Here is a 111667-nt window from a genome sequence, read left to right as displayed (position 1 = left end):
CATTCAGGATGGTGCCCTGGTGGCGGCAGCCACCATGTCGGACCGCTACATCTCCGACCGGTTCCTGCCGGACAAGGCGGTGGACCTGGTGGATGAAGCTGCTTCCCGTCTGAAGATCGAGTTGGATTCGATGCCGACCGAGATCGATGAGCTCGAGAGGCAGATCCTTCAACTTGAGATGGAGAAGAAGGCCCTAGAGAAGGAGAGCGACAAGGCGTCCGAGGCCCGACTTGCCAAGGTGAGGGAAGAGCAGGCGAATCTGCAGGAGCAGTCCGCCGGGCTCACCGCGCAGTGGCGCAATGAGAAGGAGGTCATTGACCGGGTGCGCGAGCAGCAGGGGATCATTGACTCGCTGAAGACCGAAGCCGAACAGGCGAAACGGATCGGCGACCTGAGTCGTGCCTCCGAGATCACCTATGGGCAGCTTCCTGACGCCGAGTCGGCCCTCGAGGCCGCGCAGCAGGATTTGGCAGCGCTGCAGAAGAGTGGTGCCATGCTGAAGGAGGAGGTGACGGAAGAGGATGTGGCCCGTGTGGTTTCATCGTGGACCGGCATTCCCGTCAGTCGCCTGCAGGAGGGTGAGAAGGAGAAGCTCGTGCAGATGGAACAACGGCTCGGCGACCGCGTCGTGGGCCAGAAGTCCGCGGTGAACGCCGTGTCGAACGCGGTCCGCCGCGCCCGGGCGGGTCTGCAGGATGAGAACCGGCCGATCGGCTCGTTCCTCTTCCTCGGGCCGACCGGTGTGGGCAAGACCGAGCTGAGCAAGGCGCTGGCGGAGTTCCTCTTCGACGACGAGTCGGCGATGGTCCGCATCGACATGTCCGAGTACATGGAGAAACACAGCGTGGCGCGTCTGATCGGAGCGCCTCCCGGCTACGTCGGCTATGACGAAGGCGGGCAGTTGTCGGAGCACGTACGACGGAAGCCGTACTCGGTGGTTCTCTTCGATGAGATCGAGAAGGCGCACCCGGATGTGTTCAACGTGCTGCTTCAGGTTCTGGACGACGGTCGGATCACCGACGGCCAGGGCCGGACGGTCGACTTCCGCAACACGGTGCTGATCATGACGTCGAACATTGGTTCCCAGTTCATCCTCGGTGAGGAGAATGTCGAACAACGTGAGGCGAAGGTCATGGAGGCCCTGCGGGCGAACTTCCGGCCCGAGTTCCTCAACCGGGTGGACGAGACGATCATCTTCGACCGGCTCAACCGGGAAGAACTCACGACCATCGTGTCGCATCAGCTCGAGCGGGTCCGTCAGCGCCTTGCGAAGCAGGGACTGGGGCTGGCCTTGACGCCGGATGCGAAGGAGTTCGTCGGCAACCAGGGGTATGACCCGGTGTATGGCGCGCGTCCTCTGAAGCGGGCGATCCAGAAGCATCTGCTGGACGAGTTGTCCCTCGAGTTGCTCGACGGGAAGTTCGTCGATGGCGATGTGATCGAGGCCTACCTGGAAGGCGGCAAGGTGGCTTTCCGGAAAGCCTGATCGATTCCATGCCTGTCTGGCCGACGAGGTCAGGCAGGCATGGTCATTTGCAGGGGGTTGTGGCTTGTCCGTGGGAATCCAGAGTGGTTCCTTGGCGGCGTGCATCTGCGCTTTACAGAACAGGAGCTGGCGATTCTGGCCGAGATGGTGACCTTGGCCGCCAGTGTGGCGTCGTGGAACCACAAGCCGGGCTCCGATGCCGGGGTGAGCGCCTATGAGGCGGTTGAAAGCAAGGTGCTGGAGAAGGCAAAACTCGCGGGTCAGGGCGATGCCGTCGAGTGGGACGAGGAGAAGCGCCGCTATCAGTTGAAGATCGATCCGAACGAGCAGACCTTTTTTCAGGAATGCTACGATGAGTTCCGCAACGAGAGCTTTTGGGAGGAACTGGTGATCCGGCTGGCCGACCGGGGTCTCATTCGTGAGATCGGGCTGGAGGCATGGAATCGGCTGAGTGAGGAGGAACGTCGCAAGCGCACGGCGGAGACCGAGAAGGTCTTGTGGAAGGAATTCGGTCAGAACGGGATCGAGAAGCTGGCCGTGATTTTCCCTTCGGACGAAGGTTGAGGAGCCTTTCTGCTGCTGGTTTCTTCCGACAGCTGCGATGGACCGCGAAGCGAAGTTCCAAGAGGAGCTTCGAATCGTGGAAGTCCGACACGAAAAAGCGCGCTTCCCGTTCAGGAAGCGCGCCTTGGAAGTGAGCGAATAATTTCCGATCAGTCCTCGATCTTCACCGGCTTGTAGCCGCCGATGGCCTTGAAGTAGAACATCAGGAGCAGGAAGATCACTGCCATTGCAGCGGGGATCAGGGAGTCGGTTTTCAGCGTGCTGCGGTTGCCGCGGATGTCGGCTTCGACCACGGTGGTTTCGGCAGCTGAGCGTTCCTCAGGAGCTTTGCCCTTGGCTTCTTCAAGACGCTTGGGGTCGATGGCTTGAACCTTCTCGAAGGCGAGGAAGGAGCTGGCATCCCCCGTGGACTGCCACTCTTCATAGAGAGCACTGTCGGCTTGCTTGAGCTCTTCAGCCGCGTAGCGGTCCTTGAAGTAACCGAGGCCGGGCGAGCCGATGAGTCCGGCGGACATCATGCCGATGCCACCCATGAGGCTCATCGCGATGGCGCCGGTCCGCGGGAAACGGTCGCCAACCACGGCGAGCATTGTGGGCCAGAAGAAGGTCTTACCGAAGGCGTAGATCAAAAGCGCGCCAAGGGCAGGGCCAAAGGACGTGACGGCTGCTACGAAGTTCAGACCCGCCACCGCGAAGAGCGAGCAGACGAAGAGGAGGCCGATGGGCTTGAGACCCAGCTTGGTCTCGATGAAGTGCGCACAGAAGCGCAACAGGAACATCATCAACGAGGTGAAGACAAAGAGGATCTTGCCTTGCTCCGGGCTGAGGATGGCTCCGGTGATGTTCTGGATCCAGCCGTCGGTTCCAAGTTCAACCGCGCCGACGAGGGCGTGGGTCACGAAAAGAACGGCGATGAGCCAGTGACCCATGGAGAATTTGGTCATGGCGGCGATACCACCGAGGAGACCGAGACCAATGAGGGCGGCGATGGCGGTCGGAACCGTGGGCGACTCAAAGAAGGGAGCAAGGAAGCCCTTGAAGAAGAGGTAGATGAAGAAGCAGGCAACGGCGCCGCCGAGGATGCCGACGTCCTTGAGCATTTCGCCCAGCTTGAGGCCTTTCTCGGAAGCTTCCGATTTGGGGAACTTCTGGCCGAGGAACATGATGCCGTAGATGAGGGTCGGCACGAGGTAGAGCGCGAGCTGGCCTTTCCAACCCCAGCCGTTTTCGCCACCGAGGGTCCAGCCGATGACGCCGCCGATCACCATGCCCAGCGGCCAGGAGGCGTGGAGGATATTCAGGTAGTGGGTACGGTTGGAGGGGAAGAGGGTCGCGACCAGTGGGTTGGAGACCGCCTCAAGGATACCATTGGCCAAAGCAAATGTGAACATGCCCCACCACAGGAACTGGTAAGCGGTGGCCGCTTCCTGACCGGGTGTCGCTCCAAAGGTAATGAAGGCGGAAACGACGTGGAAGAGGAAGGCGCCTACGACCAGCTTGCCGTAGCCGATCTTATCCACCACGACCCCGCCGACCATGATGCCGAAGCAGAAACCGGTGAATCCGGCTCCGCCGATGGCTCCGAGTTGGGCGGCACTGAAGCCAAAGTCAGCGGCCCAGTTGGCAAAGATGCCGCCGCGGACACCGAAGCCGACACCGGCAGCGAGAATGGCGACAAACCCGGCCCATAGGAGGCGTTGGGCATTCGGAGCGATAGGGGCATCGGCAGTGGTGGTCTGACTCATGATTTCTGGGTTAAATGGGTTTGGGTGGAGTGGTCTAACGATCCCGACGGCAGGTGGCAAGGCCGGGAATTGGCTGCAAACGTCAGTATTGGCCCGGATATTTCGCCAATTGATGGGATCGAGAGCTTTTTTTGGAAGGAATCGTACGAAAAAGCCCGGCCTCCCAAGGAGAACCGGGCTTTGGAAGAATTCGTGGCTTGGAAAAGCCGCTCTGCTTACTTGGAGGCAGACACGTAGCTGGCCTGGGCAGCACCCTTGGCCATCTTCTTCTGCTTGATCCAGCTCATGGTCGAGCGGAGGCGCTCACCGACCTTCTCGATCTGGTGCTTGGCTTCCTCCTTGCGGATCTTGTTGAAGTTCTTGCAGCCACCGTCGGCTTCGGCGATCCACTGCTTGGCGAACTTGCCGGATTCGATCTCCTTGAGTTGCTTGCGCATGCGGTTCTTGACCGACTCGTTGATGATCTTGGGTCCGACGGACACGTCACCCCACTCGGCGGTCTCGGAGATCGAGAAGCGCATGCCGGCGATGCCGGACTCGTTCATGAGGTCGACGATGAGCTTCAGTTCGTGAAGGCACTCGAAGTAGGCCATCTCAGGCTGGTAGCCGGCTTCGACGAGGGTTTCGAAGCCTGCCTTGACGAGTGCGGAAGCACCGCCGCAGAGAACGACCTGCTCACCGAAGAGGTCGGTGACGGTCTCTTCCTTGAAGTCGGTTTCGAACACACCGGCACGGGTGCAGCCCACGCCGCGTGCCCATGCGAGGGCGATCTTCTTGGCCTTGCCATCGGCGTCGTTGTGCACGGCGATGAGGCCGGGAACACCCTTGCCGTCGACGAACTGGGAACGAACGGTGTGACCGGGTCCCTTGGGAGCCACCATGATCACGTTGACGTCGTCAGGCGTGGTGATGGTCTTGAAGTGAACGGCGAAGCCGTGCGAGAAGAGGAGGGTTTTGCCCTTGGTGAGGTACGGAGCGATGTCCTTTTCGTAAACCGCGGCGATCTTGGTGTCGGGAACGGCGACGAAGATGACGTCGGCTGCCTTCACGGCGTCAGCGGTGTCCATGACCTTGAAGCCGAGCTTCTTGGCGACGGCGCGCGACTTGGACTTGGCGTAGAGGCCGATGATGACATTCATGCCGCTGTCCTTGAGGTTCAGGGCGTGGGCGTGTCCTTGGGAACCGAAGCCGATCACGGCGAGGGTCTTCTTCTTGATGGTGACAAGGGTCGCGTCCTTGTTCGTGTAGATTTTCGCGGCCATGATGGATGGTCAGTTTGGTTGGAAAATCAGGCCGTTTTTCGGCCTGAGGCGGCGGACGCTGCTAAATGCAGGCGGTTCGGTCAAGTGTGCGAAGCTGTCATGATCAAGTTTTCGTTGTTCAGGATCAGCGGGATGCGGATGGTGAGGGGGTCATGAGTGAGAGACCAACCGCAGCCGCGCACCGCGTGGTGACTGAGATTGTGGAGAAGGGGGATGTGGTGGTGGATGCGACGGCAGGCAATGGTCACGATACCTTGTTTCTCGCCAATCTGGTGGGCGATGAGGGAAGGGTGTTTGCGTTCGACGTGCAGCAGGAGGCGATCGAATCGACTCGGGCGCGGCTGGAGCAGGCGGGGGTTGCCGATCGGGTGGACCTGCGCTGCGAGTCGCACGGTGGCCTGCTGGAAGTGGTCGGGCGGGATGCGGTGACGGCGGTGATGTTCAATCTCGGTTACCTGCCGGGCGGGGATCACGAGATCATCACGGAAGTGGCTGAAACGGCGACGGCGGTGGTTCAGGCTCTGTTTGCGCTGAAGTCGGGCGGGGTGATGACGGTGGTGTGCTACACCGGGCATCCCGGGGGAACGGAGGAGGCGGACACGGTGGTGATGGGCCTGAAACAGATTCGGCGTGAAGGCCCGATGGGGGCCTTCGAGCTGGAGATCCGTGAACCGGCCCGCGAACAGGCGCCCTTTTTGATCGTGGTGAGGAAGGCGTGATGCCGTGACCGACAGATTGGGGGCTTGCATTGGTCTGCGTGGTAAGGGCCCTCTGTGAGGAGTGATTCGAATCTGTCGATGGATCGCGGTGGGTTTTCCACTGTGGGTGGTGCTGGGCTGCGCCTGGGCGTGGTTTTTTCCCGACCAGTGGGCGTGGGTGGGACCGCTGATCAAGCCGGGTCTGGGGGTCATCATGCTGGGGATGGGGCTGACGCTGCGGGTGCAGGATTTCCAGTCGGTGATCCGGCACCCGGTCTGCGTGCTGATCGGTGTGGCGGCCCAGTTCACCGTGATGCCTGCGAGTGGGTGGTTGCTTGCGACGACCTTCGGGCTCGAGCCGGGTTTGGCGATTGGGTTGATTCTCGTGTCGTGCTGTCCGGGCGGCACGGCGTCGAATGTGGTGTGCTATCTCGCGCGGGCCAACGTGCCGCTGAGTGTGCTGATGACGATGACGTCGACTTTCACGGCGGTGGTGATGACCCCGCTGCTGACGAAGTGGTTGGCGGGCAGCATCCTGAATGTGGACGCCTGGGGGCTGTTCAAGTCGATGATCCAGATCGTGCTGTTGCCGCTGGTGGCAGGCATCGCAGTCAATTCCCTGCTCGACCGGATGAGGAACCCGGAGCCGATTCGCCGCTGGGTGGGAGCGCTCGGGCCGGTGCTCAGCGTGTGGATCATTGTGCTGATCGTCGGCTACATCGTGGGCGTGAATCGGCTGTCGATTTCCGCCGTGGCGGGTCCGTTGTTTGTCTCGGTGCTGTTGCTGCACCTGTCCGGCTTTGGTCTGGGCTATGTGTTGATGAAGCTGGCGGGCAAGCCGGAGGCATTTCGCCGGACTGTCTCCATCGAGGTCGGGATGCAGAACAGCGGACTGGGCGCGGCGTTGGCGAAAGAGCACTTTCCGCAATATGCGGTGGCCCCGGTGCCGGCCGCGATCTCGGCGGTCTATCACTGCCTGATCGGAAGCATCCTTGCCGCGATCTGGGGCAGGGATGGGTCGGATGCGCGGCGATCAGAGGCGGACGATGTGGGTGAGGCGGATCGCGATGCCTCCTGAACGCCAAAGCGGCCTCTTCCGTGAGGAAGAGACCGCTTGGGAAAGGTCGACCAACGGCTGGATGCCGTGGTGCGAGGGAATCAGACGATTTCGCCTTCGTTGAAGAAGCGCTTGAGCTCGACGGTGGCGGTGTCTGCGCCGTCGGAAGCGTGGCAGACGTTGCGCATCTTGGCGTCTCCACCCTTGTCGCCGAAGTCACCACGGATGGTGCCGGGGGCGGCTTCCTTGGAATCGGTGGGGCCGAGCAGGTCGCGGACGCGGCTGATGACGTCTTCGCCTTCCAGAGCGAGGGCAACCACAGGAGTCTCCTGCATGAAGCCGCGAACTTCCGGGAAGAATGGTTTGTCGGCGATGTGCGAGTAGTGCTCGGCAAGGAGTTCGTCGCTGAGGGCCATCATCTTGAGGCCGCGAATCTTGAAGCCTTCCTTTTCGTAGCGGGAAAGCACGGTGCCGACGATGCCCTTGGAAACGGCATCAGGTTTGAACAGGATGAGGGTAGTCTCGAGAGCCATGGCGCGGAGGTAGGGCCGGATGGTCCGTCTGGCAAGACTTTTGGAAGTTGTCGGCGCGTGGCTGCAGGGCTGGCCGGCGGGAAATCCGTTAGTCGGATCTGTCCGATCATGGAGTCTTCCGCCATTCGATACGCGGGCGGATCGCGGCTACATGGAATCCGCAATGCGGGTCGACAGCTTGGCAAGGAGCCGGGATTGGGCGGCGGCCAGCTCGTCGTATCCGTCGGCCCGCAGCGGTTCGGTGCCGGACCACGATTTCGAGGTGATCATGCGCCGGTCAGGCAGGGAGTAGACCCGCCAAGCGGCGTCGACGAAGGCATCGCCATTGGCGGTGCCGTGGAGCTGGCGGATATCGATGCTGACCTGGTAGCGGAGCTGGCTGTCGTCTCCCCAAGGGTAGGTGCGGACGTTGCCGGTGTTCTTGCGTCGACCGAGGTTGGTGGCGATGACCGAGGCGATGTTGTCTTCGAGGTCGCCGGCCCAGCGGTGGGATTCGGCGAGGGCGAGGCGATTGGCGCCTTCCTGGAATACGAGGTTCGGTCGATCGAGGTAGGCGGCGAGGGCGACGGGGCCGACACCGATGCCCATGCCACCGCCGGCAGGGGCGGAGCCTTCCGGAGTGAGAAGGTAGTAGCTTTTCGCTGGTGCGCAGGAGGACAGGTGGGCCGCGATCGCAGCGATGGCGGCCAGCTTCAGGAAGAGGATGAGTCGGGGCATGTGGTGAGCGAGCAAGGGGTGGCAGGGAGTGGAGATGCCTTAGCGCCGGGCGCGGGGAATGGGGTCGCCGGATGACTCACGACCGAACAGCAGGGAGTTGGGCTTTTCGTCGATGGTGGTCGACAGGGATTCGAAGGCACGGAGAGCGGCACGGAGCTCATCGAGGGTGCGGCGGAGGTCGCCCTGGACCGCGCCGGATGGCCCGATGGATTCGATGGAGGTTCTGAGTTCGGCCAAAGTCTGGTTCAACTCATCGGGGAGGGACTGCGTCGAGTCGGCGGCGATGAGTTTTTCGAATTCACCGAGCGACTTGTCGAGTTCGTCGAGTGTGCCACGGGCTTCGGCCAGGGTCAGCGCCGCTTCATCGGCGGCCTTGCCAAAGCTGTTCAGGGTGTCTTCCAGCGGGAGCGCCTCGATTTTGGCGAGGATGGCATTCACCTTGAGTTCGAGCTGGGCGAGGCCGGAGGAAACCGTGGGGATGACGTCGTATCCATCCATTTGTGAGATCGTCTGCGGTGGGGCGTCGGGTAGCAGGTCCAAATCGATGTAGAGCGCGCCTGTCAGCAGCGAGCCGGTGGCAAGACGGGCGCGCAATCCGCGCTGGACGGCATCGGCGAGATCGAGTTTCCCCGGGGTGCCGTCGACGGAGGTCGCCTGGTCGAAGCTCTTGCCGCTGATCTCGGCGAGCACTGGAACCCGGGCATCGCCCGGCTCGGAGTACTTGAAGGAGATGTCGATGACGCGGCCGAGGGAGATGCCGCGGAATTCCACCGGCGCTCCGCGCTTGAGTCCGCGCACCGACTGGTCGAAGAACATGAGGATCTGCTGGTCAGGCTCGAAGGCGGAGTCGCGAGCGGAGGTCTCGTCATCGAAGAGCTTGAAGGTGTCTCCGTCCTGAACCGCGGGTGCATTCTTCGCGTCCGCAGGGGTGAAGAAGGAGGCCCCTCCGGTGACGATCGCCTGGAACGATGGGGTCCGGAACTTGAAACCGTCGGCTCCGGCGGTGACATCGATGCCGCTGGTATTCCAGAAGCGGGTTCGGGAATTCACCAGCGACGCATACTTCTCACTGATGTAGATACTGTATTTGATCTGTTTGGTTTCGAGCGAGAGGGTCTGGCGCTCGACCTTGCCGACGGCGAAGTCGCGAAAGTAGATTGGTGCTCCGACGCTGAGTGATCCGGCGGTGGAGGAAATCAGGGTGAGGCGTAGACCGGGAACGTTCGAGCTGGTGACGGGGGGTTCTTCCAGACCGGTGTAGAGACTGGCGCCAGCCGGGCCTTCTCCGGGTTCGAGTTCGATGTAGGCGCCGGTGATCAGGGTTCCAAGCCCGGAGACGGCGCTGGTGGAGACCCGTGGCCTGACGACCCAGAACCGGGTGTCGTAGCGCAGCAATTCCTCGTAGGCGGGGTCGATGCGGACCTGGACGTCCACGGCCTTGAGATCGGGGGCAAGGATGACTTTCTCCACGGTGCCCACCCGCACGGAGCGGCAGCGGATTTCGGTCTTGCCGGCGGCGAGGCCTTCGGCGGTTTCGAAGGTGATGGTGGCGAGCACGCCCTTGTCGATCTGGTTTTTCCAGACCAGCCAGCCCGCCAGGCCGAGGGCAACGATAGGAATCAGCCAGACCGAGCTGAGTCGTCGGCGACGGCGGACGACCGGGGTGGTCTTTTTGGGGGTGTCTTGGCTCATGGGGCAGGGGTGGTCATGCGACGTCGTTGGTCCCAAAGCAATCGGGGATCGAAGGACATGGCGGAAAACATGGTGAGGATGACGACGGCTGCGAATGACAGTGCGGCCGGTCCGGGCGTGATGGTCATCAGCGAACCGAGTCTGACGAGGCAAGCGAGAATGGCGACGACGAACACATCGACCATCGACCACCGACCGACAAGCTCGGTGATGTGGTAGGTGGTGGCAAGGGCGCGGGAGCTTCCGCCGAGCTTGCCTCCGGCTGCGAGGCACAGCCAGATGAGGGCGAGGATTTTCAGGATGGGGATGAGCACGCTGGCGGTGAAAATGATGATGGCGACCGGGTAGGACCCCATTTGCCAGAAGGTGATCACGCCGGACATGATCGTACTGTCTTCCCCGCCGCCGAGTCCGGAAACACGCATGACGGGCAGGCCCATGGCCGGGATGTAGAAGAGGACGGCGGCCGCGAGAAGGGCCCAGGTGCGGGTCAGACTCTCCGGTTTCCTGAGATGCAGTGGTGTGTCACAGCGGGGGCAGCGCCCGCTGGCGACCGGACTGAGCCGTCCACAGGTATGGCAGCTGGCCAGACCCTGCTCGGCGGCGAAGCCTGTGGGAGCATCGGCACTCATCGTGTGGCGGGAGGGTTGTTCTTCCGGTAGGCAATTTCGAGCCGGTCCCACAATTCGCGTCGGTCGATGCCAGCCATCGCACCGGCGATGCAGATGACGAGCGCGACGAGTGACCACAGGCCGATGTGGAACTGGAGTTCGGCGAGATGGCCGAGCTTCAGGAGCGAGACAATGAACCCCAGGAGGAAGACTTCGAGCATGGACCAGGGTTCAGAGCGCTGGATCCAGCGGGTCAGGGCGAGTGAGCCGGGCAGTGCCTTCCCGTACTGCAGGGGTCCGCAGACGTAGAGCAATCCTCCGGTCAGGACGAGCGGTGCGATCACGGTGAAAATGATGCTCAGGAATGCGAGGAAGGGATAGCCGTCGTTGGCGAGGGCGATGGAGGAGCCGACGAGGCTCAGTTCCGTGTAGGCGCCTGCTGCCTTCATGCTGAGGAAGGGGAAGCAGTGGGTCAGAATGGTGAAGATGATGGCCGCCGTGGCGTAACCCGTCGCTCGGGAAAGCGAGCGCGGTCGGTTCTGGTAGAGCAGTTCGCCGCAGTGACCACAATAGGCTGCCTCGCCCTCCTTAAGGGCGGGGGCGTCCTGAATGGCATCGCAGAAATGGCAGGCGACCTTTTCATCGGGGTCGACCCGTGGCCACGCGAGCCCATGGTGGTGCCGCTTCATGCAGGGAACGACACTCCGCCGTTAGAGCGGGCGCGCATAGGTGTTGCAGCGGTTGTGCCAGCCTTCCCGCCAGCGGGATTCCCCCCGGTCCTTGGGTGAGTTGGCAATGCGGCGGTCGAGCGCGCGTTTGGCGGATGCGGCGAATTCGGCGGCGGCGGCCTGGCCGGCCGGCACATCCTTCATGCCTTCGAGAACCTGAAGCAGTCCCCAGCCCTGGCCGTTGTAGCGTTCGGATGCCTTGGTGCCGTCACCCTTGAAATTCACGTAGTCGATCAGGGCGTAGGTTCCGTTGGAGGTGGTGGCGACCTTGTCGTAGTTGGCCTTAACCCGGGCACGGGATGCGGCCGGCGCGGCCGCGATGGTCTTCGGCACGGCGGCCCGGGACCTGGCGATGATGAAATCGGTCTGGATGCCGACATTGCGTGACAGCCAGGTGCGGAGTTCGTTCATCTGGGCACCGCGGAACTGCTGCTGGAACTGCGCTTTCGTCTGCCATGGGCAGTCCTTGGCGTAGGCCACGGCGGGCAGTTTGACGCCTTGCTTGCCGGCGAAGGATACGAACTGGGGCCAGGTCTCGTTGAAGCGCCCATTGAATCCCGCAGGATACCAGATGAAGTGACCGATCCCCAGCGAGGGGAATTCCTCGCCCACGTTCCAAGTGGTCAGGCCGTCGACGGTTCCGCCGCACTCGTTCTGCCAGATCTTGCGGCCGATGGCCTGCTTCTGGGCGGCGCTGAGGTTCGAGGCGGCGGGCTGGACGTCGCTGGAGGCGGGAGCGGGTCCACAGGATGTGGCGGTGAGCAGGGCGACGAGCGCCAAGGCGGCGAAAGGAGGGGCTTGCATGCCTCACCAGTATCGGTTGCTCTGAGGTGTCGCAAGTCACAGCATGAGCAAGATTCCATGGCAGGAAGTTTTTTCGTTTTCGGGGAAGGATCTGGTGAAGGTGCTGGTCACCGCCGTGATCATCCTTCTGGTGACCAAGGTCCAGGCGTTCAGTGACCGGCTTTCGGCGCTGCTCATCGCCCTGCCACTGACCTCGTTGATCGCGATGATCTGGATGCAGGCAGAAAGGCCGGAGCAGCCGGGCAGAATCGCCAATCACGCGGAGTCGACGTTCTGGTTCGTGCTTCCGACGATGCCGATGTTCCTGATTCTGCCGTGGATGCTGCGCCACGGTTGGGGGTTCTGGCCGGCTCTGGGCGTCAATTGCCTCATCACCATCGGCTTCTTCTGGCTGACGGTGGTGCTTCTGCGGCCGTTCGGGATCGACCTGATGCCGAAGTGAGCGGATCCGTTTGAGGAATCGATGAGCGAGGGGAGAATTTGCCTGTTTTGGCCGTCGAATGCCGGATTTCTCTTGTCAATCCGGTGAATCTCTGTTTTCTCGCGCGTCCCGGCTGTGGATGGCTGGCTGGCACGGCATGTCTTCCGACAACATCATTCCGATCGAGCAGCCGAAGCCCCATTCCCGGTTTGCAGGCACTCCCATGAAAAGCGATCTTGTTGAGAAGGCATCTGAAGTTGTGACCGATCCCCTGGTTCTGATCAACATGGTCTCGAAGCGTGTCCGTCAGTTGAACAGCGGGCGATCCCCACTGATCCCGACGGTGCCCAGCATGGGTGCGGCCGATATCGCCCTTCAGGAAATCATTGAAGGCAAGATCAAGTTGGTGGGCGAAGGCGTCAACCAGTGAAGCGAGGCGGCTCCGTCTGACGGAAGCTCCTTCCACAGTCCATGAGTGACGAAATCGCGAACAACCGGAAGGCTCGTCGCGATTACCATATCGGCGATACCTACGAAGCCGGATTGGAACTCAAGGGGACCGAGGTGAAGTCGGTCCGCGCCGGCAAGGCGAACATTTCCGACGCGTTCGCACGCGTCGAGAAGGGGCAGGTCTTCCTCTATGGCTGCAACATCCAGCCATGGGAAACGGCCGGGGCGTTCTTCCAGCATGAATCCAAGCGGCCGCGGCGGCTGCTGCTGAACAAGAAGGAGATCCTGAAGCTCGACAACGAGATGTCGGTCAAGGGCTCCACTTTGCCCTGTCTGCGGATGTACTGGAAAGGGCGCCGCGTGAAGGTCGAAATCGGTGTGGGCAAGGGCAAGACCCACTCGGACCAGCGCCACGACATCAAGAAACGCGTCGAGCTGCGCGAGGCGCAGCGCGAAGTGGCGCGGTTCAACCGCCAGTAGGATCCGCTCACTCCGTGGCGAGCGGCACGGTCTTGGGGCGGCAGCATCCCGAGGAGCAATGCTCATGGGAATCGTCGGCGACCCGCAAGGTAGAGCTTGTGCTTCGTGATCTGGACTGACTGCTGGCCCCGAGTAAAGACTCTGGCGGAGTGACACCGAAACGGAGGAACACGCCGGGTTGGTTCGGAGCGAGGGCAAATTGGATCTTATTGAAGTTGCTGAAATCCAGCACCCGGACGCTGCGCCCTCCATCCCCGCCGGCAGGAAGCCAGTTTGAGAGGTCGGTGCTGGTCTCGGCAAACCAGGTGAAGCCATCGGCAATCGCATCCTGATTGGCGACCAATGACCACATGAGACCTTGCGGGGACTCGGTGGGTGGTGGGAGTGATGACGCCACCTTGGGAGGAAGATTGTAGAAGAATTCGAGCCCGTTGGACAGGCGGTCGCCATCATCGTCATCATCCACTCCGCCGACAACTTCGTTGGCCAGGACCCAGGCCCCGTAGTTGGTATTCGGATCAACGGGGGGAGGATCGACGCTCAGGCTGGCCGCAAAGTCGAAGCCATCGATCCCGGTGTTGTCGGTGAGAACGGTGCCTCGCTGCTCACTGATGAGGTATTCCGGGTCGAGGTCTCCACCGCCGCTGTACATCAGGTTGTCGGCCAAGCTGAGGGTGTGGCTCAGTCCGAGACAATGGCCAATTTCGTGGGCGAGGACGGCGGCAATACTGTCTTTGGCGGAGTCAGGCCCATCGGACCAGTTGAGAGGCAGGACGAGGGAGGATCCAATCGTGACACAGGTGCCATTGCGGTCAATCCGAGCATACCCAGCGACCTGGTACTCTGAGAGTTGAGCAAATGCCGGGCAAGAATTCACGAAGAACATGTTGATCGTCGTTTCCGAGCTGGATTTGGGGGCGTCGTCATCATCTCGCACGATCGCGTAGAGGTCTGCCGATGGGCGGGTGCCCGATCCATGGTTGCCTGAATTCGTGAAATCGTCCCAGTAGGGCACTTCGTCTTCCCAAATGATCTGGATCCCCACCTGGGCCCACGCTCGGTAGACCTGTCCCTTGATGTAATCCTCGGTGCTTTGAGATCCCATGAACACCGCGGTGTTGGTGCCATCCGAGTCGGATACGACGATGGGCTGAACCCTGACTTGGTGGGTGATGGTCTGCTCGTCGTTGACGATCAGGGCAGCAGGAAGGGCGTGGGCCATCAGGGCACTCAGGAAAACAATGGGGCGCATGAATCGATTGGGTGGAGCTGTTTTCCGGGGGCTCAGTCAGACTGTTGAGGAATTTTTAAAAAACAAGTTCGAAATTCCTAATTGTCAAGGTGGGCCATGAATGGTCCTGAACCCTCGCCGCTGGCAAGTTTTCAGCTTCGCGTTCGTTCCGGCCTCGCCAACGGGTGGGGGTGCGCCGATTGCGAAATGACCTGCGCTACACCTTCCGTCCTGTCCGGCCGAACCAGCATCGGTTGCGGCAGTGCAATATCCGGTGACGGCATTCGAAGGAGGGCGTTTCAGCCGTCAGTGGCCGTCACAGCCACAGCCTTCGACCCAGCGCGGTTCCACTTCGATGGTCCTGTAGACGTCCTTTTCAGCAGCGGTCGACATCTGAAGTGGGGTGGCCAACGCGGAGGGAGCACCATCAGGTGTGCTCTGGATACGGTAGAAGGCGCGACCCGGTGTCGGACTGGGGTCCGTCCACGAGATGACGCTGCCATCACCGTCCTCGGAATAGGTGATGGGGGAGGCGAAGTCGAGGTCGGTGGTTTTCTCGATCACATAGTCGCGGAAGCTGGAACTGGGCCAGGTGATTTCGGTCGAGGTCGGCCCGAGTGAAGGGTATGAGGGATTGATGGGAGGAGTGACCTCCCAGCCGATATCGACCAAGGCAGCCAGATCGAGGTCGCTTGCCACGGTGAGAATCCCCGAGATGCTCTCGAGGCTGGGGCGCATCATGACTGGAGCTGACGTGCCGTGTGGGGTGCCGAAAGAACCGTACGCCGGCTTGTCGCTGACGGACTGATTGAAGTGTCCACCTCCCGATTGGACGGCTGGATTTCCTCCGGCTGCTTCATTCGAGGCGGGACCTGTAAAAACCGATCCGCTGATCAGGTTGTCCCACGAGTCGGCTATGCCGATGCCAAGGACGTGACCGAGTTCGTGGAGTGCAACCGGGATGAAATCGGTTCCTGAGAGGTTCTGAGTGAGGGAGAAGTTGAAATCGGTTGTAGTGTCAAAGCTCACGAAGCCGAAGGACGGCGCGTAGTCGGTGGCTTGGGATGGCTGCGACACATCGGCACCCGGGTTGCCGCGTGCCCTGATGCGTGAAAACCAAGAGTTGAAACCACCTGCACTGTAGCCCGAATTGCCTCCCTGTCCCCGGACGTTTCCTCCCAACTCACGGGCTCCGGCGAAGACGATGATGGTATCCTCGGGAACCACTGGATTCGTCAGTGACACGGTTCCTCCCGTTTGGGGGTTGCGGACGCTGACGGTCCAACTGGCTTGGGAGAACTCGCTGGGGTCGATACGGAGGAGAGTATCGGAGATGAGGTTTTCGTAGAATTCGGCGGCTTTCTCCAAGGCGAGTCGTCTTTCCGCTGGGTTGAACCATCCGTTGGTGTCGTAGGAATAGTCGATCTCGATATTGATGGCTCCGACCCATGGGGTCAGGGCTCCGGTGAGAAGTATGGGTAGGCGCACGATGGATCCGTCGGTTTGGTTTTTCGAAGGGAACTTCAGGTATTCGCGCACGCCATTCGGAGACAAGTTCGAAATCCCTGAATATCAATTGATGTAGCAAGTTGGATGCATCCTCTCTGCTGGCAAGTTTTCAGTTTCTCGTTCGTTCCGGCCCCGCTAACAGGTGGGGGTGCGCCGATTGCGAAATGACCTGCCCTACACCTTTCGTCCTGCCCGGCCGAAGGACTGGTTTCGTCCTCCGGCCTTGTGGCTGAACCGGCATTGGTTGCTTGAGCGCAAATATCGGGTGACGGCGATCGAAGAGCAGGGTTTCGAGCGGGTCCGCGAGCTGGATGCCACGGGGGATTCCATGCTGCTGGCCCCGAATCATGCGGATCATGCGGACCCGCATCTGATGATGGAGATTGGACGCCGGTATGAACTGCCGTTCCACTTCATGGCCGCACGGGAGGTGTTCGAGGTCAGCAAGCGTGCCAGTTGGGCCTTGCAGTCGATGGGGGTGTTTTCCGTCGATCGCGATGGGCCGGACGTCTCGGCGATCAAGATGGCGCTCAGCATTCTGGCCGCCGGCAAGCCGCTGGTGCTTTATCCTGAAGGGGAGATCTATCACCACCACGAGCGACTGGATCCGCTCCATGAAGGGGTGGCATCGATCGGGATGAAGGCGTGCGGGCGGGTGAGCGAAGGGCGGCAGGTTTGGCTGGTCCCGGTGGGCATGCGCTTCCTGCATGACCCCTCGGTGGAAGCGACGTTCCGGGACCGACTGACGCGCTTGGAGGACCGGATCGGGTGGACTCCGAAGCCGAAGATGGATCTGGATGAGCGGATTCTACGGCTGGGGCAGGGGGTGCTCGGGCTCAAGGAGAGTGAATTTCAGGTGAATGTGGCGGCGGGTGGCATTCAAGATCGCTTGGAGTCTCTCTGTGGCCAATTGCTGGAAATGGTTGAGGCGCGGATGGGGAGTGACGGAGCGGCCGGGACCGCACCGGAGCGGGTCCGGGCGATGCGTTACCGGATCCGGCGGCGGCTGCTGGATGTCGATCATCCGCCGGGCGAAGACGAGCGCACCCTGCTGCTGGATGATCTTGACCGGGTCTTTGCAGCGCTGCAGGCGCACAGCTACATCGGGGATTACCTCCTGGCTGAGCCGACCCTGGACCGTCGTGCCGAAACGATCATGAAGCTGGAGGAGGACCTTTTGGGTTTCCCCCTTTATCCGAGCGCGCGGACGGCCCGGATCCTGGCCGGCGAGCCGATTTCGATTTCCGAGATGCTGCAGCGGGGTGAGTTGCCCCGAAAGGGAGGTGCGAGCGCCTTGACGTCTTTGCTGGAAGAGCGACTCAGTCGATTGATCGAGGTTCCGGCGGGCGCTGCATGTTCCACCGAGCTTGTCTCCAGACAAAGCGGAGAAACTGGGTGACATCGTCACCTCTTCCGCTTCACCAGGAAAAGGCAGGAGAGGCCCAGTAGCATCAGCGAACTGGGCTCGGGAATCACTTCTGTGGTGACCGTGATATTGTCGAACTCGACCGATGGAAATGGCCATCCCGTCGTTTGCGCACCAAAGAACAGAGCAATCAAACTGGACCCATCGTAGGCGAAGGAGAGAGTTTGCTGATTTCCGCCCGATGTATGGGTTTGGCTGGCAAGCTGACTGGATGAAGCGCTTCCACTGGCCAGCAACTGGCCGGAGAGCGTGTCAACGACGAGGCTATTCGGAGAGTTGAACAAGTCATAGCCTGTTCCGGACCAGACACTGACGAAGGCAGAATTGTTGCTTGCTCCCGTGTAGGTCGGAATGTCGTAGGTCAAGGTGTAGGTGCCAGCGCCGAGGAAAAGCTCAGGCCCAAGAACCACAGCTGCGCCGCGGTAGGCACTGGTTGTGTTGATACCCAGTGTGTCTACGGGAGTGATGCTTGCTTCCGAGCTGTTGGCCCAGCTTTCAAATGGGAGCTGGGGAGTGAACCATCCACCTACATACGGATTGGGCAGGTCGGTGAGGGTCGTATTCTCAAAAGACTCGCTGTAGATGGTCGCAGTGGCGGCAGGCAGTGCTGCTGACTGCAGTAGGGCCAAGACCATGGTCAGAAGAGCGCTGGAGGGGAGCTGTGATCTCGATTGGTGAGCCATTCGCGGGCACGGTTGGAGTAGGGCTGATTTGTTGTCAAGAGGTGCAATCGTCCAAATCAGTGTGTGCGGAAGCAGTATCTGCGCCAGTCGGGGAGCAGCTGCGCCAAGCTTTGAGCTTGCAGCAACCGTGCATCGGGGTGCGCGAAGGTTCAGAAAGTGGAGAGTATGAACTCAGGGCGGCAGTGATCAGGTGTCCGGACTCGTTGGGAACGACTTTCATCCCGAGGATCCACGCGGATAGGCGATTCTGTCCTTGCAAATTGGTGGGAAACCGCTTTCCTCCGCCGTCCCGAGCAAGGGCGGACCGGTCAAGGTGACTGGACTGAACAAGACAACAACATGAGCGAAAGCACCATCAATCCAGCGGACTACAAGGTCCACGAAACCGACACCGGCAGCTCCGATTACCAGGTTGCCCTTCTGACGAAGCGCATTGTCCACCTGACCGAGCACCTCGGCAAACACAAGAAGGACACCTCGTCCCGCCGTGGCCTCCTGAAGTTGGTCGCCCAGCGACGCAAGCTTCTCGACTACACGAGAGGCGTGAGTGAAGAGCGCTACCAGAAGCTCATCAAAGGCCTCGGACTCCGACGCTGATCATTTTCTCCGAAGCGGCCACGGGATTTCCCCGTGGCCGTTTCGCTTGAATACGGTGGGGCAGGCTTTCCTGCTCATCCGTGGTTTGTCTCCCAACCAATTTCCGGAGACGACCGAGATCTGACAAGTCCCTGACCCGACGGGCAGGGCATGTGAAGATAGAACAACACGACTATGAACATCCATACCATCACGAGCCAGGTTGGCTCGAACCCGATCACCTTTGAAACCGGCAAACTTGCCAAACTGGCCGACGGCGCTGTTGTCGTTACCAGCGGCGAGACCGTGATCCTGGTGACCGCCGTCTCCCAAACCAAGATCCGCGATGGCCAGACCTGGTTCCCGCTTTCCGTGGAATACAAGGAGAAGGCATCCGCTGCCGGTCAATTCCCCGGTGGTTACTTCAAGCGCGAAGGTCGCCCGACCGAAAAGGAAATCCTGACCTGCCGGATGACCGACCGTCCGCTGCGTCCGCTTTTCCCGAAAGGCTACCTTTACGACACCCAGATCGTCGCCCTGCTGCTTTCCGCGGATCAGGTGAACGATTCCGACATTCTCGCAATGAACGGCGCATCCGCCGCTCTTTCGATCTCCGACATTCCTTTCGCAGGCCCGATCGGTGCCGTGCGCGTGGGTCGCGTCAACGGTGAGTTCGTGATCAACCCGACCTTCGATGAGCGGGAAGAAAGCGACCTCGACCTGGTTTACGTCGGCAACAAGCAGGACGTGATCATGATCGAAGGTGCTGCCGACGAACTTCCTGAAGATGAGTTCATCAAGGCACTTCACTTCGCCCAAGAGAGCGTGACCAAGCTGGTCGAAGCCCAGGAAGAACTGGTGAAGCTCGCTGGCAAGGAGAAGCGCGAATACAAGGTGACGGTCGCCAAGGACGAACTCCTCGAAGTCGGTTACGCCATCGCAGGTGATCGCATCGAAGACGCCATCTACGCCAAGTCGAAGGTCGAGCGCGGCAAGAAGGTCGGCGCCCTGCGCGACGAAGTGGAAGCGGCCATCAAGGAGAAGTATCCTGAGACGACCGATTTCGAAATCGAGCAGGTCTTCGAATACATTCAGAAGAAGGCGTTCCGCGTCGCCATCATGGAGAAGGGCGTCCGGGCGGACGGTCGTCAGATCGGTGACCTCCGTGAACTGTTCGCCGAGAAGGATTGCCTTCCACGCGTTCACGGTTCGGCGATCTTCGCTCGCGGAGAGACCCAGGCCATGGGCATCTGCACGCTGGCTCCGGCCGACGAGAAGCAATACTTCGACAACTACGCCGGTGGTGAAGACAACAAGCGCTTCATCCTTCACTACAACTTCCCTCCATTCTCCGTCGGTGAAACCGGCCGCATGGGTGGCATCAACCGTCGTGAGATCGGTCACGGTGCGCTCGCAGAGCGTTCCATCGCTCCGGTCATCCCTGACGAGGATGTGTTCCCATACGCCATGCGTGTTTCCTCCGAAGTGACCGAGTCGAATGGCTCCACATCGATGGCGACCGTTTGTGCCGGCACCATGTCGCTGCTCGCAGCGGGTGTGCCACTCAAGGCTCCTGTCGGTGGCATCTCCGCCGGCCTGGTGACCGAGTGGAACGAAGACGGTACGATGAAGGCGCACAAGGTGCTCCTCGACATCATCGGTTCGGAAGACTTCTACGGTGACATGGACTTCAAGCTTTGTGGCACCGACGCCGGTGTGACCGGCTTCCAGCTCGACCTGAAGCTTCCCGGTCTTCCACTCTCCATCCTCGAAGAGGGTGTGCGCGTGGCCAAGGACGGTCGCACCAAGGTGATCGCCAAGATGAACGAAGTGGTGGCCGAAGCTCAGGAACTGAGCCCACACGCTCCACGCATCGTCTCCGTCAAGATCCCTGCTGACCGTATCGGTGAGCTCATCGGCCCTGGCGGCAAGAACATCAAGGGCATCCAGGCTGAGTCCGGTGCTGACATCAACATCGAGGACGATGGCACCGTGCACATCTATGCTTCGAAGGAAGAAGGCCTCAACCGCGCCAAGGAACTCATCGATCGCATCTTCGCTGAAATCGAAGTCGGCACGGTTTACACCGGTCCGGTCGTTTCGGTGACCAACTTCGGTGCCTTCATGGAAGTGCTTCCGGGCAAGGACGGTCTCGTTCACATCTCGGAGCTCCAGGAAGGACGCACCGAGAAGGTCGAGGACGTGGTCAAGAAGGGCGAGAACATCACCGCCAAGTGCATTGGTGTGGATGAGAAAGGCCGCGTGAAGATGAGCCGCCGTGCTTATCTCCGTGACCAGAAGGCGGAAGAGGCTGAAGAAGCCGACAAGCCGACTGACTCCGAGTAATCGGTTCGTCCCTGAACACTCACAAGGCCGTCACTCCGCAGGGGGTGACGGCCTTTTTTTGGATGTAGTATCCAAGATCCAGAAGAGGATGATGAATTCTCGATGGGAGAGCTTTGGGTTTGACCGGTCGATTTCCGACGATGGAGGATTCCATGATGGAAGGTGTAGTAGAACCGAACACCAGAACAGGGCAGCACATGACCGCGTTTGGGGCGTTTTGTTTCGGGACCATGCTGGCTTGGTGGTCCCTGTATTCCGAGGAGTGGCGCTATCTCATCGATGGCGCGAGTTCCCTTCACCTCTGTGGGTACCATGTGCGAATGCTCCCCGGTGCAGCGCTGGATTGGCTGCTCACGTCGGCGTGGTGTTCACTGGCGGTTGTCTGGTTTCCCTTCGCCGCCGTTTCCACGCTCCGGAAAATGCAGGTCGAGAAGGTCGGGCTTGCCGCGGCGATTCCATCTGTCTTTGTCGGGTTCGATGGAGTCGTGCGACTTTATCCCCAGCACTGATCATGGCGCAGGCGGATTAAGGAGCCCAAGCAATGCTTCGGTGACCGGTGAGACGACAGGTGGGCGCCGACGCCTCGCGCCTTCAGCTTGCCACCCCGGTGGGGTGATGTGGCTGACCGCTGGACCAGTGGGGTGGCGTCAGACGTGTTGAGTCACCCTTCGCGGAGAGACTCCTCAACCTCCGGCCGGAGCTTCCTTGCGAGCGAACTCGGAAGTGGTGCTCAGGTAGTAGATCCCACCAATCGAGCCGAGAACGAGCACGAGGACGAGCAAGGCGATCAGCATGCCGAGGCAGGATTTCATGGGCGGGAGTGTCGGGGGGTCAGGCGGAAGTTTCAAGCAAAGCGGCGAAGGCGCCGTCGGTGCCGTCTGTTTGGGGCTTTGCCTGGGCGGTGCCGGCCAGCGTGAATGCGGGGAAATCGGCGAGGAAGGCCTGCACGACTTCTTCATTTTCCTCCTGCTCGATCGAGCAGGTGGAGTAGACGATGCGGCCGCCGGGTTTCAGGCAGGGCGCGGCATTTGCCAGGATCTGACGCTGGATCTGGGTGACGGCGGTGATGTCGCTCGCTTGCAGACGCCAGCGGACGTCGACACGGCGTCGGAATACTCCGGTATTCGAGCAGGGGACATCGAGGAGGATGGCGTCGAAGGAGCCGAGCCATGCCTCAGGGGCGGGCTTCGTCCAGTCGTGGCAGGAAGTCTGCACTTCACCGAGGTGGAGGCGTTCGAGGTTCTGCTTCAGGCGCGGGAGTCGTTTCTCGTTGGAGTCGGTGCAGACAAGGTCCTTGCCGGATCCTTGGAATGCGGCGATGAGGAAGGCCTTGCCGCCTGGAGCCGCGCAGGCATCGAGGATGCGCTCGCCGGGTTTCGGCGCCAATAGCTCCACGCTGTGGCGGGTGGCGGGGTCTTGAATGTAGATTTGTCCTTTCGCCAGCAACTCGGTGGGGACCCGGCCTTCGATTTCGAAGTAGTCGTCAGGGAGGTCGGGATCCTGTTCGAACCCGGGCCGCTCCGGGCTCCGGGGATTCACCCGTGCGATGGTGGGAGCAGGGGCGTTGTTGAAGGCCATCAGGTCGATGGCTTGATCCTTGCCGAATGCCTTCGACCAGCGGTTGAAAAGCCAATCTGGATGGGAGAACGCAACGGCGGGCGGCAGTTCGTCGAGATCGAGCAGCTTCTTGCGCTGGGCGACAGCCCGGCGCATGACGGCATTGATCAACCCGCGGGCCGGTGCCTTGCCGAGTTCGACGGTTTCAAAGACGGCGGCGTGGTCGGGAAGACGCAGGATCAGCAGTTGGCAGAGACCGACCCGGAGGATGTCCCGGGTCTGGGGATCGAGCTTCCCCCGACGGAGCTTGCTGATCCAGTGGTCAATCAGACGCCGGTTGCGGAGAACGCCCAGGACGATGGCATTGAGCAGACCGCGGTCGGCGGTCGAGAGTTCGTTGCGCGATGCGTGGCGCTCGATGAGCGTGTCAGCATAGACATGCCCTTTTGCCCAGGCACGGAGGATCGAGACGGCGGCGCGACGAGGGGACTTCATGCTGGATGGGGTGCCCTGCGGCGCGATGGGTGAAGACGAGGCTTCAGTTCGACGAATCGTTGGAAGGCTTGGCTTTCTGCGCGGTATTCGAAAGGCCTTCGCCGGCTTTCTGGAGGTCGCGACCGAGGCCGATCGTGGTGTTGCAGGAAGCCAGGAAGAAGGTGCCGATAGCGAGTGCGAAAAGGTATTTCATGGTGCTGGCGAAGGAGAGCATGTTCCGGGAATGCGGCGCAATCCCGGAATGCAATGAAGGTCAGCTTACGGAGCGGCCGATGGCTTCGTATTCGAGCTTCGCGGCCTGGGTGTCCTCCGGATCCAGGAGGTTCCTGCCGTCGAAGACGAGCGGCGTTCTCAGACGCTTCGCAACTTCCTTCAAGTCGGCTGTCGCGAAGACCGGCCACTCGGTCGCGATGACAAGGGCATCGGCATTGTCGAGTGCCTCGTACATGTCCTCGGTGTAGCTGATGTCGCCAGAGAGATTGCCGAAGCGCTGGGCGGTACCGATCGCCTGGGGGTCGGTCGCCACGATCGTTGCTCCCTCATCGAGCATCGCCTGAGCAAGTTTCAGTGCGACGGATTCGCGGACGTCATCGGTGTTTTGTTTGAAGGCCAGTCCCCACAGGGCGATCTTCTTGTCGCGGAAGACCCAGAGCTTTTCCCGGATCTTGTCGAGGAAGCGGGTGAGTTGATCGGCATTGATGCGCTCGACCTCTTTCAACAGGTCAAAGGGTTGGCCGATCGATTCGGAGATGGCGATGAAGGCCTTGATGTCCTTCGGGAAGCAGGAACCGCCGTAGCCGAGTCCGGCATTGAGGAATGCGCGACCGATGCGCTTGTCGGTGCCGATTCCTTCGGCGACCTTCTCCACATCGGCGCCAGCTGCTTCACAGATGTTGGCCACGGCATTGATGTAGGAAATTTTCAGCGCGAGGAACGAGTTCGCGGCGTGTTTGATGAGCTCGGCCGAGTTGATGTCGGTGACGAGGACCGGAGCGACGAAGGGCTCGTAGAGCTTCTGCATCATCGCGAGTGCCTGGTCGTCGTTGGAGCCGATGACGATGCGGTCGGGGTTCAGCAGGTCGTCGACGGCGCAGCCTTCCCGGAGAAACTCCGGATTCGAGACCACGCCGAACTCGACACCTTCCTGGGCGTAGCGGCGGACGGTCTGAGCGACCTTCTCGCCGGTTTTCACCGGCACGGTGGATTTGTCGACGATCACCCGGTAGCCCATCTCGGGAGTGAGACACTGGGCGATTTCGCGGGCGACCTTTTCAATGAAGGAGAGGTCCACCGAGCCATCCGGCTGGGGTGGGGTCGGGACCGCGATGAAGACGACGTCTCCATTCGCCACGCCTTCCTCGGTCGAGGTCGTGAATTTCAGGCGACCTGCGGCGACGTTCTGCTGAACCAGTTCGGCCAAGCCGGGTTCGAAGATCGGGATTTCTCCGTTGAGGAGGGTTTCGATCTTTTCCGGGTTGTTGTCGACGCAGGTGACGGTGTGGCCGACCTCGGCGAAGCAGGTTCCACTGGTGAGTCCGACGTAGCCGGTGCCGATGATGGTGATGTTCATGGAAATTTGGTTTTTTGGGTGGGGGCGCGTTTAGCAGTCGGTGTGGTAGGGGGCAAGTGCTGGCTGCTGGCGTTATCGCCTCGAAATCCACGCTCCCACCGCCATACCGATCCCGGCGAGGACGAGAACACCGAGGAGGATCAGCGCTGGTAGAAAGGATCCGACCATCGCCAACCCCATCGAGGCGAAGATTCCGGCCAGGCCGACAACGGTGAAGATCCGGGAGCCGGACATCGGAATTCCTTCAGATCATGCCGAGCTTCATCTTTCCCTCTTCGGAAATCATGTCCTGATTCCACGCAGGGTCCCAGACCAGGTCGACCCTGGCGTCATCGATGCCTTCGATGGTCATGATCTTGGATTGGGCATCGGCTGCAATGACGGGGCCCATGCCGCATCCGGGAGCCGTGAGGGTCATCTTGATGCCGACGACGGTCTTGCCGTCCTCTTCTTCAATCGAGCAGTCGTAGACGAGGCCAAGGTTGACGATATCGACGGGAATCTCGGGGTCGTAGACGCCTTTGAGTTGGGCCCAGACCTGATCCTCAAGGGGGGCGTCCTTGAGGGCGTTGGCTTCCTCTTGTTTCTCTTTCTCGGCTTCGAGATCCACCCCGAGTGCGTCGGCATCTTGGGAGGAAATTCGGGCCAGACCGGATGAGGTCGCCACGGTGAATGTGCCGCCGAGACGTTGGGTGATGTAAACGGGGGTGCCTGCCGGCAGGGTGACAGCGTCACCGCTGGGGATCTGGACGGCCTGGACTTCGCGGGTAAGGGGAATCTCCTCTTGCATGGGCGGCAGTGTAGGCAGGGAGAGCCCGGGTGCAAGTGGCTTGCGGAGGCGGGAATTTCACGCATGCTTTCCCGTATGAGTCGCCGAGCTAGACGGAAAAAGGCTGCCAGCAAAGGCAGACGGGGAACGGGGTCGTGGTGGCTGAAGGGAACCGCGGGTGTGATGGTGCTGGCTCTCGTCGCGATGCTGGGCGGGTATCTGTGGCTCAAGGCATGGCTGCACGGTGAGGATTTCCGGGCGATGCTGTCGACCCAGGCTGGCAAATCGATGAACGCCAAGGCCGACTTCGGAGCCTTCCGCTGGGATGGGACGGTGGTGGATTGTCCGTCGTTTTCGGCGACCGGACCGGGCGTGATGCGTGCCGTGGATGCACAAGGACTGTCGATCGACATCGGACTGGGACGGGTCCGCGAACGGGTGGTCGAACTTCGCAATGCCCGGGTGAACCAGATTGACCTCGAGTTTGACCTGCGGGGTGATGCGTCCGAGGCACCGCAGTTGCCGGACGAGGTGATTGCGCCTCCCAGTGTGGCCGGCCCCAAGCAGAAGCCGTGGTACGACCGCTTTGTTCCGAATCAGATCGAATTGACCGAGCTCAAGGTGGATCAGTCCGCTGTCAAACTCGGTCTCGAGGCGGGACCCATCGAGTTTTCAGGGACACGCTGGGAAGTGGTGCCGGACCAGATGCAGGGAAGCTACCGGGCCTTGGGTGAAGGAGGGGTCATCACCTTTCCGTGGGAATTCCTGCCGCCGCTGGAGTTGAAGATGGCCAAGCTCCGCTACCAGGACGGATCGGTCTTTCTCACCGAAGCCGATTTTCGTGCGTATGAACGGGGAGTGCTCTCGCTTGCCGGAGAGGCTTCGATCGAAGGCAGCGGTTTCTCCTTCGATGGAACCTTGCGCGATGTCATGGCCAACGAAGTCCTCCCTCCCGACTGGAAGCAGCGGGTCGAGGGCCGGATGACGAGCGACTTCACCGTGGCGGACCGCGGTCATGGCCTGGTGGTCGACGGGGACCTGCAGTTTGCCGACGGTGTCCTGACGGGTTTGCCGGTGCTGGATTCGCTCGGCGCCTACGGCGGCAACCCGAGATTCCGACGTCTCGTGCTCAGCGAGGCAACACTCAGCTACTCATGGGAAGACGGACGCATCGTTCTCACCGACATCGCGATCGGTGCCGAGGGCTTGATTCAGGTCGAGGGGCGGTTGACCATTGAAGAGGACGAAACCATCGACGGCAGGTTCCAGGTCGGCCTGACACCGGGGACCTTGGCCAGGATTCCCGGTGCGGAGACCAAGGTGTTCCTCCCGGGTGAGCGTGGACTTCTCTGGACGTCCCTCCATGTCACCGGGACGCTGGACGATCCCAAGGAGGATCTGACGAACCGGCTCATCGCTGCGGCGGGCATGCGGATGTTTGAAATCCTTCCCGAGACCGGTGAGAAAGTACTACGGTTCACCGAGCAGGCCATGAGTGCCGATGTGGCTGAAATGCTGTCGGGCGAGGAAGGCCTGATCAACCAGGGAAGCAGCCTGCTTGATCAGGGGAAATCACTGCTCGACGGTGATGGCAACACGCTGGAAGAAGCCGAAGGGGTGATCCGGCAGGCGGACGAAGTGGTCCGGGGTGTGGGTGGCTTGCTCGATGTGCTGCGTGGAGACCCACGCCCGCAGGACCCTCCCGCACCCGACAAGCAGGCCCCCGTCGAGGATGAGGCGGGGACTCCGGAAGATGCGGAAGATACGGAGCCGAACTAGATGTGAGCCGCAGCTGAGAGGCCGTCCTAAGGGGTGATCTCGGTTGTGATTTTCAAAAGCGGCAGGCTCGTGGCGAACCAGCAAGCGGCGAGGTGAACAACCGCAACGACCATTGAAAGAGCAAGGGCGATGGGCAGGAAGTGCCGAAGCTTCTCCTTGAGGTTGAGTAAACCCAGAAGTGTGGCGGTGAGGACGGCCAGCAAGGCTCCGGTTCCCAGCGACAGCCCGCTTTCGGCGTAAGGGATCAGTCGCGCCGAGATCCATGGAAGCTCCACTTCCTGCAGATCGGCATAGAGGCGGACGATGATCTTGCCGGTCGACGAAATGGCGGCACCGACGAGAAGGTGGCTGATGCTCGCGACGGCGATTCCGAGCCAGGTCAGGATCGAGCTCGCTTTCAAATCGCTGGTGGCGGTCCGTGGAGCTTGTGGGTGACGGGGGGAATCACTTGATCGTCAGCTTGCGGCCTTTGCCGCTTTCCCATGCCTTTCTCAAGCTGTCGTAGAGGGCGTCCAGATCGCGGAGATCGAGGATGCGGTATTCGACCATGCCGGCGTGGGTGGTGGTGGGGTAGTTCTTCTGCGCCATGTTGTGGGCGTCGGTGCCGACCCGTTGTCCGGCTCGCTCGATGAGCTCCCGGCCCTTGTCGACGGTGCGGGTGATCTCGCTGCGCCCCATCGAATCGGACAGAGGCTCGATGTAGTAAAAGCGTGCGATGGCACGGCCGACGGTGTCGATGGTCACCTCGTTGACGACGAGGTTTCCGTCGAGGACATACTCATGCATGCTGATGTTGCTGATGCGATCCAGGGCCACCATGTAGTGGCCTCCGGGAATGCTGGCCTGCCAGAAGCGGCGGGGGCCTTCGCTCTCCTTGGCTCGGGTTTCCTCTTCCTCGTTGTTGTTGGCATTCTGCGCGGAGATCGGAGTGATGCTTGGGATCGACAGGGCGATCACGAGGGCGGGCAGGGCGACAAGAAATCGTTTCATGGTAGTCATAGGATAACAGGAGAACGTCGATTGCCAGCTAGAGATTTCGGTATTTAGGCAAACTTAAGTATTGAGATTGCGGGGCGGGGAGGGTCAGATCAGCTTCGTGGTTCGATTTCGACCGAATGTCGCTGCTCTGATGACTCGCGCGGACGGCCAGCTTCTGATTTGTGAACGCTGGAAGAATCCGGGTGCTTGGCAGTTTCCCCAGGGTGGTGTGGATGCAGGAGAGTCCTTCAAGGAGGCCCTTTTCCGTGAGGTGAGGGAAGAGATCGGGCTCAAGCCGAAGCACTATGAGATCGTGTCTTCGAAGGAAGGCTACCGCTACCTTTATCCTGAAGAGGTGCGGGCGAAGAAGGCCCGCAAGCATGGATGCCATGGGCAGGAACAGGTTTACTACCTGTGCCGGGTGCGGAAGAGCGCGCCGGAGGTGGATGTGGATCAGGACCCGCCGGAGTTCGAGAACTACAAGTGGATCGATCCGAAGGATTTTGATCTGAAGTGGCTCCCGACCTTCAAGCGTGAGGTCTACCGCCAGGTCATGGAGGATTTCTTCGGGGTCAAACTCTGAGCCCGAGCTGCTGCCGTTGGGTGGCGTCTGCTTCCTGCCACACTCCGGATTCAAGTTCACCGAGCTCGAGATCGCCGATGGCGATGCGGATCAGGCGCAAGGTTGGGTGGCCGACGGCGGCGGTCATGCGTCGCACCTGCCGGTTCTTGCCTTCCGTGAGGGTGAGGGTGATCCAGCGGTCCGGGATGCTGGCCCGGACACGGATGGGTGGATCGCGTGGCGGGATGGCTGGCTGGGGGTCCGGGAGATGGGCGCGTGCCGGCCGGCATCGATGCCCCTTGATGTGGAGCGTGCCGTCCGACAGTTTGGTGAGTGCCTTCGAATCGGGGATGCCCTCGACCTGGGCGAGGTAGGTTTTCGGTTGTTTCGCGCGGGGATTGAGGAGTCGGTCGACGAGGGCTTTCTCATCGGAAAACAACAGAAGTCCCTCGGAATCCATGTCGAGACGTCCGATTGGCCAAACGTTCTTGGGGAAGCCGAAGTCCGCGAGGGTCCGCTGGCCGGGCTGGTCCTGGGTGAACTGGCAGAGCACCCCGTAAGGTTTGTGGAAGACGATCAGCACCGCGGAAGGCTCACGCCCTCGAAGGGAAACATCAATCCAGATTCAAAGTATCAATATGATCGATGTTTCGTGAGGGTTCTTCGATTCGGTGAAATGGGGCCGGGCGTGGTATTTCCGCATGATGGAAATGCGAAGAAGGATCGCGAAGTGGTGCCGGGAGCGAGGGCTTTTGGTGGCAGGATTCATGACGCTCTGGGCGACGGTGTCGTGTGGTGGTGACGGCATCCACCGTGGGCGCGTGCCGTTTTCGTTTTTGGAATCTTCGCCGGTTTCCCATCTGGGCGCACAGGCTCGGATGGAGAGGGTGGAGGTGGCCGCGGATGAGCTCCAGGCGGGGGACGTGGTCGCATTCTGGATGAGTCATGACGATGCCCTCTCGTATCTTCGCCGAGGCGTGATCCAGAAGGTTCCCTACGAGTTGTTTCAATACGGTCACCTCGCGCTGGTGGTCGAGGCGCCGGGTCAGTCGGGTGAGCTCCGCCTGCTGCAACTCGCGATGGGTCAGGCGGCGAATGTGGACGCGGGGTTGGACTATCTTGAGGGCAAATCCTGGAACGTCTTCCGGCCGCCATCGGGGACGGTGGATCAGGAGCGGCTCAAGGAGTTCGTGCAGCGTGTGGTCGAAACGGCATCCAACCCGAAGAAGGCCTACGACTATGCGGGAGTCCTCGGCTTGAAGAACTCACCCTGGCGGCCTGAAAGCAGGGAGGAAATCGGCAACCGCTACAGCTGCGCGACCCTGGTGATCGCGGCGCTGCACTACGCGGGGTATGAACTCGATGCAGTGCATCGGGGCGGTCGACTCGATGTCGTGACCCCGAAGCAGGTCGTAATGAGTTTTGGTGAAGTCAGGGAGGGCGGGTAGACGCCAGGTATGAGAAGAAGAATTTTCTGCGATCCTACCTGAGGGCTTGGAGGGGAGAACGAGGTTTGTAGCTTCTCTCGAAGTGAATAGTGCATCGAGTTTAGGTGGGCCTTACGTGCTGGTTCAGGACGATAGGATGAATGACTGGGTCCGTGGAATTGGCCCGGATCCTGATCCTAAGCGAGGGCTCTACGGGAGGGTCTGTAAAGGAGGGAGCCTCATTGAGAGGTTTGATTTCGAAGGCTCCGAGGTGCTGCGGATTTCCGATGAGCCAAGTGACTTGCTCTGGAGGAGCCTGTTCGATGGAGGACTGGTGGTTCAGTGGGTGGCAGCCGAGTCCGAGGAGGATCTTATTCGCTTTGCTGAAACCGTCGCGGCGAGGGAGGTATGGGATGAATCTTGCGTCCTCCGCATTCGATCTTCCTCCGTGACGATCATGGATGCGTTGGGGCGGCCAGGTGATGGAGAGGCAAAGATTGTAGAGAGACTCGAACCCGGAGACTATCAGGTCGATGCCTGTTTGGCTGAAGATGACGACAACGAGGCGTTGATCGTTCGACTTCGCCGGACGTCATCGTTGGAGGTTCCGGCCGAGTGAAGACTGCTCACCATCCGCACTCCGGATTGCGCTCGGGCGCTTGAGTCTGATAGAGAGGAGGAATGGATGCACGCGATCTGGTGGCAGCGTGGAAACTCCGCAACCGTAAGAGGGGGCTGGTTGTCGTGGGGTTTGCCTTGATCCTGCTGTCAGCGGGGTGGCTCGGCATGGGCTACTGGGAGCAATTGGAGCGCGATCGCGCGGCGGCCGTCCGCGCCTCGCATGGCGTGATTGTGACCATGTGCTACTTCGACGAACCGTTCAACATGACCAAGCGGGTCTACTGCGGACTCGGGCATCTGCTGGGATGGGCGTGCGTGATACGCGGTATGACGCTGCGGCCGGGTCGGCTGCGGTGAGGCTCGGCCGGGTCTTCGGGTCGGGTGTTTCCCAGTCGTCCCCCGGGGGATCAACGGCGACGCTTCTTCTTGCCCTTGCTGCCACGGCCTTTGGCTCCGCCACCACCACCACCACCACCGCCCATGCCTTTGAGGAGGCTGTCGATGTCGCCGAGTTCGCTCATGTCGGGCATGCCGGCGCCTCCGCCGCCCATGCCGGGGAATCCACCTGCGCCGCCACCCATTCCGGGCATGCCCATGCCGCCCATCATTTTCTGCATCTTCTTCGGGGAGCGCATCATCTTGCGCATGTCGCCGAACTGCTTCAGCAGGCGATTCACGTCGACCAGTGTGGAGCCGGATCCGGCGGCGATCCGCTTCCTGCGGGATCCCTTGATGATTTCCGGGCGTCGACGTTCGTCGGGAGTCATCGAAAGTACGATGGCTTCCGTACGTTTGAGGCGTTTCGGGTCGAATGCAGCATCAGGAAGTTGCTTCTTGATCTTGTTGAAGCCCGGCAGCATCGACATCAAGCCCTTCATGTCGCCGAGCTTGCCGATCATCTTCATCTGATCGAGGAAGTCGTAGAAGTCGAACTTGCCGGAGGCCATGCGCTCCATCGACTTCATGGCGTCCTTCTCGTCGATCTGAGTGGCGACCTGCTCGACCATGCCGACGACGTCGCCCATGCCGAGGATTCGGTCGGCCATGCGGTCGGGGTGGAACTCGAACAGCTGGTCGAGTTTCTCGCCTTCACCGGCGTATTTGATCGGCTTGCCGGTGACGGCACGCATCGAAAGGGCGGCGCCACCCCGGGCGTCGCCATCGAGCTTGGTCAGGATGATGCCGGTGATGCCGACGGCTTCATCGAAGTGGCGAGCGACCGAGACGGCACCCTGACCGGTGGCGGCATCGGCGATGAGCAGGGTTTCCTGCGGTTGGACGAAGTCGTGCAGGCGCTTGAGTTCGGCGACCAGCACGTCATCGATTTCCTGGCGGCCGGCGGTGTCGAAGATGAGGACGTCGCCATCCTGGGAATCTGCCCAGGCGAGGGCGTCCTTGGCGACCTTGACGACATCCTTCTCCGAGGCATCCGGGGTGTAGACGGGGACGTCGATCTGTCCTGCGACGGTGGCCAGCTGATCGATGGCGGCCGGGCGGTAGAGGTCGCAGGCGATGAGCAGTGGCTTGCGGCCTTCGCGCTTGAGCCGATTGGCGAGTTTGCCGGAGGTGGTGGTTTTACCGGCACCATTCAGGCCGCACATGAGGATGCGCGCGGTGCCTTCCAGATTGAGGGGCACCTGATCGTCACCAAGCAGGGCGGCGAGTTCGTCGTGGAAGATCTTGACGATCTGTTCGCCGGGCTTGATCGACTTGAGCACCTCGGCGCCCATCGCCTGTTCCTTGACGTGCTCGATGAAGGTCTTGGCGACGCTGAATTCCACGTCGGCTTCGAGCAGTGCGAGCCGGATCTCGCGAAGGGCATCGGTGATGTTCTTCTCGGAAATTTTTCCGACGCCACGGAGGTTGCGGAAGGTTTTGTCGAGAGAGTCGGAAAGAGCGGAGAACATGGTGGATGTGGGCGGGAAAGGGGTGCGGCGAGCCGATGAACCGGCAGCGGGGAGAGTGAACCGCCAAGTGACCGATGGCGCAAAGCGGAAATGCGCGCGGATTCGGGGGTATGCAGCTCAGTCGATGACCTTGGGCACGTAGGCGGCCTCCGGGTCGATCTGGAAATTCCAGCGCAGCGGCTTTTCGGGGGCTTCGCCCTGGTCGTCCTTCCAGGTCACCTGCACCTGATAGTGGGGCAGGCGGAGCTTGCGATTGGTCTTCCAGCGGAGCATCTGGTCGTCGGGGTTCCAGGCGGCGGGGACCTTGCCGAAGCCTGAGACCTTCATCACCAGTGATTCCGGATCGATGGCGCCGGCGTCTGACAGGTCGACCGAGATCACGGGGAGCCGGTCCTCGATGATGGCCCCGGAATCCGGACTGACGGGGAATGGCACGGTGGCGGGTGGTTTGGTCGGGTCGCTGCTGGAGGAGGTGAGCGCGCCGGTGAACTGGGTGGCGAGCTCGAAGATGGGGTCGTGGGTGCCGAGGATGATGTAGCGGGGCAGGGTGGCATCCGGGCTGTGGCGCTTCACTTTTCCCGGCAGCACGGTGAACAGGTGCTGGTAGCCGAACTCTTCGGCAAGAGGGTGCATTTCCTGGGTGTGGAAGCCGCCGGGGTAGGCGTAGGTGGTGACGGCATCGCCAAACTTGGCTTCGAGGAATCTCTTGGATTCTCCCATCTCGTTGCGAAGGAACTCGTCGTAGGCGTCGGGGCCTTGGGCGCGGGAGTTTTTGACGGTTCCGGGGTAGGGGTGGCTGACGGAGTGGCTGCCGATGGTGGCGCCATGCTTGATCATTTCCTCGATCATCGGGGTGGTCAGTGCCTTCCCACCGCCGTCGACGTAGTTCTTGTAGAGGAAGAGGGTGAAGGGATAGCCGAACTCCTTCAGCACGGGAAAGGCCTCGGTGTAGACCGATTTCCAGCCGTCATCGATGGTGATGACGACGCTTCGTTCGGGAATGCTTTTCTCACCGCGCTTCCAAGCCTGGAAGTCGGCCATGGAGATGACTTCAAGGCCAAGCTCGCGGAGGGTTTCCATCTGGAGCCGGAACTTCGAGGTCCGGATCTTCATCTGGGTTTCCTCGTCGCTTTCCGAAAAATCGTGGTAGCCCAGCACGGACACCTGCACGCCATCATCGACCGGTGGGGGCGACTCGGCGAAGCAGGATGCGGTGAGGGAAATGGCGAGGATGAATCGAAGCACGGAGGGACCATGCACGAGGAATCGTGAGTTTTCAATCCCGCGCGCACGGGGGCAAACGCTGGGCCGGGTTCAGCCGAGCTTCGCTCAGAAGGTTCCGTTCAGTTTCCGGCCGATCCAGAATACGGAAAGCAGCAGGATGACGAGGGTCAGGGTCAGCCAGTGGGACCAGAGGGAGACCCGGTTCTCGATGGGTTTCGGGTCGGGCAAGGCCTGGACTTCCCGGACCAGGTCGGCGAGCTGCGATGGTTCGATCATGCGGCCGCGGGCGATGCGTGCCATTTCCTCGAGGACTCCGGGTTTGGCGGGTTGGCCGACCTTTTCGAGTTCCACGCCCTGGGCAAGGAGCTTGGTCTGCACCGGCTCCGACTCGTCTCCTGCGATGCGGGCAGCGAGTTTCCATTCGCCCGGTTGGGTGATGCGGAGGCGTCCACTGAAGGCTCCCCAGCCGGTGTCATTCTGCTCAAGGGCCAGTTGCTCGACGCGGCCATCGGGCAGGGTGGCATCGATCAGGACCTGCCCTTCCTCGAGTGGGGCCCCGTTGGGATCGAATGCATTGGCGTTGAGGGTGACCGTGTCGCCGGGAACGGGGCGTTCGGGCGTAAAGTAGAGTCGGATGCGTTGGCCGGCCGCCATGTTCCGCTGGTAGGACATCCAGCGGGCGACCTGCCCCCAGAAGCGGTAGTGGTATTTGTCTTCAACGCCGCGCCGCCAGCGCCACGCGGAGTCGATGCCCATGTAGAGGACTTTGCCATTCCCTGCGGCCGAGGTGACGATGATGGGGGTGGGGCCGAAGTTGGTGCGGCGGTTCGAATGCACGGCGAGCACTTCGGTGCCGCCCTTGGCCTTGAGTGCGGCGGAGTGCCAGTAGAATCCGGGCAGCGAGCGCCAGACGTCGGGATTGGCCTCTTCGGTATCGGCAAGCAGGGTGAGCAGCGAGCCCCTGCCCTCGCCGGTGAGCTCGAGTGGCGAGGCGATCGGGTCGACGATGCCATTGGGCTGGTCCGGATCGAGCGTGACGGGGATCAGGGGACCGAGTTCGGTTTCCAGCAGGCTGCGCTGGTGGCCCTTCGGTCCGGGGAGGAAGACGACGCCGCTGGCCTGGTTCTCGACCAGTCCTGCGATCATCGCGCATTGGTCGGTGGTGAGTTGGCCACCTCCGACACCGACATCGCCAAGCATGATGACGTCGTACTGGGCGAGATCTTCCGGTTTCTCGGGAAACTCCTCGATGTAGTCCGGCCCGTCGCCCATTCCGAGGCTGGGGTGGAACAGGAGGCAGGAGAGCTCGACGCCCGGGTCGCGGGACAGGGCGTTGCGCAGGTAGCGGTACTCCCAGCGGGGCAGGGAGTCGATCACCAGCACCTTGATCGACTCGGGTCGACCGGACAGGGTGAACTTGCGCATGTTGTTCGAATCGATCCTCTCGCCATCGGCGAAGGGGATGGAGAGCTCGAGGGTGTTCGAGCCCTCGCTTTCGATCTTCCAGAGGATGGAGTCGTAGGTGATCTCACCGGGTGGCAGGGTGAGCTCCTTGGTGCGCTCGACGCCATTCTCATCGCGGATTCGGACGACCGTGCGGACTTCGCGTTCGAGGGACGAGCGCACGGAAAAGGGGATCTGCACGTTTTCCCCGACGATGCCGTAAGTGGGAGCCGTGACGGAAAGGAGGTCGAGGTCGGGAAGGCGCTTGCTACTGCCGACGGGGATGGTGAAGAGCGGCACGCCGCGCTGCAGCAGTTTCTGGGCGCCGACCACCGGCGGTTGGCCGAGGTTGAAATCGCCATCGGAGAAGAGGACGACCGCGCGCAGGTTGCCCTCGGTTTCGAGGAGTTCGGTGATGGGTTGGGTGAGATCCGTGCCGGCGAGTTCTCCTTCGTCCTTCGGGGGTGCGGCGATGTTCCGTTGGATGAGCTCGTTGCTTCCATCGGCACGCAGGGAGGCCTCGAGATCGTCATTGTTGATCTGCTCCACCCACTCGCTGCGTGAGACGATTTCCTGAGTGGGGCTGAGTGTCAGCGGGAGCTCGGCATCGATGGTGGTCATCGATCCCGAGGCGTCGGTCAGAATGGCGACGCGTGGCATGCTTTCGGGGTTGAGGACCGTGCGCCACTCGGGTTTCCACAGAAGAAGGACCACGATCAGGGTGATCAGGAAGCGCAGAGCTTCCAGGGCGCCTGTGCGTCCGCGGTGGACGCTGCGGTGCCAGGCAAGCAGGCAGAGTGCCGCGACGGCGATCAGCGTGATCAGCCCGATCCCGAGGGTGAGGGGAGTGGGCGAGAAGTGCAGGTTCTGGATGGAGAAAGACAAGGGAGTGGAGGTGAGTGGCAGTCAGGCGGCGGGGCGTTTCAGCGGGCGGTGGGTGACGCGGCGCCTGGTGTGGCGTGAAAGGTGGGAGGCTGGCGCTTCGGCAGGCAAAGCAGCGCTTCGGCAAGCAAGAAGAAGAGCATCGCAATCAGGAAACTGCGCCAGACGCCTCGCGAGATGCTTTCGCGGGCGGAACTGCTGGTGTCTTCGAAGAGCGAGTAGCGGGTGCCTTCGAGGATGCGGTCCAGGGCCTCGCTACCGAGCACTCCTGAGAGGTCTTCTTCGGCGGGGCGGTTGAGGGCAATGGTCCGGTCATCGAGTCGATACACGCCCGCCACGAACTCCGGATCCGCATTGGTGTTGGTGACGTAGGCATCCAGTCGTTCGCGGGATTGGGTGAGTTCGCCGCCGGCCTCCGGGCTTCCGAGCTCAGCGAGGAAGCCGGAGTCGAAACGTTCAGCCCCAGCTGCCAGCGCGCGCTGGACGATGGGTAGAAGGACGTCGGCGTCGCCAAGGTTCGACCATTTGTAATCAGGAGTGGAGCCCACGAACCACGCCGTGCCCCGCCCGATCACCCGCCGCACCATGAAGGGCTCGGCATCGTCCCAGCGACTGAGAATGGAGGCCTCACCGACGGGGATCCGGCGCTGGATGGCGCGGAGGCGTTCGCCGGAGAGTGGCGTGCCGTCGATGCCGTCGCGGAGCAATCCGTCCTTCCGGTCCCAGCTGTCGAGGATGAAGAATTGCTCTTGAGCCGCGCGGGTGATCGGAGACCAATTGATTTCGAGGAAGGAAGATTCCGAGTCGGCCAGAGGTGGGAAGAAGACCACGTGTCCTCCGTTCTCGAGGAAGCGGGTGAGCTCGACGGCGCTTGGTCCTTCGGGCAGTGGGGCGGCCCAAAAGATACTGGCGATGCCGCTTTGATCGGTCGACGGGAATGCCGCGGCGTCGATGCGCTCGACCGTCTGGATGCCGGATGGGTCCGGAGCGGCGGCGAGCATCAGGTAGTCGGCGGATTCGCCGCCAGGGCTGACGACGAGGGACTTCAGCGGGCGGGCGGGTCCGTAGGCGAAGTAGGCCACGTTGTCGCGCAGGTTGCCGTCGCCGGGGATGGATACCCATCCGAAGCCGGATTCATCCTCGTCACCCAGCACCAGCGATTTCTGGAAGCGGAATTGCTGACCGTCGATGGTCATCGGGTCCGTATTGCTCGCTCCATTGAGTTGGGTGGTGACTTGGAGGTTCAGAGGGTTGGTGGCATCGCCACTGCGGGTGACTTCCAGATCGAGCAGCAGTCGGTCCCCGGAGCGCCGCGAGGCGAGGATGCGGATCGACTGGTTGGCCGCATCATCCCCACCGAGTGCGAGGATGCGGAGTTGGGGTGGTTGGGAAAGGTTGCTGAAGGCGGCCTGAATGCTGGTCCAGCGATCGTCGTCGGGCGACCAGTTGGAAGCTTGCAGGTCGGACACCACCCAGACTTCGGCTTTGGCCGGCGTGGCGGCGAGGAATTCGGCTGTGGCATTCAGCAGCCCGGGCAGGTCGGCGGCGGTGTCGGTGGCCGCGGTGGCGGACAACTCGGCGATCACGCCGGGGGAGGGCAGGTCCTGAGGTGTACCGGAGGCGCTATCCATCAGCACGACGCGGCTGCCGTCCATTTCGGACAAGGCGCTGACGACCCGTTGCAATCCGAGCTCGCGGCGCGGGATGCTGCCGCTGGCCGGGTTGCCCTCCATGCTGGCCGAGCGGTCGAATACGAGAACGATGAGATCCGGCTTGCCGGCACCCAGTCCGAGGAACGAACTCACGACCGGCAGGGCGGCGGCCGTCACGAGGGCGGCGATGCCGAGGGCCCGGCAAGTGAGGATGAGGATGTGGCGCAGGCGTTTCTTGCCGCGTGATTCACGAGTGGCCTTCAGCAGGAACTGCATGGCCGCCCACTTCACCGTGCGATGGCGTCGCCGGTTCAGCAGGTGGATGATCACCGGGATGCTGGCGGCGAACAGCCCCCAGAGCATGGTTGATTGAAGGAAGGTCAAAACTACTGAAGAAATGCCAAATTCCGAAGTGCCAATGCCCAAACTTGCTCAGCCTCCGGAGGATGATTTGTGGATTTTTGAGAAGATGCGGACGAGTTCGTCAGCTTCTTGGTAAAGGGACCTGAGTTCGTCTTTTGCGTCTTCAGCCGTGGAAGTGCAGCCGAGCAGTCGGAGCCACAGCTTCGATTCGCCAGCTTCCTTCTTTGCCACGCCGATGCGGTGGGCAAAGTCCTTTTTTGAGAAGGCATTGTTGGCTTCTGAATAGTTCGCAGCCACGGATCCCGAGGATCGCAGAACTTGATCCAGATCCTTCCATTGCGACTTGCTCCACGGATGGCCATTGACGCATTGGCGAACTCGAAGGGCGAACTGGAAAGTCCGTTCCTCGAGTTCGAAAGGTGGGTTGGACTCAGCCATGACTCTCTCAGTGTTGGCATTGAAACTTTGGCATTCGGAATTCGAAGGGCATCATTTTCCTTTGGGTAGCCTGGCGGTGAGGAATTCGCGCAGCAGGGGCTCCAAGGGGGTGTCGGTGGGGACGAGTTGGTAGTCGGCGTTGGCGTCGTGGCACTTGTCGCGGACCTTGGTCATGAACTCACCGAGGGCGGTCTGGTATTCCTCGGCGACGAGCGAGGGTTCTACGACGAGTGCCGTACCATCCTCGAGGTCGACGAAGCGGTGAGGGCGCTCGAAGTCGAACTTGATCTCCTGCGGGTCCATCAAGTGGAAGACCGAGATGTCGTGCTTCCGGTAGCGGAGGTGCTGGAGGGCGTCCGCCAGTTCGTCGGTATCCGTGAAGAGATCGGAAAGGATCACGACAAAGGCACGCTGGCCGATCTTCTCCGCGATCTGGTGGAGCGCCGGGACGAGTCCGGTCTCACCTTCCGGTTTGAGGTCCTTGAGGGTCTCGAAGATCCGCTGCAGGTGGGCGGCGCGCCGGCTGGGCGGGACCTCGAGGTGCAGCTTTTCCGTGCACAGCGAAAGTCCGGCGGCATCGCCCTGGTTGACCAGGAGGTAGGAGAGGGAGGCGGCGATCCGGCGGGCGTACTCGACTTTGGATTCGCCTTCGCCGGCGAAGTTCATCGAGCCCGATGCGTCGACCACGAAGTAGGCACGTAGGTTGGTGTCGGCTTCGAATTCCTTGATGTAGAACCGGTCCGACCGCGCGAAGGCCTTCCAGTCGAGGCGGCGGGTGTCGTCACCGGGCACGTATTTCCGGTATTCGGCGAATTCCACCGAGGAGCCTCGATGCGGAGACCGGTGTTTGCCGGCCACGTTGCCGACCATGGGCATGCGCGACTCCACGGGCAGGGCGCCGAGTCGCGAGAGCAGGTCGGAATCGAGGAAATCGTAGTTCATCAGGTGGTAGTGGATGACCTTCGGTCGGGAAACCCGGCCGATGGCGGGCCAATGTCGATCAGGCCTCGTCCATCTCCTTGATCAGTCTCTCGACGACCTTCTGCGATGTCATGCCCTGGGATTCGGCGGCGAAGTTCGTGAGCACCCGGTGGCCGAGGACCGACGGAGCGACCGCGGCGATGTCTTCAAGGCTGGCCATGTAGTTGCCGTGAAGCGCACAGCGGGCTTTCGCACCGAGAATGAGGTATTGGACGGCACGTGGGCCGGCACCCCAGGCCACGTAGTCGTTGATCCAGTCGGGTGACTCGGGCCGATTCGGGCGGGTCTTGCGTACGAGCGAGACGGCGTAGTCGTAGAGGTGCTCCGGCACTGGAACGCGACGGACCAGTGCCTGATAAGCCATCACCTTTTCGCCATCGAGCAGGTGGGAGAGCTGGGGTTTGGAAGAACCGGTGGTCGCGCGGGCAATTTGCTTTTCCTCTTCCGCAGACGGGTAGTCGACGTCGATCAGGAACATGAAGCGGTCGAGCTGGGCTTCGGGCAGCGGGTAGGTGCCTTCCTGTTCGACCGGGTTCTGGGTGGCGAGGACGAAGAATGGTGGCTTCAGGTCGTAGGTGCGACCGAGAACGGTCACCTTGAGTTCCTGCATCGCCTCCAGCATGGCGGACTGCGTCTTGGCTGGCGCACGGTTGATCTCATCCGCGAGTAGTAGATTGGCGAAGACCGGGCCCTTGACGAATTCGAACTCCCTTTTGCCGTCCGCGCCGGATTCCTGAATGATGTCCGTGCCGGTGATGTCGGCGGGCATGAGGTCGGGAGTGAACTGAATCCGGTTGAAGCTGAGGTCGAAGGTCTCCGCCACCGATGACACGAGCAGGGTCTTGGCCAGACCGGGGACACCCATCAGGAGGGCGTGGCCGCGGGCGAAGAGGCAGATGGCGAGCCGTTCGATGACCTCTTCCTGGCCGATGATGGCCTTGCTGAGCTCCTTCTTGAAGGCGGCGTAGGTTTGACCGAGTTCGTCGATCGCCGCCACATCGTCCGGGGGAAGCTGGGATTGAGAAGCAGAGGGGGATGGGGCGGGTGCGTCGGTTACGGTCTCTTCCATGAGTGGCTAGGATTCAGCTTTGCAGCGAAGCTAGGATCAGGCTTCGTTTTGTCGAGTCGCGAGGACAGCGGGTTTTTTCGCGAAAAGGAGGATTTCAGAGCCCGGATGGGGGAATCCGGTAATTTCGCGGGAAAATTGCGATTTCCCACTTGTCAGACCCTCCGCCTCTGCTAAACAGCCCGCCCGCTCCGCTATGGTGATCGACGACGTGTCGGCATCTGAGCGCGGCGGAATCCCGCTCACCACCGAGTATCATGGCACGAATTTTCGGCATCGAAATCCCCAACGAAAAGCGCATCGAAGCGTCTTTGCGGTATATTTACGGCATTGGCCCAACGACGGCTTCCCGCATTCTGGATCAAGCAGGCATCGACCCGAACCTGCGCACCGGACAGCTTAGCGAAGACCAGCTGGTCAAGATCGGCACGGTCATCCAAGGCGAAGGCATCATCATCGAGGGTGATCTCCGTCGTGAAAAACAATCTCAGCTCAAGCGTCTGACATCGATCAACTGCGTTCGTGGCATCCGTCACAAGCGTGGTCTTCCGGTTCGCGGTCAGCGCACTCGGACGAACGCACGCACCCGTAAGGGCAAGCGTAAGACCGTGGGTGTGAAGAAGTAATCCGGCTTATAGTCCACTAACAATCATCCAAGATGGCTGACGAAGAAACCAAGAACGAAACTCCGGCTGCAGAAGCTCCGGAAGAAGCAGTCGCAGCAACTCCTGCTGCTGAAGAGGCTGCTCCTGCCGCTGAGGCTCCCGCAACTGCTGAAGCTCCTGCCGCTGCCGAAGGCGAAGGTGCCGAAGCTCCGAAGGCTGAAGGTGCTGAAGCTCCCAAGGCTGAGGAAGGTGCTGCCGAAGGCGGTGCTCCGAAGAAAGAGGAGAAGCGCGACATTTTCGCTGAGCTCGCCGGTGCCGACGAGACTCAGATCAAGATTCACAAGGCGAAGAAGTCGAAGAACGTCACCAAGGGCATTGTCCACGTGACCGCGACCTTCAACAACACCATCGTCAGCGTGACCGACCCGAGTGGCAATGCCATCGGGTGGTCGAGCGCCGGCAAGATGGGCTTCCGCGGATCCCGCAAGAGCACGGCTTACGCCGCTCAGGTGGTGTCGCAGGACGCATGTCGTCAGGCCATGGGCCACGGTCTCAAGGAGGCTGAAGTCCGCGTCAAGGGCCCGGGTTCGGGTCGTGAGTCCGCGGTTCGTGCCGTCCAAGGCCTCGGAGTCGACGTCACCGGGATCAAGGACGTGACCGCCATCCCTCACAACGGCTGCCGTCCGAAGAAGGCGCGCCGCGTTTAATCCAACCGATCACTTTTTAGAATCATGGCTCGTTATACCGGACCCCGCGCAAAGCTCAGCCGCCGTTTTGGCGTTGCTCTCTTTGGCTCCACCGCAAAGACGCTTGAGCGTCGCCCGTTCCCACCAGGCCAGCACGGTCTGCGTGCCGGTCGCAAGAAGAAGAGTGATTACTCGATCGCTCTTGGTGAGAAGCAGAAACTCCGTTTCATGTATGGAGTGCTCGAGAAGCAATTCCGCTCCTACTACGAAGAGGCTGCAAGCCGTCGTGGTGTGACCGGTGAGATCCTTCTTCAACTGCTTGAGACCCGTCTCGACAACGTTTGCTTCCGTCTTGGATTCGGCAACAGCCGTGCTGCTGCCCGCCAGATCGTCAATCACGGCCACGTGCTGGTGAACGGTCAACGCGTCGATATCCCAAGCTACCAAGTGAAGCCTGGCGACAAGATCAAGATCGGTGGCAAGGCCTCCTCGCAGCAACTTGCTCTTCGCATGATGGACCTGACCCAGTCGGTGCCACTTGTGGATTGGCTGACAGTGGACCGTGAGTCCATGGAAGGCACCGTCGAGCGTGTTCCTGAGCGCAGCGACATCGATCCGATCGTCAACGAGCAGCTCATCGTTGAGCTCTACTCGCGCTGATCGGCTTCGATCATCTCGATTTCCAAGAAGCGTCCGGAGGAAACTCCGGGCGCTTTTTGCGTTTGAGTGCCGTGCCCGGATTGTCTGGCGCTTCCTTGACGCCGTCGGTCACGACCTCTAGGTCTGGGGCTTCCGTCTGGTGGTGACCTCGAATCCACCGGTTGTCTGCGCCCTTGGAGGGCCATGAAATCCAGAGGTATCCACCTCGGACAGCACGAGGTGAGCTTCTGCGATCGACCACGCGCGATCGACGCGTGGACGAGATATGATCGATTGCTGGATCATCTTGAGGGACCGGACCCCGACCGGCCGTCCACCGATGGCATCCGGTTCGAGGCATGATCCATGCGGGAAATGGCAGGGGTTTTGATGCTCTGTGGTGCTTTGAAATGCCGTGCTCATGAGGGTGGAATCCGCGCCGTGAAACCTGTTCATCGTTCGGGTGACGAGATTTCGCCTCCATTTGACTTTCCCAAGCGGGGAAGATGAGCGAAACCCCGGGCCCGCGCATGAGTAATCCTTTCCGAGAAGACCTCGTCTCCCGTAGCCGTCCTCAGCCCTGCACCGTCGTGATCTTCGGTGCCACCGGTGATCTGACCCACCGCAAGCTGGTTCCGGCCCTCTACAATCTCGCCGTTGACGGCGAACTTCCCCACGGCGTCAAGATCGTGGGCTTTGCACGTCGTGACAAAGCTGACGATGAGTTCCGAGCTGGATTGGAAGAGCTGAACCGCAAGGTTTCGCGTTCCGGTCACGACGATGAACTCTGGGGCAACTTCGTGCAGAGCATCACCTATCACCGCAGTGAGTTCACGGATGCGGATGGCTACCAGCGGCTTTCCGAGCGCTTGGACGAGATCGACCGCGAATGTGGTGGCAAGGGCAACCGCTTGTTCTACATCGCGAGTGCTCCCGATTTTTTCGACGACATTCTTGAGAACCTGAAGGCGGCGGGCTTGAACAAGGCGAGCGACGGGTGCTGGGCACGCGTGATTGTTGAGAAGCCATTCGGGACCGATCTGGCGACGGCACGGCACCTCAATGAGGTGGTCAGCCGGACCTTCGAGGAACGCGATACCTTCCGTATCGACCACTACCTCGGCAAGGAGACGGCGCAGAATCTCATGGTGCTGCGTTTCGCCAACTCGATCTTCGAGCCGCTTTGGAACAACCGCTACATCGACCAAATTCAGATCACCTGTGCGGAGAACCTTGGCATGGAAGGCGGACGTGGGGGCTACTACGACACGGCGGGAGCCCTGCGCGACATGGTGCAGAACCACCTGCTGCAGTTGATGAGTCTGGTCGCAATGGAGCCTCCAACCGATCTCAGTGCGGATGGCGTGCGTGACGAGAAGGTGAAGGTCATTCGTTCGCTCCGTCAGTGGGACACGCCGGAGAAGGTGGCAAAGAATGTCGTGCGCGGTCAGTATCAGGCTGGCTACGTCGATGGTGAGTCGGTCCCCGGCTATCGTGAAGAGGACCGCGTGGATCCCGAGAGCATGACGGAGGCCTACGTGGCGCTCCGTCTGATGGTCGATACCTGGCGCTGGAGCGGCGTGCCGTTCTACATCCGGATGGGCAAGCGCCTGCCGAAGAAGGCGACCGAGATTTCGGTGCATTTCAAGTCGCCGCCGAGCGTGCTATTCAACACCCAGGGATCGAGTGCGGCCGAGTCGAACGTGCTGGTGATCCGCATCCAGCCGGACGAGGGTATTTCGCTGCGGACGGTCTCGAAGATCCCCGGCACGAGCATGAGGCTCGAGCCGGTGAAGATGGACTTCCGCTATGCCACCAGCTTCGGCAAGGGGAGCCCTGAAGCCTACGAACGTCTGCTGCTTGATGCGATGGCGGGTGATGCCACCTTGTTTGCGCGCCGTGACGAAGTGGAGGAAGCCTGGAAGTTCATCGATCATATCGAGCACGCCTGGCACGAGAGCGAAGAACCGCCTGTGATGGCCGAGTTCGTCGCCGGGACCTGGGGTCCGAAGGAAGCGGATGACCTGTTGCGCGAAGACGGCCATGCATGGCGCCGACTGTGACCCTCGCTGCCACCATGAGTGAAGAATTTGAATATCATCCCGAGCTGGGCCGGAAGGTGCCGGTGGGCGAGATCGATCGCGAACTCCGCCGTCTGTGGGCGGAGGATGATGCACGCACGAATGCCTCGCTGATCAATCTGGCGATCTACACCGAGCGCCGTGGTGCGCTGGTGGAGAATTCGCAGGCGATTCGTGAACTGACGCGTGAGCATGCTTGCCGCGCGCTCCTGATCGGCATCAACCGCGAGGCTCCCGAAGCGTCGATCGAAGCTTGGATCACGGCGCACTGTCACCTGCTCAACGGGCAGAAGGCGGTATGCTGTGAGCAGCTGGCGTTTGCGCTCAAGGGGCGGGCTACCGGACGCCTGCGGAATACGGTTTTCGCCCACCTCAACTCGGACCTGCCGCTGACCTTCTGGTGGCAGGGGGAATTGAGCCCGATCTTCACCGAGCGCCTCTACAGCCTGGTGGACCGGTTCATTCTCGACAGTTCCGAGTGGGCGGATCCGGTGTCGTCCTTTGCGCGGGTGCATGAAGCGGCCGCTCAATCGGATGAATTGATCATTCAGGATCTGTCGTGGACCCGGAGTTACCAGTTCCGCGTTTCCGTGGCGGCCTTGTTCGACGATCCAGTGGCTTCCGCAGGTCTGAGTTCGATTTCCAAGGTGGAGATCGTTCACCACCCGAAGCATCGGATGGCAGCGCTCCAGTTGCTGGCCTGGCTCTCGGTGCAGGCGCGTTGGCGCCCGGGCATGGAGCTCAGTCTGGCCGATGCGCGCCGCACGGACGAGACCGAGGGCTTCTCATTCGAATCGCGGGAGGGCGTCGCCGTGGTGGCTTCGCTTCGCGCCAGCGAGTCATCGGCCCCGCTGGGCAATCTCAGTCTCGAAGGCGAGGGCCTGAAGGTCGAAGTGCACCGCGAGGCGGGATCCGATCGTCTGAGCCGCAGGCTCGATGCGCCGGGGCACAAGGTGGAGACCCACGGGCCGGTGAATTCCGACGATTCCCTCGGATTGGTCGGCGAACAGCTGTCCCGCGGCGGCAAAAATTCCCTCTACCGAAAGATTCTCCCTCGATTCCTGACCATGCTGTCCGAGCACGATTGGCATGAGTCCGGGTCATAGCCTGAAAAAGAACCACGATCCATGCCTCAGGCTGGCATGAAACGGGCTTGATTGGACCTAAATTGCGTCCCATGTTCCGCCGCCCGCAGAGGGCGGGAAAGTTTCCGCGATTATTCTACTCATCCAAAATGATTCGACTCCCAGAAGACGCCCCATTCACCACTGAGCAGCGTGCTTGGCTGGAAGATTTCCTGACCAAGACTCTGGCTGGTGTTTCGATTCCTGCAGCTCCCACCGGCCCGGCGGTTCCCGTCACGGTGCTTTGGGGTTCCCAGACCGGAAATGCGGAAGGCTTGGCCAAGAAATTGGTGAAGCGTCTCAAGAAGGGGAATTTCGAACCGGAGATGCACGATATGGGCGCCTATGATCGCTCGCGTCTGCCGGAGGAGAAGAACCTGCTCATCATCACGTCGACCTATGGTGACGGTGAGCCACCCGATAATGCCGCGGATCTTTACGAGTGGATCCTTTCCGATGAAGCGCCGAAGCTTGAGGGGGTGTCTTATTCGGTGCTTTCGCTGGGTGACACCAGCTACCCGGACTTCTGCAAGTGCGGGATCGATTTCGACGAACGTTTGCTCGCCTTGGGAGCCACCCGGATCTCAGATCGCGTCGACAGCGATGTCGACTTCGATCAGCCGTTCAAGGAGTGGTCGGAGGCGGTGGTCAGTGTGCTGGCACCCGAGTTCGAAGTGGTGCAGGACCCGACCGCGCTCGATCAGGAAGAAGATGGATATTCGAAGACCCGGCCTTTCCCGTCGACGATCCTCAACAACTACAACCTGAACACCGGCGGCGAGAAGGAGACCCACCATATCGAACTCTCCCTGGAAGGATCCGAGCTAACCTACGAAGTGGGTGATGCACTCGGCCTGGTGCCCGAAAACGACCCGGCCGTGGTCGACGAGATTCTCGCCAACCTTCCTTTCAACACGAATACCGAGGTGCCGCTTCCGGATGGGCGTGAGGGTGACCTCCGCGAAGCGCTGATTTCCCACTACGATATCGGGACGATCAACAAGCCTCTGATCCAGAAATGGCAGGAGCGCAGTGGCTCGCCATACCTCCGGTCGCTGGTGGAAGCCGATGACAAGGCCGCCTACGCCGACTTCTGCTGGGGGCGTGATCTGATCGACCTCGTCTGTGATCACCCAGCCGACTTTTCGGACGGTGAGGATTTCGTGGGCGTGCTCAAGAAACTGCAGCCACGCCTGTATTCGATTGCTTCCAGCCCGAATGCCCATCCGGGTGAGGTTCATCTCTGCGTGGGCATCGTTCGCTACGAGTCTCATGGGCGCAAGCGGGGTGGCATTTGCTCGACCTTCCTTTCGGATCGTTCCGAAGGGCTCACGCCAGGCGTGTTCGTGCACAGCAACAAGGCATTCCGTCTGCCTGAGAGTGGGGACACGCCGCTCATCATGGTGGGGCCGGGAACGGGCATCGCTCCCTTCCGCGCCTTCCTTGAAGAACGCAAGATCTCCGAGGCCGCAGGCAAGAACTGGCTGTTGTTCGGCAATCCCCACCAAGCGACCGACTTCCTCTACCAGGAGGAACTCGAAGGCTTCGTCGCGGATGGCACACTCCAGCGTCTCGACTTGGCCTGGTCCCGTGATCAGAAGGACAAGGTCTACGTTCAGCACCTGATGGTGGAGCATGGCGCCGAGCTCTGGAATTGGTTGCAGGAAGGCGCTGCCTTCTACGTGTGCGGTGACGCATCGCGGATGGCCAAGGACGTCGACGACGCTCTGCATGCGGTTGCTGAGAAGCACGGTGGCATGAGTGCGGAAGAGGCGGTTGAATTCGTCAAGCAACTCAAGAAGGACAAGCGCTACCAGCGCGACGTCTACTGATCGGATTTTCTAGGCATCCATCGGATTCCAAGTTAGTGCATCGGTGATGAAAGCATCGTGGATATTGGCGATCGGAGCGTGTGGGTTGATTGTTTCCTGTGACAAGGAAGAGCCGCCCAAGGCTGAAATCGTGGTGGAGCCCGCTGCTGAGGCGGCGCCTGCGACTCCACCCCCGGCTGCGGGGATTCCCGTGGAGGGAGAGAGCGAGGAGGCCGAGGAACCTGAAGAGGATTCTCCCACACCGGGAGAGCGCCTTGATGGTGCGATCGAAAAAACCGGCGATGGCCTGAAGGTCGCAGGTGAGAAGACCAAGGAAGGTGTCGGAGTCGCCCTGGAGAAAACCGGTGGGGCACTTGAGACCGCCGGGGAGAAGACCGAGGAAGGCCTCCGCAAGGCAGGTGATGCGACTGGCCGGTGGCTGAAACGGGTCGGGGAGAAAATTGAAGACGCTGCGACCCCGGAGGACGAGGAAGTCGCGGAAGATCCCGAGCCGTAAGGGGTGGTAAAGGGTGCGGGCGATCCGGCCCACAGAAGTGAGGGTTGGGGCTGAGGAATCGGAGGAGTGGGTTGGGGAACCGGGTTGGTTGGTTGTTCAGCGGGCAGGATTGCCCACTCTCCTTACGGGCTTGATGATGGGGTGTTGCGCGGGTGTCATTCGAGTATGAGTGAGTTCTTCGATCCTTCGAAGGAGGTTTGCAAGCATGGCAAGAGACTGCCGCATTGGCAGCAGGGGGAGGTCATGCAGTTCGTGACATTCCGGCTTGGCGATTCGATGCCGGAAGCGAAACTGAGGAAGTGGTCGCAGGAGAGGAAGGTGTGGCTGGGTCACCATCCGAAGCCATGGGAGGATGCCACGGAGAAAGCCTATCACGAGAGGTTCACTCGGGAGATGGAAGACGGATTGGATGCTGGCTACGGATCGTGTTTGCTTCGAAGCAAGGAGTATCGGAAGCAGTTGGAAGCTGTCCTGCTGTATGATGAAGGGGTGATGGTGGAGCATCACGCATGGGTCATTATGCCGAATCATGTTCATCTACTGTTCCGGCCTATGGCTCCGATCGCAGACCTGTTGCGCAAGTGGAAGGGAATCTCAGCCCGGAAGATCGGTCAGGGGGGGATCTGGCAGCGAGGATACCGGGACACTTTGGTACGAGACGGGCGCCACTTCATGAACGCGGTTCGATACATCCGGCGAAACCCACTGAAGTTGAAAGCCGGGGACTTCACTTTGTGGGAAAGCGAGCGCGCCAAAAATGTGTAGGGAGTGCGGGCGATCCCGCCCGCAGAAGTGAGGGTTGGGGCTGAGGGATCGGCGGAGTGGGTTGGGGAACCGGGTTGGTTGGTTGTTCAGCGGGCAGGATTGCCCGCTCTCCTTACGGGGTGCGGGTTATGCGGAGTGGGTTGGGGAACCGGGATTGGTGGCTTGTTCAACGGGCAGGATTGCCGGCTCTGCTGATGCCATCGACGATGATTCTGGCGACTTCGGTGCCGGAGTAGTCACGGTGGTTCCGCTCCCAGCCTTTGCGCGCGATGGCGACCCGCTCGTCGGTGGCGCTGGCGAAGTGGCGCACTCGTTCGACAAGGTCGTCGATGGTGTTGTAGTAAACGATTTCGTCTTCAGCGTAGAGCTTCTCAAGTCCTGCACCCTGGGGAGTGAGGGTGAGGATGCCGTTGCCCATCAACTCGGCGATGCGTGACGATGAGTAGAGCTCGACATCGTTGCGGCGCGAGAGGTTGAGCGCCATCTTGGACTTGCGAATGATCTGTTCCTTTTCCCAGCCCATGATGAGCGGTTGGTCGAGGCATCCGTAGTAGCCGACCCGGAGGTCGGGCAGGCGGTCACGGAGGTCCTGGAGAAACGCACGCCGGTCGGGTTGGCCCTTGTCGCGGCCGAAGAAGAGCAGGTCGTGAACGATCTCTTCCTCGGGGGTCTCGAATGCACGGTGGCATTCGATGCCGGCATCGACGGCACTCGGGATGAAATGGGTCGGGCAATTCGGGGTGGCGAAGGACTCCAGCAGCGGGCCGCCGGTCGAGCAGAACAGGCCGTCGAGCAATGAGGTCCGCTCGCGAAGGTGCTGGGTCGGCTCTTCGTCCCATAGCGGGTCGACATACCACAGGCCAATTCGGATGTCGGGCAGGATGGCTCGGATTTCTCCCAAAGTTTCGGCGGAGATGTATTGGGCATGCCCGAGGATCAGCAGGTCCGGGTGGACGTTCCGGCAGGTTTCGAGCAAAGCCTTGTTCGCCTTGCCCTTGCCGAAGGTCTTGCTGCCGGTCGGCGACAGCATGCGGGCGCGGTCGTTGATCGAGAACGGGTAGACGAAGTGTCCGAGCCGGATCAACCCGTGATGGATCTTCTGATCCTGGTTCCACAGGTGCGCCCCGTCCTTGTCGAGTTGGAGATTGGCGGCATGAACGATGCGCATGGCCTTCATCCTCAAACCCCCAAGCGCGGAGATCAATGGCCAAAATCCCCGGATGCAGGGCAGGGTGGTCGGTGGTTCGCCGATGCATCGGCGGTGATTTGAGGTTTGATGTTTGGTGCGTCGGGCGGGAAGCTCCGCGCCATGTTCCGGGTGTGTCACGTGCTAGCCAGTGTCGGGGAAAAGGGTGGACTGGAGAAGAACGTGATCGAGCTGGCCAACCGCCAGGCATCACTGGGTCACGAGGTCAGTGCGGTGGCTGATGAGACGATGCGGGAGCACTTCTCCTCCGACGTGAGGTTTGTCGCGCACCCGATGTCCGGAGGTCGCTTGAACCCGTGGAACCTCGGGGCTCTCAAGCGGCGGATCGTTTCCACGCAGGCGCAGATCGTCCACGCCCATGCCAACAAGGCGGGAGCGATGGTTCGCAGTCTGCGTGACAAGCTGGGGAAAATGAAGCGGGTCGCCACGGTTCAGAACATCAAGCGGAGTGCGAAACCGTTCCGGGATTACGATGCCATCATCACGGCATCGGCGCAGGTGAAGGATTCGCTCGGCGGACTACCCGCGACGGTGATCTGGAACTCCATCGAGCCGCCTCCGGCAGGGACCAAGGAGGCCGCGTTGGCGACGGAACCTCCGTTTCTCGGTGGACAGGAGCCCGTCTTCTGCACGGTGGGACGTCTGGTCCCGGCCAAAGGCATGGACCTGCTGCTTCAGGCCGTTGCGCAGGTGCCCGGCTTCAAGCTGTGGCTCGTCGGGGACGGCTTTCAGCGGAAGATGCTCGAAGGCTTGATTGAAGAGCACGAGCTCGGCGAGCGGGTGTGGATGGCGGGGCACCGCGATGATGCGGTGGGCCTGATGGGATGCGCCGACTTGTTCGTGGTGGCGTCGAGAAATGAGGGTGGACCCTACACGCTCGCCGAGGCACTTCACATGGATGTGCCGTGCATTTCCACGAGGGTGGGATTTGCCGCCGAGTTCCTTCCGGACGGGGCGCTGATGGAAACCCACTCGGTCGATGAACTGGTGCGCGGTCTGAAGCTGGCACTCGGCGACCTCGAGGGCCTGCGCGAGATGCTCAAGCCCTCCTTCGAGCTGGTGGCCAGGGAAGTGACTCTGGATGCGATGACCCGGAAGGTGCTCGCGGTTTACGAGCGGATCACAGCTTGAGATCGGAAAGCGCGGGTTTGTCGGCCGCGGGCTTCGGGCGCTTCATCATGTCGCGCAGTTTGGTTTTCTCGTTCTTGGTGTCGCCACCAGTCTGGAGAAAGAACCCGTCCTCCACGGGAGCGGCGTCGATGGCATTCGACGGGGTCGGGTCGGCGGTGAATCGGGCCTGGATCAGGGGGTGCCATGCTCCCTTGGTATCCATTGCCCAGCCATTCACGAATCGCGCGCGCCTTGCGATCTTGGCGGACTCGTAGTTTCTCCTGAAGTCCTCGACGAATGAGTAGAGTCCGGCGAGCGGTGCTCCGCTGTGGGTTCGGAAGGATGCCATCAACTGCCACTGCTTACGGGATGCATCGTAGAACTGTCCCGTGTAGGTGGTGAACTCGCCTTCGGGTTTGGCGTGGACGGCGAAGCGAACAGGTTCACCGATCTTCCAGTCGTAGTCATAAAAGCTCTGGCTGCCCGTTCCTTCGCCGCTGAAGCGGCCTTTCCGGACGCCGTCGCCGACCTCGATGACGCCGACCCGGTTGGCTTCGGCGGTGTCCTGCTGGCGGTCAGTCTTGTTGTTCGGGTCGTGTTTGTCCCACACGGAAAAGATCACGACCTTCTTGCCGCTGGCGAGTTCCTGCATGCCGAAGTAGCCGCGATTGAAGCCCAGCGCGCAAAAGTAGGTGCCGGGTGCGGATTTCTCCGCGATCACATCGATCAGGGCCCATTCCGAGGCGGGTGCCGGGTAGCCGAGGTGGATCGACCGGCATTGCCGTTTTGCGAGCTCAGCGGGTTCGATGGCGTTGGCACTGCCCGTCAGGGCGGTTGCAGCAAGCATTGCCGCAAGCATGGATGAGCGTTTCATGATGGCGGAATCTACGTCTGAATGGGCACGAGGTTTCATTTTATTTCCGTTTTCATGAGAAATCAGGACAAAAAAGAAGCCCGCTGTTGCCAGCGGGCTTCTGAGGGAGTGGAGGGTGGGAAGCGCTTATTCTTCGCTCGGCTCGCCCTCGTTGTCGGGCTGCGCCTTGGTGCCTTCCTCAGGCTTTTCCTCTTCTTCCTTCGGAGGCATGGGCGGAATGGCGATTGGAGGGGTCACCGCCTGAGTCCGGCGTTTCGGTGGCGTCGGTTTCGCAGGCTGGGACGGAGGGCGCTGCAGCATCGGGGGAGCGGTGTTGCCAGCTCCGGCCTGGGGTTGGGCCTGGGCGGGAGGAGCGGACTTGATCAGGCCGGTGCGGTCTTTCAGCAGGGGATCGACCGTAAACTTGGTCACTTGGTAGGTGATTCCCTCCAACTTCTTGGTCTCAGCGAGTTTCTCTTCAAGCTGCTGTTTGCGCTCGGTGAATGCCTCGTCCTTCTCCTTGGCATCCTCTTCGGATTCGCCGTCTTCCTTTTTCCGCTCTGTGGGAATCTCGGAGGTGGTGGTGACCCGCAGCAGGTAGGCATCGTCCGCGGCGTCTTCATCGGCCTTCTTGCGAGGTCCGAAGGTGACGTTGTAGGTGAAGCCTTCCACGGTTTCGATCACCGCGGTCTGGCGCTTGTCCTTGTCCCAGGCGTCCTCCGCTTCTGACGCGGGCACGACGTCTTCGAAGCGGGCGTAGGAGAACAGGTTCTTGATCGGATTGATGGCGGAAGTATCGAGGTTTTCCTCGGGTTTCTTGCCTTCAAGCTCGAAGTCGGAAGCTTCATCCGGCCGTGTGAGCTTCCATTGGATCTCGTTTTCCTGACCCGGCTTGCTGACGGCTACGGACTGGATCTTCTCGACCTTGAGGAATGAGTCATCGAGCCAGCGGGTGATGTCGGGATCGAGGGTGGGGAACAACTCGCTGGTGACATAGACGCCCGAGTCGTCCGCCTCGTTGCGGACAAAGCGTCCGGTCGACCCGCCGCCGAACGGGCTGCTTGACGAACCGCTTTCCAGGTTCCGCCCGAAGGTCAGTTCGGCCAATACCTTGCCGTCCGTTCCCTTCATCACGAGTGCCGTGCCTTTTTCGGCATCATCCTCGGCCTTCGGGTCCATGCCGAAGCGTGGGGCGAATTCCGGATCCGCCTCGATGCCTTGCGTCACCTTCACTTCGGCGACGGTGCGCAGCAGGTCGTTGATGTTTTTGGTGTTCGCCGGGTAGTTGTCGCGTTCGGCGACCACCCAGCCGGATGCTTCCTTGTTCATCGTGACGGCTTGCTCGCCGCTCTTGATGGTCAGGCGGGTCACATCGGTGGCCGGGAAGTCTTCGAGCAGGGTTTCGCCGCGTTCGCGTTGGGTGGCGCTTTCGAAGCCATCCTTGCTGGATGAGTTCACGGCGATCAGCGCGACGACGAGGACGACGGCGATGATCCAGAGGACGAGGATTTGTCTCTTGTTCATGATCGTGGGTCGTTGGTGGGTTTAGCGTGCACGGGTGCGGGCGCGACGGGCGGCGAACAGCCCGAGGCCGATGAGGATGATGATCGTGGGAACTCCCGCGATGTTGTATTTGATGATGGTTCCAGCAATGGCGTCCTTGTCCCGGCGCAGATCCTTGCGCAACTCGCGGATCTGCTTGCGGGCATCGACTTCCTCGGCACGGAATTTGCGGAGTTCCTCCTCCTGCTCAGGAGTGAGGTAGAGTTGGTCGCCCTGGCTCTTCTGCGACTGCAGCTCGTTGATGCGCTGCTGGGCTTCCTGCGCCTTTTCCTCGAACTCGACGATCTTGGCGCCGACCCGCTGGTTGGCATCGGCCTCCATCTCACGGAACACGGTGAACGGACGGCTGGTGGCCGCACGACTGCGTGAGCCGATCAGGTGGGTCGAGGATGCGGCTTGGTCGATGAGGTTGAAGAACAGCGAGGAGTTGCCGTTGATCGGTTGGGCCAACTGCATGTTGCCGAGGCGTTGTACCTGATAGGCGAAGTTGTCGTAAAAGGCGTCGACATCGGCGATGAGGAAAACGTTGCCCGGTTTGGTGCCCTCCTTGAGCGATTCGGCGGCGGCGGGTTCCTCCTTGGTGGTCTCTTCCCCGACGTTTTCGGATTCGTCTCCTCCGGTCGCGACAGGTGCTTCGTCACCTTGTTCCTCTTCGGCTTCTTCTTCGGTTGCTGCCGCGGGATCGCCATCAGGGAAGGCGGTCTTGAAGGTGCCGTGGAGGTGAAGGGCGAGGTCGTAGGTCTTGCCGTCGGGACGGAAGGTGGTGATCAGCGAGGGATCGAGGCGGGAGGCCGGCATGTTGTCGACCAGGCCGGATTCCGGAGACGAGGTGATGAGGCTGTCCATTTCCACGCCGGAGCCGCCCTTCTTGATCATGCCACCCGGAAGGAAGAGGGTGACGCTGCTGAGGTCACGGGTGACGATGCTGTCTTCCTGGGGCATGCCCTCCTGGGGCACGGTAAGCACGGCGAGACCGGGACGGCCTCCCTGCATGTTGGTCTGGTAGCGACCATCACCGACCACCTGGTTGGTTGCCATCTCGACGCCCCATGCCTCCATCAGTTTGGGGAGATCGGAGGATGTGGGCAGGCCGGGCTGACCCATCATCGGGTTGCCGCCTCCGGTCATCTGTGCGGCGACGGAGAAGGGGTCGATGCAGGCCATCACGGTGCCGCCCTGCAGGATGTACTGATCCAGCGCGAACTCGGCCTCCGGAGTGATGCCGGCGGGGTGGATGAGCAGGACCATGGAGTATTTTTCCGGGTCGATCTCTGCGGGGGTCATGGTCAGGTCTTCGACCTCGTAGGACTGCTGGAGTTGGTTGTAGATCACCCATGGCTGGGTCGGCCGGGTTCCGGGCATGGCAGCGGGGCCACCGCCGAGGTCCAGCGCGGACATCACACCGATCAGCGGCTTGCGCGCGGCGCTGACTTCCGCGATCCGGCGGGAGATCTCATACTCGAGCATGGTCTCGTCATTGGGATCGAGGAAGGGGATGGTGCTGGTCCGGTCGAGGCACGAGATGGCGAGGCCGAAATACAGGTTCTCCTGATTGATGGACTGGCCGCTGATGCCGTCGAGGTTGGCGGCGTCTTCGGCGTCGGTGTCGGGCTCAGGATCGAGGTTTTCGATCTGCAGCTTGCCGTCGGACAGGCTCTCGTATTCCGCGAGCAGGTCATCGACCCGGCGCATGTGGAGCTTCATCTCCTCGGGGAGGTAGTTCGTGCTACGGGTGGCGTAGTAGCGAACGACGACGGGTGCGGCGAGCTCGTCGAGGATGCTCTTGGTTCCGTCGGAGAGCGAGTGGATCTTGTCCTCGGTCAGGTCGAGCGTCTTGTGGCCGATGCCGAGTTTGGCAACCAGCACGTTGCCCGAGATGACGATGATAAGCAGGGCGGCGATCGCGAGGATCGCGCGGCCCACGGGGTGGATGGATTTTCCTTCCTGGCTCATGATGTTGTAGGTGGAGTTTGGGTTGGAAATGCGGGGTCAGGCACGCTTGGCGGACAGAATGGCGCTGGTGCCGAGGAGTGAGGCGACGATGAATGAGATGAACCACACGAAGTCCTGCAGGCGGAATGAGCCGCGGGCGAGTGACAGGTAGTGGTCCCACACGCCGAGTGCGGTGATGGCGTCCTTGATGCCTCCGGGCAAGGTTTTCGAATACTGGCGGACGAAGGGCTCGAAGCTGGCGAAGACCAGGCCGATGCAGATCGCCGAGGCAACGATCAGGCAGACGACCTGATCGCGTGTGAAGGCGGACACGAGCAGCGTGATGGCAAGAAAGGTGCAGGCCAGCAGGTAGGTGCCGATGTAGCCGGAGATGATGGCGAGGTTGTCGGGTTCGCCGAGCCAGTTCACCGTGATCCAGATGGGGAAGGTGAGGAGGATGGCGATGAGCCAGACGGTGGCGGCAGCCTTGAATTTCCCCTGGATCACGGACCACAGGGAGATGGGGTAGGTGCCGATCAGCTCGATGGTGCCGCTGCGGAGTTCCTCCGACCAGAGGCGCATGCCGACGGCGGGCACGAGCACCATCAGCACGAACGGCTGATAGAGGAAGAAGGAGTAGGTCAGCGAGGCATCGCCGGTCTCGATGAAGTTCCCGAGGGTGAAGGTGAATACCATCGAGAGCAGCAGGTAGATGACAATGATGGCGTAGGCGATGGGCTGGCTGAAGAAGCTCGAAAGCTCGCGTTTGAAGATGGTCCAGACGTCTTTCATGGTGGTTTCCGTGAAGTGGGTTGGTTCGGTGGGAATGGATCAGGCAGCGTCCTCGCTGGTTGCCGATGAGGCGGTGTCCAGGGTGGTGACCTGACGGAAGAGGTCGGTCAGTGAGCCGGTGCCGGATTTCGCGATCAATTCGGCCGGGGTGCCGTCGACGACGATCTTGCCGCGGTCGACGATGACGGCGCGGGTGCAGGCGGCTTCGACTTCCTCGAGGATGTGGGTGGAGAAGAGGATGGCCTTGTCCTCGCCGAGGCGGCGGATGAGTTGGCGGACCTCGTGCTTCTGGTTCGGGTCGAGGCCGTCGGTCGGTTCATCAAGAATGAGCACGTCGGGGTCGTGGAGAAGTGACTGGGCGAGGCAGGTCCGGTGGCGGTAGCCCTTGGAAAGGGTGTCGATGGATTGATTCGCCACGCTCTGCAGGAAGCAGGTCTCGATGGCCTTCTCGACGGAGTCCTTTTTCGCGCTGCCGGAGAGACCGCGGATCTCGGCCCCGAAGTTGAGGAAGCCGATGACGGTCATGTCATTGTAGAGCGGTGCGGATTCCGGAAGGTAGCCGATGTGGCGCTTGGCTCCCATGGGGTCCTGCACGACCGAGACGCCGCAGACGCGGATGCTGCCACTCGTCGGAGGAATGAACCCGGTGACCATGCGCATGGTGGTGGACTTGCCGGCGCCGTTCGGTCCCAGAAATCCGAGCACTTCGCCCTTTTTGACGGAGAAGCTCAGGTCATCGACGGCAGTCTTGCTGCCGAACTTCTTGGTTAGGTTTTCGACTTCAATCATGGTGTGTCGCTGTGGGTTTGCCATCGGCCATAGCGGCACCGTGGCAGGTGCGTGTTTTGAAAAAACTGAAATCGTTTTTTGGCAAGTGAAAATCTAGTGTCTGAACGGGAATGGACCAGAATCATGGCATGAATCTCATTTCACGTGTGTCGCTTCCTCCGCCTTATCGGCCTTCGCCGTGGGCGGAGCTGATGGTGACTGCGGTGAATGCGGGATGTTTGTGGTGGTTCACCTGGATGCAGATGGTGGCTGCCTGGATCTATGGCGTTCCCGGCTTCTCTGGAGGGCGATCCAGCATCATCTCCCTGGTTTTTTACGAGCCTGCAGGTGATTTCCCATGGTCGCTGGCTGGCATCTTCCTCGTTCTCAGTGTGCTCCTGGCCGTATTCTGCCTGATGGCGACCTATCAGATGGTCCGCGGTAAGCCGGGAAGCTCCAGGATGATGGCAGTTGTCGGGTTCTTTGCCGTGATCCTCCTCGGATTTTCATGCTATGTCCAGCAAGGTCAAAAACGGCATGTCGAGGCTCTTGAGTGGTACATTCGAACCGAAGATGAACTCGGGGGCGAATGGTATGGAGGTGAGTGGGATAAAGAGCGTGAATTTCTTCGTGAGGCGATCAAACGGCACCGGCAGGACATGGGAGAAGATTGATGTCGCCGACCGCTCCCTGCTCAATGCCAGCTCGCGATTTCGTCGAGCGGCTTCTTGGTGATCACGGGGACGTGGCAGTCGTCGGCCGGGTAGCCGACGACAAGGAGCAGGAATGGTTTTTCGGACGCGGGCCGGTGGAGGATTTCATTCAGGAACCGCATCGGGCTCGGGGTGTGGGTGAGCGTCGTGAGTCCCGCTTGGTGCAGGGCGGCGATGAGGAAGCCGGTGGCGATGCCGACGGATTCTTTCGGGTAGTAGGTTTTCGTCTCCCGGCCTTCGGCATCGAGCGTCTGGGATTGCTGGAAGATGGCGATCAGGGCGGGGGCGTGTTCGAGGAAGGGCTTGGAGGCATCGGTCCCGAGAGGGGCGAGGGTGTCGAGCCAGTCCTGGGGAGCCCGCCCGCCGTAGAATTCGCGTTCTTCCGCCTCGGCGGCCACGCGGATGGCGCGTTTGGTGTCGGGCCGGGTGATGACAGCGAAGTGCCATGGCTGCAGGTTCGCTCCGTTCGGGGCGCTTCCGGCGGCGAGCAGGCAATCCTCGATGATTCCATCGGGGATCGGGTCCTCCGAGAAGTCGCGGACGCTGCGTCGGCGGCGCAGGTGGGTGGAGAATGTCCGGGCCTGATGCTGCATTTCAGACGGGGTCAGGCGGGTGAAATCGAGGCGGTGGGTGTCGGCCATGGAGCTTTGCGGTTGAGGAGTGGCGGGGCCTTGGTTAGGGAAGCGCGATGAGTGCAGACGAGATCGAGGTGAAACTGGAGTTTGAGACGGCTCCGTTCCTGCATTCGTTGTTCGCGAATGATGCGGAGGAATTGAAGTTTCTGGAAGAACGACTTGAGGTTCGGACGGTGACGCGGGACGGCTGGCTGCTGGTGGTGGGGCCGGAGGCTGGAGTGCGGGCGGCCGAGCGGGTTTTCGCGGATCTGGAGCAAGCGAAGCGCAGCGGGGCGGAGATTTCGTCGCGGGACTTCCGCTTGGCGGTGGAAGTGGGAGCGAAGGGCGGCGAGACGGGGGTCAGCCAGCTGAATGGAGTGCGTTTGCTGGGGCGTCGGGGGCGACGCCCGGTCGTGCCCAAGACGCCGAGGCAGCTCGAGTATTTGCGGACGATCGAAGCGAACGATGTGTGTTTCGGTCTCGGGCCGGCGGGAACGGGCAAGACCTACCTGGCGATGGCGATGGGGCTGACCATGCTCAAGCAGAAGCTCATCCACCGGGTGGTCCTGACCCGTCCGGCGGTGGAGGCGGGCGAGGCGCTCGGCTTTCTGCCCGGGGATATGCGTGAGAAGGTCGCGCCGTACTTGCGGCCTCTTTACGACGCCATCCACGACATGATCGGCATGGAGGAGGGGGAGCGATATCTGGAGGACGGGACGATTGAGATTGCACCGCTGGCATTCATGCGTGGGCGGACGCTGGCTCGCTCTTTCGTGATCCTTGACGAGGCTCAGAATACGACGCGTGAGCAGATGTTCATGGCGCTGACGCGGCTGGGCGAGGACTCGCGGATGGTGGTGACGGGCGATGCTTCGCAGGTCGATCTCAAGCGGGGGATTTCGTCCGGTCTGGCGGAGGCCGAACGCGCCTTGGAAGGGATTGCCGGGATCGGATTCGTGCGATTCCAAGGTGAGGACGTGGTGCGCCATCCCGTGGTGGGACGGATCATCGCGGCCTACGATCGGGCGCGGGGGACTGAGTAGTCCATGTCAGTGTTCGAGAGCCTGAGCCCCCATGATGGCAATGGGGGCTCCGTCGTCCCCCTAGATCCATCGCTGGATGGCTTCGACCGTGTCGTAGGGAGAGGTATTGAACGCAATCTTCGAGTGGGGTGCCTTGAGGTGGATGATGTTGAGGATCTTCTCGAACAATGGCAGAAGGTCCGGGTCGGTTCGCACTCCGGCACCAATCATGACGATCTGCGGTTGGAAGCTCTCGAGGTGCGTTGAGACCTGTTGCCCGGCGGATTCACCGGTGTCGGTCAGACACCATACTCCTTCGAAGCCGGCGGCTTCCAGTTCAGCACGGGCTTGCTCGAAGGCATTATTCAGTTTCTCCGGGCTCAACTCGGGCCATTTGGTGTAGTCGACGCTTGAGGGATGGAGACCAATGAGAAGGACTTTTGGGGCACTCATGGAAGCAGCGTGATCCAGCTGTCAAGCCGACCTCGGTGAGCCGGGTGGCGGGGGTGTCGATGAATTCGACTGACCTTCCGGAAACGAGTGCGTTAGTCTCCGGGCCACATGAGGTTCCCACGATTGAGCATCCCGTTCGTCCTTGTTGGGGTGGTGCTTCCCGCGTTGGCGGAGGAGGGCGGTTGGGACGAGCGGTTGGCTCGGACGCTTTCGGGGCGTCTGGCTGAGGCCGAGGCTGAGCTCGGCAGGGTCGAGGAAGAACTGCCGGGCCTGCCCGGCCTGCCGGCGGATGACCAGGGTGGAACCGGCGGGTTTGCCAGCCTCCATCCCCAAGCGGTGCCGAAGAAGGCCGGGGACCATGCGGTGTCACTGGTTTTCGAAAAGGAAGCGCGGGTCGGGATGGTCGCGCTGGTGCCGGCGAGGCGGTATGAAGTGGATGGATTGGACCCGCAGTTCGGCATGCCTGATGCGTTCAAGCTCGAGTTGCTTGATGAGAAGGGTGCGGTGGTGAAGGTGGTCGCCAACGAGCATGGCTTGTGGTCGGACCCGGTCAGGGCGGGACATCCTTTCGTCTATGAGTTGGCGGAGCCGGTGGTGGCTTGGGGCATGAGGATCGTGGCGGGCCGGCTCGCTTTGGATTCGGATGTTTCCGACAGCTACGTCCATGCCTGGGCCGAAGCGATGGTGTTCGATGGGGAGGAGAATGTGGCGCGGCGCGCGACTGTAAAGGTGGCGGGGAGCATGTCGCCGGCGTCTCCGTGGCACTGGAGGAATGAGTTCCTGCTGGATGGTCAGACGCCGCTGGGGCTGCCGGAAGTGGTGGATGGCGAGCATCGGAACGTGGGCTGGATCTCCAATGGCCGGGCCCGCGCGCTGGACGCGGCCTGGTTGGAGCTCGATCTCGGCGAGTCCCGTGAGTTCGACGGGTTGAAGTTGTTCCCGGCGAAACGTCCGACGGCGGATCTTCCGAGCGGGTTTGGTTTCCCCAAGCAGCTGCGTATTTCGGTGTCTGATCAGCGAGGAGGGCGTGAGGCGACGGGGCGGATCGTGCTCGAATCCGGGAAGCTGGGGAATCCGGGACACAATCCATTCTATCTGCCGCTCGAGCGGACGCGGGGGCGGTTCGTGCGGATCGAGGCGACCGAATTGTGGAAGGAGTTCGAGAGCTACCCGGCGTTCTTTGCGCTGAGCGAGATCCAGGTCCTTGACGGGGCCGGGAACGTCGCGCTCGGGGCGGCGGTCAGGTCACCCGACGGGATGGGCAATGTGGTGGCTCCCGGTTCGCGTTACTGGAGCGCGGTGAGTTTGTGTGACGGCTTCGGACCGGAAGGAAAACTGGTGTCGCGGAGGGAGTGGCTGAAGCTGCTGGACCGGCGGCTGGAGTTGGAAACGAAGCGCCATGAACTCGAGCAGGAAGTGCGGGACATCATCTACGGCTGGCGTCGTATGGGGTTTACCGTAGTTGCCCTGCTCGGGGCGGCGGGTGCTTTCGTCCTGATCGCCCTTCCCTTGAGATACCGGGTGCGTGAGAGGCGCGAGCTCGGCAAGGTGCGCGAGCGCATCGCGGGGGATCTGCACGATGAGGTGGGCAGCAACCTGGGCAGCATTCAGATGTTCGCCGACCTGGCGGAGGGGCGTTCGGGGCCCTCGGAGGAACTGAAGCGGATCCAGCGGATCGCGGCTGAAACGGTCAGTGCGGTGCGCGACATCGTGTGGTTGCTGCGCCCCGGGGGAGATCACCGGATCGGGACGGTGGAGCACCTTCGGGAGACGAGTTCGATCATGCTCGAGCCGATGAAGTGGGAGTTCACGGCCAATGAAGAAGCCTGGCAGGGGGAACTCTCGGATGAACAGAACCGCCATCTCTTCCTGTTTTTCCGGGAAGCGCTGCACAACATCCTGCGGCATGCGTCGGCCACCGAGGTGACGGTGCGGGTCGATCAGGACGAGGAGAGTTTTCACCTCGTCATCGCGGACAACGGCTGTGGCATCGACGAGAAGCGGATGGCGCGCAAGTCGACGCTGCGGGCGCTGCGCCAACGGGTCGCGGCGCTGGAGGCGACGATGGATGTGGAGACGGCGAGTGGCGAGGGAACCGTGCTCGACCTGAGGATTCCGCTCGCGGTGAAGAAGAAGCGCCGCAGGAAGTCGTGAGTGGCTTCCGGGTCGCGACCCTGACCTTGGGGGTTGCTGACTGAAGGGGATCGGCTAGTCTTTTCGGCAGTGTCAGAGGAAACGACAGAGGACGTGGGTGGCGAAGCGAAGTTGGTGCGGATTGTTCTCATCGAGGACCACGCGGATTTCCGCGAATCGGTATCGATGGTGCTGGAGCAGCGCGGAAACTACGAGTGTGTGGGCGAGTTCTCCAACATGGAGGATGCGCTGGAGGAATTTCGTGGAGGCTTGGAGACCGACCTTGTCCTGTCCGACCTCGGACTGCCCGGCATGAGTGGCATTGATGGCATCCGCCAGATCCGCGAGATCCTTCCGCTGGTGCAGGTGCTGGTGCTGACGGCCTTCACGGACAAGGCGAAGGTTTTTGCCGCGCTCGAAGCGGGGGCCCACGGGTATCTCGTGAAGGCGGGGAGCGCGACGCGTCTGATCTCGACCCTTGAGGAAGTGCTTGCGGGAGGAACGCCGCTGGATCCGAAGATCGCGGGAATGATCCTGCAGACCTTCCGGCAAATCAGCCCGGTGACCGAGGGCGAGGCGCTTTCCGAGAGGGAGCGCGAAGTGTTGCAGTTGTCCGCGAAAGGACTGACCCGCCAGGAGATCGCCGACGCCCTTGGCATCAGCCAGTATACGGTGACGGACTACATCAAGCGGAGCTTCGACAAATTGCATGTCCGCAACCTCCCAGCTGCCGTTAGTGAGGCGATCCGCCGTGGGTTTCTCGACCTGTCCTGAACTTTTTTCCGGTCATTTTCCGAGGTTTTCATCTGATGATCAGTGAGTTACGGGTATGCCCCAAATTATGGGGGCATGACGAATCACGCCAATTTGTGCATGTTTCATCCAGCTGCGAGGGAGACCCCAGCAAAACTTTAATTTCATGACAATTCGGGGGCCGCGTGAGTGCGCGGCCCCCACTTTTTTGCCCACGTGCTGGATTCGTCTTGGAAAGGGTTGTTTCGATGAGGGAGGACCGCATCATGGTGGCCCATGAAGGGGTTGATCGTGCTATGGAATCTGGTGGTAGTCGCGGTGGTGGCTGCCGATGATTTCAAGCACCTCTCTGGAGCCGGGGCGGATGCGGCCTGCGATGGAGTCGGGTTTCGCAACACGTCGGCCTGGGGGCGGGAGTTCAGTGAGTGGGCCAGGGGGCGGACGAAGTTCCTGCCTGCGGATTGGAAGCAGCGATTCCAACTGGTCGAGCCACCGGCGAATTCATCGGCACGCACGCGGGCTGAATTGGAGTTCCTGGTGGAGCAGATGGAGAAGCGTGAACAGCATCAGGAGGCAATCAATCGCGAGATCCTCGTGGAGAATTTCCGCTTTGGTGATCATCGCTATGAGGACCTGATCACGCGGAAGGAATTCTCGAAGACGGGTGAATTACTAAAGCTGGCGTATCTGGATCTGACGGTGGTGACCTTCGTCTTCAAGCAGCGTTTTGACCGGGTCCGACCTTCGGTGTTGGCTGGCAGGCTGGAGATCCCGCTTTCATCCTCGATCGAGATTCCCGGGCATCCGGCGTATCCAAGCGGGCATGCCACGGGGGCGTATGGGCTGGCGTATTTACTGCAGGAATTGAACCCCGATCAGGCGGGCCGCTATTTGGAGGATGCGCGCCGGATTGGAGAGAACCGGGAGGTGGCAGGGGTGCATTTCCCGAGCGATACCGAGGCGGGACGGTTGCTGGCGAGGCAGATCGTCGATGGGCTTCTGTCGAATTCGTCCTTCGTCCGTCTGCTCGAGGAGGCGCGATCGGAGTGGAAATAGGCGGTTTTTCCAGCGTATCGCGCTCGACCTCTTGTGAATCCCGGGTCTAGGGTGCCGCCGTCGACCATGAGCACGCCCCATAAACCGATCCTGAAACGCTATCAAACGGAGTCCGAACGTCCTGGATACGTGGAAGACCTGTTTGACCGGGGAGCTCCCTATTACGATGTCATCGGCAAAATCGGCTTCTTGGGAAGCGGCCATGCCTACCGCAAGCGGGCGCTCCAGCTGGCAGGCTTGAAACCCGGGATGAGGTTGATTGATGTCGCCTGCGGTACGGGTGCCGTGACGCGCCCCGGGGTTGAGATCGTCGGTGATGAAGGCTCGGTGGTCGCGGTGGATCCCAGCTCGGGCATGATGGCGGAAGCGAAGAAGACCATCGATGCCGATTTCCGTCGGGGACGCGCTGAGGAGCTCCCGGTGGAGGACAATGAGTTTGATTTCCTCTCGATGGGTTACGCCCTGCGCCACGTTTCGGATCTGGTGCTGGCCTTCAAGGAATACCTGCGTGTGCTGAAGCCCGGAGGGAAGGCCCTGATTCTCGAAATCTCCCGCCCGAAGACCAAGGTCGGCATGGCACTCGCGAAGCTGTATTTCCGCGACATCATCCCGGCCATGTCGAAGGTGGTGACGGGGAGTGAGGATGCGGAGGAAATGTTCGCCTACTACTGGGAGACCATCGAGGCCTGCGTGCCGCCGGAGGACATCCTTGCGGCGCTCAAGGAGGCGGGATTCAAGAACGTGGAACGGCGCCCGATCATGAGCATTTTCAGCGAATATCACGCTGAGAAGCCCTGAAGGAAGGTTTTTTCCAGGTGATTTCGGATGTAAGTCGCTCAAGGTAGGCGTCTTGTGGCTACGCCCCTATTTATGGGGGCATGACACGAAGCGTCATTTCGTGCATGTTTCACCCAGCTGCGAGGGAGACCCCAGCGAAACTTTAATTTCATGACAATTCGGGGGCTGCGTGAGTGCGCAGCCCCCACTTTTTTGTCCGGAAGGCAGGGATTTGTTGGCGGAGGTCGCCGAGAAGGCATTCAGGGCTTCGGGGGCAGTGCGGGAACCGTGTGGTCGAGGTAGGTCGGGCAGTGCCCGCCCGAAGTCGCTTGTTGGATCACGATCCGGCGATATCCCCGCTTGATGAAGTAACTCCTCAAGCGGTCAACCTCTTCACGGAGTTTCTCATCGGGCCATCTTTGCTTGGCGATGACGACGACAATGAGGGCCTTGTGTTTCTGTTGATCGAAGAACTGGCGAAGCTGTTTCAGGTCGAGGCGTAGGGTGCGCCCGTCCGTGTTCTTGATTCCGAGATCCATTGAGCCGTCTCCGTGATAGTCGACCAAAGTGTCGGCGGAGTCGCGGAGTTCAAAGGGGTCAGGTGATGACGGCGTCCCGAAGCAGGCTGCGAACTGGAGGAGCAGGAGAAGGGGGATTGCTTTCATCACGGAAAAGTGAGGAGGAATCATTCCATGCCCGCCTGTTTCCACTCGGCCCACCCGCCACGGTAGATGGAGGTTGAGTAGCCACGTTCCGCGAAGGCCTTGGCGGTGTTGTGGGCATCGGGGCAGTCCTCGCCATCGCAGTAGAGGACGACGACTTTCCCTTGGGCGATGGCTTCGTCGATCTGATTGCGATGTTTCGTGAAGCTGCTTTCGAAGCTGCTGAGGGGAAGGTTGATGGCGCCGTCGATGTGTCCCAAGGCAAACATGACGGAACGCCGAACATCCACGACGAGGGTCTTGCCCTCGCTGCGCATGACGAAGAACTGATCCAGCGGCATCTGGGTGATGGTGCCGCGTTTGACGGTGGGAGTCGGGGCGGGGTCTACCGCAGGTTCCGGGGTGGTCTTTGCAGCAGGCTTCGGTCGCACTGGGGGAGGAACCGGGGCGACTTCTTCGACCGATTGACACGACGCCAGCACCAGCGATGCCAGGGTGCTGCGGAGGAGTGGTCGTTTCACCCCGGGAGTGTGGGCCTCGCCAAGCTCCACCTCAAGTCTGCATGATGTCCCTTGCATGCCGAGAGGATGAGGGGAAGAGTCATGGCGCCATGGGACAGGGAAGTCGTCTGGCAATTTCCGAAGTTATGAAATTGATCCAACAAGTCGGGCTGGCGCTGGGGCTGGGATTCGTCGCCTCAGCAGGAGAATGGCGCGAGTTTCATGGGCCGCTTGGCAATGGGGTGGCTGAGAGCGACGGGCCTTCGTCGTGGACTGCGAAAGAGGGCGTGGCTTGGAAAGTGGCGGTGCCCGGTTCGGGGTGGTCGACACCCGTCTTCGCCGATGGGCAACTGGTCCTGACATCCGCCACGAAGGAGGGATCGAACACTCATCTTGAGGTCATGGCGTTTCGTCCCGAGGACGGCAAGCTGCTGTGGCGAACGGTGGCTCTGAAGCCCACGGAAGCCGAGGTGGCGGCCATTCACCCGAAGAACAGCCTGGCGTCTCCCACTGCTCTCCTGGCCGACGGTCGGGTGTATGCGCACTTCGGGCATATGGGCACCGCCGCGCTGGATGCGAAGACCGGCAAGGTGCTGTGGACTCGCAAGATTTCTTACAAGCCGAAACACGGCGGAGCATGCACCCCGATCCGGGTGAATGACCTGCTGGTCTTCAGTGCGGATGGGGAGGAGAAACCGACGCTTGTCGCCCTCAAGGCGGATTCCGGTGAAATCGCCTGGCGGGTGGAGCGGAATGTGGAGGTGACGAACAAGTTCTCCTTTGCTACGCCGGTTGCCGCCGAGGTGGATGGGTCGATGCAGATCATCAGCAGCGCGAGCAACATGGTCGGCGGCTACGATCCGGCGGACGGGCGATTGATCTGGAGGGTGGATTTCAATGGCTTTTCGGTCACGCCAAAGCCCGTCGTCTCGAAAGGGCGTGTTTTCGTCAGCACCGGGTTCATGACTCCCAATCTGTTGAAGATTCGCCTCGAGGGGGCGAAGGGCGATGTCACGCAAACGCATGTGGAGTGGGAAGTGGAGAAACAGATCCCGAAGATTCCATCGTTGGTGGTCGATGAGGGAGCGATCTACTCGGTCGATGATACGGGCCGGGTGATCTGCCTCGACGAGGGAACGGGAGAGTTGAAGTGGCGCTCGAAATTGCCAGGCAACTTCTCGGCCTCTCCGGTTCTCACGAAATCGGGGCTTCTTTATGCTCCATCCGAGGATGGTGTGTTTTTCGTAATGAAAGTCTCTCCAGAGGGAGGAGAGTTGGTTGAGCAAATCGAGATGGGCGACCGTCTGTTCGCATCACCCGTGGTGATTGACGGAGCGATTTACCAGCGCTCCGAAGGTTTCCTGTGGAAGATCACCGGAAAGTAGGATCAGACGGCGGCGGTGGACTGGATGAGTTGATAGCCGACGGCCATCAGCATCACGTCGACGCAGAGGTGGCTGATCCAACAACCGAGCAAGCCACCATGTTTCTCGTACATCCATGACCAGACCAGCCCTCCGATGGCGACGCAGCCGGCGAGGAAGTACGCGAGTGGAGCCGGGAAGAACTGCAGGGTGACGACCAGATGGTGGGCGGCGAATGAGAGGGCGGCGAGCACGTGGGCCCATCGTCCAGCGAGGCGCTCCCGGAGCTGCCCATAGACGAACCAACGCCAGTAGAACTCCTCAAGTCCTGAGTGGATGAGGGAAATGAAAACAGCGAAGAGCAGGTAGTGGTCATCAAAGCCGAGACCATCCGCGCGGTCTGCAATGGCCGCCGCGGAGTCCCGGATCATGGATCCGATGGGGCTGAGCATGGCCAGCACCCCGACCGCGCAAATGGTGAGTCCACTACCCAGACCCCACAGGATGGAACTTTTCTTCGTTCCTGCGGCGGGCACCAGTCCCTTGGCGCCGATCCAACGCAGGAAGATGAACGGATAGACCAGCGTGAAGACCTTGGTCAGTGTGTAGGCGGCCTGCCCGACGGCACCTTCCGCAAACCACACGAAGTAAACAAGCGAGCCGAGGAGGGGGACGACCATCGCCGGGATGATGACCGACCAGGGAAGTGCGTGGGATTTCACGAAAGGATCTGTAGCGGATCGCCTTTGATCCGTGGAATCGAAAGGCGATTTCCAAACATCGACGCTGTCGATGCCTGGTTCATCGGGTCATCGTGTTGTGGAAGAGCAGCACCTTCCACTTGCCGTTCTCGCGGGAGAACACACGGGTGAACCGGAATGTTGATGCAGGCACGGGTTTTCCAGCGCGAACGGCCCTCGCGTCGATGAGTCCCGTTGCAATCGCGACATCTCCCTTGATGTGCCATTGGAGTTCAGGCGTGGTGTAGGTCTCGAAGACGAGGGTGCCATCTTCGATGTCCTTGAGGAACTGGTCCTTGCCCATGGTCGAGCCGAAGACATTGTTGTGGACGTGGGCATCCGAGAGCATTTCGCGGAGGACGGGCAGGTTTTCCTCCTGATAGGCCTGGGTCAGCTTTGAATTCAGTTCGGTGAGTTCCTTGGCTGGTCCGCTGTCCTTCTGCCAGGCCGCGGGTTTGGCTTCGTCGGCGGATGCGGTGATTGAAGTGAAAAGGGCGATGAGAAGTCGGATCGTCATTCCGCAGTGTTAGCGTGAGCGCCACGGCTTCACAAGCAGCAGGAGGACCGGGTGAGCCCGATCCCCGGGATTTTTGGTTGCGCGACTTCATCTCGTGACCTGGGTTAATTCCGTGATGCAGAGATTCCCATTGACCGTCATGACCGTGCTCCTCGCCGCAATCTCGGTGGCTTGGAGTGCCTCCGAGTTGCCCCCGTTCGAGGCGCTTGACAAGGATCGCGATGGGCGCCTCTCGAAGCTCGAACTGCCGGTCGAACTGCAGGGATTCTTTGACAAGGTCGATCGCGATGGCGATGGCTTCGTATCGCGCCTCGAAGACCGAGGCGTGCGTGCCTTCCTGAGGAAGCAGGCCGACGCCCCGCCTCTGGCGGGAGTGGAGGTCGTGAAGAATGTCGACTACGTGGGTGATGGCAACACGCGTCAGATGTTGGACATTTACCGGCCGAAAGTCCGTGGAGATGCGCCCTTGCCGGTGGTGTGCTGGATTCACGGTGGCGGCTGGCGACAAGGGAGCAAGGACAGGGCTCGTCGGCTCGAGGAATTGGTGGCGACGGGCAATTACGCGGGAGTCTCGATTGGCTACCGTCTGACCCAAGAGGCGACCTGGCCGGCTCAGATCCACGACTGCAAGGCGGCGATCCGCTGGTTGAAGGCAAATGCCGAAGAGTATGGCCTTGATGCAAGCAGGGTGGCGGTGTGGGGCGCTTCGGCAGGAGGGCACCTCGTCGCGATGCTCGGTGTGAGTCAAGAGGATCCCAAACTGGAGGGGAAGCTGGGTGAGCATCTGGATGAATCATCCAGTGTGCGCTGTGTGGTCAACTTCTTCGGTCCATCCGAGTTGCTCGTGATGGATGAACAGGGAAGCGTGATGAACCACTCAGGTCCGAATTCTCCGGAGAGTCTGTTGGTGGGTGGACCGATCGCCCAATTTCCCGAGGTGGCCAAGGAGGCATCGCCCATTCACCATGTGGATGGGAAAGCCGCCCCGATGTTGCTGGTCCATGGAACCAGCGACAAGTTGGTGCCATACGGGCAGTCACTCAAGTTGTCGAAAGCCCTGCAGTCTGCGGATGTGGAAGCTCCATTGATCACGATCAAGGGGGGTGGACATGGGAATGGATTCGGTCGCTCGGTGGACCGGGTGGTGGCGCAATACCTTGGTCAGCAACTGCTTGGTGAAGCGGGTCGGGTGGGCTCGCAGGAATTCCGAACCGGCGAGTGATTCGAGTCATGAGGACCGACGGAGCAATCAGGGCGCTCTGAGTTAGTCGAATTCATGGGATAGTTCGCGGAGTCGCGTGGCATGGCGGGGCAATTGCTCTTCGTGTGTCGGCCAAAGTCGTGTCGCAAAGGGCATGTACAGATCATGAACAAGACCGATGAGGCCTTCTAACAGAATTCTATTCCAAATCACTCGCATATGAACATGAAGAACCATCCAAGAGTCAACTCGAGCCATCGAAGTGGATTCACCCTGATCGAACTCATGATTGTTGTCGCGATCATGGCCGTCCTGGGAGCACTGGCATTCGGTGTCGCCTCCAGGGTGAAGACCAAGGCGAAACTTTCGACCAGTGTGCAGAGGGTCCGTGATCTGGGTCCCATGCTCATGGCATACTCGCAGGATAATCAAGGGCGCCTTCCTGTATGGCGGGATGGCGAGGTCTACTGGTGGCAGGAACTCGTCGATACCGAGGAGTATGACCCTGCGGATTTCTTCAAGAGCCCGGGGCACCGCGAGTTCGATCCCGACCGGGTCGAGGCAACGATTTCCTACGGCTGGAATGTTCGCGTCCTTGGACGTGGAACGAGTGACGATGATGGGGATACTGCGACTCCGAAGAGAATGGTCAATTTCCGTCGTCCAGCTTCAACCCTCGTGCTCGCCGACGGTGCGAGGAAGGATGGTTACGGGATGATCGAGCCCGGTGGTCCGTTGCCGGATCCGGAGCGCTATGGTGGCGAAGTTGCGGGCTTGATGCTTGATGGCTCGGCCCGGGTGTTTGATGCAGTCGATGACTTCAAGGTCGACTCCGAGGTCTTTCAGCAGCCCCTGTAGTTGAGTGTTTTGCGCATGGCTGTGGTCCGGTTTCGCTTCCTCACCGTGGGGGGAGCTTGCCGGACCACGTTGTGTCAGGGGGCATCCGGCGCTGTTGCAAGACTGAGTTCCTGACAAGGCTCAGGAGCGGGATGCCGGGCGTCGACGGCGGCGTCGACGGTTCCCTGTGCCACTCGCGGTCTTCTTCTTCGCGGGTTGGGTGGGGCGGCGGTTCTGGTAGTCCGCGGCGAGATCGGGTGCGTGCCATTCGTGGTCGGTATCGACCGGGATGCTCTGCTTGATCTGCTTCTCAACAGCGCGGAGTTCCTTCATTTCATCTTCCGTGCAGTAGGTGACGGCATGGCCGGTTTCGCCAGCCCGACCAGTCCGTCCGATCCGGTGGACATAGGCTTCCGGTTCCTTTGGCAGGTCGAAGTTGATGACGAGCGTGACGGCTTTGACGTCGACTCCGCGCGCGGCCACATCGGTGGCGACGAGGACGGGAAGTTTACCGCTGCGGAACCGGTCAAGGGTCTTGTCCCGCTGGGGTTGCGATCGGTTTCCGTGAATGGCCTCGGAAGTGATGCCGTTCTTGTTCAGAAGGCGTGAGAGTTTGTCACAACCGTACTTGGTCCGGCCGAACACGATCGTGAGCTCACCCTTGGGCTGGGACTTCAAGGTGTCCACAAGCATGAGTCGCTTGTGATCGCGTTTCACGAAGCGGACCGTCTGCTCGACCTTCTCGGCCGTGGTGGTTTCCGGGGCAATCGTGACGGTTTCAGGATCACGCAGGATGTTATGCGCCAGTTCGACGATGGATGGAGCCAGCGTGGCGGAAAAGAAGAGTGACTGACGCTTGCTGGGAAGCATCGAGACGATCCGGTTCACATCCTTCAGGAAGCCCATGTCGAGCATGCGGTCGACCTCGTCGAGGACGAAGAACTCGACGGCTGACAGATCGACATAGCCCTGCTCGATGAGGTCGAGCAGGCGACCGGGGCAGGCGACGAGGACATCGGTTCCCTTGCGCATCGACTGGACCTGAGGTCGTTGTCCGACTCCTCCGAAGACGAGGGCGTGCCGGGTATCGAGGTGGGTCCCGTAAGCTTCGAGGCTCTTGCCGACCTGGGTTGCCAACTCACGGGTTGGGGTGAGGACGAGCACGCGTGCTTGTTTCGGTCTCCGCTTTCCGGGGCGGGTGTGCAGGGCGTGCAGGATCGGGAGGGAGAAGGCTGCCGTCTTGCCGGTGCCGGTCTGGGCGCATCCGAGGAGATCACGACCCTCAAGAAGGAAGGGGATCGATTGGGCCTGGATGGGCGATGGGATTTCGTAGTTCCGCTCGCTCAGAGCGCGTTGAATCGGGGCGGCGAGCGGGATATCCGCGAAGGTCTTGGGTGTCATGATGTGGTGTGGCAGGACCATCGGTTGAGGTCCTGCGGCGTTGACGATGATGTGCTTGGTTTGGTCAGACCGGGTTGAATCACTCATCGAAAGGAGATCGACACCGGCTTGCGGCACGTCGAATCGCCCGCCTGCACCCACATTCAAGGGAGCGGCGGAGGGATAGTCGGACTTCGGGGAATAGCAAGGATTAACTTGATTGGAGGAGTCATGAAAGCAGCGAGGCGTCCCGGATGCTCCCTCGGGTGATGGTCTTGTTAGAGAGCAGGATCGTACTAGCCGATCCATGGGGATTCACGACAGCTCTTTGCTCTGAAGGTTCAGGGGATGAGGGTCGCTCGAAGTCGCAAGTATCGCTGCGGCCCGTCACGAGGAACCGAGAAGCCCGACGCGGTTTGACTGACATCTTCCGTGTCCCAGGAAAGCAGGTCGGTGGAGGTTTCTCCTGTGACAAGCACATCACCAGGTAGATCCAAGGCGGGAAGATCAAGGCTTAGGGTGCTCGCTGTGAGTTGGTGGGTGACGATGGGTGAGCTTGCCGCAATCAGAGGGTCGGTATTGAAAGCATATTCGAAGAGGTTGCTCCAGCGATCGCCGTCGTCGTCTGCTTCCGGAGAAGGATTCAGCCCGGCAAACGAATTCGCCCATGTGGCAAAGGTGACCTGAGGTTCCTGGATCACGAGGCTGATCTCGGAGGATGTTGATGGTGTGAATCCGGGTTGGTCGTTCGGAATGAAGATCACGAGGTCCTCGACGCCTTCGGTTTCCGCATCGGAGATGGCGGAGAGGTCGAAGCTGATGCTGGTCGAACCACTTGGCAAAACGAGGTCGAGATCCTCTGCGAGGTCGTCGCTGTCCGCGGTACCGGATGTCATCAGGGTGAGCTGCAGGTCGCGAGCCAAAGGCAGCGGGGTGCTGATGGTTCCGGATATGGTCGATGATGGATTCCCTTCTTCGAGGGAGTTGCCATTGGCTGTGATCGAGAGGGAAGGGCGGAAGGGAAGGCAGCTGGAGGTTCCGGTGATGAGCTCGACGTCATCCAGATACCAGCCGATGTCATCGAAACTGGAGTCGGAAGCGCTGATCCAGCGAAACCGGATGCTTTGTCCCTGCCATTCTGGGGGGAGGTCCATGGACACGGTCAGGTAGCCTCCGGAGTCCCCGCTCCATGCCTCACGGGATGCAATGGGGGACTGATAGCTTCCGCTGATAATGTCGTTGTAGCCACCGCTGGTGCTCACTCCTGTCGCCAGCTGAAGGTCGAACCACGGTCCCCCGTCGAGAGAAGCTTCAAGCACACCGCCATCATAGCCTGACTCAAGATCATAACTGTGCCGGAAGGTGAGGGAACTTCCGGTTCCTAGCAGAGATGCGGGCGAGGTGAGGATGGCTTCTCCCACGCTGGTGGCGGAGTCTCCGAATGCGGACCTCGGTCCGCTGTTTGGATTGGCGGTCGTGATGTTCCAGTTCTGTGATGCACCGGTGGTGGTGCCGACCCAGCCATCGGGGAGAACGGGAAATTCGTCGAAGTTCTCGCTCAGGGCGGCGGCGGGTCCGGCATCGCCGAGTGTGACCTCGATCGTGGCGCTGGATTGGTAGCCATTGGCTGCACTGAAATCCACGGTGAGGTCCACGGTGTCGCCGCAGTTGCCGTCGAGGGCAAAAGTGAAGATCCATTGCCCGCTGCCACCCGCATTGAGATCGGTGGCCGGTGTGGTGGTCGTGAATCCAGTGAAGGAGGCTGGTCCACTCAGGGTCGCCTGGAGGTTGCTGGCGTCGATGCCTCCTTGGTTTGTGACATCCAGTGCAAGTTGAATGGTTTCCCCCGGGTCGGGGAATCCATTGGCGGGGACGTTGGATTCATCGATCACGGTCTGCCCGACGATCTTCACCAGTGGTGCGTCGGGAAGGGCTTCGACAAGCAATTCGAGGCGGTAGAGTTGGGCGGCGTTGGCGTTGTCTCCGTTCACCCGGATGAAGTAGCTGCCGCCGTCCGGTAGATCGAATGCGGTGATTTCTTCGCCGGCCCCGGAAGGAGCGGCATCCGAGGACGCAAGCACCGTGGTGCCGTCCGCGGCCAGAAGCTCCAGCGTCAGGTTCTGGCGGTTGGTGGGATCGAATGGGGTTCCAGCAGTGCAACTCCCGTCATTGTTCTGGGCGCCTTCAAGGTAAGTGGTTCCGAAGCTCACGGGATCCGATGGAATCACACGGATCGTCACTTCGCGGTTCGGTGCGGTGGTGATGCGGAAGTAGTCGACGTCGCTGTTGTCATCGATGCTCAACCATTGCCACGCCGATGTCGTTTCTTCGGTAAATTGCAGCACCTCGGAGAGCGATGGGGCATCGTTGTTGGTCCGCGTATCACCGACTTCGAATACGTCACCGTATTGACGCTGTAGCGAATAGGTGTCGTCAAACTGCAGCCCCCTGAAGTTGGTAGCTGCGAATGGCTCCATCAACTTGGTGGTATTGATCGGGCAGACATGGTCGAGTCCGAGGGCATGCCCCAATTCATGGGTGAGGACGTTGACGAAGCGGATCGAGTTGTTGGTAGTGTTGTTGAAGAAGGAATCCGCGGAATCAAATACGATATCGCCGTAGTCCGGAGCGTAGGCAAATGCGAGCGTGCCGCTGTTGCCATCCAGGGCTCGTGCCCCGAAACGAATGTCACCGCGCGAGTTGGTGGAACCTGTCCGAAACGTGCTGAAGGCCGAACCGGTATCGAGGGATTGATAGACGAACCGCAGTCCGGTGCGGGCGGAGATATCCGCGAAGGCTTCTTCAAAGAGCGGGAACCATGGTTCGTTCTCGAGGGTGCCACCATTGGTGCCGTAGATCCCGGTAAGCCATGCGATGAGGTCCGAGCCCGCAGTGCCTGAGCTGAGGCCCGGAACATTCGTGCCATCGGGAGCGATACTCCATGTCAGGGTGACGGGTTGGCCTTGGATCTCATTGTTCGTGCCACTGAGGGCGGTGCGGTTCCAATGGCCGCTGCCCAAAAACTGGTTGGCCTGGATGCGCAACTCTCCGGGGGCCATTCCTCCCTCGATCTCGATCCGGCGGAACGTCTGTACGACGGCATCCGGGGTGTCGGGTGCCCAACAGATGTAGCGTCGGAATTCCGGATCGAGGGTGCCGAGTTGTCGTTGGTAGCTGCGAGCCTGCTCCTGGTAGCCTTCCGGCAGGCGTTCGATCATCTCATCGGTGGAAAGCCGAGTGAGCTCCGGCGAGGCAGCACGGTGGAGCGACTGATGCCAGTGGTGTTCCTCGAACAACTGCCGGGCGTCGGCCATTTCGACCCAGGCTTTTCTGTCCGTGCCCTCCGACGGTTCCATGGCGGACGGGCGGATCTCGGGCCTTTCGGGATCCACCATGGCGTAAACTTGTCCGACCGAGCGGGATGGGGGGTGAGAGGTTTCTTCAGCGGCGATCGAGGAAGTTGGATCGGGCTGAGACTGCAAGTAGCCAAAGACGACTGCGCCCAGGAAACCGAGAAGGAGGAGAAGAGATGGGCGCGGAAACATGACTACGAAGATTCAATCGTAAAGCAGTCCAAAGTGTTTTCAAATTCGGATTTCGTGCGCCTTGCCCGTCCTTGCGCCCCGGGCGGTGAACCTCCCACTGGGATGACACGAAAGAAACGTTTCTTCCGGCTATTGATCTTGAGATGTGGGGCTTGGGGATTTTGAATGAAGGCCCAGCCACGGTGATGGGGGTAGCCCTTTGATGTGATGTTGATATTTGTTCCGAAAGAAAGCGTGGAAGGTGAGACCCGGGTGGCTTTGGTGCCCCCGTCGGTGAAAAAATTGATCGGAATGGGTGCGGAATTGGCCGTGGAATCCGGGGCGGGAGAGGCTGCGGGATATCCGGATTCCGACTACTCGGATGCAGGTGCTGAGATTCGTGAGCGTGAGGACGGCCTGAAATCTGCGGATCTGGTGCTGAGGGTGCGGCCGGCGGATCCACGGGAGGTGGCACTGCAGAAGCGGGGTTCGATGGCATCCGGGCTGATGGACCCGTTTGGATCAGAGGATTTGATGAAGGCGCATGCGGATGCCGGGATCAGCGCCTTGTGCAGCGAGTTGATTCCGCGTTCGACGATTGCGCAGAAGATGGACGTGCTGAGCAGTCAGGCGAATCTTGCCGGTTACATGGCGGTGGTGATTGCGACCGAGCGTCTGGATTCCATTCTGCCGATGATGATGACTCCCGCCGGGACCATTTCACCGGCCAAGGTCTTCATCATTGGCGTCGGCGTGGCCGGATTGCAGGCGATTGCGACCGCGCGTCGTTTGGGGGCCAGGGTCGAAGCCTTTGACACCCGCCCGGTGGTCGAGGAGCAGGTGAAGTCGCTGGGTGCCAAGTTCGTCAAGATCGACATCGGTGATACGGGGCAAACCGAGCAGGGCTATGCGAAGGAATTGACGCCCGAGCAGGTGAAGATGCAGCAGGCCGGAATGGCGAAGGTCTGTGCATCCTCCGACATCGTGATCACGACTGCCAAGGTGTTCGGGCGGAAGGCGCCCCGCCTGCTCTCGGCGGAGATGCTCAAGGGGATGCGTCCCGGCAGCATCGTGGTGGATTTGGCTGCCGAAAGTGGAGGCAACGTCGAGGGAACGGTCTGCGATCAGGAGATCGTGACGGATGCCGGGGTCCGGATCATCGGTTGGGGGGCTCTTGAATGCCGGGTTCCGCGCGATGCCAGTCAGATGTATTCCTCCAACATGGTGAACCTGATCGAGCACTTCTGGGACAAGGAATCCTCGTCCCTCCGCCTGAATTTCGATGATGAGATCATCACCGGCTGTCTTCTCACCCACGAGGGCAAGATCGTCCACGAACGGTTCACTTCCTAAATCATCCAAATCATGGACTACGCTCCACTATTGCTTCTGTTGTTCGCCTTCACTTTGGCGGTTTTCCTTGGGTTTGAACTCATCTCGAAGGTTCCATCCCAATTGCACACGCCGCTGATGAGTGGCTCGAATGCGATCTCCGGCATCACCATCGTCGGCGCGCTTCTCGCCTTGTCATCGGGAGGTTCGGCATACGCGCAGTGGATCGGCTTCGCCGCGGTGGTCTTTGCTACGATCAATGTGGTAGGTGGCTACCTCGTTACCGATCGAATGCTCGCCATGTTCAAGAAGAAGGGTGATTCGAAGGGAGGGACGGACGCATGAGTGCCCTGATCAACCTGATCTACATTGCCGCCTCGATCCTGTTCATTTTCGGGATCAAGATGCTTGGGTCCGCGGAGACCGCGCGGAAGGGGAACCAGCTTTCCTCGGTGGGCATGCTCCTCGCGGTGATTGCCACGCTTCTCTACGGCGGGCTGTCATGGTGGATGGTGGTGGCCGGGGTGGTGGTTGGCGGAGCGATCGGAGCGATCGCGGCCAGTCGTGTGCAGATGACCGGCATGCCCGAGCTGGTGGCGCTATTCAATGGCTTTGGCGGAATCGCCAGCTTGTTGGTAGGAGGTGCCGAGTTCGCCAAGGTCCAGGACCTGAAGATCACGGGCTACCTCGATGCCCTGGAGGCGCAAAGCGGGGTCGCGGTTCCAGCCTGGTTCGTGCTTGTCGCCATCGGACTGGCGGTACTGATCGGTGGTATCACCTTCACGGGCAGCCTGATCGCGTATGGCAAGCTCTCTGGGAAACTAGATGGCAAGCCGACGGTCTTCCCCGGGCAGCGGTTTGTGAATCTTGCGGTGCTGGGCGTGGCGGTCGCAGCGATGGCCCTCATCGTGTCCAATGCGGACGGAAGCACGGCATTGATCGCCGGGGTCTCGCTTGTGGTGCTTGCAATGCTCGTCGGTGTGATGATGACCATCCCGATCGGCGGGGGTGACATGCCGGTGGTCATTTCGCTGCTGAATTCCTTTTCCGGTGTCGCCGCGGCCATGGCGGGTTTCATCATCGCCAACAATGTGCTTGTGGTGGCTGGCTGTCTGGTCGGCGCAAGCGGCATGATCCTCACGGTGATCATGTGCAAGGCGATGAACCGGACGCTGGGCAATGTGCTTTTCGGTGGATTTGGAGCCGCTTCGCAGTCGGGCGGTGAGGTCGAGGGCGAGATGAAGGCGGCTTCCATCGAAGATGCGTTCTACGTTCTTGAGGCGGCCCAAAGCGTGGTGATCATCCCGGGCTATGGGATGGCAGTGGCGCAGGCTCAACACGCGGTGAAGGAACTTGCGGAGATTCTCGAGGAGAACGGGGCGGAAGTCCGCTTCGCGATTCACCCCGTCGCCGGACGGATGCCGGGGCACATGAACGTTCTGCTTGCGGAGGCGGATGTGCCTTACGAGCAACTTCAGGAAATGGATCAGGTGAACCCGATCATGCCGACCGTTGATGTGGCGATCGTGATCGGGGCGAACGACGTGGTGAATCCTGCGGCGCTGGAAGATGAAGGTTGCCCGATTTATGGCATGCCCATCATTCTGGCCCACGAGGCGCGCACGGTTTACTGCCTCAAGCGCGGTCAGGGAGCCGGCTTCTCAGGTCTCCAGAACAGCCTCTTCTTCCGGGAGAATACACGCATGCTTTACGGGGACGCGAAAGCGACGGTGGCCGGGCTCGTCAGCGAGTTCTCGAACTGAGTTTTCTCAATCCGGGTTGACCGGCTAGTTGAGGTGCGATGAGTCCTCAAGGCCGGAACCACCCGCTACCGAACTGGACGTAAATTGCCGGGCCGTCTTCGCCGACTGCGAGATCGATGCCGGTATGCAGTCTGTGGCGGCGTGCGATGAGATAGCGGAAACCCACGCCGCCCGAGGCGGTGGCACGCACCATGTCGAAAGGTCGGTCTTTTGACCAAGTGGCGCCGACTCCGGCGAAGCCCAGCACGCTCCAGCGTGGGTGGAATTGCCAGCGGAGCTCTGCCTCGGTGGACGCTATGCCGGCGCCCTGGAAGCGCTGGGCGGGGACGCCCCGCATGCTTATGGCAGGCCGGCGGTAGAAGGGGACGTCGCCGAAGCTCTGAACGAAGTCACCACGCCAACCGAGAAACAAGCGCTCATCGTGAAGCGGGCGGTAACGAATACCGGTCCAAGCGAGCAGGTAATACTCATGCGACGCTCCGATGGCGGGGAGGTTGGCGGTCAGGTCGATCTCCATGTAGGAACCGCGGGTGGGGGTGAAGATGTTGTCGCGGGTGTCACGGATGACGGCGAGCTGCAGACTGCTGACCGTGCTGGAAAAGTCGAAGGGACCGAAGCGTGAAATGAAATCCGGGGCTGAGAGACGGCCGGCATCTCCAGAGAGAACCAGCGAGGGGTCGATTTCCCCGTAGAGGTAGCGGAGCCCGACGCGCCATGCGGAGTCTCCGATACGGCGGTCCGCTCCGATGAGCCCTCCGACGGTATCGAGGTTGTAGCGGAGCGGGGTGCCGGTGCTCACATTCCCTAGACCATGGAAGTCGAGATTGATGGAGAAGTTTCCTCCTCCGCCGAAGATGTGCCAGCGGTCGTCGTCGAGGTAGCCGGAGTATCCACCGAAATATCCACGTGATCCGTTTGCCGTTGCAAGGGCTCCGGTCGCCCAGATGTCCGGGCGTCGGCCTTTCTCCTCGGGTAGGTCGATGAAGATGGGGACGACGGCGGCTCCATACCCGACGGCGGGTTCCGTGATGGGTGTGACGAGGGGAAAGAAGCCCTGCGGTTCGTCAAGGATCTGGCTCAGGTCCAGGTTGCCGTCCTCTGGGTCGAAGAGTTGAGGGAAGTGTCGTGGCAGGAAGCCCTCGTCGGGATCGGCCTGGAGGGGATGAAGGAGGATGAGGCAGGCCACCACCGCCCAGCGGTGGATCCTGTGCCGCCTGTGTGGCGGGTCGTTTGTTTGCCACTCGGAATACCAGAACGTCATCGCGGTTCTTACGATGTTCGGTTTGTTCCCGTTCGGGTCGGGTTTCCCATAAAAAAACCGCATCCGGAGATGATCCGGATGCGGCGGGATGATTCAAGCGAATCGGTAGGCTTATCTGGCACCTGCAGCACCTTCGCTGAGCGAGTCCATGACCTGGTCGAGCGAGAAGCTGGCTGCCTTGGCACGCGGTGGGTATTCCTTGAAGGTTTCGAGGAATTTGCCGACGTAGGCTTGGGCTGGAACGAGCATGTAGGCACGGTCGATCATCCAGTCGAAGTAAGTATTCGATGTGGTCAGACCGCGTTCCCACGGGTCGCGACGGAGGTTCTCGATGATGGGCACGCGAAGTGGATCGAAGGCGTCCATCCACACACGGAACGTTCCGGCGGTCTTCTGTTCCATGAAGATCACTTTCCAGTCGTTGTAGCGCAGCGCGGTGAGGTCACCATCGTCGGAGAAGTAGAAGATCTCCTTCCGAGGGCTCTCGGTTCCCCTTGGATCCTTCAGGTGGGCGGTGACGTCGTAGCCATCGAGGTGGATCTTGTAGTCGCGACCGAGAGCGGTCGACTTGTAGCCGTCGAGGAGGTCTTCCTTGATGTCATCCTTGCCTGCTGCGGCGAGGAAGGTCGGGAGCATGTCCATGTGGTGGACAATGCCATTGGAGATCGAGCCCGGCTTGATCACGCCAGGCCAGCGCATGGCGCAGGGAACGCGCCAACCGCCCTCCCAGTTGGTATTCTTCTCACCACGGAAGGGAGTGGAAGCGGCATCTGGCCAGGTGTTGTAGTGGGGGCCGTTGTCGGTCGAGTAGTGGACGATCGTGTTGTCGGCGATTCCGAGTTCGTCGAGGACGTCGAGGAATTTGCCGATGTGCATGTCGTGCTCGATCATGCCACAGGTGTACTCGTCAGCGTGCGGGTTATCCTTCTTGATTTCCGCCATCTTCTCCTCGCTCACGTGGGTGCGGAAGTGCATGCGGGTACCGCTCCACCATACGAACCATGGTTTTCCTGCGGCGTGCTGGCGCTTGATGAAGTCGATCGCGCGGTCGGAGGTGTCGTCATCGACGGTCTCCATGCGCTTCTTGGTCAGAGGGCCGGTGTCCTCGATCTGGCCGTCGGCAGTGGAGTTGATCACGCCACGTGGGCCGAACTTCTTACGGAATTCCGGATCCTTCGGGTAGTCCTCGTTCTCAGGCTCTTCTTCGGCGTTCAGGTGGTAGAGATTGCCGTAGAATTCGTCGAAGCCGTGGTTGGTCGGAAGGTGTTCGTCGCGGTCACCGAGGTGGTTCTTGCCGAATTGACCGGTCGCGTAGCCCTGGTCCTTGAGGAGGCCGGCGATGGTCGGGTCGGCTTCGCTCATGCCTTCCTTGGCGCCGGGCAAGCCGACCTTGGACAGGCCGGTGCGGAAGACGCTCTGGCCCATGATGAAGGACGAACGACCAGCGGTGCAGGACTGTTCGCCGTAATAATCGGTGAAGTAGATGCCTTCGTTGGCGATGCGGTCGATATTGGGCGTTTGGTAGCCCATGACGCCGTGACTGTATTTGCTGATGTTGGTGCGACCGATGTCGTCGCCCCAGATCACCAGGATGTTGGGCTTTTCCGCTGCGGACACGATGGCCGCGGCGAGCAGGCTCCCGATGGAGCAGATCAGATGGTTCGTTTTCATTGGAATGGTTCAGTTTCAGTCGGCCTCAATGGTGGCAGAGACGACAAGTCCCTAACATAAGCGAATTCATGCGGGTGCAAACAGAAAATTCCGTCACCAGCGTGAGCTCGGTCAGCCGGCCTGTTTGGCATGCCTGCGGAGGCGGAGAGAGAGAAGCACCATGGCGATGCCTGCCACAATTGCCATGGCGGCGATCAGCCAGATCATCGCGAGAGCGCCTGCTCCGGGGCGGGTGACGAAGATGACGCCGAGGAGGATTGAGAACAACCCGGAGAGGATGAGCCACCATTCTCCCTCGATTTCCTTGCGCAGCCCGATGGCGCCGACGATTTCGAAGATTCCGCGGATGATGCTCGTCCAGCCGATGATCATGATGATGACGGCAATGGCGATCCCGGGATTGACGATGCAGACCGCGGCGGCGCCGAGACCCAGCAGGCCGACAAGGGCCAGCCACCACCGGGGTGCGGGCGTGCCTCCCTTGATGGCGGCGATGATGGCGAACAGTCCGTCGAGGCCGGCATAAATTCCCCACATCAGCACGAGCAGCGCGAGCGTCAGACCGGGCCAGGAGAAGGCGGCGATGCCGAACATAATGGCGAAGAGGCCACGCAGAAGCAGGAGCCACCAGTTCCGGGACAGAGTGGAGAGAAGGGATGGGTTCATGTTCCCCCATGGCATCCCAGAATTCGGGAGGCCCGACAAGCACAAGCAGCGACGGGGTCGCCCGTCAGTGCTTGATCAGGTGGTTGGGGAAATCGGAGACCTTCTCGCAGGCCAATTGCTCCATCACTTGCTGCAGCTGGCGCTTGAGCATGTTGATGGTGTGGTCGCCGCCTTGTTCACCCAGGGCACAGACGCCATACATGAACGAACGGCCCATGAAGGTGAATTTGGCACCGCTGGCCAAGGCGCAGGCGACGTCCTGGCCACCGCGGATGCCGCTATCGATCATCACGGTGGTCTTGTCGCCGAACTTCTCTGCGAGCATGGGGAGGGGTTTGATGGTCGACTGCCCGGCGTCCAGCTGGCGGCCGCCGTGATTCGAGGCGATGAAGCCATCGGCACCGAGACGAACGACCATGTCGGCATCCTCTTCGGTGACGATTCCCTTGACCACGAGCTTGCCCTTCCATTTGTCGCGGATGGCCTTGATTTTTTCCTCATTGAGCCTGCCGGAGAAGGTCTTGTTCATGAAGAGGGCGAGGTGCTTCATGTTCAGTCCCTTCGGCATGTAGGGCTTCATGGTCTTGAACTCAGGAGCGCCGGCGAAGAGCTGGGAGAACGACCAGGTCGGGTGGGTGGTCATCTGGAAGACGTTCCGCAGGGACATCTTCGGTGGGATCGAAAGTCCGTTCTTAATCTCCTTGGGCCGGTAGGCGAAGGTGGGGGTGTCCGCGAGGATGACGAGGACGGGCATGCCGGCATCGGCAGCACGATCGAGGAGCTTGTCGCGCATCTCGTCTTCGGCGGGATGGTAGAGCTGGAACCATGCCTTGCCGTTGGTGATCTCGGCTACGGTTTCGATGCTCGCAGTGCTCACCGTGCTGAGCACGAAGGGGATGTTGTGGTTGGTCGCGGACTTGGCGAGGAACTCACAGGACTTCGGCCACATCAAGCCCTGCAGGCCGACCGGGGCGATCCCGAAGGGGGAATCGTAGGTCTCACCGAAGATCTCGGTCTTCTGGGAGGCGCCGGCGAAGTCCTTCAGATACCAGGGCCGGAGCTCGATCTCGCGGATGTCGTCGGTGTTGCGCCGCAGGTTGACCTCGGAGAAGCAGCCACCCTCGAGATAGTCGAAGGCAAATCCCGGCATGCGTTTCCGGGCCTTTTCACGGAGGAGCTCGATGGATGGGTATTGGGAGTGGAAAAAGTCGCTCACAAGGAAGGATTCTTAAGGTTCGTGCCGCAGAGAAGTAGGGTCACATTGTTCTCAACAAAGAACAACATGAGCTTGGTGCCAAAGGGTAGGTGAGGAGTGGCCGGCCGGGCAAGGCCGATCTAGGTAATCTGGATGGACGTGAATTGCGGTTGTAAGTTGCGTGCGCCTTTGTTTTCTCCGTGGCCGCATGTCCGAACGGAAAACGATCGAGGAGCGCCAGCAGATGTCGGATTTGGAGCGTCTGCGCCACTCTACTGCCCACGTCATGGCCACCGCGATCCTGCGGATCTGGCCCGATGCTCAGTTCGCCTACGGCCCACCGGTGGAGAACGGATTCTATTATGACTTCGACCTGGATCATCGGATCACCCCGGATGACTTCGAGAAGATCGAGGCGGAGATGCGCAAGGTGGCGAAGGAGAACCAGCGTTTCGAGCGGGTGGTGATTTCACGCGAGGAAGCCAAAGCGCTTGCCGAAAGCGGGCGGCTGGGTGGTCTGAGCGAGCGCGAGGGGAATCCAAGCCAGTTCAAGCTCGACCTGATCGACAAGATTCCCGAGGGCGAGGAGATCTCCTGCTTCAAGAACGGCGATTTCCTCGACCTGTGTGCGGGTCCGCACATGGGTTCGACCTCGAAGTGCAAGCACGCCAAGCTGATGTCGGTGTCCTCGTCCTTCTACATGGGCGACGAGTCGAAAGGGCAGCTGCAGCGGGTGTATGGCACGGCGTTTCCGACGAAGGACGAACTGATGAGCCACCTCGAGCGGCTGGAGGAAGCGAAGAAGCGGGATCACCGCAAGCTGGGTCGTGAGCTTCAGTTGTTCCATATCGACGAAGCGGTGGGGCAGGGCTTGATCCTGTGGAAACCGAAGGGGGCGTTGGTGCGCCGGCAGCTTCAGGATTTCATCACCGCAGAGCTCGACAAGCAGGGCTACTCGCAGGTGTTCACGCCCCACATCGGCAAGCTCGATCTGTATCGGACGAGCGGGCACTACCCGTATTACCAGGACAGCCAGTATCCGGCGATTCCCGAGCGGGATACGCTTGAGAAACTGGCCGACGAGGGAGCCAGCTGCGACCAACTGATCAACGGGTTGGAGACCGGCACCTTCGAGGGCTACCTCCTCAAGCCGATGAACTGCCCGCATCACATCAAGATCTACGCCAGTGAGCATCGCTCCTACCGGGATCTTCCGGTGCGTCTTGCGGAGTTCGGCACCGTGTATCGCTGGGAGCAGAGTGGTGAGCTCAGCGGCATGACCCGGGTCCGTGGGTTCACTCAGGACGATGCCCACTTGTTCTGCACGCCCGATCAGGTGGCGGCGGAGATCCAGGGGTGTCTCGGGCTGGTGAAGACCGTGCTGACGAGTCTGGGCATGGAGGAGTACAGCGTGCGCCTTTCCCTGAGGGATCCCGACAGCGACAAGTATGTCGGCTCGCCCGAGAATTGGGACAAGGCGGAAGACGCCCTCCGCGAGGCGGTTCAGGAGCTTGGTCTGGAATACACTGAGGAACTCGGCGAAGCGGCATTCTATGGTCCGAAGATCGACTTCGTGGTGAAGGATGTGATCGGCCGCGATTGGCAGCTCGGCACGGTGCAGGTCGACTACAACCTGCCCGAGCGCTTCGGTTTGGAATACGTGGGTTCGGACAATGCCACCCACCGTCCGGTGATGATCCACCGGGCACCCTTCGGCTCGCTGGAACGTTTCGTCGGTTTGCTCATCGAGCACTTCGAAGGCAAATTCCCGACCTGGTTGGCCCCCGAGCAGGTCCGCGTGCTGCCGATTTCCGACAAGTTCCTCGTCGAAGCCGAAGAGGTGACTGCGAAGCTGGCGGACGCGGGAGTGCGGGTGACGCTGGATCGGAATTCCGACAAGGTCGGGGCCAAGATTCGTCTTGCCCGGCTCGATCGCGTCCCTTATATGCTCGTCCTAGGCGCCCGCGAGGTGGAGGAAGGAACGGTATCCGTTCGCCACCGCGACAAGGATGACCTCGGCTCCCAGCCGCTTGATGATTTTATTGGAACGATATGCGAGGAAATTGCGAATCGGTCACTTTGATGACCGAGAGAGCTGCTGTTGATGACGTATGACGCGTGTCCCGGCTCCACGTTCCACGACCCCCTTCACGTTGGGTGCGGCCATGATATGGTCGGCCCTCGTGTCGCACTGAAACCAAGACCACTAGAACCATAGCTAAGCCAAAGAAAAAGTTCCGCCGTGCGCCACGCGACATGACTCGCGTGAACGAACGAATCCGCGCCCCTCGTGTCCGTGTTGTCCTTCCCGACGGCCAGCAATTGGGGGTGATGAGCTCGAAGGAGGCTTTGGAAAAGGCCAAGATGGTTGGTCTGGACCTGGTCGAGATTGCAGCGAAGGCCGATCCGCCGGTTTGTCGCATCATCGACTATGGCAAATACAAGTACGAGCAGGCCAAGCTCAAGAAGCAGCAGAAGACGAATACCAAGAACGTCTCCCGCATGAAGGAAGTGAAGTTCCGGGTGCGGACCGAGCAGCATGACTACAACATCAAGTTGAACCGCCTTGAGACCTTCCTCGACGAAGGACACAAGGCCCGCGTGATCCTTCAATTCCGTGGTCGGGAGAATGCCCACCGCGAGATTGGCTTCGAGAAGATGGAGCGGATCCTCAAAGACCTGAAGACGATGGCCAACGTCGACCAACCGCCACGGCTCAGTGGTCGAGTCATCGGCATGACCCTTTCCCCACTTCCGAAGGAACAGCGCAAGCGCCGGTTCCAGCTCTTCCATGGTGAACTCATGGATGAGGACGACTTCGAGGATGAGGAGGATGGATCCGAGGAAGAAGAGGTCGTTTCCAGCGAGTCGGAAGACTCCGAGGAAGAAAAGGCAGACGCCTGATGGCGAAAGCCAAGCTCTGGTTGTTCGACATTGACGGCACGCTGGTGGATACCGGCGGCGCCGGTCTGGCGGCGTTGAATGAGGCCACCGAGCGCTACTTCGGTGAGTCGGGGCCTGCCCTGGACCTTGCGGGGGCGACGGATTCCGGCCTGGTGGCTGGTTTGTTCGAATACTTCGGTCGTCCGTATGGCGATGGGGATTTTGAGGCCTACTGCGCGGTCTATCTGGAACGTCTCGAGTGGAACCTGATGCACGGAGGATTCCCGGGAATCGCCTTGCCCGGGGCGGGGGATCTCCTCGATCACCTCGCTGGTGAGTCTGACATCGCGGTCGGGCTGCTGACGGGCAATGTGGAGGCGGGAGCGCTCGCCAAGATGCGCCACTTCGGCATGGCCCACCACTTCGGCTTTGGCGCCTACGGATGTGACCACTCGGACCGGAACCGTCTGGGTCCGGTCGCTTTGGAGCGGGCCGGTCGTCACACGGGCCGGACCTTCTCTCCGGAAGAGACCTTGGTGATCGGTGATACGCCGAAGGATATCGCCTGTGCTGCGGCGATGGGCGCCCGGTGCCTCGCGGTGGCGACCGGTGCTTTCGGAGCCGACGGTCTGGGAGGTGCCGACCAAATCGCCGATTCGCTCGAGGACGAATCGGCGTGGGGACGATACCTTTGAGCGACGCGGGTCTTGTTGACCGCGAGCCCGGGAATCCCGGGAACCGTCAGTTCCCGGCGAGGTAGTCCGAGACGCCCTTGTGATCGGCGGTCATGGCTTTGTCACCCTTCTGCCAGTCCATCGGGCAGACTTCTCCGTTTTCCTCGAAGTGCTGCAGGGCGTCGACGATGCGAAGGCACTCGCGGACCGAGCGGCCGAGTGGCATGTCGTTCACGACCTGATGGCGGACGATGCCTTCACGATCGATGAGGAACAGTCCACGGTAGGCGACGAGTTCACCATCGACCGTGTAATCGCCGTTCTCGTTGATGGTCTGCTCGCCGGCAAGCACGTCGTAGGCTTCGGAGATGGTCTTGTTGATGTCGGCAACGAGTGGGTAGGTCACCCCTTCAATGCCACCCTTTTCGCGGGGCGTGTTGAGCCAGGCCCAGTGGGAGAATTCGGAGTCGGTCGAGCAGCCGACGACCGCGACCTCACGCTTCTCGAACTCGGCGAGTTCTTCCTGGAAGCGATGAAGTTCGGTCGGGCAGACGAAGGTGAAATCCTTCGGGTAGAAGAAGAACACGACGTATTTCTTGCCGAGGAATTGCTCGAGCGAGAAGTCCTCGATGATGGTCTCACGTTGGACGGCTTTGGCGCGGAATGACGGTGCTTTTTTACCTACGAGTACGGACATGTTAGTATGGGCTGGTTGAGCCGGCAGGGCCGTATTTGAGGTCCGTGTTCCGGTCAAGAAGAAGCAACGATGCATCGCTCCCCGAACCTTATCGGGAGGCCTGCCTGACCCTGATCCCATTGACGGGAGGGCTGGCCACCCTCCGCCGGGTGCCGGAGCCTATTGACCCAACAGCCACTGGATGTGTGGCGTGTAGAGATGAGGCTCGAGCAGGAAGGAGTCATGCCCCTTGTCCGAGTGGACGGTGATGTGCATCGGTTCGACACCGGCCTCGGTGAGGTGTTTGGCGAGCTCGGCTTGTTCCTCGGGGTAGAAGCAGAAGTCCGAATCGATGGAGAAGATCAACCACTTGTGGCCTGCCGCCTGGGAGCGCTTGAGGAGGTCCACTTCATCTTCGGCGCCTCCTTCGGTGATGGGATTGAACCTCGACCAGAGGTCGATGATGCGTAGGTAGGTATTGGCGTCGAAGCGCTTCACGAACTTCTTTCCCTGGGCCAGCATGTAGCTCTGGAACTGGTCCTGCACGTTGTACCAGGCGAGCATTTCCTTCTCCGGAATCACGTCGCGCCGGGCGCGCCGCTCGAAGGCATCGATGTGCACGAAGGTCTTGTGGGAGATCATGCGTGCGAGGGCCAAGCCGTAGTCCGGGCGACCGTTGTCGTAGTAGTTGCCGCCGTTGAAATACGGGTCGTTCTCAATGGCAAGAATCTGCTCGAAGAGGATCAGGCGGTTGAGGACCGTCGTCTTGAACCCGGAGGCAATGGAGATGACCCGGTCGACCCGCTCGGGGAGCAGCGTTGCGAAGGAGAGGGCGACCAGACCTCCAACGGAGGGACCGACGACGGCGTTGAGCTTGCCGATGCCGAGGTGGTCGAGCAGTCGGGCCTGGACGTCGACCTGGTCGGCGGCGGTGAGTTGGGGAAAGTGGGATCCATAGGGTGATCCGCTGCGTGGGTCGATGGATGCGGGTCCGGTCGAGCCGTAGCAGCCTCCGAGGTAGTTCGCGCAGATGATGAAATACTGGTCGGTGTCGAGCGCCTTGCCCGGGCCGATGAATTCGTTCCACCAGCCGTCGTGCATTTCCGGCTGCCAGCGGTCGTCGGTGCCGGGGATGGCCGGGTTATGGCCCTTGGCGTGGTGGCTTCCGGACAACGCGTGGAAGAGGAGGATGGCGTTGGAGCGATCTGGATTCAGCTCACCCCAGGTCTCGTAAGCCAACGTCACTTCAGGCAATTCCCCGCCCTCGCGGAGCTTCAGCGGGGCCTCGTCGCGGATCGTGAAAAACTGGGTGGTGACGGCGGACACGGGGAGGAGAATGAACGCCGAACCGGGAAGGTCCAACCACGAAGGTTGAAATCTTGCGGCATGTTGCTTGAGCGGGGGGCGAGGATGGCTAGGCTCGGCGGCATGGAAAAGGGCTTCAAGGAATGGCAGGTGGTCTGCGATGCGCTGGCGACCGGGCGGCAGTCGATCATCCTTCGAAAAGGGGGGATTCACGAAGGTCGGGAGGGTTTTTCGTTCGGGGCGGAGTCCTTCTTTCTGTTCCCGACACGGTTTCACAACCAAGGGCAGTTCGTGAAGGAGGGGGAGGTGGATCCCCAGCCGGAGTGGGAGGTGGGCGACGAGGTGGCGATCACCCACCACTGCGAGGCCCTGTGGGCGAAAACGCTGACGGATTGGGAGGCGGTTGCCGCACTCGAGCCCTACCATATCTGGACGGAGGACACCGTGCGCCAGCGTTTTGATTGGGAGGGCAAGGGGATGTCCGCAGGCAGCATCCATGTGGCGCTCGTCCGGCTGCGCAAGCTCGAGCATCCCTGGGTGTTTCCTTACGAGAAGAAATACGGCGGGTGTCGTAGCTGGATCGATCTCCCAGAACCACCGGAAGGCTGGGAGGAGAACTGCGGATTTCCCGTTGGGGATGACGCCTTCGCCTCGCTTGACGACCGCCTGCGCTCGCTGATCGAGTAAGCAGGCTTGAGGGGTGAATGGTCGGTCCGGAGGGCCGATAGCCGGGGAGGCGCCGGCCTGACCCGACGCAGGGGTTCGCGGGTGACTAGGGCTTGCATGTCCCGGGGCGGGCGGTTTTCCTCGGCGCGAATTGACGGATCAACAGGAGAGCGGCTCGTGGAAGGATCGGGTGGGTGTGTTTGGCGATCTGCCAACACGCTTCCTGCTGTCGGGGTTGCGGAGTGCTCCTTGGTTCGTCGAGTGGTCGTTGGTTCCGATCTGGACGCTGCTTTTTTATTGGGTGGCCGGTGAGCAGCGTCGGGCGGTGATCTCCAACCTGCGCGCCCTGTTTCCGGACTGGGGTGGGCTGAGGGTGGCTTTTGGTGCCTACCGTGTGTTCCTGAATTTCGCCTGGACCTACGTCGATGCGATGCGCTGCGAAGCGGGGACGGGAGAGGTGGACTGGGTGGTTGATGGGATTGATTCCTTTGAGCGGCTTGCGGCCTCGAAGGAGGGGAGCCTCGTGCTGACCGCGCACATGGGGAACTACGATATGGCGGCTCCTCTGTTCGCCACGAACTTCGGCAGGACGATCTATGCGGTGCGGGCGCCCGAGCGGGTGGCGGAGATGCAGAAGATCAAGGAAGCGGAACTGCGTGAGAAGGAGCGGGAGCAGCCGCTTTTCAAGACGCTCTACAACAAGGACGGAGACATGCTGGGCGTCGAGTTGGCCCGCTTGCTGGGTGAGGGAAATGTGGTGGCGGTTCAGGGCGACCGGGTGGTGTTCGAGGTCTCTCCGATGGAAGTTGATCTGGATGATGGGCTGCGGATGGCGCTGCCGCGCGGCCCCTTGTTTCTCGCCCGGATTTCGAAGGCGGATGTGTACCCGCTTTTCATCCTGCGGGATGGATGGCGTCGATATCGGGTGGAAGTCTCTCCGCCCTTGGAGCTGCCTGAGCGGCGGAGAGGGAAGGGAGATGACCCGGCGGCCCGGATCTGGGCGTCGACCATTCTGGGTGTGGTGCGTCCGAACTGGGACCAGTGGTTTGTGTTTGAGCCGGTCTTCCGGCGGCTGAAAGGGGGGGCGTCGTGAAGCGGGAAACCATCCGTGCGATGGACAACCGGGCGGTGTCGCCATGGTTCAAGGTATTCGGGGGGGCAGGGCCCGCGGTTCAGGCCGAGCGGGTTCGCCGGGCGGAAGGATCGGCGCTTCATCGCCTGGAGTGGATCACCCTTGGTGTGGCATTTCCGCTGGTGATCGGGATGGCGGCCTTCGACGGACTGTGGCGCTGGGCTGGAGCATGGCCGGCGGCACTGCTGGTGGTACCGGCGACCTTTTTGCTGATGCATGTGCTGGCATTCGGACTCAGGCTCGGCAATCCGCTGCGTGCATTCTGGGTCTGGTCGCTGCTTTTGGGCGCATGGAGTGGATGGATGGTCGCCCGCGGAGGCGAGACGCCGGTCGCGTGGGTGGCTTGGGCGTGGCTTCTGTGGCTGGTCATGCAGGTTCCGGCCCTGTTGGTCCTCGGGTGGCGGAGCCTGATGGGTGTGGCTGGGGTGCCCGGCTTGGTTTTCCGAGGGGTTCTGGCCCTTGTCGTGCACGGGGCCATGGTCGTGATCTGGTGGCGTGAAGGGTGGCAGGCAGGACTGGCTTGCGGAATGGTGATCTGCGGGTTCTGGGCACTGTGTGTGTTCCGTCCTGCTTCACGGATTTTCGGGCCGGTGGCGCGTCGGGTCGAAGGTCGGGGGCCGCTACTGACCATCGATGACGGCCCCCATCCCCAGGATACGCCGTTGATCCTCGATCTGCTCGACAAGCATGGCGTGAAGGCCGTCTTCTTCGTCGTGGGTGACAAAGTACGAGAGTTCCCCGAGTTGGCCCGTGAGATCGTGGCGCGCGGTCATGAGTTGGGGAATCATACGATGACCCACCCACAGGGGAGCATGTGGATCATCGGGCCGTGGAAAACCTGGCGCGAGATTTCCGAGTGCCAGAAGACGATCGAGGAAGTCGCCGGCGTGCGGCCGCGGTGGTTCCGTGCCCCCGTGGGCCACCGGAACTATTTCACCCACCCGGTGACCTCGGCGCTGGGACTCGAGGTCATGGCGTGGACGCGACGTGCATTTGATGCGGTGCTTGGCGATGTCGACGGAATCGTGCGACGACTGACGAAGGACCTCCGGGATGGAGATGTGCTCTTGATGCATGAGGCCACACCGGTTGCCAGTCAGTTGGCGGAGCGGGTGATCGAGAAGTGCAAGGTGGAGGAATCGTAGGGCCGAGGCTACCAGGTCCCGGCCTCCTCGGGAGCTGGGTTTCCCTCTGGCATCGCGGGTTTCTTGTCGTGGGCCTCTTCGAGCATTCCAAGCAGTAGAATCTCATCGACGTCATACCTGAGCGGGACATCGTGGTCATACTGATAGGGCTCGCTGGTGTGGATGAGTTTTCCTCGTTGGAGATCGTACACGTGGGTGACCGCCATCATATCGTGAAACAGGGTGTCGGGGACGTCGCTGTCGGCCACGGTCTCCGGGTAGACGACGTAGCGTGAATCAATCAGATGAACGCTCGGTGTGGCCGGGCGCCCTCCGAAGGTTTTTACATAAAGGATGTTCTTGTGGATCACCTGACCGCCTGCCGTTCGCAGCGTGTATCCGCTGCGCTCGTCATCGAAGGCGAAGCGAGCCGTTTTCGTCGCTTGCGAGCGGGGGAAGCTGAAAATCTCGACCACGGTCCGGGGTTGCATGACCGCATCCTTCTCGGCCTCCTGACTCAAGCAGGGCGCGGCGAGGGTCAGCACCATGGCGAGGAAGAGGGCTGGGTTCATGCAAGCAGGTATAGCCTCCGGCACCGCGGCTTGTCAGGCCTTCTCCAGCACGATCAGGTGGTTGTTGAAGGGCGTCTTTCCCCAGAGCGGGGTGATCGTGACCCTGCCGAAGGGTTCGAGGATCGTCTCGAAGTCCTCGGCGGTCGGATAGTGAATGGGCGCGGCCTTCATCCAGAAGGTGGCCTTGGCAAGGAAGTCTCCGGCGACAGTGACCTTGAACCGCCATGAGTCGTCCTTCAGCCCGGAGCGGAGGACGAGCTTGCCGCCGCTGCAGACACGCTCGGCGGCAAGGGTGAGCAGCTCTTCGATCTGGCTTGGGTCGAAGAACTGGAGGATGTCGAGGATGGTGACATTGCCATGATGCTCGGGAAGGCCTTCGCGGGCGTCATGGTGGGCGAATGTGAGGTCCGTGTCTTTCCGAGCAGCGGTCAGTTCCCGCGCTTCACGAATTTTGCGTTCGTCGTAGTCGAGCGATTGGATGGGGAAATCCAGACCGGAATCGCGGAGGAAGAAGGCGAGGAGTCCGAGGCCACAACCCAGATCGAGGAGTGGGAGTGTCGACCCTTTCAATTGCTCGAAGACGGCATCGTAAAGCGGGTCGGACTTGAGTTTGGCACTGACGTAGTAGCGATCCGATCGTCCTCGGTAGGATCCTGCGAGTTGCGCGATTTGGGCGGAGGTCATCGGGCAGGGGGACTGAGGTGGAGGAGTGGGTTCTCGCCGCGCATGCCGAGCCATGGCGAGCGGATGAGAAACCCGATCATCAGGCGGAAATGCATCCAGGTGAGCAGCGTATTGTCACGCAGGTAGCGGAACTGCGAGACGCCGCCATCCTCCGGGTCGATGTAGCGGACTGGAGTCGGCAGGTTGACGATGGGGACGCCTTTCCACGCAAGTCGGACGGCGACTTCCGGATCGAAATCGAAGCGTCGGGCGAAGCGGGTCTCCTCAAGCGTCTCGATCAATTTACGGATCGGATAGAGGCGCATGCCGAAAAGGGAATCGTCGATGCCCCAGCCAAGTGTCTCAAGGTTGGCCCAGAAGTTGGAAATCTTGCGCCCATTGACGCGCAGGGCGGGAGCGGAGTCATCGAAGACGGGTCGGCCGAAGATGGCGGCCTCGGGGTGGCGGCTGGAAAGCTCGAGAAATGCGGTGACCGAGTCCGCCGGGTGCTGGCCATCGGCATCCATCGCGAGGGCGTGGGTGAATCCGTCTTCCAGTGACTTCTCCAGGCCGAACAGCACGGCCGCTCCCTTCCCTTGGTTTTGGGGAAGAATGTGGACCCGGAGCTGGTTGTCCGTGGCGGTTAGGTCTTCCAGCAGCGTTTCCGAACCGTCGGTGGAGCCGTCGATGACCACTCGGACCGGGTAGCCAGTCGCCAAGGCGGCCTCAACTGTCTCGAGGAGCAGCGGCCCGGTATTGAAGCTGGGAATGAGGATGGTGGGACGCGAGACGGCCATTGGCCCGGGAGTTGTACGGGGCCGCCGGGACCACGACAAGCGCGGAGGGTGACTGGGGGAGAGATGGGGGGCGAGCCCGGCTGCGTCGGGCCTTACTCGCCTTCGGGATTGTTCTGCTGCTCCATGAGCGGCTGGAGCTCGCGCAGTCCGTTCATGCCCTCCATCATGGAACGGACTCCGGTGGTCATTTGCTTGGCGGAGCTGACCGCCTGATCGAGGGATTCCAGATCCATGGTGGGCATTTGGGTGATGTCGGTCTGTTGGCGCCCTGAGTCGGAGGCTTCATTCTCAGCCATCTTGGCGTTGAAGGTCTCGGCTTGTTCGGGGTCGAGCAGACTTTCGAATCCACTGCGGAAGGCTTCGTCCTCCATCGGGCTGCCGCCACGGAAATTGTTGCGGTCCAGCGGGTTGATGATGTCGCCGAGGGCCTCGGCGTTGGCGGCTTGCAGCGAGGCGTATTCCTCTTCGCCGAGATCACCCCTTGATTTCGCGTCTCCGGCGAGGACCATGCTCATCAGGGAGGTTGGGTCGGTGCGGAGTTGTTCGACGGCCTTCTTGGTCTTCTCGAGTTCGCGCTTCTGGTAGTCTTTGTAGAGTTCGCTGGCCTGCTCGCGTTGTTCGTCGGTGAGTTCCACGCCGGCGTTGCGGAGGATGCCGCGGATGGCCCAGTTGCCGCCTCCGAAGTTCGATTGACCACTGGTCATCATCTCACCCATCTGGATGGCGTCGTCGAGCAGCGAGACCACGTTGTCGGACACGTGGCGGGCGAGATTGGTACGGGCTTCACCGTATTGTTCGACGAGTTCCTCATTGCGGACTTCGCGCTCGCTGCGTTTCGAGATGCGCTCGGTGCCTGAATTCGCATCCCCGGTGAAGCGGGAAGCCGAGTTGGCCGAGCCGTCGCGGGCGGGTGGGGTCGAAGCGGTTTCGTCTCCGTTATTGTCATCGTTGCCCATGCGGACGATGGCGACGGCTGCGACACCGAGAAGGAGGACGAGAATGGCGGCAAGGAAGCTGGTTTTACGGCTCATGGTGGAGTGGTTCGGTGAGAGGTATGCCGGGATAACGGATCTGGTTACACTTTTGCCCCAAAATTTTGCGATATTCCGCAGAAAACGCAATTCCGATTGAGATTGATCAATCCGCCCGCGTAGATGCTGGCCATGATTCGAAAGATTTGCCGGATGTCGGTCTTGATTGGTTTGCTGGGGGGGGGCGGGCTGGGTGCGGCCGAGCGGCCGAATGTCGTTTTCATTCTCGCGGACGACCTCGGATACGGAGAGCTCGGCTGCTACGGGCAATCCAAGATTCCGACGCCGAACATCGATGCGCTTGCCAGCCAGGGGACCCGGTTCACCCGGCACTACAGTGGGGCGCCGGTCTGTGCTCCCGCTCGCTGCGTCCTGATGACGGGCAAGCATGGCGGGCATGCGGAGATCCGGGGTAACCGGCAGGCGCACCTGAGCTTTCCCGAATTCAAGGAAGGGCAGCATCCGATCAGTGCCGAGGCGGTGACGATGGCGGAGGTGTTCCGGGATGCGGGCTATGCGACCGGTGCGATGGGAAAGTGGGGACTTGGTCCGGTGGGTAGCACCGGTGACCCCAACAAGCAGGGTTTCGATCTGTTCTTCGGCTACAATTGCCAGGCCGTGGCCCACAGCTTCTTCCCGCGCTATCTGTGGCACAACGACAAGCAAATCGAGATCAACAAGAACCCCATCCCCGGACGTTCCAAGAAGCCGAAGGGTGAGGTGAGGCTGGAGGACTATCAGGCGGAGAATTACGCGCCCTATCTGATGATCGACAAGGCGGAAGAGTTCATCGACGAAAACAAGGAGAAGCCGTTTTTCCTCTATCTCGCGTTCATTGAGCCGCACGTGTCCATTCATCCTCCTCAGGAAGCCGTCGATCGTTTCCCCACCGAATGGGACAACGAGCCCTACCGCGGCCAGTGTGGATACATCCCTCACCCCCGTCCAAGGGCGGGCTATGCCGCGATGATCAACGACCTGGATCGCTACGTGGGACGTGTGATGAAGGCGCTCGAGAAGACGGGAGTGGCCGACAACACCCTCGTGGTCTTCACCTCGGACAACGGCACGACGCACCCGGGGAATCCGAGCACGCATTTCCATATCGGCGGTTGTGACGCGCAGTTCTTCAACAGCACCCTGGACCTCAAGGGCTACAAGGGCAGCGTGTACGAGGGCGGATTGCGGGTTCCAATGATCGTGCGCTATCCCGGCAAGGTGGCGGCGGGTCAGACGAGCGACGCACCGGGGTATTTCGCCGATTGGTTTCCGACCCTGTGTGAAGCAACCGGGCTTGCCGGGCCGGAAGCGCTGGACGGCGAGTCTCTGTGGCCCGTCATCACCGGTGGAGAGCCCAAGGCGGAGCGCAAGCCGATGGTCTGGGTCTATCCGGAATACGGTGGCCAGGTGGCGGTCCAGATGGGCGACATGAAGGTGCTGCGGCGGGGTTTGAAAACCAAGTCTCCGGGAGACTGGGAGGTTTACGATGTCGTCAAGGATCGCGGTGAGCAACAGAATCTCGCCAAGGAGCGTCCCGAATGGATCGAGAAGGCGAAGGCCATCCTCAAGCAACAGATGTCGGAGAACGAGTTGTTTTCCGTGAAGGTGCCTGGTGTCTGAGGGCGTCCATCGCTGGACGCTGTTGGATCAAGGTTCGGCCGTGTCGGCTACGCCGGAGGATGGTGGATCTGGCGGAGTACCTCATCCATCAGCTCTGCCAGTGCGATCGAGTCATCATGGGGGTGGCCGGGGCATTCCAGCAGGCGGTGATCGAGGGCATCCATGACCGCGTGAATCTCATCCGTGACCATTCCGGGCGCGGGATCCTTGAAGACGGTGGGAGGCTGGCCGGGGACAGTGAGCGTTGCTTGCTTGGCAGCGTGGAAAGTGGGAATGGTGATTTGGCCTTCGGTGCCGAGAATCGTGGCGTCCATGCTTTCCGTGGTCTGGAACGAGGCGGTGAGCGCTGAGCAGGGGCCCCCGGCATGCCGCAGGTTGATAACGGCGGTGTCTTCCACCCCGGTGGCGGTCAGCGAGCCTGAGGCCTGAATTCGCTCCGCTCGCCCGAACAGGAGCTGACTCAGATAGAGGGGGTAGATGCCAACATCGAGGATGCAGCCACCAGCAAGGTCGGGGTTCATCAGGCGCCCGGAAGGGTCGGTCGAACCGGGAAATCCGAAGTCGGCCTTCAGGATCTTCGGTTCGCCGATGGCTCCGGACTGGATCCACTCGGCCGCCTGTCGGATGGCGGGAAGGAATCCGGTCTTCATGGCCTCCATCAGGAAGACTCCACGGTCCTTGGCGAAGGCGCACAGCGACTGCGATTCGCGAGCGGTGCAGGTCAGGGGTTTTTCGCAAAGGACTGCCTTGCCCGCACGCAGGGCCATCTCGGCCACCTCCCGATGGAAGGGGTGGGGCACGGCAATGTAAACGATCTCGACCTCCTCATCGTTGATGAGTTCCTGATAGCTGCCGTGGGCGCGTTCGAAACCGAAGTCATCGGCGAACTCGCGCGCTCGTTCGAGGGTTCTGGAGCCGATGGCGACCGGGCGGACACGCTCGATGGCGGTCAATTCGGTTGCGAATTCCCGCGCAAACCGACCGGGTCCGATCAGTCCCCAGCCCCAGCGTTTTTGATTCTTGTCCATGAATGACCGCTGCCGTTCGGATGCTCTCAACCCTCTCCCCCGAGCAACGTGGATGCGATCGCCGGTGCTGCCTCGAGGGCGTCGGGGTGTTCAGGGATCCACCCAGTGGCAAGGAGCTTGGCATTCGAAACCTGCTTGTGGGTCCATCCCCGTTTCCGATTCAGGTCGCGTGGGACGCTCGGCGGGAAGGGAATGTCGAACTGCTTGGAGAGGGACTTGAAGGTATCAAACTGACTGCGAGGGTGACTGTCGCTGACGTTGTAGATTCCGGACGCCAGGGGGCAGGTGGCGGCGTGGACGACGGCGGCCGCGGCGTCGTCGCGGTGGATCTGGTTGATGAACCGTCGACCGTCCTCTTCGAGTGTGGAGTCACCGGCGAGGAATTTTTTCAGGATCGCACTACGATAAGGGCCGTAGATCCCGGCGAGGCGGAAAACGATTCCTTTGGCGTCGAGCACGATTTGTTCGGCGTCCCTCAGTAGGCGGCCGGTTTCCCGATCGGGATCCGCGGGGCTTTCCTCGGTGACGATGGAGCCATCGGTCTGTGCGTAGACCGAAGTCGATGAGGTGAAGAGCAGGGGGGTGTCGGGGAATGCCGTGACTAGATTTCTGCAGCCATCCCGGTAGACAGCGCGGTAGGCGTCCGGGCCGCCGCGTCCCGAGGCCGCGCAATGAACGATGAAGTCGGGTCGGGTCGACAGCCGTTTGAGGGAATCCACGTCCTCCTGGCTCGAGATGTCCGTGGCATGGGTGTCGAGTTGCGGGTGAGGGGGAGTAGGATCGTCATCCGTACGGGACACAGCTGTGACGGACCATCCTGCTTGGAGGAAGTCCCGAGAGATCGCTTGGCCGAGGTAGCCGTGGCCGCAGAGGAGGAGGTGCATTGCGGAGAGATCAGTAGCCCGGATGCTGCGGGTTGCAAACCCGCGCTCCTCAGGGTGAGGGAATCTCGTTCAGCGTGTACCACGCCTTGGTGTGCCAGAGCGGTGTGCCTGCCTTGGACTGCAGCCCTTCGGTGTCGAGTTGATGGACGTGTCCCTGGACCATGCCGTCGACGACGAGTCGGACCGAGCGGCCGTCGTCGGACACCTTGACGTCGGTGATCTCCGGAGTGGAGGCGTCGACCTGGGGCGATCCGTATTTCGATTGGTAAATGTAGTCCCAGGCGGACATGGCGTAGGCGGTGGGATCATTCGCGGTCCCGGGGTCGACCGCTTCCGTGAAGGTCAGCTCGAAGCCATCCGGCTTGGCGGACATGGTGAGGATTTCGAATGGGGTGGTGCCTTTCCAGCGGACGCGTTCGAAGGTGAATGGCTTGCTCCCCCGGGATGCCCAGCCGCGATTGGTGCCGCCGATGAACAGGGTGCCGTCGTCGTCGAGTCGCATGGGGACGATCCCGGCTTCGAAGTCCTCGAGGAAGTGGAAGACCGCGCCCTGATAGAGACCGTTGACCTTCTCAAGAAAGACGCGCTGGACTTGCGAGTGGGTTTGTTCTCCGACGAGGACCTGACCGGCGAACGGGCCGAATGCTCCGTCCGACTGGTCGGTGATGACGGCCGTTGGGGATTGTCCGACAAGACCGTGTGGAAACACCACGGCGGGCGGGATGAAGTCGGGGAAGCGCTTCCTTTCGACGATGATCCTCGAACCGTCCTTCGGGTCGGGTGGGGCGGGGAGGTCGGCGAGTTTGTGATAGCTGTTGCCGGTCGGGTTGCCCTGGAAGGAACCGGGTTTCAGCCACTTCAGGGACGAGGAGCCGTTCCACAGGCCCTGGTTGTCGGTGTAGAAACAGTCGCCCTGCGCATTGAACCCGATGCCACCGGGCGAGCGGATCCCGGAACAGGTGGGGATCATTTCTCCATCCGGAGTCACGCGGACGCACCAGCCCCGCCAGTCGGCCTTGGCATTGGCTGAACCGGTGAGGCAGAGCACGATCCAGATGTTCCCGTCGTCGTCCGGCGTGCTGCCGAACGCGTATTCGTGGTAGTCGCCGGAAATGCCCCAACCCGAATTGATGGTCTCGAACAGGTCGGCGATGCCATCCTCGTTGGTGTCCTTGATGCGGGTGACCTCGGGGCGCTGGGTGAGCCAGAGGGACTCATCCTTCCAGAACATGCCCAGAGGCTCGTGAAGGTGGGAGGCGAACTTGGTCCACTTCACTTGGGAGAGGTCCTCGGCGTAGGCGCCTTCACAGATCCACAGGTCACCGCGGCGGCTGGTGACCGCGACCTTCTTGTCGGGCATCAGCGCGATGGACCCCAATTCCATAACTTCGCCCTCCGGCAGAGGGATCTCCTCGCGGATGTAGTAGTCGGACTGGACGGCCGCCATCGCGTTGGCGGTTGCGAGGAGCAGGGAGGTGAGCAGGCTCAGGCTGCGGCGGTGGGGGAAGGTGATCATTTCCACGTGTAGGTGAGGGTGGCGGATTCGCCCGGAGCGAGGAGGAGGTAGAGCTCGGGGCCCTTCTCAAGGAGGGATGGTCCGGCGACTTTGAGCGTGAGCTTGTCACGGACCGTGAAGTTCATGGTTCCGGACAGCCGCGTTCTCGTCGTTCCGTCCGGCTGCGGCATGACCTTTGCTGTGCCATCGATGGAGCCCATGGCGTGTGATTCAGAAATCAGGATGGAAACCGGTTCTCCGTTCCCGTCCACGGACAAGGTCCGGCTGATCTGGTTGTCGCTGGCGTGGTAGGCGTCGGACAATTTCAGTTCGCCGATCTTGTTGTAAAAGGTGGGATTTCCCGCTGCATCCAACTGGTAGCCACGGAAGCGTGACCCCTCGGGCAGTGCGGGTTCCGACGTGAGCTTCACCACATCTTTTCCAGCCGGCGACTGGGCGCCGACGCCGCGGTTCGTCCAGTGCAGGCCGCCATCGATGAAGTCGCCCTTCCAAGCGAGCTCAGGAGCCATGTGGTCAGCTGAGTAGGCGAAGTTCACCCCTCCGGGGAAACCGATGCCGATGGAGCGTGATGTGGTTCCCTGGATGAAGTTCCGGTAGATCGCGGCGCGCTTGGCCGTGGGGGTGATCGGGATGGAGGGGGGGCCTTTTCTTCCTGGTTTGAGCTTGGTGTCGGATAGCTCGTTCCAGTCATCCGAGTCGGGGCCTTTCCATGAGATCGAAATGCCTTCCTGCCCGGTGAATTCGTAGTACTCGATTCGAATGGGATGGGGGCCCTTCTCCAGGGTGAGCTTGGCGGCCTGAGTCCGGCCACCGCCCATGGGGCCGAGCCCGTGGACTTCGAGCATGACTTCGCCGTCGAGGATGATCCGTCCTCCGTCGTCGCAGGCGAAGCGGAAGATGTATTCGCCGGTTTTCGGCACCATGAAGTCCGCCTCCCAGACGATGCCGAAGTGATCTTTGCGATCCGCGTGCGTGACGCTGAGGATGCCATCGTGCTCTTCCTCCACGTTCTCCGCGGTGAGTTTCGCGAAATCAGGGAGCTTCTTCCACTCACCGTGATAGACGCGTGAGGTGAGGTTCCGGAGGGGACTTTCCGGTTTCGGCAGCGGATGCAGCTTGAGGATCTCGGGGGCTGTCCACGGCTTGGAACGGTCCGCGGTGGCAGCACGGGCCTTCGCCACCATGGCCGGAGTGACCTTGTCGGCTGAATTTCCCCACGAGGACCGGACGTAGGTGAGGATGGCGGCGATCTGGTCGTCCGGGAGCATCGCTCCCTGTGGGGGCATCAGGAGATTGAAGGGCTTGCCACTGACTTCGACCGGGCCTTCGAGGCCGTGCAGCACGATCTGGATGGCGCGTTCCGCGGGGCCATCGACCCATTCGCTGCCGGCCAGTGGAGGAAACTGTCCCCCCGTCGCTCCTTCGCCGTTCGCAGCATGGCACGCACCGCAGTACGTCTCGTAGAGCTGTCCGCCATCCTGCGCGGAGGCGGTGAAGGCGAGCGTGGCCATCAGGCCGAACCAAAGTCGAATCATCCCCGATCTAAACGGGAGCTCAAACGCCGACCTATCGGGGATGACATCAGTCTGTGGATCTCGCCTCGCGGTAGTAATTCCCAAGGCCGTCGGCAAGAGCGGTGGCATACTCACGGAAGATCGAGGGGAGCGGCTTGCCGCCGACGGGTCGGACTCCTTCATAATCACCAGCTTGGATGCGGACGTAGTCCTGCTTGGAATTCATTACATAGGGTTCGAGGAACAGGACGGGACAATCGTAGAGGCGGTTGGCCAGCAGGTTGCGTGCCCATAGGTAGGGGTTGCCGTCGACGTTCACCGCGCGGCGTGAATCGATCTCGTAGAGGTAGGGAGGAAGGCGGGTTTCCTGGACGAATGCGGCCGCGACGGACTTCGCGAGGCGGGACTCTTCGTGGTGCGTCCCTTCGACAATTTTGCGCACCATCTGATAGCGCTGGTCGGCGAGGGCCACCTCGCTGTCAGTGTAGGCTCCATTGAGCAGCAGGTGGAAGTGATGACGATCAACCAAGGTCGGCTTGTTCGGGTCGCCCCAGGCTTCTGCATTGAAATGAAGACAAAGCACCAGGTCGGGTTGGATGGTGTTGTTCACCTTGTGGGCGCGGGCACGGATCTCGGCGGTGCGATAAAACAAGCGCTCGGCGAGTTTGGAAGGTGAGTCCGGTGATCCCGAGCCGGCCTCATCGATCAGGGAAGCCGGGCGCTTTGAGGTGACGGGGATGGGTTGGTCCCGCACCATCGATACCTCGGCGCCGAGCTCTTCAAGGCGGGGTTTGAGCAACTGGGCCACCAGCAGGGTCATGTCTCCCTCCTGCACAGGCGTGTCGGTTCCGATCTGGAACCAGCGTTCTTCGATGCGCGCCCACTCGCCGCCGATGTGGCCGGGGTCGATCGCCACCCGCAGTCCGTCGAGTGGTTTATCCTCCGGGGCAGGACCGAGTTCCTCGGCGGTGCGCCAGCCTCGTGGATTGCTCAGTGCGAGGTCCGGTTTGGCGAAGCGCAGTCGGAAGCGCTCATCGGGGATCCCCGTTTCGATCAGGACGTCGGTCTCGCTGAGATGGAAGAACTGCCGCCAGGATGAGGAGACCGTGAACACGGATTCCATCATGTCGAGGAACTCGGCCCGTGTGACGCGGGCTTGCCAGCGGTTGAGGAGCTCCCATTTCGGCGTCGATGCCAGTGGTGAAAGCGGAGGTTCGGGGTCGGGAAGCGCGGGGCCGAGCGGGGCAGTCGATAGATCCGGCTTCGATGGGGGATTCAAATTGTCCGGGTCGGTGTCTGTGACCGATGAAGGCCCGTTCGGATCGCTTGGGTCAGGAGCCGGTTGATCCCGGCCCATCCACACCATGAGACCGACTGCCAGCACCAGGGTGAGGAGCAGGGGAATGGTGGAGCGTGAACCCTTCATGGTGAATTTGCTTGGCGGAAGATCAACGGGCGGTTGCCATGGCGGCACTCATGACGAACGACGCGTTACGCATCATGTTTCTCGGCGATATCGTCGGGGAACCCGGCCGGAAAGCGGTGATCGAGCAGCTACCTGTTTTAAAAGCGGAACTCGGGTTGGATTTCATCGTCGTGAATGGAGAAAACGCGGCCGGTGGCCGAGGCATTACACCGAGGATCGCGATCGACCTGCTGCGGGCGGGAGCCGCGGTCATCACGACGGGTGATCATGTCTGGGACCAGCAGGAAATCGTGGAATATCTCCCCACGGAACCCCGGGTGCTGCGGCCCATCAATTACCCACCCGATACCCCGGGGAAAGGATCCGTCGTGCTGGAAACCGCCAAAGGAAAGGTGGCCATCCTCCAAGGGCAGGGGAGAACCTTCATTCAGCCTCCTCTGGACAATCCCTTCACCCTGCTGGAGTCGGAGATCGACCGCCTTCGCGAAGAGGAGGGTGTGAAGATGGTGCTGGTGGATTTCCACGCGGAAACGACCAGTGAGAAGATCGCCATGGGCTATGCTCTGGAAGGCAAGGCCTCCGTGGTGGTGGGAACCCACACCCACGTGCAGACCGCCGACGAGCGGATCCTCTCCGGGGGAACCGGCTGCCTAACAGATGCTGGCATGTGCGGTCCTGACCATTCCGTGCTGGGACGTGCCCACGAATCCGTGGTGTGGCGATTCAAAACCGGCATGCCGACCCGCTTCCCGGTGGCCAAGGGTCCGGTGCGCTTGTGTGGCTTGATTGCTGACTTGGATCCCGAGACGGGGAAATGCCTCAAGATTGAGCGCCTGAACCGACTGATCGGTGGCGGGGAACAGGACGCCGGTTAGGGGAGGGCGAGCGACTCGATGTTCTCGGAGCCGGCTGGCGGATGAAGCGTTCGGGTGTCCGGGTCCCAACGGAACGGTTCGCCGGAAACCGGGTCCACCACGGGCTCTTCGTTGAGGGCGATGGCCATCAATGCGTCCGTCATGGCAAGCGACGTGCGGTTGCGGTTGAGCCCATGCAACCAGGGTTTGAACCCGACTTCACAGATCGATGCGAGTTCGTTGGCCTGCTGGCTGAGCGTGGCTTTCGGAAGGTCCAAGGTGAAGGCTTGGACGATCGATTCGCTGGATGCGTTCTCGGACAACTGGGAGAATCCCGATCGAAGGGACTCGGCGAGAAGATCGAGCAGGGCCTGTGGGTCGGGAACCTTCATGTCGGTCTCTCCCAGGGTGGCACCGTCGGATACGAGGCCGGGAAGGAGCATGCTTCGGGTGGAGATGTGCCATTCACCGGTCCGAAGTGTCTTGATGGAGTCGGAGAATTCCTCGTCATGTCGCAGGGCGACCCGCCAATCCGCGAGTGAGGCAGGATTGTTGGTGATGGTCGGGAGGACTTCCCGGACAAAGTGCTGATGCGTGTTGTTCCGCAGGATGATGGCGACGGTCTTACTGAACAGAGACGGGGTTTCCATCCCGTCGAAGTGTTCTGCCAGATTCATGGCGGCCTTGTAGTTCCGCATGCTCCTCCCTGGATCGCCGTTCTTGAGACTGAGGCGGGCTTCAAGCATCAGAAGATCCGCGATCTGAACCGCCGGTCTGGCTTCGATGAAGCTGATGTCGCGGGGCGCCATGCCGTTCACCGAGCGATCCGGTGCCTCCGCCACAGCGAGAATTCTTTCCATCAGGCCCTGGTTGTTCTCCAGCCATTTTGCCAGGACCTCGGCGCTGAAACTCTCTGGATCATCCAGCATCGAGAGGATCGGTGCGGGAAGGGGGAGGGCGGTGCCGTCGGCGCCTCCCTGGTAGTCTTCGAGCAATTCGAGGTAGAGCAGGAAACCGTTATCAGCATCCGGAACCTGCCGGAAGTTCACTTGGAGCCAGGGGTAGCGCTCCAAGAGGAATTCGAACCACTCGGCGGCCTTCGCGTCGACTTCCTCACGGCTGAGGCGACGTTCAGGGCTTCGATCGCGCTCATGGATCTTCCACGTGGAAGAATGAAGTTCGGTGGACTCAGACCCAATCTCTGGATGATTTCCCGCCGGAGACACCCGTTGAATGACGATCCCTGAGGCTAGCAGGAGCAAGGTTGGGCCTGCCGCACGCATCAGGGTATGCTTCGAAATGAGAGCCATGGGGAATTACAGCTTTCCTAATGACCCGGTCGGGTCCTGTCGATGGCGATTCCAAGTGGCTGCCGAGCTCCAGGGGACGCTTTCGGAGTGAGAAGCTGCAAATCGGGAGGGAGATGTTCGTGAGAGTGTGGAATCGACCGGGAAAAATGGCGCTGGAATCCCTGATAAATCAGGGGTTTGAGAGAAAAAAACTTTCCTTCGCGTTTTTTTTTGACAGGGTGATCGGCTTTGTTAACGTCCGCCCGCTTTCCCCGGGGCCCCGAGGAAATCTTGAGTCGACCTTTCTTGGCGGCAACGGGTGCAATCCGGGGCGTTTGGGATCAGCAACTAGTCGATCGCTTGTGTAGCTCAGGGGTAGAGCACACCCTTGGTAAGGGTGAGGTCGCGGGTTCAATTCCCGCCACAAGCTCCAGCGGCGAAAGAAACGAGATCATCAGTCCAAAGCGAACCATCAACCATTATGGCCAAAGAAGCATTCGAGCGGAACAAGCCCCACGTTAACGTCGGGACCATCGGTCACGTCGACCACGGTAAGACCACTCTCACCGCCGCGATCACCAATACTCTCGCTGAACACGGCGGAGCAGAAGCAAAAGCATACGACGAAATCGACGGTGCTCCCGAGGAGCGCGAGCGCGGTATCACCATTTCCACCGCACACGTGGAATACGAAACCGAAAATCGTCACTACGCACACGTCGACTGCCCAGGTCACGCCGACTACGTGAAGAACATGATCACCGGTGCTGCCCAAATGGATGGTGGCATCCTGGTGGTATCCGCCGCTGATGGCCCGATGCCTCAGACTCGTGAGCACATCCTGCTCGCCCGTCAGGTGGGTGTTCCTGCCCTCGTGGTTTTCCTCAACAAGGTCGACATGGTGGACGACGAAGAGCTCCTCGAGCTCGTCGAAATGGAAGTTCGCGAACTTCTTTCGACCTACGAATTCCCAGGCGACGACATTCCGATCGTCAAGGGTTCCGCTCTCAAGGCTCTCGAAGGCGACGCCGATCACAAGGCCAACATCATGAAGTTGATGGAAGCCGTTGACTCCTACATCCCTGAGCCAGAGCGCCCAGTGGATCAGCCATTCCTCATGCCTGTGGAAGACGTGTTCTCGATTGAAGGTCGTGGCACCGTCTGCACCGGTCGTGTCGAGCGTGGCATCATCAAGAAGATGGAAGAAGTCGAGATCGTCGGCATCAAGGACACCCAGAAGACCACCGTCACGGACATCGAAATGTTCCGCAAGCTGCTCGACGAAGGTCGTGCCGGCGACAACGTGGGTCTCCTGATCCGTGGCCTCAAGAAGGACGACGTCGAGCGTGGTCAGTGCATCGTGAAGCCTGGTTCCGTGACTCCTCACAAGCAGTTCACCTGCGAAATCTACGTTCTGTCGAAGGACGAAGGTGGTCGTCACACGCCATTCTTCTCCAACTACCGTCCGCAGTTCTACTTCCGCACGACCGACGTGACCGGTTCCATCAAGCTGCCTGACGGCGTCGAGATGGTCATGCCTGGTGACAACGTCACTCTGGAAGTCGAGCTCATCACTCCGATCGCCATGGAGAAGACCATGCGTTTCGCGATTCGCGAAGGTGGTCGCACCGTGGGTGCCGGACGTGTTGCCGATATCCTTGACTAATCATCACGTTGGGCTTCAGGTTGTCGGTCCACTCCGACGGTCTGAGACCTGATCTTTTTCGGGGCATCCTGGAATCCGTTCCGGGGTGCCCCGCCATCGCCTCATCTAGGAAGCATTTTAAATTACGGCAGTAGCTCAATTGGTAGAGCATCGGTTTCCAAAACCGACGGTTGCGGGTTCAAGTCCCTCCTGCCGTGCCATTCCTACCCTTATTTCTGAAAGACCCCATGTTCGCGAAAGCATCCAGATTCATTGGTGAAGTGAAAGGCGAACTCCGCAAGGCCAACTGGCCGTGGGAGTCCGACCCCAAGATCAAGGGATTCAAGAAATACAAGGAACTGGTCGACTCCACCGTGGTCGTCCTGATCGCGGCGATCCTGCTCGCCGGATTTGTCTCGCTCTGGGATATCGTCCACACGCAGGTCGTCTTCTTCCTCACCAAGCTCGGCAGCTGAGCCGACATTTCGACCCGCCCATCGCGGCGAGTCATCGATTTTTCCATCCATTTCCATGCCCGTCATCCCACCAGCAGAAAAACAGTGGTACGTGGTTCACGTTCTCTCCGGCCAAGAGCAGAGGGTTCGCAACCGCATCGCCCGCCAGGTAGAAGCCGAAGAACTCGGCGACTGCATTTTCGACGTGCTGGTGCCGATGGAGATGGTTTCCGAGATCCGCAAGGGCAAGAAAACCGAGACCAAGAAGAAATTCTTCCCCGGTTACATCATCGTCAACATGAACCTCCTCACCGAAGACAACCAGCTCGTCGAGAAGACCTGGTACTTCATCAAGGAGATGGACGGTGTGATCGGCTTTGCCGGAACCAAGGATCGTCCGATTCCCATGCGCCAACGCGAGGTTGACGCCATGCTTTCCCAAATCAAGGAACGCGAAGAAAGCGTCCGCCCTGCAATCAGCTTCGAAGTGGGGGACTCCGTCAAAGTGGCGGATGGCCCGTTCGAAAGCCAGACCGGCGTGGTCGAGGAGATCGACCCCGAGAAGGGCAAGCTCCGTGTTTCCGTCACCATTTTCGGCCGCGCAACGCCGGTCGAACTCGAATACTGGCAGGTTGAACGTGCCTGATCCCGTCCCATTCACAAACCACCACCTCTAATCCCGAAACATCATGGCAAAGGAAGTCACCGCCGTCATCAAGCTCCAGATTCCAGCTGGAGGCGCCAATCCGTCCCCACCGGTCGGTCCTGCCCTCGGTCAGGCTGGCGTGAACATCATGGGCTTCTGTAAGGAGTTCAACGCTGCCACCCAGGCTCAGGCTGGCGAAGTGCTTCCTTGCATCATCCAAGTCTACAAGGACAAGAGCTTCACCTTCGTTACCAAGAAGCCACCTGCAGCAAACCTTCTCAAGAAGGCGGCAGGTCTGGCATCCGGTTCGGGTGAGCCGAACAAGATCAAGGTCGGCACCATCTCGAAGGAGAAGCTGATGGAAGTCGTCGAGATCAAGATGCCCGACCTCAACACCGACGATCCTGAAGCTGCCGCACGCATTCTTGCCGGCACGGCCCGTCAGATGGGTCTCGAGATCGAAGGAATGTAATCCCTTTCAGGTCGCGTCCATTCCGGGTGTGGCCACCGAAAACCGCAGGAGGGTCCCGTCATCATGGGGTCCGCCCGCACTGCAGACCAAACAACATGTCAAAGCATCGCAGCAAGCGCTACCAGAAGGCCGCTGCTCTCATCGAAGAGGGCAAGTCCTACGGATTGGAAGAGGCTGTCGGCACCGTGAAGAAGTTCCCGGCACCGAAGTTCGACCCCACCGTCACCGTTTCCTTCCACCTTGGAGTGGATCCCCGCAAGAGCGACCAGATGGTCCGTGGATCAGTCTCCCTGCCACACGGCACGGGTAAGAACGTCCGCGTTGCCGTCTTCGCCGCTGGCGCCGCCGCCGAGGCCGCCAAGGCAGCCGGAGCCGAGCACGTCGGTTTCGAGGAGCTCATCAAGGAAGTCCAGGGCGGATTCACCGATTTCGATGTCGCCATCGCGACTCCGGAAGCGATGACCGAGGTCCGGAAGATCGCCCGTGTTCTCGGCCCCCGTGGCCTGATGCCGAACCCAAAGACCGGCACCGTGACCGACGATACGGCAAAGGCCGTGGGTGAAGTCAAGGCGGGTCGCGTTGACTTCAAACTCGACAAGAACGGCAACGTTTCCGGTGCGATTGGCAAGGCTTCCTTCGAAGCAAGCGCCCTCGCCGAGAATGCCGAAGCCTTCATCGAAAGCGTCAAGCGTGCCAAGCCCGCTTCCGCGAAAGGCAACTACATCCGCAGCGTCACCGTTGCCGCGGCCATGTGCCCGGGCGTGCCGCTTGAGTCCTCCCTTTACGCCACCAACTGATTACCACCATGAATCCCGACAAGAAGATCATCCTCGACGAATTGCTCGAGCGGGTCAACAGCTCGCCATTCGTGCTGGTGGTGGAATACACCGGCATGACCGTTCCCGAGTTCTCCGAGCTCCGCACCCGTCTTGCCGACAATGGCGCCGAGTGCCACGTGGCCAAGAACACCTACATGAAGAAGGCGCTCATCGAAGCAGGTCTGCCCGACACAGGTGACAAGCTCGTGGGTCAGACCGCCTTCATCACCGGTGAAGCCGATGTGGCTGCCGCCGCCAAGGTGCTCAAGAGCTTTGAAAAGGAATTCAAGAAGCCGGCCATCAAGCTGGGTATCCTCGACGGAGACATCCTCGACGAAGCCCAGGTCAAGGCCATCGCGGAACTGCCGTCCCGCGAAGTGCTCCTTGCCACCCTGCTTTCCACGATCAACGCACCGGCTTCCAAGCTGGTCCGCACGATCAACGAACCGGCATCGTCCCTCGCCCGGGTCATCCAGGCGAAGTTCCCGTCCGAAGACTAATACAACACAATCTGAATGGATGGCTGCGGGTCTCCGCCTGTTGCCTGAACACACAATGGTTCCTCGTCGGAAACGCGGTCGCGTTTCTTAAATGTCCGGAGGCCTCCGGGTGCGTCGATACCGCAAAGGAGAAACAAAATGGCTGATATTGCAAAAATTGCTGAAGAACTGGGTAAGCTTACCGTCCTGGAAGCTGCTGAACTTGTGAAGAATCTCGAAGAGGAGTGGGGCGTTTCCGCCGCTGCTCCCGTGGCTGCTGTGGCTGCTGCCCCTGCTGGGGACGCTGGTGCTGCTGCTGAAGAGAAGACCGAATTCGACGTTGTCCTCACCGACGGCGGCGGCAACAAGATCCAAGCCATTAAGGCTGTGCGTGAAGTTGTTCCTGGTCTGGGTCTCGCTGACGCCAAGAAATTGGTTGAAGGCGTTCCTTCCACCCTCGTTGAAGGCGCTGCCAAGGACGCTGCCGAAGAGGCCAAGAAGAAGCTTGAAGAAGTCGGCGCCAAGGTCGAGCTCAAGTAATCCAATGGTTTTGTGGTTTCGGGAGTCGCATCCGTGCGACTCCCGGGACCCATTCCCGATCTCGGCGAAAGCGATCGACAACCGACGACCTTTTTCGCCGATACCGGACTCCCGCTCCAACTCTCTGTAGAAACATTGCCCGGCCGCCTTTGCGGTCCGGGCTTATTACGCATCCGCAACTACCCTAGACACCATGGCCGACCGTCTCCAATTTGGGAAAATCGAGGAAGTGATCGACGCTCCGAACCTCATCGAGGTTCAAAGTCGTTCTTATGAAGACTTCCTGCACAAGGATGTACCCGCTGGGGAACGCAACGACACGGGCCTTCAGGCCGTGTTCCGTGAAGTGTTCCCAATCAAGAGCTACGATGAAGCCATCGAGCTCGACTTCGTTGCCTACGACATCGAAGAGCCGAAGATCACCTCGCTCGAATCCCTGCGCAACGGGGAGAGCTTCTCCGCTGCCCTTTACGTGACCTTCAAGCTGAAGGACGAGACCGGCGTGAAGAAGGAACGCGTCTACATGGGCGAGCTGCCCATGATGACCCGCCGCGGTACTTTCATCATCAACGGTGCCGAGCGTGTGATCGTTTCGCAGCTTCACCGTTCGCCTGGCATCTGCTTCGAGACCTCGCAGCACCTGAATGGCAAGACCCTCCACTCGTTCCGCATCATCCCCGACCGCGGATCATGGCTCGAAGTGCAGTTCGACACGAACGACCTGCTTTACGTCTACCTCGACCGTCGTCGCCGGCGTCGCAAGTTCCTCGCCACGACCTTCCTTCGTGCGCTGGGCTTTCCGACCGACCGCGACATCGTCAACCATTTCTACACCGTCCAGAAGCTCAAGCTGAAGGAGAACCTCGACGAGCAGGAACTCGGCCATTTGGTTCCTTTCGAAGATGTGCTCGACGGTGAAGTGATCGTGGCCAAGGCCTACGAGCCTCTGACAATCGGCATCATCCGCCAGCTTCTCGCTCTGGGTCACAAGAACCTCGAGGTGATCGACGGCCGTGAGGACGAAATCCTCCTCAAGTCGCTCCGCAAGGATCCGGCACACGACGAGGACAGCGCTCTGAAGGACATCTACCGCAAGCTGCGTCCGGGTGATCCTCCGACTGCTTCGAATGCACGCGCCCTGCTCAAGCGTCTGTTCTTTGATCCGAAGAAATACGACCTGACCCGTGTCGGTCGTTACAAGATCAACAGCAAGCTCGAGATCAACGTCGACTCCGATCAGCGCATCATGGTGGCCGAGGACTTCCTCGCCGCGACCAAGTATCTCCTCCGCCTGAAGAAGGGTGAGGGCGTGATCGACGATATCGACCACCTGGGTTCCCGTCGCGTTCGCGCCGTGGGTGAACTCCTCGCAAACCAGTGCCGCGTGGGTCTTGCCCGCACCGAGCGTCTGGTGAAGGAGCGCATGACCTTGTTCGATGTGAACATCGAGGGCATGACGCCTCAGAAGCTCATCAACCCGAAGGCGCTGAGCGCCGTCGTACGTGACTTCTTCGGCCGTTCCCAGCTTTCGCAGTTCATGGACCAGACCAACCCTCTGGCCGAACTGACCCACAAGCGCCGTCTTTCCGCGCTCGGCCCCGGCGGTCTGAATCGTGACCGTGCCGGCTTCGAAGTTCG

The 111667-nt window shown here is 60.9% G+C and carries 110 protein-coding genes, 2 tRNA genes and 1 pseudogene (2 of these 113 only partly in view); 56 read left to right on the top strand and 57 right to left on the bottom strand.

From position 1 onward, the window contains the following. Together clpB and JIN81_RS05415 are read left to right on the top strand one after the other, a co-directional pair. Positions 1 to 1486 carry the 3' portion of an ATP-dependent chaperone ClpB gene (gene clpB / locus JIN81_RS05420; RefSeq protein WP_200277414.1) on the top strand. Its footprint begins 1091 nt before the window's first position, so the window shows 1486 of its 2577 coding nt (coding positions 1092-2577); its start codon lies off the left edge, out of view; it ends in the stop codon at positions 1484 to 1486. A 99-nt stretch (positions 1487 to 1585) separates the two neighbouring features. After that, the gene (locus JIN81_RS05415) at positions 1586 to 2050 is read left to right on the top strand and encodes a hypothetical protein (RefSeq protein ID WP_234044502.1); all 465 of its coding nucleotides are present in this window, start codon (positions 1586 to 1588) and stop codon (positions 2048 to 2050) included. 149 nt (positions 2051 to 2199) lie between these two features. Here JIN81_RS05415 and JIN81_RS05410 read toward each other — a convergent pair whose 3' ends face one another. Then, positions 2200 to 3795: an MFS transporter gene (locus tag JIN81_RS05410; RefSeq protein WP_200277410.1), complete on the bottom strand. Its 1596-nt coding sequence runs from the start codon at positions 3793 to 3795 to the stop codon at positions 2200 to 2202. Between the two features lie 215 nt (positions 3796 to 4010). After that, positions 4011 to 5057 carry a ketol-acid reductoisomerase gene (gene ilvC, locus JIN81_RS05405; protein WP_200277408.1) on the bottom strand — a complete coding sequence of 349 codons (1047 nt, stop codon included), beginning with the start codon at positions 5055 to 5057 and terminating at the stop codon, positions 4011 to 4013. A 152-nt stretch (positions 5058 to 5209) separates the two neighbouring features. Here ilvC and mnmM point away from each other — a divergent pair, with 152 nt between their 5' ends. Beyond that, the gene (mnmM, locus tag JIN81_RS05400; protein WP_200277406.1) at positions 5210 to 5776 is read left to right on the top strand and encodes a tRNA 5-(aminomethyl)-2-thiouridylate-methyltransferase MnmM; all 567 of its coding nucleotides are present in this window, start codon (positions 5210 to 5212) and stop codon (positions 5774 to 5776) included. A gap of 61 nt (positions 5777 to 5837) precedes the next feature. Continuing rightward, positions 5838 to 6833 (top strand): bile acid:sodium symporter family protein, encoded by a 996-nt coding sequence (locus JIN81_RS05395; protein ID WP_325100850.1) that lies wholly within the window; start codon positions 5838 to 5840, stop codon positions 6831 to 6833. A gap of 80 nt (positions 6834 to 6913) precedes the next feature. Here the strand turns inward: JIN81_RS05395 and ndk are convergent, their stop codons facing one another. The 6 genes from ndk to JIN81_RS05365 form a co-directional block, all read right to left on the bottom strand. Continuing rightward, the gene (gene ndk / locus JIN81_RS05390) at positions 6914 to 7345 is read right to left on the bottom strand and encodes a nucleoside-diphosphate kinase (RefSeq protein ID WP_200277404.1); all 432 of its coding nucleotides are present in this window, start codon (positions 7343 to 7345) and stop codon (positions 6914 to 6916) included. A 147-nt stretch (positions 7346 to 7492) separates the two neighbouring features. Next, on the bottom strand, positions 7493 to 8062 hold the full coding sequence (locus JIN81_RS05385; protein ID WP_200277402.1) for a PqiC family protein: 570 nt from the start codon (positions 8060 to 8062) through the stop codon (positions 7493 to 7495). 39 nt (positions 8063 to 8101) lie between these two features. After that, positions 8102 to 9754, bottom strand: a complete 1653-nt coding sequence (gene pqiB / locus JIN81_RS05380; RefSeq protein ID WP_200277400.1) for an intermembrane transport protein PqiB — start codon at positions 9752 to 9754, stop codon at positions 8102 to 8104. Continuing rightward, positions 9751 to 10386, bottom strand: coding sequence for a paraquat-inducible protein A (locus tag JIN81_RS05375; protein WP_200277398.1), 636 nt, complete (start codon positions 10384 to 10386; stop codon positions 9751 to 9753). The genes pqiB and JIN81_RS05375 overlap by 4 nt, the downstream gene beginning before the upstream one ends. Beyond that, complete coding sequence (locus JIN81_RS05370; protein WP_200277396.1) at positions 10383 to 11054, bottom strand: paraquat-inducible protein A; 672 nt, start codon at positions 11052 to 11054, stop codon at positions 10383 to 10385. Before JIN81_RS05370 ends, JIN81_RS05375 begins: the two co-directional genes overlap by 4 nt. Positions 11055 to 11075: 21 nt before the next feature. Then, the gene (locus JIN81_RS05365; protein ID WP_234044501.1) at positions 11076 to 11897 is read right to left on the bottom strand and encodes a hypothetical protein; all 822 of its coding nucleotides are present in this window, start codon (positions 11895 to 11897) and stop codon (positions 11076 to 11078) included. 43 nt (positions 11898 to 11940) lie between these two features. Here JIN81_RS05365 and JIN81_RS05360 point away from each other — a divergent pair, with 43 nt between their 5' ends. The 3 genes from JIN81_RS05360 to smpB all read left to right on the top strand — a co-directional run bounded on the left by JIN81_RS05360 (position 11941) and on the right by smpB (position 13248). Then, entirely contained in the window at positions 11941 to 12339 is a 399-nt protein-coding gene (locus JIN81_RS05360) for a DUF3147 family protein (protein ID WP_200277394.1), read from the top strand. Between the two features lie 202 nt (positions 12340 to 12541). Beyond that, entirely contained in the window at positions 12542 to 12748 is a 207-nt protein-coding gene (locus JIN81_RS05355) for a DNA-directed RNA polymerase subunit omega (protein ID WP_200277714.1), read from the top strand. 41 nt (positions 12749 to 12789) lie between these two features. Continuing rightward, positions 12790 to 13248, top strand: coding sequence for an SsrA-binding protein SmpB (gene smpB / locus JIN81_RS05350; protein ID WP_200277392.1), 459 nt, complete (start codon positions 12790 to 12792; stop codon positions 13246 to 13248). Between the two features lie 7 nt (positions 13249 to 13255). Here the strand turns inward: smpB and JIN81_RS05345 are convergent, their stop codons facing one another. Together JIN81_RS05345 and JIN81_RS05340 are read right to left on the bottom strand one after the other, a co-directional pair. Further along, entirely contained in the window at positions 13256 to 14500 is a 1245-nt protein-coding gene (locus tag JIN81_RS05345; protein ID WP_200277384.1) for a zinc metalloprotease, read from the bottom strand. A 285-nt stretch (positions 14501 to 14785) separates the two neighbouring features. After that, positions 14786 to 15967, bottom strand: a complete 1182-nt coding sequence (locus JIN81_RS05340) for a hypothetical protein (protein WP_200277382.1) — start codon at positions 15965 to 15967, stop codon at positions 14786 to 14788. 169 nt (positions 15968 to 16136) lie between these two features. On the opposite strand from JIN81_RS05340, the gene JIN81_RS05335 reads away from it, so the two are divergent. Then, positions 16137 to 17387 carry a lysophospholipid acyltransferase family protein gene (locus JIN81_RS05335; RefSeq protein ID WP_200277380.1) on the top strand — a complete coding sequence of 417 codons (1251 nt, stop codon included), beginning with the start codon at positions 16137 to 16139 and terminating at the stop codon, positions 17385 to 17387. A 5-nt stretch (positions 17388 to 17392) separates the two neighbouring features. Here JIN81_RS05335 and JIN81_RS05330 read toward each other — a convergent pair whose 3' ends face one another. Next, positions 17393 to 18049, bottom strand: a complete 657-nt coding sequence (locus tag JIN81_RS05330) for a PEP-CTERM sorting domain-containing protein (protein ID WP_200277379.1) — start codon at positions 18047 to 18049, stop codon at positions 17393 to 17395. Between the two features lie 387 nt (positions 18050 to 18436). On the opposite strand from JIN81_RS05330, the gene rpsO reads away from it, so the two are divergent. From rpsO to JIN81_RS05315, 3 genes are all read left to right on the top strand, one after another. Continuing rightward, positions 18437 to 18694 carry a 30S ribosomal protein S15 gene (gene rpsO, locus JIN81_RS05325; RefSeq protein ID WP_200277377.1) on the top strand — a complete coding sequence of 86 codons (258 nt, stop codon included), beginning with the start codon at positions 18437 to 18439 and terminating at the stop codon, positions 18692 to 18694. A gap of 174 nt (positions 18695 to 18868) precedes the next feature. Continuing rightward, entirely contained in the window at positions 18869 to 21019 is a 2151-nt protein-coding gene (locus JIN81_RS05320) for a polyribonucleotide nucleotidyltransferase (RefSeq protein ID WP_200277367.1), read from the top strand. A 230-nt stretch (positions 21020 to 21249) separates the two neighbouring features. Next, entirely contained in the window at positions 21250 to 21528 is a 279-nt protein-coding gene (locus JIN81_RS05315; RefSeq protein ID WP_200277365.1) for a hypothetical protein, read from the top strand. 174 nt (positions 21529 to 21702) lie between these two features. On the opposite strand, the gene JIN81_RS19275 is transcribed toward JIN81_RS05315, so the two are convergent. The 6 genes from JIN81_RS19275 to sufT all read right to left on the bottom strand — a co-directional run bounded on the left by JIN81_RS19275 (position 21703) and on the right by sufT (position 25431). After that, positions 21703 to 21831, bottom strand: a complete 129-nt coding sequence (locus tag JIN81_RS19275; protein ID WP_267907957.1) for a hypothetical protein — start codon at positions 21829 to 21831, stop codon at positions 21703 to 21705. Positions 21832 to 21850: 19 nt separating this feature from the next. Further along, positions 21851 to 23071 carry a transcription antitermination factor NusB gene (locus JIN81_RS05310; protein ID WP_200277362.1) on the bottom strand — a complete coding sequence of 407 codons (1221 nt, stop codon included), beginning with the start codon at positions 23069 to 23071 and terminating at the stop codon, positions 21851 to 21853. Positions 23072 to 23114: 43 nt separating this feature from the next. Then, positions 23115 to 23264 carry an entericidin A/B family lipoprotein gene (locus JIN81_RS05305; protein WP_200277360.1) on the bottom strand — a complete coding sequence of 50 codons (150 nt, stop codon included), beginning with the start codon at positions 23262 to 23264 and terminating at the stop codon, positions 23115 to 23117. Between the two features lie 60 nt (positions 23265 to 23324). Next, positions 23325 to 24641, bottom strand: a complete 1317-nt coding sequence (locus JIN81_RS05300) for a UDP-glucose dehydrogenase family protein (protein WP_200277358.1) — start codon at positions 24639 to 24641, stop codon at positions 23325 to 23327. A 72-nt stretch (positions 24642 to 24713) separates the two neighbouring features. After that, a complete protein-coding gene (locus tag JIN81_RS05295) occupies positions 24714 to 24875 on the bottom strand; it encodes a hypothetical protein (protein ID WP_200277356.1) in 162 nt (53 codons plus the stop codon). A gap of 10 nt (positions 24876 to 24885) precedes the next feature. After that, a complete protein-coding gene (gene sufT / locus JIN81_RS05290) occupies positions 24886 to 25431 on the bottom strand; it encodes a putative Fe-S cluster assembly protein SufT (protein ID WP_200277354.1) in 546 nt (181 codons plus the stop codon). Positions 25432 to 25506: 75 nt separating this feature from the next. Between sufT and JIN81_RS05285 the strand changes: the two genes are divergently transcribed. Then, positions 25507 to 27189, top strand: coding sequence for a translocation/assembly module TamB domain-containing protein (locus JIN81_RS05285; protein WP_200277352.1), 1683 nt, complete (start codon positions 25507 to 25509; stop codon positions 27187 to 27189). Between the two features lie 26 nt (positions 27190 to 27215). Here the strand turns inward: JIN81_RS05285 and JIN81_RS05280 are convergent, their stop codons facing one another. Together JIN81_RS05280 and JIN81_RS05275 are read right to left on the bottom strand one after the other, a co-directional pair. Next, positions 27216 to 27590, bottom strand: coding sequence for a hypothetical protein (locus JIN81_RS05280; protein ID WP_200277344.1), 375 nt, complete (start codon positions 27588 to 27590; stop codon positions 27216 to 27218). A 43-nt stretch (positions 27591 to 27633) separates the two neighbouring features. After that, a complete protein-coding gene (locus JIN81_RS05275) occupies positions 27634 to 28179 on the bottom strand; it encodes a hypothetical protein (protein ID WP_200277342.1) in 546 nt (181 codons plus the stop codon). A 106-nt stretch (positions 28180 to 28285) separates the two neighbouring features. Between JIN81_RS05275 and JIN81_RS05270 the strand changes: the two genes are divergently transcribed. Then, positions 28286 to 28750 (top strand): NUDIX domain-containing protein, encoded by a 465-nt coding sequence (locus JIN81_RS05270; protein WP_200277340.1) that lies wholly within the window; start codon positions 28286 to 28288, stop codon positions 28748 to 28750. Here the strand turns inward: JIN81_RS05270 and JIN81_RS05265 are convergent. After that, complete coding sequence (locus tag JIN81_RS05265) at positions 28740 to 29312, bottom strand: pseudouridine synthase (RefSeq protein ID WP_200277338.1); 573 nt, start codon at positions 29310 to 29312, stop codon at positions 28740 to 28742. The genes JIN81_RS05270 and JIN81_RS05265 overlap by 11 nt on opposite strands. 127 nt (positions 29313 to 29439) lie before the next feature. Here JIN81_RS05265 and JIN81_RS05260 point away from each other — a divergent pair, with 127 nt between their 5' ends. The 3 genes from JIN81_RS05260 (at position 29440) to JIN81_RS05250 (ending at position 31134) form a co-directional block, all read left to right on the top strand. Further along, positions 29440 to 30177: a hypothetical protein gene (locus tag JIN81_RS05260; RefSeq protein WP_234044500.1), complete on the top strand. Its 738-nt coding sequence runs from the start codon at positions 29440 to 29442 to the stop codon at positions 30175 to 30177. Between the two features lie 82 nt (positions 30178 to 30259). Further along, a complete protein-coding gene (locus JIN81_RS05255; RefSeq protein WP_325100855.1) occupies positions 30260 to 30775 on the top strand; it encodes an Imm21 family immunity protein in 516 nt (171 codons plus the stop codon). A gap of 62 nt (positions 30776 to 30837) precedes the next feature. Then, on the top strand, positions 30838 to 31134 hold the full coding sequence (locus tag JIN81_RS05250) for a hypothetical protein (protein WP_200277332.1): 297 nt from the start codon (positions 30838 to 30840) through the stop codon (positions 31132 to 31134). A gap of 50 nt (positions 31135 to 31184) precedes the next feature. Here the strand turns inward: JIN81_RS05250 and ffh are convergent, their stop codons facing one another. The 7 genes from ffh to JIN81_RS05215 all read right to left on the bottom strand — a co-directional run bounded on the left by ffh (position 31185) and on the right by JIN81_RS05215 (position 40736). Continuing rightward, entirely contained in the window at positions 31185 to 32684 is a 1500-nt protein-coding gene (ffh, locus tag JIN81_RS05245; protein ID WP_200277330.1) for a signal recognition particle protein, read from the bottom strand. A 117-nt stretch (positions 32685 to 32801) separates the two neighbouring features. Then, a complete protein-coding gene (locus tag JIN81_RS05240) occupies positions 32802 to 33929 on the bottom strand; it encodes a polysaccharide deacetylase family protein (RefSeq protein ID WP_200277328.1) in 1128 nt (375 codons plus the stop codon). 84 nt (positions 33930 to 34013) lie between these two features. After that, a complete protein-coding gene (locus JIN81_RS05235) occupies positions 34014 to 36236 on the bottom strand; it encodes a hypothetical protein (RefSeq protein WP_200277326.1) in 2223 nt (740 codons plus the stop codon). Between the two features lie 38 nt (positions 36237 to 36274). Then, positions 36275 to 38269, bottom strand: a complete 1995-nt coding sequence (locus JIN81_RS05230; RefSeq protein ID WP_267907956.1) for a BatA domain-containing protein — start codon at positions 38267 to 38269, stop codon at positions 36275 to 36277. A gap of 48 nt (positions 38270 to 38317) precedes the next feature. Then, positions 38318 to 38686, bottom strand: a complete 369-nt coding sequence (locus JIN81_RS05225; RefSeq protein ID WP_200277324.1) for a four helix bundle protein — start codon at positions 38684 to 38686, stop codon at positions 38318 to 38320. A 51-nt stretch (positions 38687 to 38737) separates the two neighbouring features. Then, the gene (locus JIN81_RS05220; protein ID WP_200277323.1) at positions 38738 to 39628 is read right to left on the bottom strand and encodes a DUF58 domain-containing protein; all 891 of its coding nucleotides are present in this window, start codon (positions 39626 to 39628) and stop codon (positions 38738 to 38740) included. Positions 39629 to 39686: 58 nt separating this feature from the next. Then, on the bottom strand, positions 39687 to 40736 hold the full coding sequence (locus JIN81_RS05215) for an AAA family ATPase (protein WP_200277322.1): 1050 nt from the start codon (positions 40734 to 40736) through the stop codon (positions 39687 to 39689). Positions 40737 to 40990: 254 nt separating this feature from the next. On the opposite strand from JIN81_RS05215, the gene rpsM reads away from it, so the two are divergent. From rpsM to JIN81_RS05170, 9 genes are all read left to right on the top strand, one after another. Next, a complete protein-coding gene (rpsM, locus tag JIN81_RS05210) occupies positions 40991 to 41359 on the top strand; it encodes a 30S ribosomal protein S13 (protein WP_200277321.1) in 369 nt (122 codons plus the stop codon). Between the two features lie 32 nt (positions 41360 to 41391). Next, the gene (gene rpsK / locus JIN81_RS19555; protein ID WP_343217931.1) at positions 41392 to 42045 is read left to right on the top strand and encodes a 30S ribosomal protein S11; all 654 of its coding nucleotides are present in this window, start codon (positions 41392 to 41394) and stop codon (positions 42043 to 42045) included. Between the two features lie 24 nt (positions 42046 to 42069). After that, positions 42070 to 42684 (top strand): 30S ribosomal protein S4, encoded by a 615-nt coding sequence (gene rpsD, locus JIN81_RS05200; protein WP_200277320.1) that lies wholly within the window; start codon positions 42070 to 42072, stop codon positions 42682 to 42684. 183 nt (positions 42685 to 42867) lie between these two features. After that, positions 42868 to 43026 carry a hypothetical protein gene (locus tag JIN81_RS05195; RefSeq protein WP_200277314.1) on the top strand — a complete coding sequence of 53 codons (159 nt, stop codon included), beginning with the start codon at positions 42868 to 42870 and terminating at the stop codon, positions 43024 to 43026. A gap of 167 nt (positions 43027 to 43193) precedes the next feature. Next, positions 43194 to 44726 carry a glucose-6-phosphate dehydrogenase gene (gene zwf / locus JIN81_RS05190; protein ID WP_200277313.1) on the top strand — a complete coding sequence of 511 codons (1533 nt, stop codon included), beginning with the start codon at positions 43194 to 43196 and terminating at the stop codon, positions 44724 to 44726. 14 nt (positions 44727 to 44740) lie between these two features. After that, on the top strand, positions 44741 to 45850 hold the full coding sequence (locus JIN81_RS05185; RefSeq protein WP_200277312.1) for a glucose-6-phosphate dehydrogenase assembly protein OpcA: 1110 nt from the start codon (positions 44741 to 44743) through the stop codon (positions 45848 to 45850). A 128-nt stretch (positions 45851 to 45978) separates the two neighbouring features. Then, positions 45979 to 47700: a diflavin oxidoreductase gene (locus JIN81_RS05180; protein ID WP_200277311.1), complete on the top strand. Its 1722-nt coding sequence runs from the start codon at positions 45979 to 45981 to the stop codon at positions 47698 to 47700. Between the two features lie 46 nt (positions 47701 to 47746). Continuing rightward, positions 47747 to 48196: a hypothetical protein gene (locus tag JIN81_RS05175; protein WP_200277310.1), complete on the top strand. Its 450-nt coding sequence runs from the start codon at positions 47747 to 47749 to the stop codon at positions 48194 to 48196. Between the two features lie 165 nt (positions 48197 to 48361). Beyond that, a complete protein-coding gene (locus tag JIN81_RS05170) occupies positions 48362 to 48961 on the top strand; it encodes a transposase (protein WP_200277309.1) in 600 nt (199 codons plus the stop codon). Positions 48962 to 49127: 166 nt separating this feature from the next. Here the strand turns inward: JIN81_RS05170 and JIN81_RS05165 are convergent, their stop codons facing one another. Then, positions 49128 to 50129: a glycosyltransferase family protein gene (locus tag JIN81_RS05165; RefSeq protein WP_200277307.1), complete on the bottom strand. Its 1002-nt coding sequence runs from the start codon at positions 50127 to 50129 to the stop codon at positions 49128 to 49130. 141 nt (positions 50130 to 50270) lie between these two features. Between JIN81_RS05165 and JIN81_RS05160 the strand changes: the two genes are divergently transcribed. Further along, positions 50271 to 51299, top strand: coding sequence for a glycosyltransferase (locus JIN81_RS05160; RefSeq protein WP_200277306.1), 1029 nt, complete (start codon positions 50271 to 50273; stop codon positions 51297 to 51299). On the opposite strand, the gene JIN81_RS05155 is transcribed toward JIN81_RS05160, so the two are convergent. The 5 genes and pseudogenes from JIN81_RS05155 to JIN81_RS05135 form a co-directional block, all read right to left on the bottom strand. Beyond that, complete coding sequence (locus JIN81_RS05155; RefSeq protein WP_200277305.1) at positions 51289 to 52152, bottom strand: DUF3472 domain-containing protein; 864 nt, start codon at positions 52150 to 52152, stop codon at positions 51289 to 51291. The two genes, JIN81_RS05160 and JIN81_RS05155, sit on opposite strands and share 11 nt — an antisense overlap. 126 nt (positions 52153 to 52278) lie before the next feature. After that, the gene (locus JIN81_RS05150; RefSeq protein WP_200277304.1) at positions 52279 to 53655 is read right to left on the bottom strand and encodes a DUF4340 domain-containing protein; all 1377 of its coding nucleotides are present in this window, start codon (positions 53653 to 53655) and stop codon (positions 52279 to 52281) included. 21 nt (positions 53656 to 53676) lie between these two features. Then, positions 53677 to 55647, bottom strand: coding sequence for a GldG family protein (locus JIN81_RS05145; protein WP_200277303.1), 1971 nt, complete (start codon positions 55645 to 55647; stop codon positions 53677 to 53679). A gap of 36 nt (positions 55648 to 55683) precedes the next feature. After that, complete coding sequence (locus JIN81_RS05140; protein WP_200277302.1) at positions 55684 to 56418, bottom strand: ABC transporter permease; 735 nt, start codon at positions 56416 to 56418, stop codon at positions 55684 to 55686. A 123-nt stretch (positions 56419 to 56541) separates the two neighbouring features. Next, positions 56542 to 57207, bottom strand: a pseudogene (locus JIN81_RS05135) (ABC transporter ATP-binding protein); the annotation flags it as partial. 128 nt (positions 57208 to 57335) lie between these two features. Between JIN81_RS05135 and JIN81_RS05130 the strand changes: the two are divergent. Further along, the gene (locus JIN81_RS05130) at positions 57336 to 57860 is read left to right on the top strand and encodes a hypothetical protein (protein ID WP_200277293.1); all 525 of its coding nucleotides are present in this window, start codon (positions 57336 to 57338) and stop codon (positions 57858 to 57860) included. A 20-nt stretch (positions 57861 to 57880) separates the two neighbouring features. On the opposite strand, the gene JIN81_RS05125 is transcribed toward JIN81_RS05130, so the two are convergent. Beyond that, entirely contained in the window at positions 57881 to 58540 is a 660-nt protein-coding gene (locus tag JIN81_RS05125) for a nitroreductase family protein (protein WP_200277291.1), read from the bottom strand. 47 nt (positions 58541 to 58587) lie between these two features. Between JIN81_RS05125 and JIN81_RS05120 the strand changes: the two genes are divergently transcribed. After that, the gene (locus JIN81_RS05120; protein WP_200277289.1) at positions 58588 to 59556 is read left to right on the top strand and encodes a PhoH family protein; all 969 of its coding nucleotides are present in this window, start codon (positions 58588 to 58590) and stop codon (positions 59554 to 59556) included. 60 nt (positions 59557 to 59616) lie between these two features. On the opposite strand, the gene JIN81_RS05115 is transcribed toward JIN81_RS05120, so the two are convergent. After that, positions 59617 to 59988, bottom strand: coding sequence for a hypothetical protein (locus JIN81_RS05115; RefSeq protein WP_200277287.1), 372 nt, complete (start codon positions 59986 to 59988; stop codon positions 59617 to 59619). 108 nt (positions 59989 to 60096) lie between these two features. On the opposite strand from JIN81_RS05115, the gene JIN81_RS05110 reads away from it, so the two are divergent. The 4 genes from JIN81_RS05110 (at position 60097) to JIN81_RS05095 (ending at position 64728) form a co-directional block, all read left to right on the top strand. Beyond that, positions 60097 to 62142 (top strand): histidine kinase, encoded by a 2046-nt coding sequence (locus JIN81_RS05110; protein ID WP_200277285.1) that lies wholly within the window; start codon positions 60097 to 60099, stop codon positions 62140 to 62142. Between the two features lie 69 nt (positions 62143 to 62211). Further along, positions 62212 to 62895 (top strand): response regulator, encoded by a 684-nt coding sequence (locus JIN81_RS05105; RefSeq protein WP_200277284.1) that lies wholly within the window; start codon positions 62212 to 62214, stop codon positions 62893 to 62895. Between the two features lie 255 nt (positions 62896 to 63150). Then, the gene (locus tag JIN81_RS05100; protein ID WP_200277282.1) at positions 63151 to 63930 is read left to right on the top strand and encodes a phosphatase PAP2 family protein; all 780 of its coding nucleotides are present in this window, start codon (positions 63151 to 63153) and stop codon (positions 63928 to 63930) included. 66 nt (positions 63931 to 63996) lie between these two features. Further along, positions 63997 to 64728: a class I SAM-dependent methyltransferase gene (locus JIN81_RS05095; RefSeq protein WP_200277280.1), complete on the top strand. Its 732-nt coding sequence runs from the start codon at positions 63997 to 63999 to the stop codon at positions 64726 to 64728. Positions 64729 to 64967: 239 nt separating this feature from the next. Here the strand turns inward: JIN81_RS05095 and JIN81_RS05090 are convergent, their stop codons facing one another. After that, positions 64968 to 65372 carry a hypothetical protein gene (locus tag JIN81_RS05090; protein ID WP_200277278.1) on the bottom strand — a complete coding sequence of 135 codons (405 nt, stop codon included), beginning with the start codon at positions 65370 to 65372 and terminating at the stop codon, positions 64968 to 64970. Between the two features lie 20 nt (positions 65373 to 65392). After that, positions 65393 to 65890 (bottom strand): rhodanese-like domain-containing protein, encoded by a 498-nt coding sequence (locus JIN81_RS19430; RefSeq protein WP_325100849.1) that lies wholly within the window; start codon positions 65888 to 65890, stop codon positions 65393 to 65395. Positions 65891 to 66015: 125 nt separating this feature from the next. Here JIN81_RS19430 and JIN81_RS05080 point away from each other — a divergent pair, with 125 nt between their 5' ends. Next, positions 66016 to 67254 (top strand): PQQ-like beta-propeller repeat protein, encoded by a 1239-nt coding sequence (locus JIN81_RS05080; RefSeq protein ID WP_200277274.1) that lies wholly within the window; start codon positions 66016 to 66018, stop codon positions 67252 to 67254. 2 nt (positions 67255 to 67256) lie between these two features. On the opposite strand, the gene JIN81_RS19425 is transcribed toward JIN81_RS05080, so the two are convergent. Next, complete coding sequence (locus JIN81_RS19425; RefSeq protein ID WP_200277272.1) at positions 67257 to 67955, bottom strand: CPBP family intramembrane glutamic endopeptidase; 699 nt, start codon at positions 67953 to 67955, stop codon at positions 67257 to 67259. Positions 67956 to 68034: 79 nt separating this feature from the next. After that, positions 68035 to 68490: a nuclear transport factor 2 family protein gene (locus JIN81_RS05070; RefSeq protein ID WP_200277270.1), complete on the bottom strand. Its 456-nt coding sequence runs from the start codon at positions 68488 to 68490 to the stop codon at positions 68035 to 68037. 139 nt (positions 68491 to 68629) lie between these two features. Here JIN81_RS05070 and JIN81_RS05065 point away from each other — a divergent pair, with 139 nt between their 5' ends. Together JIN81_RS05065 and JIN81_RS05060 are read left to right on the top strand one after the other, a co-directional pair. Continuing rightward, positions 68630 to 69712, top strand: coding sequence for an alpha/beta hydrolase fold domain-containing protein (locus tag JIN81_RS05065; RefSeq protein WP_200277268.1), 1083 nt, complete (start codon positions 68630 to 68632; stop codon positions 69710 to 69712). A 204-nt stretch (positions 69713 to 69916) separates the two neighbouring features. Continuing rightward, entirely contained in the window at positions 69917 to 70549 is a 633-nt protein-coding gene (locus JIN81_RS05060) for a type II secretion system protein (RefSeq protein ID WP_200277266.1), read from the top strand. Positions 70550 to 70669: 120 nt separating this feature from the next. On the opposite strand, the gene JIN81_RS05055 is transcribed toward JIN81_RS05060, so the two are convergent. Continuing rightward, the gene (locus JIN81_RS05055; protein WP_200277264.1) at positions 70670 to 72016 is read right to left on the bottom strand and encodes a DEAD/DEAH box helicase; all 1347 of its coding nucleotides are present in this window, start codon (positions 72014 to 72016) and stop codon (positions 70670 to 70672) included. Between the two features lie 233 nt (positions 72017 to 72249). Then, positions 72250 to 75303, bottom strand: a complete 3054-nt coding sequence (locus JIN81_RS05050; protein WP_234044498.1) for a matrixin family metalloprotease — start codon at positions 75301 to 75303, stop codon at positions 72250 to 72252. Positions 75304 to 75660: 357 nt separating this feature from the next. Between JIN81_RS05050 and JIN81_RS05045 the strand changes: the two genes are divergently transcribed. Genes JIN81_RS05045 through JIN81_RS05035 form a run of 3 tightly spaced genes read left to right on the top strand, consistent with a single transcriptional unit; the run spans position 75661 to position 78527 of the window. Beyond that, the gene (locus tag JIN81_RS05045) at positions 75661 to 76785 is read left to right on the top strand and encodes a Re/Si-specific NAD(P)(+) transhydrogenase subunit alpha (protein ID WP_200277260.1); all 1125 of its coding nucleotides are present in this window, start codon (positions 75661 to 75663) and stop codon (positions 76783 to 76785) included. Between the two features lie 12 nt (positions 76786 to 76797). Continuing rightward, positions 76798 to 77109, top strand: coding sequence for an NAD(P) transhydrogenase subunit alpha part 2 (locus JIN81_RS05040; protein WP_200277258.1), 312 nt, complete (start codon positions 76798 to 76800; stop codon positions 77107 to 77109). Then, complete coding sequence (locus JIN81_RS05035; RefSeq protein WP_200277256.1) at positions 77106 to 78527, top strand: NAD(P)(+) transhydrogenase (Re/Si-specific) subunit beta; 1422 nt, start codon at positions 77106 to 77108, stop codon at positions 78525 to 78527. Before JIN81_RS05040 ends, JIN81_RS05035 begins: the two co-directional genes overlap by 4 nt. A 46-nt stretch (positions 78528 to 78573) precedes the next feature. On the opposite strand, the gene JIN81_RS05030 is transcribed toward JIN81_RS05035, so the two are convergent. The 4 genes from JIN81_RS05030 to JIN81_RS05015 form a co-directional block, all read right to left on the bottom strand. Next, entirely contained in the window at positions 78574 to 79851 is a 1278-nt protein-coding gene (locus JIN81_RS05030; protein ID WP_200277254.1) for a BamA/TamA family outer membrane protein, read from the bottom strand. Positions 79852 to 79899: 48 nt separating this feature from the next. Further along, the gene (locus tag JIN81_RS05025; RefSeq protein ID WP_200277253.1) at positions 79900 to 81459 is read right to left on the bottom strand and encodes an arylsulfatase; all 1560 of its coding nucleotides are present in this window, start codon (positions 81457 to 81459) and stop codon (positions 79900 to 79902) included. Positions 81460 to 81570: 111 nt separating this feature from the next. Further along, positions 81571 to 82125, bottom strand: coding sequence for an HdeD family acid-resistance protein (locus JIN81_RS05020; RefSeq protein ID WP_200277252.1), 555 nt, complete (start codon positions 82123 to 82125; stop codon positions 81571 to 81573). A gap of 64 nt (positions 82126 to 82189) precedes the next feature. Further along, entirely contained in the window at positions 82190 to 83341 is a 1152-nt protein-coding gene (locus tag JIN81_RS05015) for an alpha-hydroxy acid oxidase (protein WP_200277251.1), read from the bottom strand. Positions 83342 to 83528: 187 nt separating this feature from the next. Between JIN81_RS05015 and thrS the strand changes: the two genes are divergently transcribed. The 3 genes from thrS (at position 83529) to JIN81_RS05000 (ending at position 86898) form a co-directional block, all read left to right on the top strand. Then, positions 83529 to 85403, top strand: coding sequence for a threonine--tRNA ligase (thrS, locus tag JIN81_RS05010; protein WP_200277250.1), 1875 nt, complete (start codon positions 83529 to 83531; stop codon positions 85401 to 85403). A gap of 173 nt (positions 85404 to 85576) precedes the next feature. Beyond that, positions 85577 to 86224: a translation initiation factor IF-3 gene (gene infC / locus JIN81_RS05005; protein WP_200277249.1), complete on the top strand. Its 648-nt coding sequence runs from the start codon at positions 85577 to 85579 to the stop codon at positions 86222 to 86224. Further along, on the top strand, positions 86224 to 86898 hold the full coding sequence (locus tag JIN81_RS05000) for an HAD hydrolase-like protein (protein WP_200277248.1): 675 nt from the start codon (positions 86224 to 86226) through the stop codon (positions 86896 to 86898). Before infC ends, JIN81_RS05000 begins: the two co-directional genes overlap by 1 nt. Positions 86899 to 86944: 46 nt before the next feature. Here JIN81_RS05000 and JIN81_RS04995 read toward each other — a convergent pair whose 3' ends face one another. Together JIN81_RS04995 and metX are read right to left on the bottom strand one after the other, a co-directional pair. Continuing rightward, the gene (locus JIN81_RS04995) at positions 86945 to 87574 is read right to left on the bottom strand and encodes a peroxiredoxin (protein WP_200277247.1); all 630 of its coding nucleotides are present in this window, start codon (positions 87572 to 87574) and stop codon (positions 86945 to 86947) included. Positions 87575 to 87733: 159 nt separating this feature from the next. Continuing rightward, complete coding sequence (metX, locus tag JIN81_RS04990; RefSeq protein WP_325100848.1) at positions 87734 to 88879, bottom strand: homoserine O-acetyltransferase MetX; 1146 nt, start codon at positions 88877 to 88879, stop codon at positions 87734 to 87736. Positions 88880 to 88981: 102 nt separating this feature from the next. Between metX and JIN81_RS04985 the strand changes: the two genes are divergently transcribed. The 3 genes from JIN81_RS04985 to JIN81_RS19420 all read left to right on the top strand — a co-directional run bounded on the left by JIN81_RS04985 (position 88982) and on the right by JIN81_RS19420 (position 91801). Beyond that, positions 88982 to 89545, top strand: a complete 564-nt coding sequence (locus tag JIN81_RS04985; protein ID WP_234044497.1) for a DUF1802 family protein — start codon at positions 88982 to 88984, stop codon at positions 89543 to 89545. 130 nt (positions 89546 to 89675) lie between these two features. After that, entirely contained in the window at positions 89676 to 90617 is a 942-nt protein-coding gene (locus JIN81_RS04980; protein ID WP_200277245.1) for a lysophospholipid acyltransferase family protein, read from the top strand. Continuing rightward, positions 90614 to 91801, top strand: a complete 1188-nt coding sequence (locus tag JIN81_RS19420; RefSeq protein WP_200277243.1) for a polysaccharide deacetylase family protein — start codon at positions 90614 to 90616, stop codon at positions 91799 to 91801. The genes JIN81_RS04980 and JIN81_RS19420 overlap by 4 nt, the downstream gene beginning before the upstream one ends. Positions 91802 to 91809: 8 nt before the next feature. On the opposite strand, the gene JIN81_RS04970 is transcribed toward JIN81_RS19420, so the two are convergent. The 4 genes from JIN81_RS04970 to JIN81_RS04955 form a co-directional block, all read right to left on the bottom strand. Then, positions 91810 to 92352 (bottom strand): hypothetical protein, encoded by a 543-nt coding sequence (locus JIN81_RS04970; RefSeq protein ID WP_200277241.1) that lies wholly within the window; start codon positions 92350 to 92352, stop codon positions 91810 to 91812. A 33-nt stretch (positions 92353 to 92385) separates the two neighbouring features. Continuing rightward, the gene (locus tag JIN81_RS04965) at positions 92386 to 93036 is read right to left on the bottom strand and encodes a methyltransferase domain-containing protein (protein WP_200277239.1); all 651 of its coding nucleotides are present in this window, start codon (positions 93034 to 93036) and stop codon (positions 92386 to 92388) included. Then, positions 93033 to 93812 (bottom strand): glycosyltransferase family 2 protein, encoded by a 780-nt coding sequence (locus tag JIN81_RS04960; protein ID WP_200277237.1) that lies wholly within the window; start codon positions 93810 to 93812, stop codon positions 93033 to 93035. The genes JIN81_RS04965 and JIN81_RS04960 overlap by 4 nt, the downstream gene beginning before the upstream one ends. Before the next feature lie 92 nt (positions 93813 to 93904). Continuing rightward, on the bottom strand, positions 93905 to 94843 hold the full coding sequence (locus JIN81_RS04955) for a hypothetical protein (protein ID WP_200277236.1): 939 nt from the start codon (positions 94841 to 94843) through the stop codon (positions 93905 to 93907). 132 nt (positions 94844 to 94975) lie between these two features. Between JIN81_RS04955 and JIN81_RS04950 the strand changes: the two genes are divergently transcribed. Continuing rightward, positions 94976 to 96463: an arylsulfatase gene (locus JIN81_RS04950; RefSeq protein ID WP_200277235.1), complete on the top strand. Its 1488-nt coding sequence runs from the start codon at positions 94976 to 94978 to the stop codon at positions 96461 to 96463. Between the two features lie 47 nt (positions 96464 to 96510). On the opposite strand, the gene JIN81_RS04945 is transcribed toward JIN81_RS04950, so the two are convergent. From JIN81_RS04945 to JIN81_RS04925, 5 genes are read right to left on the bottom strand one after another with little or no spacing between them, the layout of a single operon-like run. Continuing rightward, on the bottom strand, positions 96511 to 97491 hold the full coding sequence (locus JIN81_RS04945) for a Gfo/Idh/MocA family protein (protein WP_200277234.1): 981 nt from the start codon (positions 97489 to 97491) through the stop codon (positions 96511 to 96513). 26 nt (positions 97492 to 97517) lie between these two features. Continuing rightward, the gene (locus JIN81_RS04940; RefSeq protein WP_200277233.1) at positions 97518 to 98375 is read right to left on the bottom strand and encodes an NAD-dependent epimerase/dehydratase family protein; all 858 of its coding nucleotides are present in this window, start codon (positions 98373 to 98375) and stop codon (positions 97518 to 97520) included. A gap of 49 nt (positions 98376 to 98424) precedes the next feature. Further along, positions 98425 to 99891 (bottom strand): DUF7133 domain-containing protein, encoded by a 1467-nt coding sequence (locus JIN81_RS04935; RefSeq protein ID WP_200277232.1) that lies wholly within the window; start codon positions 99889 to 99891, stop codon positions 98425 to 98427. After that, positions 99888 to 101426, bottom strand: a complete 1539-nt coding sequence (locus JIN81_RS04930; RefSeq protein WP_200277231.1) for a PA14 domain-containing protein — start codon at positions 101424 to 101426, stop codon at positions 99888 to 99890. Before JIN81_RS04930 ends, JIN81_RS04935 begins: the two co-directional genes overlap by 4 nt. 46 nt (positions 101427 to 101472) lie before the next feature. Further along, on the bottom strand, positions 101473 to 102831 hold the full coding sequence (locus tag JIN81_RS04925) for an N-acetylmuramoyl-L-alanine amidase (protein WP_200277230.1): 1359 nt from the start codon (positions 102829 to 102831) through the stop codon (positions 101473 to 101475). Positions 102832 to 102869: 38 nt separating this feature from the next. Between JIN81_RS04925 and JIN81_RS04920 the strand changes: the two genes are divergently transcribed. After that, positions 102870 to 103706, top strand: a complete 837-nt coding sequence (locus JIN81_RS04920) for a TIGR00282 family metallophosphoesterase (protein ID WP_234044496.1) — start codon at positions 102870 to 102872, stop codon at positions 103704 to 103706. Here the strand turns inward: JIN81_RS04920 and JIN81_RS04915 are convergent. Beyond that, positions 103703 to 104995, bottom strand: coding sequence for a hypothetical protein (locus tag JIN81_RS04915; protein ID WP_200277228.1), 1293 nt, complete (start codon positions 104993 to 104995; stop codon positions 103703 to 103705). The genes JIN81_RS04920 and JIN81_RS04915 overlap by 4 nt on opposite strands. A gap of 337 nt (positions 104996 to 105332) precedes the next feature. Here JIN81_RS04915 and JIN81_RS04910 point away from each other — a divergent pair. The 10 genes from JIN81_RS04910 to rpoB all read left to right on the top strand — a co-directional run. Beyond that, a tRNA-Thr gene (locus JIN81_RS04910) sits at positions 105333 to 105407 on the top strand. A 48-nt stretch (positions 105408 to 105455) separates the two neighbouring features. After that, entirely contained in the window at positions 105456 to 106640 is a 1185-nt protein-coding gene (gene tuf, locus JIN81_RS04905; RefSeq protein WP_200277226.1) for an elongation factor Tu, read from the top strand. 124 nt (positions 106641 to 106764) lie between these two features. Next, a tRNA-Trp gene (locus tag JIN81_RS04900) sits at positions 106765 to 106840 on the top strand. Between the two features lie 27 nt (positions 106841 to 106867). Beyond that, on the top strand, positions 106868 to 107095 hold the full coding sequence (locus JIN81_RS04895) for a preprotein translocase subunit SecE (protein ID WP_200277224.1): 228 nt from the start codon (positions 106868 to 106870) through the stop codon (positions 107093 to 107095). Positions 107096 to 107150: 55 nt separating this feature from the next. Beyond that, positions 107151 to 107720, top strand: a complete 570-nt coding sequence (nusG, locus tag JIN81_RS04890) for a transcription termination/antitermination protein NusG (RefSeq protein WP_200277222.1) — start codon at positions 107151 to 107153, stop codon at positions 107718 to 107720. A gap of 43 nt (positions 107721 to 107763) precedes the next feature. Continuing rightward, positions 107764 to 108192, top strand: coding sequence for a 50S ribosomal protein L11 (rplK, locus tag JIN81_RS04885; RefSeq protein WP_200277220.1), 429 nt, complete (start codon positions 107764 to 107766; stop codon positions 108190 to 108192). Positions 108193 to 108287: 95 nt separating this feature from the next. After that, entirely contained in the window at positions 108288 to 108989 is a 702-nt protein-coding gene (gene rplA, locus JIN81_RS04880; RefSeq protein WP_200277218.1) for a 50S ribosomal protein L1, read from the top strand. A gap of 8 nt (positions 108990 to 108997) precedes the next feature. After that, complete coding sequence (gene rplJ, locus JIN81_RS04875) at positions 108998 to 109510, top strand: 50S ribosomal protein L10 (protein ID WP_200277217.1); 513 nt, start codon at positions 108998 to 109000, stop codon at positions 109508 to 109510. Positions 109511 to 109648: 138 nt separating this feature from the next. Next, positions 109649 to 110029, top strand: coding sequence for a 50S ribosomal protein L7/L12 (rplL, locus tag JIN81_RS04870; protein ID WP_200277213.1), 381 nt, complete (start codon positions 109649 to 109651; stop codon positions 110027 to 110029). 193 nt (positions 110030 to 110222) lie between these two features. Then, on the top strand, positions 110223 to 111667 hold the beginning of the coding sequence (rpoB, locus tag JIN81_RS04865) for a DNA-directed RNA polymerase subunit beta (RefSeq protein ID WP_200277210.1). Its footprint extends 2503 nt past the window's final position; 1445 of the gene's 3948 nt are visible here — the first part of the coding sequence; it begins with the start codon at positions 110223 to 110225; its stop codon lies beyond the right edge, outside the window.

Origin of the sequence: Haloferula rosea (genome assembly GCF_016595525.1) — a bacterium.
Lineage (GTDB): Bacteria > Verrucomicrobiota > Verrucomicrobiia > Verrucomicrobiales > Akkermansiaceae > Haloferula > Haloferula rosea.
Note: the sequence above shows the minus strand (reverse complement) of the source record. Positions and strands in the feature narration are given on the sequence as shown.

Coding starts and splice junctions, on each gene's coding strand:
- JIN81_RS04935 (WP_200277232.1), bottom strand. CDS start 99,891: ATGATCACCTTCCCCCACCGCCGCAGCCTGAGCCTGCTCACCTCCCTG.
- ffh (WP_200277330.1), bottom strand. CDS start 32,684: ATGTTCTCCGCTCTTTCCGACTCTCTCGACAAAACCTTCCGCAACCTC.
- rpsD (WP_200277320.1), top strand. CDS start 42,070: ATGGCTCGTTATACCGGACCCCGCGCAAAGCTCAGCCGCCGTTTTGGC.
- JIN81_RS05120 (WP_200277289.1), top strand. CDS start 58,588: ATGAGTGCAGACGAGATCGAGGTGAAACTGGAGTTTGAGACGGCTCCG.
- JIN81_RS05100 (WP_200277282.1), top strand. CDS start 63,151: ATGAAGGGGTTGATCGTGCTATGGAATCTGGTGGTAGTCGCGGTGGTG.
- JIN81_RS05330 (WP_200277379.1), bottom strand. CDS start 18,049: ATGGTCTTGGCCCTACTGCAGTCAGCAGCACTGCCTGCCGCCACTGCG.
- JIN81_RS04960 (WP_200277237.1), bottom strand. CDS start 93,812: ATGGCCGTCTCGCGTCCCACCATCCTCATTCCCAGCTTCAATACCGGG.
- JIN81_RS05315 (WP_200277365.1), top strand. CDS start 21,250: ATGCTGGCTTGGTGGTCCCTGTATTCCGAGGAGTGGCGCTATCTCATC.
- JIN81_RS05050 (WP_234044498.1), bottom strand. CDS start 75,303: ATGGTGGATCCCGAAAGGCCCGAGATCCGCCCGTCCGCCATGGAACCG.
- JIN81_RS05215 (WP_200277322.1), bottom strand. CDS start 40,736: ATGGAAGAGACCGTAACCGACGCACCCGCCCCATCCCCCTCTGCTTCT.
- JIN81_RS05140 (WP_200277302.1), bottom strand. CDS start 56,418: ATGAAAGACGTCTGGACCATCTTCAAACGCGAGCTTTCGAGCTTCTTC.
- JIN81_RS05180 (WP_200277311.1), top strand. CDS start 45,979: ATGATTCGACTCCCAGAAGACGCCCCATTCACCACTGAGCAGCGTGCT.
- JIN81_RS05375 (WP_200277398.1), bottom strand. CDS start 10,386: ATGAGTGCCGATGCTCCCACAGGCTTCGCCGCCGAGCAGGGTCTGGCC.
- tuf (WP_200277226.1), top strand. CDS start 105,456: ATGGCCAAAGAAGCATTCGAGCGGAACAAGCCCCACGTTAACGTCGGG.
- rplA (WP_200277218.1), top strand. CDS start 108,288: ATGTCAAAGCATCGCAGCAAGCGCTACCAGAAGGCCGCTGCTCTCATC.
- JIN81_RS05370 (WP_200277396.1), bottom strand. CDS start 11,054: ATGAAGCGGCACCACCATGGGCTCGCGTGGCCACGGGTCGACCCCGAT.
- JIN81_RS05260 (WP_234044500.1), top strand. CDS start 29,440: ATGCGAAGAAGGATCGCGAAGTGGTGCCGGGAGCGAGGGCTTTTGGTG.
- JIN81_RS19275 (WP_267907957.1), bottom strand. CDS start 21,831: ATGAAATCCTGCCTCGGCATGCTGATCGCCTTGCTCGTCCTCGTGCTC.
- JIN81_RS05045 (WP_200277260.1), top strand. CDS start 75,661: ATGTTGATATTTGTTCCGAAAGAAAGCGTGGAAGGTGAGACCCGGGTG.
- JIN81_RS04940 (WP_200277233.1), bottom strand. CDS start 98,375: ATGCACCTCCTCCTCTGCGGCCACGGCTACCTCGGCCAAGCGATCTCT.
- JIN81_RS05225 (WP_200277324.1), bottom strand. CDS start 38,686: ATGGCTGAGTCCAACCCACCTTTCGAACTCGAGGAACGGACTTTCCAG.
- JIN81_RS05410 (WP_200277410.1), bottom strand. CDS start 3,795: ATGAGTCAGACCACCACTGCCGATGCCCCTATCGCTCCGAATGCCCAA.
- sufT (WP_200277354.1), bottom strand. CDS start 25,431: ATGCAAGAGGAGATTCCCCTTACCCGCGAAGTCCAGGCCGTCCAGATC.
- JIN81_RS05040 (WP_200277258.1), top strand. CDS start 76,798: ATGGACTACGCTCCACTATTGCTTCTGTTGTTCGCCTTCACTTTGGCG.
- JIN81_RS05220 (WP_200277323.1), bottom strand. CDS start 39,628: ATGAACTACGATTTCCTCGATTCCGACCTGCTCTCGCGACTCGGCGCC.
- JIN81_RS05160 (WP_200277306.1), top strand. CDS start 50,271: ATGTTCCGGGTGTGTCACGTGCTAGCCAGTGTCGGGGAAAAGGGTGGA.
- JIN81_RS05295 (WP_200277356.1), bottom strand. CDS start 24,875: ATGTCCGGCTCCCGGATCTTCACCGTTGTCGGCCTGGCCGGAATCTTC.
- JIN81_RS04895 (WP_200277224.1), top strand. CDS start 106,868: ATGTTCGCGAAAGCATCCAGATTCATTGGTGAAGTGAAAGGCGAACTC.
- JIN81_RS05060 (WP_200277266.1), top strand. CDS start 69,917: ATGAAGAACCATCCAAGAGTCAACTCGAGCCATCGAAGTGGATTCACC.
- JIN81_RS05080 (WP_200277274.1), top strand. CDS start 66,016: ATGAAATTGATCCAACAAGTCGGGCTGGCGCTGGGGCTGGGATTCGTC.
- rpsK (WP_343217931.1), top strand. CDS start 41,392: ATGGCTGACGAAGAAACCAAGAACGAAACTCCGGCTGCAGAAGCTCCG.
- JIN81_RS05090 (WP_200277278.1), bottom strand. CDS start 65,372: ATGAAAGCAATCCCCCTTCTCCTGCTCCTCCAGTTCGCAGCCTGCTTC.
- JIN81_RS05030 (WP_200277254.1), bottom strand. CDS start 79,851: ATGCGGTTTTTTTATGGGAAACCCGACCCGAACGGGAACAAACCGAAC.
- JIN81_RS05055 (WP_200277264.1), bottom strand. CDS start 72,016: ATGAGTGATTCAACCCGGTCTGACCAAACCAAGCACATCATCGTCAAC.
- zwf (WP_200277313.1), top strand. CDS start 43,194: ATGAGTAATCCTTTCCGAGAAGACCTCGTCTCCCGTAGCCGTCCTCAG.
- JIN81_RS04955 (WP_200277236.1), bottom strand. CDS start 94,843: ATGAGCCGTAAAACCAGCTTCCTTGCCGCCATTCTCGTCCTCCTTCTC.
- rpsM (WP_200277321.1), top strand. CDS start 40,991: ATGGCACGAATTTTCGGCATCGAAATCCCCAACGAAAAGCGCATCGAA.
- ilvC (WP_200277408.1), bottom strand. CDS start 5,057: ATGGCCGCGAAAATCTACACGAACAAGGACGCGACCCTTGTCACCATC.
- nusG (WP_200277222.1), top strand. CDS start 107,151: ATGCCCGTCATCCCACCAGCAGAAAAACAGTGGTACGTGGTTCACGTT.
- JIN81_RS05250 (WP_200277332.1), top strand. CDS start 30,838: ATGGATGCACGCGATCTGGTGGCAGCGTGGAAACTCCGCAACCGTAAG.
- thrS (WP_200277250.1), top strand. CDS start 83,529: ATGTCCGAACGGAAAACGATCGAGGAGCGCCAGCAGATGTCGGATTTG.
- ndk (WP_200277404.1), bottom strand. CDS start 7,345: ATGGCTCTCGAGACTACCCTCATCCTGTTCAAACCTGATGCCGTTTCC.
- JIN81_RS05345 (WP_200277384.1), bottom strand. CDS start 14,500: ATGCGCCCCATTGTTTTCCTGAGTGCCCTGATGGCCCACGCCCTTCCT.
- JIN81_RS05355 (WP_200277714.1), top strand. CDS start 12,542: ATGAAAAGCGATCTTGTTGAGAAGGCATCTGAAGTTGTGACCGATCCC.
- JIN81_RS05070 (WP_200277270.1), bottom strand. CDS start 68,490: ATGACGATCCGACTTCTCATCGCCCTTTTCACTTCAATCACCGCATCC.
- pqiB (WP_200277400.1), bottom strand. CDS start 9,754: ATGAGCCAAGACACCCCCAAAAAGACCACCCCGGTCGTCCGCCGTCGC.
- JIN81_RS05365 (WP_234044501.1), bottom strand. CDS start 11,897: ATGCAAGCCCCTCCTTTCGCCGCCTTGGCGCTCGTCGCCCTGCTCACC.
- JIN81_RS04915 (WP_200277228.1), bottom strand. CDS start 104,995: ATGGCTCTCATTTCGAAGCATACCCTGATGCGTGCGGCAGGCCCAACC.
- JIN81_RS05170 (WP_200277309.1), top strand. CDS start 48,362: ATGAGTGAGTTCTTCGATCCTTCGAAGGAGGTTTGCAAGCATGGCAAG.
- JIN81_RS05020 (WP_200277252.1), bottom strand. CDS start 82,125: ATGAACCCATCCCTTCTCTCCACTCTGTCCCGGAACTGGTGGCTCCTG.
- JIN81_RS05310 (WP_200277362.1), bottom strand. CDS start 23,071: ATGAAGTCCCCTCGTCGCGCCGCCGTCTCGATCCTCCGTGCCTGGGCA.
- JIN81_RS05165 (WP_200277307.1), bottom strand. CDS start 50,129: ATGCGCATCGTTCATGCCGCCAATCTCCAACTCGACAAGGACGGGGCG.
- rplJ (WP_200277217.1), top strand. CDS start 108,998: ATGAATCCCGACAAGAAGATCATCCTCGACGAATTGCTCGAGCGGGTC.
- JIN81_RS04985 (WP_234044497.1), top strand. CDS start 88,982: ATGGAAAAGGGCTTCAAGGAATGGCAGGTGGTCTGCGATGCGCTGGCG.
- JIN81_RS04995 (WP_200277247.1), bottom strand. CDS start 87,574: ATGTCCGTACTCGTAGGTAAAAAAGCACCGTCATTCCGCGCCAAAGCC.
- JIN81_RS04970 (WP_200277241.1), bottom strand. CDS start 92,352: ATGAACCCAGCCCTCTTCCTCGCCATGGTGCTGACCCTCGCCGCGCCC.
- JIN81_RS05175 (WP_200277310.1), top strand. CDS start 47,747: ATGAAAGCATCGTGGATATTGGCGATCGGAGCGTGTGGGTTGATTGTT.
- JIN81_RS05110 (WP_200277285.1), top strand. CDS start 60,097: ATGAGGTTCCCACGATTGAGCATCCCGTTCGTCCTTGTTGGGGTGGTG.
- JIN81_RS05095 (WP_200277280.1), top strand. CDS start 63,997: ATGAGCACGCCCCATAAACCGATCCTGAAACGCTATCAAACGGAGTCC.
- rplK (WP_200277220.1), top strand. CDS start 107,764: ATGGCAAAGGAAGTCACCGCCGTCATCAAGCTCCAGATTCCAGCTGGA.
- JIN81_RS05130 (WP_200277293.1), top strand. CDS start 57,336: ATGAATCTCATTTCACGTGTGTCGCTTCCTCCGCCTTATCGGCCTTCG.
- JIN81_RS04950 (WP_200277235.1), top strand. CDS start 94,976: ATGATTCGAAAGATTTGCCGGATGTCGGTCTTGATTGGTTTGCTGGGG.
- JIN81_RS04965 (WP_200277239.1), bottom strand. CDS start 93,036: ATGACCTCCGCCCAAATCGCGCAACTCGCAGGATCCTACCGAGGACGA.
- rplL (WP_200277213.1), top strand. CDS start 109,649: ATGGCTGATATTGCAAAAATTGCTGAAGAACTGGGTAAGCTTACCGTC.
- JIN81_RS05275 (WP_200277342.1), bottom strand. CDS start 28,179: ATGAAACGATTTCTTGTCGCCCTGCCCGCCCTCGTGATCGCCCTGTCG.
- JIN81_RS04925 (WP_200277230.1), bottom strand. CDS start 102,831: ATGAAGGGTTCACGCTCCACCATTCCCCTGCTCCTCACCCTGGTGCTG.
- infC (WP_200277249.1), top strand. CDS start 85,577: ATGACTCGCGTGAACGAACGAATCCGCGCCCCTCGTGTCCGTGTTGTC.
- mnmM (WP_200277406.1), top strand. CDS start 5,210: ATGAGTGAGAGACCAACCGCAGCCGCGCACCGCGTGGTGACTGAGATT.
- JIN81_RS05000 (WP_200277248.1), top strand. CDS start 86,224: ATGGCGAAAGCCAAGCTCTGGTTGTTCGACATTGACGGCACGCTGGTG.
- JIN81_RS04945 (WP_200277234.1), bottom strand. CDS start 97,491: ATGGACAAGAATCAAAAACGCTGGGGCTGGGGACTGATCGGACCCGGT.
- JIN81_RS05155 (WP_200277305.1), bottom strand. CDS start 52,152: ATGAAACGCTCATCCATGCTTGCGGCAATGCTTGCTGCAACCGCCCTG.
- JIN81_RS05185 (WP_200277312.1), top strand. CDS start 44,741: ATGAGTGAAGAATTTGAATATCATCCCGAGCTGGGCCGGAAGGTGCCG.
- JIN81_RS05300 (WP_200277358.1), bottom strand. CDS start 24,641: ATGAACATCACCATCATCGGCACCGGCTACGTCGGACTCACCAGTGGA.
- JIN81_RS05385 (WP_200277402.1), bottom strand. CDS start 8,062: ATGCCCCGACTCATCCTCTTCCTGAAGCTGGCCGCCATCGCTGCGATC.
- JIN81_RS05125 (WP_200277291.1), bottom strand. CDS start 58,540: ATGGCCGACACCCACCGCCTCGATTTCACCCGCCTGACCCCGTCTGAA.
- JIN81_RS04930 (WP_200277231.1), bottom strand. CDS start 101,426: ATGATTCGACTTTGGTTCGGCCTGATGGCCACGCTCGCCTTCACCGCC.
- JIN81_RS05150 (WP_200277304.1), bottom strand. CDS start 53,655: ATGAACAAGAGACAAATCCTCGTCCTCTGGATCATCGCCGTCGTCCTC.
- JIN81_RS05115 (WP_200277287.1), bottom strand. CDS start 59,988: ATGAGTGCCCCAAAAGTCCTTCTCATTGGTCTCCATCCCTCAAGCGTC.
- JIN81_RS04920 (WP_234044496.1), top strand. CDS start 102,870: ATGGCGGCACTCATGACGAACGACGCGTTACGCATCATGTTTCTCGGC.
- rpsO (WP_200277377.1), top strand. CDS start 18,437: ATGAGCGAAAGCACCATCAATCCAGCGGACTACAAGGTCCACGAAACC.
- JIN81_RS05145 (WP_200277303.1), bottom strand. CDS start 55,647: ATGAGCCAGGAAGGAAAATCCATCCACCCCGTGGGCCGCGCGATCCTC.
- JIN81_RS05035 (WP_200277256.1), top strand. CDS start 77,106: ATGAGTGCCCTGATCAACCTGATCTACATTGCCGCCTCGATCCTGTTC.
- smpB (WP_200277392.1), top strand. CDS start 12,790: ATGAGTGACGAAATCGCGAACAACCGGAAGGCTCGTCGCGATTACCAT.
- JIN81_RS05360 (WP_200277394.1), top strand. CDS start 11,941: ATGAGCAAGATTCCATGGCAGGAAGTTTTTTCGTTTTCGGGGAAGGAT.
- JIN81_RS05025 (WP_200277253.1), bottom strand. CDS start 81,459: ATGAAAACGAACCATCTGATCTGCTCCATCGGGAGCCTGCTCGCCGCG.
- JIN81_RS05305 (WP_200277360.1), bottom strand. CDS start 23,264: ATGAAATACCTTTTCGCACTCGCTATCGGCACCTTCTTCCTGGCTTCC.
- JIN81_RS05285 (WP_200277352.1), top strand. CDS start 25,507: ATGAGTCGCCGAGCTAGACGGAAAAAGGCTGCCAGCAAAGGCAGACGG.
- JIN81_RS05065 (WP_200277268.1), top strand. CDS start 68,630: ATGACCGTGCTCCTCGCCGCAATCTCGGTGGCTTGGAGTGCCTCCGAG.
- JIN81_RS05195 (WP_200277314.1), top strand. CDS start 42,868: ATGAAATCCAGAGGTATCCACCTCGGACAGCACGAGGTGAGCTTCTGC.
- JIN81_RS05320 (WP_200277367.1), top strand. CDS start 18,869: ATGAACATCCATACCATCACGAGCCAGGTTGGCTCGAACCCGATCACC.